The 109,138-nt window shown below is 65.0% G+C and carries 83 protein-coding genes, 5 tRNA genes, 4 pseudogenes and 1 riboswitch; of the genes and pseudogenes, 46 read left to right on the top strand and 46 right to left on the bottom strand.

Annotation, left to right across the window (positions count from 1 at the left end; genetic code table 11):
• Window positions 1-555: 555 nt before the first annotated feature.
• From PSET11_RS08315 to PSET11_RS08325, 3 genes are read right to left on the bottom strand one after another with little or no spacing between them, the layout of a single operon-like run.
• Window positions 556-4,335: a 1,4-alpha-glucan branching enzyme gene (locus PSET11_RS08315; RefSeq protein WP_124091643.1), complete on the bottom strand. Its 3,780-nt coding sequence runs from the start codon at window positions 4,333-4,335 to the stop codon at window positions 556-558.
• Window positions 4,335-6,131 carry a maltose alpha-D-glucosyltransferase gene (treS, locus tag PSET11_RS08320; protein ID WP_124091644.1) on the bottom strand — a complete coding sequence of 599 codons (1,797 nt, stop codon included), beginning with the start codon at window positions 6,129-6,131 and terminating at the stop codon, window positions 4,335-4,337. The genes PSET11_RS08315 and treS overlap by 1 nt, the downstream gene beginning before the upstream one ends.
• Window positions 6,128-8,209 carry an alpha-1,4-glucan--maltose-1-phosphate maltosyltransferase gene (locus PSET11_RS08325; protein WP_282432678.1) on the bottom strand — a complete coding sequence of 694 codons (2,082 nt, stop codon included), beginning with the start codon at window positions 8,207-8,209 and terminating at the stop codon, window positions 6,128-6,130. The genes treS and PSET11_RS08325 overlap by 4 nt, the downstream gene beginning before the upstream one ends.
• Before the next feature lie 152 nt (window positions 8,210-8,361).
• Between PSET11_RS08325 and glgP the strand changes: the two genes are divergently transcribed.
• Window positions 8,362-10,983 carry an alpha-glucan family phosphorylase gene (gene glgP / locus PSET11_RS08330; protein WP_203415939.1) on the top strand — a complete coding sequence of 874 codons (2,622 nt, stop codon included), beginning with the start codon at window positions 8,362-8,364 and terminating at the stop codon, window positions 10,981-10,983.
• Window positions 10,984-11,018: 35 nt separating this feature from the next.
• Here the strand turns inward: glgP and glgX are convergent, their stop codons facing one another.
• The 6 genes from glgX to PSET11_RS08360 form a co-directional block, all read right to left on the bottom strand.
• Entirely contained in the window at window positions 11,019-13,124 is a 2,106-nt protein-coding gene (glgX, locus tag PSET11_RS08335) for a glycogen debranching protein GlgX (protein ID WP_124091646.1), read from the bottom strand.
• 71 nt (window positions 13,125-13,195) lie between these two features.
• The gene (gene rlmB / locus PSET11_RS08340; protein ID WP_124091647.1) at window positions 13,196-14,185 is read right to left on the bottom strand and encodes a 23S rRNA (guanosine(2251)-2'-O)-methyltransferase RlmB; all 990 of its coding nucleotides are present in this window, start codon (window positions 14,183-14,185) and stop codon (window positions 13,196-13,198) included.
• 86 nt (window positions 14,186-14,271) lie between these two features.
• Entirely contained in the window at window positions 14,272-15,732 is a 1,461-nt protein-coding gene (gene cysS / locus PSET11_RS08345; RefSeq protein WP_124091648.1) for a cysteine--tRNA ligase, read from the bottom strand.
• 9 nt (window positions 15,733-15,741) lie between these two features.
• Window positions 15,742-16,242, bottom strand: a complete 501-nt coding sequence (gene ispF / locus PSET11_RS08350; RefSeq protein WP_124091649.1) for a 2-C-methyl-D-erythritol 2,4-cyclodiphosphate synthase — start codon at window positions 16,240-16,242, stop codon at window positions 15,742-15,744.
• Between the two features lie 4 nt (window positions 16,243-16,246).
• On the bottom strand, window positions 16,247-17,029 hold the full coding sequence (gene ispD, locus PSET11_RS08355; RefSeq protein ID WP_124091650.1) for a 2-C-methyl-D-erythritol 4-phosphate cytidylyltransferase: 783 nt from the start codon (window positions 17,027-17,029) through the stop codon (window positions 16,247-16,249).
• Between the two features lie 110 nt (window positions 17,030-17,139).
• Window positions 17,140-17,622: a CarD family transcriptional regulator gene (locus PSET11_RS08360; RefSeq protein ID WP_011690592.1), complete on the bottom strand. Its 483-nt coding sequence runs from the start codon at window positions 17,620-17,622 to the stop codon at window positions 17,140-17,142.
• Window positions 17,623-17,878: 256 nt separating this feature from the next.
• On the opposite strand from PSET11_RS08360, the gene PSET11_RS08365 reads away from it, so the two are divergent.
• Window positions 17,879-18,427: a hypothetical protein gene (locus PSET11_RS08365; protein WP_124091651.1), complete on the top strand. Its 549-nt coding sequence runs from the start codon at window positions 17,879-17,881 to the stop codon at window positions 18,425-18,427.
• A gap of 102 nt (window positions 18,428-18,529) precedes the next feature.
• Here the strand turns inward: PSET11_RS08365 and PSET11_RS08370 are convergent, their stop codons facing one another.
• Entirely contained in the window at window positions 18,530-19,210 is a 681-nt protein-coding gene (locus PSET11_RS08370) for a response regulator transcription factor (RefSeq protein ID WP_124091652.1), read from the bottom strand.
• Window positions 19,207-20,478, bottom strand: a complete 1,272-nt coding sequence (locus PSET11_RS08375; RefSeq protein ID WP_124091721.1) for a sensor histidine kinase — start codon at window positions 20,476-20,478, stop codon at window positions 19,207-19,209. The genes PSET11_RS08370 and PSET11_RS08375 overlap by 4 nt, the downstream gene beginning before the upstream one ends.
• A 205-nt stretch (window positions 20,479-20,683) precedes the next feature.
• On the opposite strand from PSET11_RS08375, the gene phoU reads away from it, so the two are divergent.
• Window positions 20,684-21,349 (top strand): phosphate signaling complex protein PhoU, encoded by a 666-nt coding sequence (gene phoU, locus PSET11_RS08380; protein ID WP_124091653.1) that lies wholly within the window; start codon window positions 20,684-20,686, stop codon window positions 21,347-21,349.
• Between the two features lie 73 nt (window positions 21,350-21,422).
• Here the strand turns inward: phoU and PSET11_RS08385 are convergent, their stop codons facing one another.
• Window positions 21,423-22,169, bottom strand: a complete 747-nt coding sequence (locus PSET11_RS08385; RefSeq protein ID WP_124091654.1) for a phosphoglyceromutase — start codon at window positions 22,167-22,169, stop codon at window positions 21,423-21,425.
• A 119-nt stretch (window positions 22,170-22,288) separates the two neighbouring features.
• Here PSET11_RS08385 and PSET11_RS08390 point away from each other — a divergent pair, with 119 nt between their 5' ends.
• Window positions 22,289-23,128, top strand: a complete 840-nt coding sequence (locus tag PSET11_RS08390) for a class I SAM-dependent methyltransferase (protein ID WP_203415940.1) — start codon at window positions 22,289-22,291, stop codon at window positions 23,126-23,128.
• Window positions 23,129-23,155: 27 nt separating this feature from the next.
• Here PSET11_RS08390 and PSET11_RS08395 read toward each other — a convergent pair whose 3' ends face one another.
• Together PSET11_RS08395 and PSET11_RS08400 are read right to left on the bottom strand one after the other, a co-directional pair.
• Window positions 23,156-23,515, bottom strand: a complete 360-nt coding sequence (locus tag PSET11_RS08395) for a DUF2516 family protein (protein WP_124091655.1) — start codon at window positions 23,513-23,515, stop codon at window positions 23,156-23,158.
• Between the two features lie 10 nt (window positions 23,516-23,525).
• Window positions 23,526-24,731, bottom strand: coding sequence for a trans-sulfuration enzyme family protein (locus tag PSET11_RS08400; protein WP_124091656.1), 1,206 nt, complete (start codon window positions 24,729-24,731; stop codon window positions 23,526-23,528).
• A gap of 112 nt (window positions 24,732-24,843) precedes the next feature.
• Here PSET11_RS08400 and tmk point away from each other — a divergent pair, with 112 nt between their 5' ends.
• The 4 genes from tmk to PSET11_RS08420 all read left to right on the top strand — a co-directional run bounded on the left by tmk (window position 24,844) and on the right by PSET11_RS08420 (window position 28,396).
• Window positions 24,844-25,515 (top strand): dTMP kinase, encoded by a 672-nt coding sequence (gene tmk, locus PSET11_RS08405; RefSeq protein ID WP_124091657.1) that lies wholly within the window; start codon window positions 24,844-24,846, stop codon window positions 25,513-25,515.
• Entirely contained in the window at window positions 25,512-26,654 is a 1,143-nt protein-coding gene (locus PSET11_RS08410; protein ID WP_124091658.1) for a DNA polymerase III subunit delta', read from the top strand. The genes tmk and PSET11_RS08410 overlap by 4 nt, the downstream gene beginning before the upstream one ends.
• Before the next feature lie 18 nt (window positions 26,655-26,672).
• Entirely contained in the window at window positions 26,673-28,235 is a 1,563-nt protein-coding gene (locus PSET11_RS08415) for an alpha/beta hydrolase (protein ID WP_124091659.1), read from the top strand.
• Window positions 28,236-28,323: 88 nt separating this feature from the next.
• A tRNA-Thr gene (locus tag PSET11_RS08420) sits at window positions 28,324-28,396 on the top strand.
• Window positions 28,397-28,506: 110 nt separating this feature from the next.
• On the opposite strand, the gene PSET11_RS08425 is transcribed toward PSET11_RS08420, so the two are convergent.
• Window positions 28,507-28,893: a hypothetical protein gene (locus PSET11_RS08425; RefSeq protein WP_124091660.1), complete on the bottom strand. Its 387-nt coding sequence runs from the start codon at window positions 28,891-28,893 to the stop codon at window positions 28,507-28,509.
• Window positions 28,894-29,025: 132 nt separating this feature from the next.
• On the opposite strand from PSET11_RS08425, the gene PSET11_RS08430 reads away from it, so the two are divergent.
• The 5 genes from PSET11_RS08430 (at window position 29,026) to PSET11_RS08450 (ending at window position 32,538) form a co-directional block, all read left to right on the top strand.
• Complete coding sequence (locus PSET11_RS08430; RefSeq protein WP_124091661.1) at window positions 29,026-29,625, top strand: hypothetical protein; 600 nt, start codon at window positions 29,026-29,028, stop codon at window positions 29,623-29,625.
• Between the two features lie 2 nt (window positions 29,626-29,627).
• Window positions 29,628-30,254 carry an RES family NAD+ phosphorylase gene (locus PSET11_RS08435; RefSeq protein ID WP_124091662.1) on the top strand — a complete coding sequence of 209 codons (627 nt, stop codon included), beginning with the start codon at window positions 29,628-29,630 and terminating at the stop codon, window positions 30,252-30,254.
• A gap of 86 nt (window positions 30,255-30,340) precedes the next feature.
• Window positions 30,341-31,099: an IclR family transcriptional regulator gene (locus PSET11_RS08440; protein WP_124091663.1), complete on the top strand. Its 759-nt coding sequence runs from the start codon at window positions 30,341-30,343 to the stop codon at window positions 31,097-31,099.
• Window positions 31,096-32,037: a formimidoylglutamase gene (gene hutG / locus PSET11_RS08445; RefSeq protein ID WP_124091664.1), complete on the top strand. Its 942-nt coding sequence runs from the start codon at window positions 31,096-31,098 to the stop codon at window positions 32,035-32,037. The genes PSET11_RS08440 and hutG overlap by 4 nt, the downstream gene beginning before the upstream one ends.
• A 30-nt stretch (window positions 32,038-32,067) precedes the next feature.
• Window positions 32,068-32,538 carry a DoxX family protein gene (locus PSET11_RS08450; protein WP_124091665.1) on the top strand — a complete coding sequence of 157 codons (471 nt, stop codon included), beginning with the start codon at window positions 32,068-32,070 and terminating at the stop codon, window positions 32,536-32,538.
• Here the strand turns inward: PSET11_RS08450 and PSET11_RS08455 are convergent.
• Both PSET11_RS08455 and PSET11_RS08460 read right to left on the bottom strand, forming a co-directional pair.
• On the bottom strand, window positions 32,516-33,223 hold the full coding sequence (locus PSET11_RS08455) for an ABC transporter ATP-binding protein (RefSeq protein ID WP_124091666.1): 708 nt from the start codon (window positions 33,221-33,223) through the stop codon (window positions 32,516-32,518). The two genes, PSET11_RS08450 and PSET11_RS08455, sit on opposite strands and share 23 nt — an antisense overlap.
• 46 nt (window positions 33,224-33,269) lie before the next feature.
• Window positions 33,270-34,376: an ABC transporter permease gene (locus tag PSET11_RS08460; RefSeq protein WP_124091667.1), complete on the bottom strand. Its 1,107-nt coding sequence runs from the start codon at window positions 34,374-34,376 to the stop codon at window positions 33,270-33,272.
• Between the two features lie 170 nt (window positions 34,377-34,546).
• On the opposite strand from PSET11_RS08460, the gene PSET11_RS08465 reads away from it, so the two are divergent.
• From PSET11_RS08465 to PSET11_RS08480, 4 genes and pseudogenes are all read left to right on the top strand, one after another.
• The gene (locus PSET11_RS08465) at window positions 34,547-35,818 is read left to right on the top strand and encodes a sensor histidine kinase (RefSeq protein WP_124091668.1); all 1,272 of its coding nucleotides are present in this window, start codon (window positions 34,547-34,549) and stop codon (window positions 35,816-35,818) included.
• Window positions 35,815-36,472: pseudogene (locus tag PSET11_RS08470) on the top strand (response regulator). Before PSET11_RS08465 ends, PSET11_RS08470 begins: the two are co-directional and overlap by 4 nt.
• A gap of 25 nt (window positions 36,473-36,497) precedes the next feature.
• Entirely contained in the window at window positions 36,498-37,430 is a 933-nt protein-coding gene (locus PSET11_RS08475) for a hypothetical protein (RefSeq protein ID WP_124091669.1), read from the top strand.
• Window positions 37,431-37,468: 38 nt separating this feature from the next.
• Window positions 37,469-37,648, top strand: a complete 180-nt coding sequence (locus PSET11_RS08480; RefSeq protein WP_124091670.1) for a hypothetical protein — start codon at window positions 37,469-37,471, stop codon at window positions 37,646-37,648.
• A 138-nt stretch (window positions 37,649-37,786) separates the two neighbouring features.
• Here the strand turns inward: PSET11_RS08480 and PSET11_RS08485 are convergent, their stop codons facing one another.
• The 8 genes from PSET11_RS08485 to PSET11_RS08520 form a co-directional block, all read right to left on the bottom strand.
• Complete coding sequence (locus PSET11_RS08485) at window positions 37,787-38,632, bottom strand: aldo/keto reductase (RefSeq protein ID WP_124091671.1); 846 nt, start codon at window positions 38,630-38,632, stop codon at window positions 37,787-37,789.
• 53 nt (window positions 38,633-38,685) lie between these two features.
• Window positions 38,686-39,162, bottom strand: a complete 477-nt coding sequence (locus PSET11_RS08490) for a hypothetical protein (protein ID WP_124091672.1) — start codon at window positions 39,160-39,162, stop codon at window positions 38,686-38,688.
• Between the two features lie 7 nt (window positions 39,163-39,169).
• Window positions 39,170-39,805, bottom strand: coding sequence for a bacterial proteasome activator family protein (locus PSET11_RS08495; protein ID WP_124091673.1), 636 nt, complete (start codon window positions 39,803-39,805; stop codon window positions 39,170-39,172).
• A gap of 246 nt (window positions 39,806-40,051) precedes the next feature.
• Entirely contained in the window at window positions 40,052-40,255 is a 204-nt protein-coding gene (locus tag PSET11_RS08500; RefSeq protein WP_124091674.1) for a YbdD/YjiX family protein, read from the bottom strand.
• A complete protein-coding gene (locus PSET11_RS08505; protein ID WP_124091675.1) occupies window positions 40,255-42,555 on the bottom strand; it encodes a carbon starvation CstA family protein in 2,301 nt (766 codons plus the stop codon). The genes PSET11_RS08500 and PSET11_RS08505 overlap by 1 nt, the downstream gene beginning before the upstream one ends.
• Before the next feature lie 205 nt (window positions 42,556-42,760).
• The gene (locus tag PSET11_RS08510) at window positions 42,761-43,045 is read right to left on the bottom strand and encodes a DUF1540 domain-containing protein (RefSeq protein WP_124091676.1); all 285 of its coding nucleotides are present in this window, start codon (window positions 43,043-43,045) and stop codon (window positions 42,761-42,763) included.
• 163 nt (window positions 43,046-43,208) lie between these two features.
• Window positions 43,209-43,751 (bottom strand): PadR family transcriptional regulator, encoded by a 543-nt coding sequence (locus tag PSET11_RS08515; protein WP_124091677.1) that lies wholly within the window; start codon window positions 43,749-43,751, stop codon window positions 43,209-43,211.
• 112 nt (window positions 43,752-43,863) lie between these two features.
• Window positions 43,864-44,847: an NAD(P)H-quinone oxidoreductase gene (locus tag PSET11_RS08520; protein ID WP_124091678.1), complete on the bottom strand. Its 984-nt coding sequence runs from the start codon at window positions 44,845-44,847 to the stop codon at window positions 43,864-43,866.
• Window positions 44,848-44,953: 106 nt separating this feature from the next.
• On the opposite strand from PSET11_RS08520, the gene PSET11_RS08525 reads away from it, so the two are divergent.
• Window positions 44,954-45,041, top strand: a tRNA-Ser gene (locus tag PSET11_RS08525).
• Between the two features lie 282 nt (window positions 45,042-45,323).
• The gene (locus tag PSET11_RS08530) at window positions 45,324-49,856 is read left to right on the top strand and encodes an ExeM/NucH family extracellular endonuclease (RefSeq protein ID WP_124091679.1); all 4,533 of its coding nucleotides are present in this window, start codon (window positions 45,324-45,326) and stop codon (window positions 49,854-49,856) included.
• A gap of 66 nt (window positions 49,857-49,922) precedes the next feature.
• On the opposite strand, the gene PSET11_RS08535 is transcribed toward PSET11_RS08530, so the two are convergent.
• On the bottom strand, window positions 49,923-51,848 hold the full coding sequence (locus PSET11_RS08535; RefSeq protein WP_203415941.1) for an FAD/NAD(P)-binding protein: 1,926 nt from the start codon (window positions 51,846-51,848) through the stop codon (window positions 49,923-49,925).
• 73 nt (window positions 51,849-51,921) lie between these two features.
• Here PSET11_RS08535 and PSET11_RS08540 point away from each other — a divergent pair.
• Window positions 51,922-54,107 (top strand): annotated as a pseudogene (locus PSET11_RS08540) (prolyl oligopeptidase family serine peptidase).
• Window positions 54,108-54,173: 66 nt separating this feature from the next.
• A tRNA-Ser gene (locus tag PSET11_RS08545) sits at window positions 54,174-54,264 on the top strand.
• Window positions 54,265-54,383: 119 nt separating this feature from the next.
• Here the strand turns inward: PSET11_RS08545 and PSET11_RS08550 are convergent.
• Together PSET11_RS08550 and PSET11_RS08555 are read right to left on the bottom strand one after the other, a co-directional pair.
• A pseudogene (locus PSET11_RS08550) lies at window positions 54,384-55,538 on the bottom strand (IS1249 family transposase).
• A gap of 160 nt (window positions 55,539-55,698) precedes the next feature.
• Entirely contained in the window at window positions 55,699-56,937 is a 1,239-nt protein-coding gene (locus PSET11_RS08555; RefSeq protein WP_124091681.1) for an MFS transporter, read from the bottom strand.
• A gap of 205 nt (window positions 56,938-57,142) precedes the next feature.
• Between PSET11_RS08555 and PSET11_RS08560 the strand changes: the two genes are divergently transcribed.
• A complete protein-coding gene (locus tag PSET11_RS08560; RefSeq protein WP_124091682.1) occupies window positions 57,143-58,042 on the top strand; it encodes a helix-turn-helix transcriptional regulator in 900 nt (299 codons plus the stop codon).
• An 84-nt stretch (window positions 58,043-58,126) separates the two neighbouring features.
• Entirely contained in the window at window positions 58,127-59,617 is a 1,491-nt protein-coding gene (locus tag PSET11_RS08565; protein WP_124091683.1) for an MFS transporter, read from the top strand.
• 74 nt (window positions 59,618-59,691) lie between these two features.
• On the opposite strand, the gene PSET11_RS08570 is transcribed toward PSET11_RS08565, so the two are convergent.
• Window positions 59,692-61,896 (bottom strand): RecQ family ATP-dependent DNA helicase, encoded by a 2,205-nt coding sequence (locus tag PSET11_RS08570; protein WP_238989089.1) that lies wholly within the window; start codon window positions 61,894-61,896, stop codon window positions 59,692-59,694.
• A gap of 151 nt (window positions 61,897-62,047) precedes the next feature.
• Here PSET11_RS08570 and PSET11_RS08575 point away from each other — a divergent pair, with 151 nt between their 5' ends.
• Together PSET11_RS08575 and PSET11_RS08580 are read left to right on the top strand one after the other, a co-directional pair.
• The gene (locus PSET11_RS08575; RefSeq protein ID WP_124091684.1) at window positions 62,048-63,466 is read left to right on the top strand and encodes a phosphomannomutase/phosphoglucomutase; all 1,419 of its coding nucleotides are present in this window, start codon (window positions 62,048-62,050) and stop codon (window positions 63,464-63,466) included.
• A 5-nt stretch (window positions 63,467-63,471) separates the two neighbouring features.
• Window positions 63,472-63,957 carry a hypothetical protein gene (locus PSET11_RS08580; RefSeq protein WP_203415942.1) on the top strand — a complete coding sequence of 162 codons (486 nt, stop codon included), beginning with the start codon at window positions 63,472-63,474 and terminating at the stop codon, window positions 63,955-63,957.
• Here PSET11_RS08580 and PSET11_RS08585 read toward each other — a convergent pair.
• Entirely contained in the window at window positions 63,954-65,288 is a 1,335-nt protein-coding gene (locus tag PSET11_RS08585) for an MFS transporter (protein ID WP_160118975.1), read from the bottom strand. The genes PSET11_RS08580 and PSET11_RS08585 overlap by 4 nt on opposite strands.
• A 173-nt stretch (window positions 65,289-65,461) precedes the next feature.
• Between PSET11_RS08585 and PSET11_RS08590 the strand changes: the two genes are divergently transcribed.
• From PSET11_RS08590 to PSET11_RS08605, 4 genes are read left to right on the top strand one after another with little or no spacing between them, the layout of a single operon-like run.
• The gene (locus PSET11_RS08590; protein WP_238989090.1) at window positions 65,462-67,018 is read left to right on the top strand and encodes an ABC transporter substrate-binding protein; all 1,557 of its coding nucleotides are present in this window, start codon (window positions 65,462-65,464) and stop codon (window positions 67,016-67,018) included.
• 23 nt (window positions 67,019-67,041) lie between these two features.
• Complete coding sequence (locus tag PSET11_RS08595) at window positions 67,042-67,986, top strand: ABC transporter permease (RefSeq protein WP_124091687.1); 945 nt, start codon at window positions 67,042-67,044, stop codon at window positions 67,984-67,986.
• Complete coding sequence (locus tag PSET11_RS08600) at window positions 67,979-68,809, top strand: ABC transporter permease (protein WP_124091688.1); 831 nt, start codon at window positions 67,979-67,981, stop codon at window positions 68,807-68,809. The genes PSET11_RS08595 and PSET11_RS08600 overlap by 8 nt, the downstream gene beginning before the upstream one ends.
• Window positions 68,806-70,464, top strand: a complete 1,659-nt coding sequence (locus PSET11_RS08605) for an ATP-binding cassette domain-containing protein (RefSeq protein WP_124091689.1) — start codon at window positions 68,806-68,808, stop codon at window positions 70,462-70,464. Before PSET11_RS08600 ends, PSET11_RS08605 begins: the two co-directional genes overlap by 4 nt.
• Window positions 70,465-70,573: 109 nt before the next feature.
• On the opposite strand, the gene PSET11_RS08610 is transcribed toward PSET11_RS08605, so the two are convergent.
• A complete protein-coding gene (locus PSET11_RS08610) occupies window positions 70,574-72,400 on the bottom strand; it encodes a phosphoenolpyruvate carboxykinase (GTP) (RefSeq protein ID WP_124091725.1) in 1,827 nt (608 codons plus the stop codon).
• Window positions 72,401-72,677: 277 nt separating this feature from the next.
• Between PSET11_RS08610 and PSET11_RS08615 the strand changes: the two genes are divergently transcribed.
• A tRNA-Arg gene (locus PSET11_RS08615) sits at window positions 72,678-72,751 on the top strand.
• Window positions 72,752-72,974: 223 nt separating this feature from the next.
• Here the strand turns inward: PSET11_RS08615 and PSET11_RS08620 are convergent.
• The 6 genes from PSET11_RS08620 to kdpF are packed head-to-tail and all read right to left on the bottom strand — an operon-like array spanning window position 72,975 to window position 80,723.
• Entirely contained in the window at window positions 72,975-73,658 is a 684-nt protein-coding gene (locus PSET11_RS08620; protein ID WP_124091690.1) for a response regulator, read from the bottom strand.
• Window positions 73,655-76,159, bottom strand: a complete 2,505-nt coding sequence (locus PSET11_RS08625; RefSeq protein ID WP_124091691.1) for a DUF4118 domain-containing protein — start codon at window positions 76,157-76,159, stop codon at window positions 73,655-73,657. The genes PSET11_RS08620 and PSET11_RS08625 overlap by 4 nt, the downstream gene beginning before the upstream one ends.
• Window positions 76,156-76,767: a potassium-transporting ATPase subunit KdpC gene (gene kdpC / locus PSET11_RS08630; RefSeq protein ID WP_124091692.1), complete on the bottom strand. Its 612-nt coding sequence runs from the start codon at window positions 76,765-76,767 to the stop codon at window positions 76,156-76,158. The genes PSET11_RS08625 and kdpC overlap by 4 nt, the downstream gene beginning before the upstream one ends.
• A 32-nt stretch (window positions 76,768-76,799) precedes the next feature.
• On the bottom strand, window positions 76,800-78,956 hold the full coding sequence (gene kdpB, locus PSET11_RS08635; RefSeq protein ID WP_124091693.1) for a potassium-transporting ATPase subunit KdpB: 2,157 nt from the start codon (window positions 78,954-78,956) through the stop codon (window positions 76,800-76,802).
• Window positions 78,957-78,958: 2 nt separating this feature from the next.
• Complete coding sequence (gene kdpA, locus PSET11_RS08640) at window positions 78,959-80,632, bottom strand: potassium-transporting ATPase subunit KdpA (protein ID WP_124091694.1); 1,674 nt, start codon at window positions 80,630-80,632, stop codon at window positions 78,959-78,961.
• 1 nt (window position 80,633) lies between these two features.
• Window positions 80,634-80,723: a K(+)-transporting ATPase subunit F gene (kdpF, locus tag PSET11_RS08645; protein WP_124091695.1), complete on the bottom strand. Its 90-nt coding sequence runs from the start codon at window positions 80,721-80,723 to the stop codon at window positions 80,634-80,636.
• A 280-nt stretch (window positions 80,724-81,003) separates the two neighbouring features.
• Between kdpF and PSET11_RS08650 the strand changes: the two genes are divergently transcribed.
• The 4 genes from PSET11_RS08650 to PSET11_RS08665 all read left to right on the top strand — a co-directional run bounded on the left by PSET11_RS08650 (window position 81,004) and on the right by PSET11_RS08665 (window position 85,869).
• Window positions 81,004-82,455: a dihydrolipoyl dehydrogenase family protein gene (locus PSET11_RS08650; RefSeq protein WP_124091696.1), complete on the top strand. Its 1,452-nt coding sequence runs from the start codon at window positions 81,004-81,006 to the stop codon at window positions 82,453-82,455.
• A 65-nt stretch (window positions 82,456-82,520) separates the two neighbouring features.
• Window positions 82,521-83,183, top strand: coding sequence for a sugar ABC transporter ATP-binding protein (locus PSET11_RS08655; protein WP_124091697.1), 663 nt, complete (start codon window positions 82,521-82,523; stop codon window positions 83,181-83,183).
• Window positions 83,180-85,216 (top strand): YhgE/Pip domain-containing protein, encoded by a 2,037-nt coding sequence (locus tag PSET11_RS08660; RefSeq protein ID WP_124091698.1) that lies wholly within the window; start codon window positions 83,180-83,182, stop codon window positions 85,214-85,216. Before PSET11_RS08655 ends, PSET11_RS08660 begins: the two co-directional genes overlap by 4 nt.
• Entirely contained in the window at window positions 85,213-85,869 is a 657-nt protein-coding gene (locus tag PSET11_RS08665) for a TetR/AcrR family transcriptional regulator (RefSeq protein ID WP_124091699.1), read from the top strand. Before PSET11_RS08660 ends, PSET11_RS08665 begins: the two co-directional genes overlap by 4 nt.
• 515 nt (window positions 85,870-86,384) lie before the next feature.
• Here the strand turns inward: PSET11_RS08665 and PSET11_RS08670 are convergent.
• A pseudogene (locus PSET11_RS08670) lies at window positions 86,385-87,242 on the bottom strand (EamA family transporter); the annotation flags it as partial.
• 72 nt (window positions 87,243-87,314) lie between these two features.
• On the opposite strand from PSET11_RS08670, the gene PSET11_RS08675 reads away from it, so the two are divergent.
• Window positions 87,315-88,217 carry a LysR substrate-binding domain-containing protein gene (locus PSET11_RS08675; protein ID WP_124091700.1) on the top strand — a complete coding sequence of 301 codons (903 nt, stop codon included), beginning with the start codon at window positions 87,315-87,317 and terminating at the stop codon, window positions 88,215-88,217.
• Between the two features lie 88 nt (window positions 88,218-88,305).
• On the opposite strand, the gene PSET11_RS08680 is transcribed toward PSET11_RS08675, so the two are convergent.
• Entirely contained in the window at window positions 88,306-88,833 is a 528-nt protein-coding gene (locus PSET11_RS08680) for a SixA phosphatase family protein (protein ID WP_124091701.1), read from the bottom strand.
• 97 nt (window positions 88,834-88,930) lie between these two features.
• Window positions 88,931-89,791: a winged helix-turn-helix domain-containing protein gene (locus tag PSET11_RS08685; RefSeq protein WP_124091702.1), complete on the bottom strand. Its 861-nt coding sequence runs from the start codon at window positions 89,789-89,791 to the stop codon at window positions 88,931-88,933.
• A gap of 655 nt (window positions 89,792-90,446) precedes the next feature.
• On the opposite strand from PSET11_RS08685, the gene PSET11_RS08690 reads away from it, so the two are divergent.
• From PSET11_RS08690 to PSET11_RS08710, 4 genes are all read left to right on the top strand, one after another.
• Window positions 90,447-91,187 (top strand): response regulator transcription factor, encoded by a 741-nt coding sequence (locus PSET11_RS08690; protein ID WP_124091703.1) that lies wholly within the window; start codon window positions 90,447-90,449, stop codon window positions 91,185-91,187.
• A gap of 4 nt (window positions 91,188-91,191) precedes the next feature.
• A complete protein-coding gene (locus PSET11_RS08695; RefSeq protein WP_124091704.1) occupies window positions 91,192-92,685 on the top strand; it encodes a sensor histidine kinase in 1,494 nt (497 codons plus the stop codon).
• Between the two features lie 119 nt (window positions 92,686-92,804).
• Window positions 92,805-92,956: riboswitch (cyclic di-AMP (ydaO/yuaA leader) on the top strand.
• Between the two features lie 5 nt (window positions 92,957-92,961).
• Window positions 92,962-93,690: an aggregation-promoting factor C-terminal-like domain-containing protein gene (locus tag PSET11_RS16650; RefSeq protein ID WP_160118976.1), complete on the top strand. Its 729-nt coding sequence runs from the start codon at window positions 92,962-92,964 to the stop codon at window positions 93,688-93,690.
• Between the two features lie 99 nt (window positions 93,691-93,789).
• A complete protein-coding gene (locus PSET11_RS08710) occupies window positions 93,790-94,227 on the top strand; it encodes a YdeI/OmpD-associated family protein (protein ID WP_124091707.1) in 438 nt (145 codons plus the stop codon).
• Here PSET11_RS08710 and PSET11_RS08715 read toward each other — a convergent pair.
• The 3 genes from PSET11_RS08715 to PSET11_RS08725 form a co-directional block, all read right to left on the bottom strand.
• Window positions 94,224-94,607 carry a VOC family protein gene (locus tag PSET11_RS08715; RefSeq protein ID WP_124091708.1) on the bottom strand — a complete coding sequence of 128 codons (384 nt, stop codon included), beginning with the start codon at window positions 94,605-94,607 and terminating at the stop codon, window positions 94,224-94,226. The genes PSET11_RS08710 and PSET11_RS08715 overlap by 4 nt on opposite strands.
• 76 nt (window positions 94,608-94,683) lie before the next feature.
• Window positions 94,684-95,319 carry a uracil phosphoribosyltransferase gene (gene upp / locus PSET11_RS08720; protein WP_124091709.1) on the bottom strand — a complete coding sequence of 212 codons (636 nt, stop codon included), beginning with the start codon at window positions 95,317-95,319 and terminating at the stop codon, window positions 94,684-94,686.
• Window positions 95,320-95,361: 42 nt separating this feature from the next.
• Window positions 95,362-96,117 carry a phosphatase PAP2 family protein gene (locus PSET11_RS08725; RefSeq protein WP_124091710.1) on the bottom strand — a complete coding sequence of 252 codons (756 nt, stop codon included), beginning with the start codon at window positions 96,115-96,117 and terminating at the stop codon, window positions 95,362-95,364.
• 59 nt (window positions 96,118-96,176) lie between these two features.
• Between PSET11_RS08725 and tadA the strand changes: the two genes are divergently transcribed.
• Window positions 96,177-96,668, top strand: a complete 492-nt coding sequence (gene tadA, locus PSET11_RS08730) for a tRNA adenosine(34) deaminase TadA (protein ID WP_124091711.1) — start codon at window positions 96,177-96,179, stop codon at window positions 96,666-96,668.
• Between the two features lie 12 nt (window positions 96,669-96,680).
• Here tadA and PSET11_RS08735 read toward each other — a convergent pair whose 3' ends face one another.
• Entirely contained in the window at window positions 96,681-97,073 is a 393-nt protein-coding gene (locus PSET11_RS08735) for a 6-pyruvoyl trahydropterin synthase family protein (RefSeq protein WP_124091712.1), read from the bottom strand.
• Complete coding sequence (locus tag PSET11_RS08740; RefSeq protein WP_124091713.1) at window positions 97,073-98,077, bottom strand: zinc-dependent alcohol dehydrogenase; 1,005 nt, start codon at window positions 98,075-98,077, stop codon at window positions 97,073-97,075. The genes PSET11_RS08735 and PSET11_RS08740 overlap by 1 nt, the downstream gene beginning before the upstream one ends.
• A 130-nt stretch (window positions 98,078-98,207) precedes the next feature.
• Between PSET11_RS08740 and PSET11_RS08745 the strand changes: the two genes are divergently transcribed.
• Window positions 98,208-98,294 (top strand) — tRNA-Ser (locus tag PSET11_RS08745).
• A 241-nt stretch (window positions 98,295-98,535) separates the two neighbouring features.
• On the opposite strand, the gene PSET11_RS08750 is transcribed toward PSET11_RS08745, so the two are convergent.
• Window positions 98,536-101,487 carry an exo-alpha-sialidase gene (locus tag PSET11_RS08750; RefSeq protein ID WP_124091714.1) on the bottom strand — a complete coding sequence of 984 codons (2,952 nt, stop codon included), beginning with the start codon at window positions 101,485-101,487 and terminating at the stop codon, window positions 98,536-98,538.
• A gap of 158 nt (window positions 101,488-101,645) precedes the next feature.
• Here PSET11_RS08750 and PSET11_RS08755 point away from each other — a divergent pair, with 158 nt between their 5' ends.
• From PSET11_RS08755 to PSET11_RS08775, 5 genes are all read left to right on the top strand, one after another.
• Window positions 101,646-103,337 carry a sialidase family protein gene (locus PSET11_RS08755; protein ID WP_124091715.1) on the top strand — a complete coding sequence of 564 codons (1,692 nt, stop codon included), beginning with the start codon at window positions 101,646-101,648 and terminating at the stop codon, window positions 103,335-103,337.
• Between the two features lie 71 nt (window positions 103,338-103,408).
• Window positions 103,409-105,049 (top strand): ABC transporter substrate-binding protein, encoded by a 1,641-nt coding sequence (locus PSET11_RS08760; RefSeq protein ID WP_124091716.1) that lies wholly within the window; start codon window positions 103,409-103,411, stop codon window positions 105,047-105,049.
• A gap of 20 nt (window positions 105,050-105,069) precedes the next feature.
• The gene (locus tag PSET11_RS08765; protein ID WP_124091717.1) at window positions 105,070-106,026 is read left to right on the top strand and encodes an ABC transporter permease; all 957 of its coding nucleotides are present in this window, start codon (window positions 105,070-105,072) and stop codon (window positions 106,024-106,026) included.
• Between the two features lie 3 nt (window positions 106,027-106,029).
• The gene (locus PSET11_RS08770; RefSeq protein ID WP_124091718.1) at window positions 106,030-108,174 is read left to right on the top strand and encodes a dipeptide/oligopeptide/nickel ABC transporter permease/ATP-binding protein; all 2,145 of its coding nucleotides are present in this window, start codon (window positions 106,030-106,032) and stop codon (window positions 108,172-108,174) included.
• Window positions 108,171-108,965 carry an ATP-binding cassette domain-containing protein gene (locus PSET11_RS08775; protein ID WP_124091719.1) on the top strand — a complete coding sequence of 265 codons (795 nt, stop codon included), beginning with the start codon at window positions 108,171-108,173 and terminating at the stop codon, window positions 108,963-108,965. The genes PSET11_RS08770 and PSET11_RS08775 overlap by 4 nt, the downstream gene beginning before the upstream one ends.
• The last annotated feature ends 173 nt before the right edge of the window (window positions 108,966-109,138 follow it).

Raw genomic sequence — 109,138 nt, forward strand, 5'->3', positions numbered from 1 at the left:
GTGTTAAGCACGCCGCCAGCGTTCATCCTGAGCCAGGATCAAACTCTCCGTTGAAGTAAAACAAAAACGAAAAACAACCACCCACCCCGGAAATAACGGGACAAAGCGGTCGCATAAAATTTGAAACCAGCCAAAAACACTGCGCACACCACGGGGTGGCGGCACAGCACAATCAACCAATCACATAACATAATCGGTATCAACAAACTTGGCACACTATTGAGTTCTCAAACAACAGACACACCCGACACCACCACAACCAAACGGTCGCAGATCGCTCCGGAGCAACTTTTCTAGCTTAGTCGCTGCGTCTCACTCTGTCAAAACGTACTCGGCGATCAAGTTCAGCACCAGGCTGTGTGATCGGCTTTCCGTCTGACTCTGTGGAGCAGCGCGGAAATAAACTCTACATCAGATTGTCCGGAACGCCAACCCAGTCGACAGGGACCGTCCCACCGCCCTCCGGTGGGAACGCCAATGGCCCGGAATCACCAAGGATTCCGGGCCTTCGGCGCTCAAACGATCCAACGCTGGCACGACACTATCGCACGGTCATCAGGCCTTCTTGGGTTTGCGCGCCCTGGTGACTTTGGTGGAGACGCTGGCAGTCTTCGCAGCTGCCGGGACTGTCGCATCAGCAGAAGTTGGAACCGCTTCCACGGCCGGGGTGCTGACCGCGGACTCCGAACCCAGCTTGAAGTAGCTGGCACCAAGTGGCGGCAAGGTCACGGACAACGTGGCCGGCTGGCCATCCTGTCCCACCTCTACGGCAGTGAGGGAGCCCGAATTCAACACCCCGGAGCCGCCGTAGTTCGCGTGATCGGTGTTGAGTACCTCAGTCCATGCGCCAGCCTGGGGAACGCCGAGCGTGTAGTCCACGTGCGGGTTGCCGGCGAAGTTGATGACACACACGATCGGGTTGTTGTCCTTGTCCCAGCGGATGAAGGACAACACGTTCCGGTCAGCGTCGCCACCATTGATCCACTGGAACCCGCCGGGTTCGTTGTCGCGCTCATACAGCGCCGGCGTGCCAACGTAGACGTCGTTCAGGTCCTTGGTCAGCCGTTGCAGGCCCTTGTGCGCCGGGATATCCGCAAGCCACCAGTCCAGGCCGTGCTGCTCTGACCACTCAGCTTCCTGGCCAAACTCGGTGCCCATGAAGATCAGTTGCTTCCCCGGGTGGGCCCACTGGTAGGCGAAGAAGGCGCGCAGGTTGGCGAGCTGCTGCCAGCGATCTCCGGGCATCTTCTTGAGCATGGAGCCCTTGCCGTGCACTACCTCGTCGTGGCTGATGGGCAGCAGGAAGTTTTCCGTGAAGGCGTAGACCAGGGAGAACGTCATGGTGCCGTGGTGCCATTTGCGGTTGACCGGCTCTTCTGCGGTGTAGGACAGCGAATCGTGCATCCAGCCCATGTTCCATTTCAGGCCGAAGCCCAAGCCGTTGTGGCTGGTGGGTGCCGTGACACCAGGGAACGCCGTGGATTCCTCGGCGATCATGACCGCGCCAGGGTGCGTCTTGTAGACGGTGGCGTTGACTTCCTGCAGGAAGGAGATTGCTTCCAGGTTCTCCCGGCCGCCGAAGCGGTTGGGTGACCATTGCCCCTCTTCACGGGAGTAGTCCAGGTACAGCATCGAGGCTACGGCGTCCACGCGGAGGCCATCGATGTGGAACTCCTCAATCCAGTAGAGCGCGTTGGCAACCAGGAAGTTCCGGACTTCGGTGCGGCCGTAGTCGAAGATCAGTGTGCCCCAGTCGGGGTGCTCGCCCAGGTTTGGATCGGCGTGCTCGTAGAGGGGCTCGCCGTCAAAGCGGGCCAACGCCCATTCATCCTTGGGGAAGTGCGCCGGCACCCAGTCCAGGAGGACGCCGATACCAGCTTGGTGCAGGGAGTCCACCAGGAAACGGAATTCGTCCGGGTGGCCGAAGCGGGACGTGGGCGCGAAGTAGGAGGTGACTTGGTAGCCCCAGGAGCCGCCGAAGGGGTGCTCTGCAACCGGCATGAACTCGACGTGGGTGAAGCCCAGCTCCTTGACGTAGTCCACCAGTTCGGTGGCGAGTTCGCGGTAGCCCAGCCCCAGCCGCCACGAGCCAAGGTGCAGTTCGTAGACGCTCATCGGAGAGTTATGCGGATCCCGGTCAACGCGAGCTGCCATCCACTCGTCGTCCTTGAACGCATAAGCGGGCTCAATAACGCGAGAGGCGGTCAGCGGCGGAACCTCGGTGCCGAAGGCCATGGGGTCTGCTTTTTCGATCCAGTTACCGTGTTTAGTCCGGATTTCGAACTTGTAGCACGCCCCTGCTAAAACGCCGGGAACAAAGATTTCCCAGACGCCTGAGGAACCCAGCGACCGCAGCGAGTATTCACGGCCGTCCCAGCCGTTGAAGTCGCCCTTGATCCGGACCGCCTGTGCATTGGGCGCCCACACGGCGAACGAGACGCCGTCCACATCGCCCGCCGCGGACTTGTAATGCTGCACATGAGCACCGAGAACGTCCCAGAGTCGCTCGTGCCGACCCTCGCCGATCAGGTGCAGATCGACTTCGCCTACCGTCGGCAGGTACCGGTAGGGGTCATCGACCGTGATGGGCTCGGCGTCGGGGTACTTCACCGACAAACGGTAGTCCGGCACATGTCCCGGCTGTGGCGGTTCAACAACGGCCACCCATGCACCGAAGTCCTCATGCTGCATGGGAACTGTGCCCGCAGCGGTCACCACAGATACGGCCTCCGCGAGGTGCTTTACGGTCCGGATGGTGACGTGACCGTAGTCGTCCAGATGTGCGCCCAGGATGGAGTGCGGCGCATGGTGCTCGCCGTTCGCCACCTTGCCCAACGTCCCGGAATCGACCTGCAGCGGAACCCCCGGACGGTCAGTTTGTGCGGAACCTGTCATTTCGTTACCTTCCGATGCTGCGCCGACGTGCTCGCCGGTGCCATTACTGCCAAGCAACCGCCTGGTCGCGTTCACGGGGATCGCCAACCAGTCGGGCCTGTTACGCAATTCATAAACCACTTCGTACAAGGCCTTGTCCAGCCACAATGCCATAAACAGGGGTGAATCCTGCTCCACCATTCCGGGAATGACGCCTGCGTAGCCGGCCAGGAACGCGGCGGCGCAATCGTCCACCCAGGAATCGGCTGCCTGCACTGTGCCTTGTTCGCGCTGGGCCGCGCCGGCGGCGTAGTCGAACGAGCGCAGCATGCCCACCACATCCCGCAGGGGTACGTCCGGGACGTTCCGCTCCGAAATCGGCCGCATGGGCTCACCCTCAAAGTCCAGGATGGTCCAGCGCGGGGCGCCGTCGCGCCCAGTAACCTGCAGAATCTGGCCCAGGTGCAGGTCACCGTGGATGCGTTGCAGCGTCCCGGCACCCATCCCCGCGAGTCCCGCCAGAAGTGCCTCCACAGCATCGTCGGAAGGCCCGACGGCGGCGCCCGCTTCCGCCCAGGCCTGCCGCACCCGTTGGGCTACTGCTGTCCAGACTGCTTTGGTGAGTGCGGGATCCGTTGAGGTGCCCAGGGCTTCTGCCATCCTCTGGTGAACAGTAGCGGTCGCAGCCCCAAGGGCTTGCGCTTCGGCGGTAAAGGGAGTCCCGGACCGGGCAGCATCGACGGCGAGGCGCCAAGCGTCCCGTCCGCCGGCCAGAAATTCGTGGGCCACCGCCAGTTGGCCCTGGACGAAACCAGAATCAGCCTCCGTCCACTCCCCCCGGACCCAGCCCAGGGTGGCGGGCACTTCGGTGGCGCCGGCAGCGGTGAGTGCCCTGCCCACCTCTACCTCGGGGTTGGTGCCGGCGGAGATGACCCGGAAGAATTTGATGATGGCCGCGGACTCGCCGTCGTCCACAATGACGGAGCTGTTGGATTGCTCCCCGGAGAGGACCTTGACCACACCCCTGGTGGTCGGCAGGCGATATTCGCCGGCAACGGCCACTCCAGAAGCAACACCGGCAGGAGCGTCAGCAGAGTGCCTGATCAGTTCGAGGAACGCGGCCACAAAATCGGGGTCATGAACGGCGTCGTACACCCACGTACGGTCCGGGTCCGAGCCTGCAGCCTGGCCCACGAGCGCGCGCTCCAAATCCGCCGCCGGAGCCAACCGGAAACTCAGCGGAACCTGCACCACAAAAGTTCGTGCGCCGCCGTCGGCCCCCACTGTGCTGATGGCGAGCAGGAAAACCGCCAGGCCAGCATGGCCTGACGCGTCCTGCAGGCCCACTCCACCAGCCTGGGTCAGCGAAAAGTCCGCCGACTTGACCGGGAACCAACGCTGCTGCGGGAGCCAGTGGCGAAGCAGTTCGGCCAGGGCTGGGGTGAGGGTTGGCTGCTCCATCAGTTCTCGATGGACAGGATAGGCAGCGCCTGCGTATACGGAGAAGCTGGGTTGGACGAGGCGGAGCGGACACGCAACCAGAAGAAATCGTGGCTGCCCAAGGTCAGGGTCAGCGTGCCATCTTCGCTGATACCCGGGAAAGGTTGCCCGCCGAAGACGTCCCGCAGTCCCCTGCCGGCAAACTGCGGGACGCGCAGCTTGGCGGCCACCGGATGCTGGGAGAGGTTGAAGGCGCACAGGATTGTCTCGCCCTCCACACCTGCCGAGTTGCCACTGGGGAGCTCCCGCAGGTAGGCCAAGACGGCGTCGTGATCGGCCTCAACGTGTTCGAAGCTGCCCAACCCGAACGCCGGGTGGTTCTTCCGGACGCTCAGGATCTGCCGGGTCCAACGCAGCAGGGACCCGGAGTGGGCCGATTCCGCCTCCACGTTGGCCATGGCGTAGTTGTAGACCAACGACTGGATGGGTGGCAGGTACAGCTTCCCCGGGTCAGCGCTGGAGAACCCGGCATTGCGGTCCGGGTTCCACTGCATGGGCGTGCGGACGGCGTCGCGATCGTCCAGCCAGATGTTGTCCCCCATGCCGATCTCGTCCCCGTAGTACAGGAACGGGCTGCCGGGTAGCGAGAGCAGCAACGCGTTGATCAGTTCGATCTCCGCGCGGGAATTGTCCAGCAGGGGTGCCAGCCGACGGCGGATGCCGATGTTGGCGCGCATCCGGGGGTCGGGTGCATACCAGCCCAGCATGGCGGCCCGCTCATCCGGAGTCACCATTTCCAGCGTCAGTTCATCGTGGTTCCGGAGGAACGTGCCCCATTGGGCCCCTTCCGGGATGGCTGGCGTGTCCTGCATGGTCTCGATGATGGGTGCAGCCTTCTGGTCCCGCAGCGCGTAATACAGCCGGGGCATGATGGGGAAGTGGAAGGCCATGTGGCATTCCGGTTCCTCTTCGGTGCCAAAGTACTCAACGACCTCATTGGGCGGCTGGTTTGCCTCCGCAATAATGACGCGACCAGGGTAGCTTTCGTCCACCATGGCACGGAGCCTGCGCAGGAAATCATGGGTGGCGGGGAGGTTTTCGCAGTTCGTGCCTTCCTCCTCGAAAAGGTACGGAATAGCGTCTGCGCGGAACCCGTCAATTCCCTGATCCAGCCAGAACCGGACCACGTCGAAAAGCGCCTCAATGACGGCGGGATTTTCGAAGTTCAGGTCAGGCTGGTGGCCGAAGAAGCGGTGCCAGAAGAATTGCCGGCGAATCGGATCGAAGGTCCAGTTGGATTCCTCCGTGTCCACGAAAATGATGCGGGCATCGGAGTATTTCTCGTCCGTATCGCTCCACACGTAGAAATCGCCGAACGGTCCGTCCGGGTCCTTCCGGGACTCCTGGAACCAGGGGTGCTGGTCAGAGGTGTGGTTGAGCGGCAGGTCAATGATGACCCGGACGCCGCGGGCGTGGGCCTCTGCCACCAGGCGCTTGAAATCGCTGATGGTCCCGAATTCGTCCAGCACCGAGTTGTAATCGGAAATGTCATAGCCGCCGTCCCGCAAGGGGGACTGGAAAAACGGTGGCAGCCACAGGCAGTCAACGCCCAGCCATTGGAGATAATCCAGCCGGTCGATCAAGCCTGAGAAGTCCCCGGAACCATCACCGTTGGCATCCGCAAAGGCCCGCACGAGCACCTCATAAAAGACGGCTTTCCGATACCATAGCGGGTCATGCTGCAGGCCTGGGGCGTTTATTTCAAAGCTGCTTTTAGGGGTGAAGTGCTGGCTGGATCCTTGCGGATTGAAATTCACTTAGGCATTCTCCTCACGCTCAAGATGTGCACCGGGTCCAGGTGCGGATCTCGACGGACATAGTTGTATTCGTTCCATTCCCAGGTTTCACCGGAAATCAGATCATCGACATAGAATCCACCGGCAGCTGTCAGGTCCTGTGGCTCCAGCTCAAGCGCCGCCAGATCCAGGATCACCGTGGCTTCGCGGGTGACATGCGGATCCACGTTGGCCACCACGATGATGGTGTCCTTGGTGCCGTCCGGCATGGTCTTGTGCTTGGAGTACGCCACCGTTGCATCGTCAGTGGTGTGGTGCACGGTGAGGTTTTGCAGGTCCTGCAGGGCAGGGTGGGCGCGCCGCAGGTGGTTGAGCCGGGTGATGAACGGTGCCAGCGTCCTTCCGGACTGCGCTGCCCCGTCCCAGTCACGGGCTTTGTACTCAAACTTTTCGTTGTCGATGTATTCCTCGGCGCCGGGCCGGGCCACGTGCTCGTAGAGCTCAAAGCCCGCGTAGACGCCCCACATGGGGCTGGCTGTCGCCGCCAGGGTGGCCCTGATCTTGAAGGCCGCCGGACCACCGTACTGCAGGTACTCGGTGAGGATGTCGGGGGTGTTGACGAAGAAGTTTGGGCGGAAGTAGGCCGGCGACTCGTGGCTGACCTCGTTGAAGTACGTCTCGATCTCTTCCTTGGTGTTCCGCCAAGTGAAGTAGGTGTACGACTGCTGGAAGCCGGCCCGGCCCAGCGCATGCATCATGGCCGGGCGGGTGAAGGCTTCGGCCAAGAACACTACGCCGTCAACGGTCTTGTTCACTTCGGCAATCAGCCATTCCCAGAACCAGACCGGTTTGGTGTGCGGGTTGTCCACGCGGAAGATCTTCACGCCGTGGCTGACCCAGAGCAGCACGATCCGCAGGATTTCCTTTGACAGGCCCTCAGGATCGTTGTCGAAGTTCAGCGGGTAGATGTCCTGGTACTTCTTCGGCGGGTTTTCCGCGTAGGCGATGGTGCCGTCCACGCGTGTGGTGAACCACTCGGGGTTGGTGCCTACCCAAGGGTGGTCTGGTGCTGCCTGCAGGGCCAGGTCCAGCGCTACTTCGAGTCCCAGTTCGCCGGCCCGCGCCACGAAGGCGTCAAAATCCTCGAACGTGCCCAGGTCAGGATGGATGGCGTCGTGCCCACCGGCCTCGCCGCCAATCGCCCACGGCGAACCCGGATCGTGCGGACCGGCCACCAGGGTGTTGTTGGGGCCCTTGCGGTGCTGGATCCCAATCGGGTGGATGGGCGGCATGTAGAGAACATCGAAACCCATGGCTGCCACGGCATCGAGCCGTTGCGCAGCCGTGCGGAAGTTCCCCGAAGTCCAGGCGCCGGTGGTGTGGTCCTTGACGGCCCCTTCGGAGCGGGGGAAGAACTCGTACCAGGCGCCGCGGCCGGCGCGGTCGCGCTCCACCAGCAGGGGGTAGCGGGCGGAAACGGTGACCAGCTCGCGGATGGGATGGCGGTGTGCCACGTCCACGACGGCGGGGCTGAAGGCTGCGCCCAGGCGTTCCTCCACAGAGCGGCTGGCGTCGCCGATGACCTCTGCTGCGCGGCCCAGGGTTCCGCGGTCAGCGTCAGACCGGGATTCGTCGTAGGCCGCATCGACCAGGAGTGCGGCGCCTTCGGCGAGCATCAGGTCCACGTCCACACCGGCGGCGATTTTCACGTCGGCGTTGTGGTGCCACGTTCCGTAGCGGTCATGCCAGGCCTCAATGGTGAAGGTCCAGTTTCCGGGTTCCGACGGCGTGAGGATGCCTTCCCAGCGGTCGGTCCCCATGCCGCGTACCCCACGGGGTGCGCTCAGGCGGACCCACTGGCGTTGCGCCCCCGAGGCATCGTGCAGGACTGCGCTGACACCCAACTGGTCATGGCCCTCGCGAAATGCGGTGGCGCCAACAACAATGCCTTCGCCGGGGACGGCCTTGGCAGGAAACCTGCCATCTTCGATGACGGGCTGCACTGCGGTGATCGGAAAACGGCCGAAGCGCAGGCCATCGGTGATGCTCCCGGTCGGGTTCGTGGTGGACTCGGCTCTGTTCTCTGGGTTCTTCGTCACAAGCTCGACGTTAGCGAGAAATGCCACGGATTGCTAAGGCTGCGCACTGTTTGGGCGGCACTGGCCGTCATTTCCGGACCGCACTTGTCATTTACCCAAAAGAAACCTCGTGCTTGTTCCCGCTGTGAACGTTCTCGGTTAGTGTGACGCAGGTGAAGGCAATCCGAAGGTTTACGGTCCGTACAGTCCTCCCCGAGCCCATCCGCCCCCTGGCGAGATTGGCCAGCAATCTTCGCTGGTCGTGGCACCGTCCCACAAGGGAGCTATTCGCCACGCTCAACCCCCGCATCTGGGCTGAAAGCGGCAACGATCCCGTCAGTTTCCTGGGCCTGGCCAGCCGCGAAGAGTTCGCCGAGCTGGCCGCTGACCCGGAAGTTGTCGAGCAGATCGCCGCCGCCGCCGCGGACCTGGACCGGTACTTGGAACAGCCGCGCTGGTACCAGGGCCTGGGGGCCGAAGCGCCGGCGGCGATCGCCTACTTCTCCCCCGAGTTTGGCATCACCGAAGTGCTGCCGCAGTACTCGGGCGGCCTGGGCATCCTGGCCGGCGACCACCTGAAAGCCGCCTCGGACCTGGGCGTGCCGTTGATCGGCGTCGGCCTGTTGTACCAGGCGGGGTACTTCAAGCAGTCACTGTCCCGGGATGCCTGGCAGCAGGAGACCTACCCGGTTCTTGACCCCGACGGGCTGCCGCTGACCCTGCTTCGTGAGCCGTCCGAGGAGGGTCAGGGCCGCCCGCTGGAGGTATCCCTGCCCTTGCCCAACGGCCGGCGGCTCCTGGCACACGTCTGGCGGGCCGACGTCGGCCGCGTTCCGCTGCTGCTGCTGGACTCCAACGTTCCGGGCAACGACGACGCGGCACGCGGCATCACCGATCGGCTGTACGGCGGCGGCGGCGATCACCGTCTGCAGCAGGAGCTACTGTTGGGCATGGGCGGCGTCAAGGCCCTGCGTGCTTATCAGCGACTCACCGGCACGCCCGCCCCGGAGGTATTCCACACCAATGAGGGCCACGCCGGGTTCCTCGGGATCGAACGGATCCAGGAACTCATGGCGGGCGAGCAGGCGCTGTCCTTTGATGAGGCGCTGACCGCAGGTCGTGCGTCCACCGTTTTCACCACCCACACGCCGGTCCCGGCTGGTATCGACCGATTCGAAGTGGCCCAGATCAGCCACTTCTTCGAGGCTGGCCTGGCTCCGGACGTGCCGGTGGCCAAGATCTTGGAACTGGGTCGCGAGAATTACGCCGACGGCGACCCGTCAGTCTTCAACATGGCGGTGATGGGCCTACGGTTGGCGCAGCGAGCCAATGGGGTGGCGAAACTGCACGGCGAGGTGTCCCGTGGGATGTTCTCCGCCCTGTGGCCAGGCTTCGACCACGCAGAGGTTCCCATCACCTCGGTGACCAACGGCGTCCACGTGCCCACGTGGGTGGACAGCCGCATCTCCGCGCTGGCCCGCAGCCAGTTCGGCAGCGAGGCGGAAGCCAATGGCCGCTGGGATCTGGCATACAACGTGAGCGACGCCGACGTCTGGACTTTGCGCCGCGAGATGCGCTCCGCGCTGGTCGCCGACGTCCGACAGCGGTTGCGTGCCTCCTGGAAGAAGCGTGGCGCAGCGGACGCGGAGCTCGGCTGGACGGACAACGTCCTGGACCCGGATGTCCTGACCATTGGCTTTGCCCGCCGTGTTCCCACCTACAAGCGGCTCACGCTGATGCTCCGCGAACCGGACCGGTTGAAGGCGCTGCTCCTGCACAAGGACAACCCGATTCAGTTGGTTATTGCCGGCAAGTCCCACCCTGCCGATGACGCTGGCAAGAAGATGATCCAGGAACTGGTGCAGTTCACCGATGACCCGGAAGTGAGGCACCGGATTGCGTTCCTGCCCAACTACGACATCGCCATGGCGCGGACCCTCTTCCCCGGCTGCGACGTTTGGCTGAATAACCCGCTGCGCCCTTTGGAAGCCTGTGGAACCTCGGGCATGAAGGCAGCCCTGAACGGATCGCTGAACCTTTCCGTCCTGGACGGCTGGTGGGATGAAATGTACGACGGCGAAAACGGCTGGGCAATTCCCACCGCCAATAACGGCGCGTCCCCTGAGGAACGCGACGATATCGAGGCCGCGGCACTGTACGAACTCCTGGAAACCCAGGTGGCACCCCGCTTCTACGGCAGCAGCGTTTCCGAGGCCGCGGGGGCGGCAGGACCGTCCACCACCGCCAGCAAGGAAGCGGTGCCCACGCACTGGGTGTCCATGATCAAGCACACCCTGGCGCACCTGGGCCCGCAGGTTTCGGCTGATCGGATGCTCCGCGACTACGTTAATGTGCTGTACCGGCCCGCGGCGGAAGCTGGCAGGACCGCCGTCGCGAATTCCTACGCGCAAGCCCGCACCTTGGCGTCCTGGACCGCCAGCGTCCGTGCCGCCTGGCCGCTGGTCAGCGTGGAACACGTGGACTCGGTGGACGTCTCGGCGGACCCGCAGATCGGCGACACCCTGCAGGTCAACGCCTACGTGGCCTTAAGTACCCTCAAGCCCCAAGACGTCAGTGTTGAGGTGGCCTACGGCAAGGCCGAGGAAAGCGACAGCCTCACGGACGTCACCTTGATCGAGCTCAAGGCCCAGGAAGATCTGGGCGGCGGCCGGCACCTGTTCAGCGGTTCACTGGTGATCGACAGGTCCGGTTCATTTGGCTACACCGTCCGGGTCCTCCCCCGCCACGACGCGCTGGCCTCGAAAGCGGAACTGGGGCTGATCGTGAACGCCTGACACCCCAGGCAGGATTGCAGGCCCAGCCGGGTTGCCTACGTGCGGTAGATGCTGATGGAGTTCGCCTCCACCAGTTCTTTCTCGCCGGAGGCAACCCGGCTTCCTTTTCGTGAGGAGTGCAATGCCGAGGTGGTCACCCGGAGTTCAAAGGCTCTCGGTTTAGTGTTGTCGGCAATGGCCGCCGGGAGCGTGATCTGGACGTCCTCAGTGCTGCCGTTGACTACCACCAGACCGGCCAGTGAACCGTCAGCCGAGCCCAGCAACAGCTGCATGACCCGGTGCTGGGGGTCGTTCCAGCTGTCCATGGACATGGGTTCGCCGTCTTGGTCAAACCAATACAGATAGGACTGTTCGTCCCGGACCGGAAAGTCGTGCCGTTGGGCGGCGAGGAATTCCTTGCGGAGCCGAATGTACCGGGTGGTGCTACGCAGCATTTCCTCGGACTCGGGGGTCCGGGTCCAGTCCAGCCACGCAATGGCGTTGTCTTGGCAGTAGGCGTTGTTGTTGCCCTGTTGGGTGCGGGCCAGCTCGTCGCCGCTGGTGATCATGGGAACGCCCAACGAAATCAGCAGCGAGGCCATCAGGTTGCGGCGCGACTGGGCCCGCTTGGCCAAGATGGCACCATTCTCGGTGGGACCTTCCACGCCATGGTTGTAGCTCCGGTTATCACCGTGGCCGTCCCGGTTCTGTTCACCGTTGGCCTCGTTGTGCTTCCGGTCGAAGGACACCAGATCGTGCAGGGTGAAACCGTCGTGGGCGGTGATCAGGTTCACCGACGCCAGCCGGGAACGCCCGGACCCTTCGAAGAGGGCAGCTGAGCCGGACAGCGAATCGGCGAGCTTAGCCACCGACCCGCCCTGGTTGCCGGCTTCGAGGGCAGCGCGGTCGGCCAGCCAGAAGGTGCGGACTGAGTCGCGGAAGTGATCGTTCCAGTCCACCCAGCCGCCAGGGAACCGTCCTGTCTGCCAGCCGCCGTAGCCCACGTCCCAGGGTTCGGCGATCAGCTTCACGTCTGAGAGGACGGGGTCCGCGGCGACGGCTACCAGGAAGGGGTGGCGGGGATCGAATTCGTTGGCTGCGTTGCGGCACAAGGTCACGGCCAAATCGAACCGGAACCCGTCGATGTGGAATTCACTGACCCAGTAACGCAGCGAATCCAGGACCATCTGGATCACGCGCGGTTCGCCAAAGTTCAAGCTGTTGCCGCACCCGGTGGTGTCGACGTACCGGCCATCGTCGCCGGTACGGTAATAGGTGTTCTCGCCGAGGCCACGGAAGCTGAGGGTCTGACCGTCAGCACCTCCCTCCGCAGTGTGGTTGTAGACCACGTCGAGGATGACTTCCAGGCCGGCCGCGTGCAGGGCCTTGACCATGGCTTTGAACTCGTCCTGGACTGCCTGTGGACCTGCCTGTTGGGCGGCCTGGGTGGCGTAGTCCGGGTGGGGAGCGAAAAAGGCTGCCGTGTTGTAGCCCCAGTAGTTGGTCAGCCCCAAGTCCTGCAAGTGTGGTTCGTCAAGGTGGAAATGCACGGGCAGCAGCTGCACCGAGGTCACGCCCAGCCGGGTCAGGTGATCCACCACTGCAGGGTGGGCCATCCCGGCGTAGGTGCCGCGGAGCTCGGCGGGGACATCGGGATGCAGCATGCTCTGGCCGCGGACGTGCGCTTCGTAGATGATGGTGTCGCGCCACGGAAGCCGGAGCCGGTCATCCGCATCCCAGTCAAAAGCAGCATCCATGCGGACGCTTGTCAGGAATCCATCGTGCCGGTCCACGGCGCGGCCGTAGGGGTCGAGCAGGAGTTGCTGCCCGCCGTCGTCGTCCACGTCTTTGGTGGGAACCGCGAGCGGCAGGGAATCCCCGGTCGACGCCGCACGGAAACCATAACGCGAGCCCACCAGGAGGTCCTCCACAATGCCGTGGTGGACGCCGTGGGTACGGTTAGGCAAGGCCTGCACACGCCACGCACCGCCGGGAGCAATGTAGACGATCTCCAGGTTGGGAATGCCGGGGGCGAAGCACGCCACGTTGGCCCGCCCCGAGCCGTGGCTGCCGCCCGCCCCGGATTCGGAGCGCGGAACACTGATACCTAGCGGAACTGCCGAGGAGGCATCCGTGGTAGACGCGGTGTCGAGAAGCGACATGACTTCACCTAATTTTAGGTCCAGTGAAGCTCCCGGCTGCCAGGCGGCCGGGAGCTTCAGGAAAGGAGGGTTTACTGGGCCGCGCGCTGGCGGGAGACCTCGTACAGTGAGATCCCCACGGCCATGGAAGCGTTGAGGGATTCCATCGCGGAATCGATCGGGATGGAGACGATCTGGTCGCAGTTCTCGCGGACCAGGCGGCTCAGGCCCTTGCCTTCGGAGCCCACCACAATGCACACCGGCTCGGTGGCGAGGGTCAGATCGGGCAGCGACACGTCGCCGTCGCCGTCCAGGCCCAGAACGAAGATGCCCATATTCTTGAACTGCTTCAGGGCACTGTTCAGGTTGGCGGCGCGGGCCACCGGGACGCGGACTGCGGCGCCGGCACTGGTCTTCCAGGCCGAGGCCGTGACGCCCACGGAACGGCGTTCGGGCACGATCACGCCGTGGCCGCTGAAAGCAGAAACGGAGCGGATGATGGCACCAAGGTTGCGGGGATCGGTGATCCCGTCCAGGGCAACGAAGAGCGGCGCGTTGGCAACGTGCCCCTTCTTCCACTTGTCCACGGTTTCCTCGGCGAGGTCGTAGGCATCCTGGTACTCGTACGGCGGGATCTGCAGGACCAGGCCCTGGTGCACAGCGTCATCGGTCATGCGGTCAAGTTCTGGCTTGCCGGTTTCCAGCAGCGGGATGCCGCGTTCGGCAGCGAGCTTCAAGGATTCCTTGACCCGGTCATCCATTTCGATCCGGATGGCGATGTGCAGGGCCTTCGCGGGAATGCCTGCGCGGAGTGCTTCCACCACCGAGTTGCGGCCGGTGACGACTTCTTCGGTGGCACGGCCCTTGGGGCCAGTCCGGCTGGCACCGGCGCTGCGGGCACCGGGGCTGCGCTTGGCGGCGGAGCGCTCGGCAAGCTGCCGGGACTTATGCGCCTTGTGATAAGGACGGTCCTCGGCCTTGGGGGTGGGACCCTTGCCTTCCAGAGCCTTGCGGCCGTGGCCACCGGTTCCGATGGTGGGGCCCTTCTTTGCCTTGATTGATCGGCGACCATTGTTGGCCATTTGTGTTCCACCCTTGATTGTTATGACTGAGTCTGCCTACCAGTCTACGGACAGTAGAATAATCGGCTCAATCGGGCGATACCCCCTCAGCTACGCTTCAGGCTCCAGGTGGCCCCATCGGCGCTGTCTTCCACCACGACGCCGGCTTCGGCCAGGGTGTCGCGGATGGCGTCTGAGGCAGCCCAGTCCTTCTCGGCCCGCGCTTTGGACCGGGCCGCGAGTTGGGCTTTCACCAAGACATTCAGCGCGGACGATTCTCGACCGCCGGTCACCGGGCGGGCCACGGCGTCCAGGCCGAGTACCCCCGTCATGGTGGTCACCGTGTGCAGTGCGAGCTGGGCTTCGCGGTCGTTGCCCTCGGCGAGTGCGGTGTTGCCGGCGCGGACGCACTCGTGGAGTGCGGCGAGTGCACGGGGAACATTGAGGTCATCGTCCAAGGCTTCCTCGAAGGCGGCCAGGCTGTCCGACGTGCCGAAATGTCCAGCCACGAAGCCGAAATCCGTGCCGAAGCGGGCCACTGCCTTGGCGATAAACCCATCAATGCGTTCGACGGCGGCTGCGGCCTCTTCCAGTGAGGTGGGCCGGTAGTCGAGGATAGAGCGGTAGTGGGCCTGGCCCAGGTAGTAGCGCACCACCCTGGCTGGCGCCAGTTCCAGCATCTGGGCCGGGCTGATGGTGTTGCCGATCGACTTGGACATCTTTTCGCCCTGGTACGTCACCATGCCGTTATGCATCCAAAAGTTGGCGAAGCCGTGACCGGCGGCCTGGGACTGGGCCATCTCGTTTTCGTGGTGCGGGAACCGCAGGTCCAGTCCCCCACCGTGGATGTCGAATTCGGAGCCGAGGTACTTGGTGACCATGGCCGAGCATTCCAGGTGCCAGCCCGGCCGGCCTGTTCCCCACGGCGACGCCCAGCTGGCCGTGGCGGGCTCGCCGGCCTTGGCGCCCTTCCACAGCGCAAAGTCGCGGGGGTCCTTCTTGCCGCGCGGATCAGCGTCCGGCGCCGCCTGCATGTCGTCGATGTTTTGCCGGGTCAGTGAGCCGTAGCGCGGCCAGGACCGGACGTCGAAGTAGACGTCGCCGGACTCGTCCAAGGCGGGGTAGGCATGTCCGCGCTCAATGAGCTGCTGGATGAGGGCGTGCATTTCCGGGATGTGGCCGGTGGCGCGGGGTTCATAGGTGGGCCGCGATACGCCGAGTGCGTCGTAGGCGTTACCGAACTCCTGCTCGAAACGGTAAGCCAGTGCCCACCATTCTTCCGCCGCAACGTCGCTGGGGCCAGTACTGAACTCTGCTTGGAATGACGCCTCAGATTTCGCCAGGATCTTGTCGTCAATGTCAGTGACATTGCGGACCACCGTGACCCGAAGGCCGCGATAGGTGAGCCAGCGTGTCAGCTGGTCGAAAGCGATAGCCGAGCGGATGTGCCCTACATGCGGCATCCCCTGCACGGTGGCGCCGCAGTAGTAGAGGCTCGCCTGACCCTCGATCAAGGGAGCGAAAGCACGAACTTCGGCGGAGGCAGTGTCATAGAAGCGCAGGGTCACCGGTCCAGATTAGCCGATCACGGCGCTGGCCCGGGGATACACCAAGGCTGTGGCCACTGCAGGGATACCTTCGCCGCGGCCGGGAAATCCCAGGCCATCACTGGTGGTGGCAGTGACGCTGATAGGTGCGCCCGCTGCATCGCTAAGGACCCGCTGCGATTCTTCACGCCGTGGCCCGAACTTTGGCCGGTTGGCAACGAACTGCACGGCCACGTTGCCAATCTCGAAACCTGCTGCGCGGACAATCCGTGCTGCTTCGGCCAACAGTGTTACCCCGGAAGCGCCGGCAAACTCTGGCCGGTCAGTGCCGAAGTGCGTGCCCAGATCGCCAATACCGGCTGCCGAGAACAGGGCGTCCGCCGCGGCGTGGGCCACCGGATCGCCGTCCGAATGGCCGGCCAGGCCGCGCTCACCGGGCCATAACAGTCCGCCGAGCCAGAGAGGCCGGGCTGGTTCGTCGGGATCGTAGGCGTGCACGTCGATGCCGATGCCGGTGCGCGGAATGATCATGGAACTATCCTTCCACCCATCGTCCGCCGAGCGGACCTTCCAATAAGCCTTCGGCCAAGATGAGGTCTAAAGGTGTGGTGATTTTCAGCGATTGCGACGATCCGCGCACCACATGGACGGCCGCGCCGAGCATTTCCACCAACATGGCATCGTCGGTGACTGCGGCAGCGGCCTCGGCAGGGAGGTTCACGGCAGCCTGGTGGGCGGCAAGCAAGGTGGCCAACTCGAAGCCCTGTGGCGTCTGGACCGCGCGCAGGTCCTCGCGCGGCGCCGTTCCCGTCACCACTTCGGGAGCAATTCCAGCCGCTGTCCCCGTGGTGGCGGCGACCGTCTTCACGGTGTCCACCACAGCGATGGCAGGGATGACAGCCTTGGCACCAGCAGCCAGAGCGCTGGCTACCCGGTGGAAAACAGCCTCGGGAGTCAGTGCTCGCGCGGCGTCATGGACCAATACCGCTTCCACGTCCGGTACCAGGGCCGCCAGCCCGGCCCGGACGGAGTCTGCCCTGGTGGCGCCGCCGGAAACCACCGTGAGGAGGGGGCCGCCGTCGGCCAGTTCCGCCCGGAAGTCATCGCATAAAGCCCGGAGGCCGTCGTCGCCCGCGGGCAGGACCACGCAGATCTGGCTGCCGACCCCGGCTGCCACGATGCCCCGTAAGGCATGGATCAAGATGGTGTCGCCGCCCAACGGAACGGCGGCCTTGGGCATGCCGTAGCCCAGCCGTTGCCCCGACCCCGCAGCCACCAGGACCACCGCTGTCAGCGGAGACGTGGAAGATTCGCTCATGCGGACCAGCCTACGTCGCGGCCCGACGCCGGGCTACCGCGTCATTGTGCAGCCGTTTTTGGGCAAAAGAAACCCCAGCAGCATCTTTCGATGCCACCGGGGTTCAATTCTCAGGAAGCCAGAACCTCGTCAAGAACGCTTGCTGCCTTCTCTTCGTCGGTCTTTTCAGCCAACGCCAGTTCGGAGATCAGGATCTGCCGAGCTTTGGCCAGCATGCGCTTCTCGCCAGCGGAAAGACCACGATCGTGATCACGGCGCCACAGGTCGCGGACAACCTCTGCAACCTTGATGACGTCACCGGAGGCAAGCTTTTCCAAGTTTGCCTTGTACCGGCGCGACCAGTTGGTGGGTTCTTCGGTGAACTCGGCGCGGAGAACGTCAAATACGTGTTCCAGGCCTTCCTTGCCCACAACGTCCCGAACCCCAACTAGGTCAACGTTCTCTGCTGGAACTTCAATGGTCAGATCACCCTGTGCCACCTTGAGCTTGAGATACATTTTCTCTTCGCCCTTGATGGTGCGCATCTTGATTTCTTCAATCTTTGCTGCACCGTGGTGAGGGTAAACAACTGTCTCGCCAACCTCAAATACCATGTGGACATATCCCCTTTCCCGGCAATCAGTTTATCACGTTTAAGGCATATGACTGGCCGCAGAAAGCTCCTACAACCGCGCAAATACGCGGAAAATGGGCCGGATCAGCCCCCTCCGACCCCTTGACGAAAGCGGATAATAGTGCATCCGAGCTCACATGCCAAGGATGATATGACACTCCCGAATCATCATTTGGACTGCTTTGCGGATAGGCTAAGGGCTGAAAAATGTTTCAAGTCTCTCGAGGAGTACTGACGTGCGTTTCACTGCGATGAATCGGGCCCGGCGCGGCAAAATGGCACTCACGGCCGGCGCCTTGGCCGTAGGCCTGCTGACGGTTTCAGGCTGCGGCTACATCACGCCGCAGCAGACCACTGCCCAATACGCGGCTTCGGATGGCATTGTGGCCAACCTGGGTCCGCTGAAGCTCAGCAACTTCATGGTGATCTCCGCAGGCGCCGAACAGCCTGGCCGCGTCCTTGGCGCCGTCTATAACTCTTCTTCACAGCCGGTCACCTTGACAGTCCGCGGCGCTGAAGGCTCGCAGACGCAGGTTCCGGTCCCGGCCAACTCGTACACGCTGCTCAATGACAGCTCTGACGAGGCCATCTTGAGCACCACCGGCGGCCCTGCCGGCTCTCTGGTTGACCTGCAGATCAGCGAGAACGGCACCAACGTCAACGAAACTGTCAAGGTTCCGGTCTTGGACACCACGCTTGAGGAGTACAAGGGCTACCTGCCCGCCGGCAGCACCGTGGCACCCACGCCCACCGCCTCGGAGTCCGCTGCCGCCACCGGCCACTAGTCAGCGCGTCCGCCGCCCGGCGTGGCGGCGGACGCGACAGACAGTAAAAGGGAGGAGCCAACCGGCTCCTCCCTTTTTGCTGCCTGCGTTCAGCAGGTGCTGTTACGGCTCGAACTTGTACCCCAAGCCACGCACGGTGACCAGGTAGCGGGGCGCAGAGGGATCGGGTTCGATCTTGCCGCGCAGCCTTTTCACGTGCACGTCAAGGGTCTTGGTGTCCCCCACGTAGTCCGAGCCCCAGACCCTGTCGATGAGCTGTCCGCGGGTCAGTACCCGGCCGGAGTTCCGCAGCAGCATTTCCAGCAGCTCGAATTCCTTGAGCGGCAGCAGGACCTGCTCGCCACTCACGCTGACCACATGCCGCTCAATGTCCATCCGGACCGGGCCGGCCTGGACCGTGGCGGAAATGAGCTCTTCCGGCTCGCCCTGGCGGCGCAGCACGGCCCGGACCCTGGCCACGAGTTCACGGGAGGAGTAGGGCTTGGTGACATAGTCGTCGGCACCGAGCTCCAACCCCACCACCTTGTCGATCTCGGAATCCTTGGCCGTCAGCATGATCACCGGGACGGAGGAACGCTGCCGAAGTTGGCGGCATACTTCGGTGCCGGACAGTCCCGGCAATTGCAGATCCAGGAGCACCAGATCGGCGCCGTTACGGTCGAACTCGGTAATGGCGTCCAGGCCGTTGTCCACCACCTCGACGTCAAAGCCTTCTTTGCCCAACAGATAGGACAGCGGGTCGCTGAACGATTCCTCGTCCTCGACAATCAAAATCCTGCTCAAGCGTTAGCTCCTCGTTCGGTTGCGCCGGCGGCGCGGGATACTGGGGTGGAGTGTGGTGCGACGGCAGCGCCACTTGCCACGGCAGAGGTGCCCAGAGCCGCGGCGGGCTGCTGATTGGCGGGCTGCGCGTCGTCGTCGGCGTCCTGGCCTTCCATTTCCGGCAGGCGCAACGTGAAGGTGGAGCCCTTGCCCGGCTGGGACCACACGGTGATTTCGCCACCGTGGTTGGAGGCCACGTGCTTGACGATGCTCAGGCCCAGGCCGGTGCCGCCAGTATGCCGGGAGCGGGCTGCATCCACACGGTAAAAGCGTTCGAAGATGCGTTCCTGGTCTTCCGCGGTGAGTCCGGGGCCCTGATCGGTCACCGAAATCGACACCAGCCCGTCCTTCACCCGGACGCCAAGCCCCACCCTGGTGTCCATGGGCGAATAGCGAATGGCGTTGTCGATCAAGTTGCGCAGCGCTGTGACCAGCAGATCCTGGTCCCCGAAGACGGTGCTCTCGATACGGGCGCCCACCACAATGCTGATGTTCTTGCTCTCGGCGGGCAGTTGCGACCGGTCCACCGCCTCGTTGATGACCGCGTTCACGTCTACCGGACCGCCCTGCTGGACCACGCTGGCGCCCTGCAGCCGGGACAGTTCAATGATGTCTTGGACCAGCGCCGCCAGCCGGCCGGATTCCTTGTGCATGCGCGTTGCAAAGCGGCGGACCGCCAACTCGTCATCAGCCGAGGATTCAATGGCCTCGGCAAGCAGCGAAATGGCACCCACCGGAGTCTTGAGTTCGTGTGAGACGTTGGCGACGAAGTCGTTGCGGATCTCTTCGGTCCGGGTAATTTCGGTGCGGTCGTCGGCGAGCAGAAGGATATATTCCTCACCCAGCATGGCTGCCCGGACCTGGACAATGATGGTGCCCTGGCCCAGCGGGCCGCGCTGGAGCTCGAGCTGCTTTTCCAGGATCACGCCGTCGCGGCGGACGCCCGCCGTCATGTGCAGCAGCTCTGCGTGGACCACAGTGTGTCCGCGGACCAGGCCGTAGGCGTAGGCGGCGGGGCTGGCCCGGACCACGCCGTCGATCGCGTCAACCACCACAAAGGCGCGTCCGACGACGGCCAGCACCTCTGCGGCGCCGGCGGGCAGGGCGAGGTCCGCGGCGTCGACGTCGAAGTCCAGGAGCCTGCGTTGCCGCTCGCTCACCCGGTAGGCGAGCACGCCGAACGTGCCAAGCGCCAGGCCAACGAGGCCAGCCACCACACCGATGAGCATAGGATTCACGGGTCCAGCTTATGCCGTGGGGTGCCCGCATCCGGCGCGTCTGGACCTGCTGAGCCGACGGTTCAACTAACGTTCACCTTGAACGGCCCAATCGTTTACCGCGCACTGGCAGAGTTACGGGTTGGAGTGCCGAACGGCGACACGATTCCTGCTGCCCTTTCGCGGGTTGGCCGGAGTTCCAAGGAAAGGACGCCTAGTGCGTAAGGTTTTTCAGGAAGAGCTCACCCAGGTAGGTGACCAGCTGCTGGAGATCTCCCGGCTGGTCAGCGAAGCGTTGAAGAAGGCCACCACCTCATTCGAGGTAGCTGACGTGGATCTCGCCCAGGACGTCATTGCCGCTGACGCACGCATTGACTTCCTCCAGAACAGTCTCGATGAGCGCGCCATCGACATCCTGGCCCTGCAGGGCCCGGTTGCCAGCGACCTGCGCATGATCGTGGGATCGCTGCGGATGAGCGCCTCACTGGAACGAATGGGAGACCTGGCCCGGCACATCGCCCAGCTGGCCCGCCTCCGTTTCCCCTCGACGGTCATCCCCGCACCCATGACGGCCACCTTCACCCGGATGGCGGAACTGGACCAGATCATCGCGGACAAGCTGTCCGTGCTCCTGGAAACCCGCGACCTGGAGGTGGCCCGCGACATCCTCAAGGCCAACTCCGAAATCAACGATCTGCACCTGAGCGTCTTCAAGGCAATCGCCTCGCCCGACTGGGCCGAGTCCGCCGCCACCACCGTGGACGTGGCCCTGGCCAGCCGTTACTTTGAACGCTTCGCCGATCACGGCGTGTCCGTGGCGCAGAAGGTCACCTACCTGGTCACCGGCGCCTGGCAGCCGTATGGCAACAGCGAACTCAGCTAACCGCTTTCCCACATACGACGTCGGCCCGGCCACCTTTTCAGGTGACCGGGCCGACGTCGTTAATGCGTTGTTGCTACTTTTTGCCCTGATTGGCCACGGCCTGGATGGCTGAGGCTGCGGCGTCCGGGTCCAGGTAGGTGCCGCCGATCTTGACGGGCTTGAAGTCCTCGTCGAGATCGTAGACCAGCGGGATGCCGGTGGGGATGTTCAGGCTGGCGATGGCGTCGTCGCTGATGCCGTCCAGGTGCTTGACCAGCGCGCGCAGCGAGTTGCCGTGGGCGGTGACCAGGACGGTCTTGCCGGCCTTGAGGTCAACCTTGATGTCCGACTCCCAGTACGGCAGCAAACGGACCAGGACATCCTTGAGGCATTCGGTGCGGGGCAAATCATCACCGAGGTCGGCGTAACGGGGATCGTGGGCCTGCGAGAACTCGCTGTCGTCGGACAGGACCGGCGGCGGGGTGTCGTAGCTGCGGCGCCACTCAATGAACTGCTCTTCGCCGAACTCGGCAAGGGTCTGGGCCTTGTCCTTGCCCTGCAGTGCGCCGTAGTGGCGCTCGTTCAGGCGCCAGTCGCGCTTGACCGGGATCCAGCCACGATCAGCCTTGTCCAAGGCCATGTTGGCGGTGTTGATGGCACGCTTCAACAGCGACGTGTAAAGAACGTCCGGCAGGAGATCGTGCTCAACCAAAAGCTCGCCGCCGCGGACGGCCTCGGTGCGTCCCTGGTCGTTGAGGTCAACGTCCACCCAGCCGGTGAACAGGTTCTTGGCGTTCCATTCGCTGTGGCCGTGGCGCAGCAAAATCAGCTTATAAGTCATGATTTTCATCCTAGCCGAGTAACATTGCGGGAGGCGTTGCGTTACTTTCCTGTGGACCTTGGCTGGCTCGGTGCCGGTATGCGCCGCTGCCCGCCCGGCCAAAGCTATAAGGTAGGGCGGTGGTGCAAAAGGCAGAGCGGGTGGACGCCCCGCAGATCTCCGGCAAGCGGGCTGGCCGGCCCGGTCGTCCGGTCGGCAACGTCACCCGCGGCACCACCAACCCCAACCGGATGCGCCGCGTGGACCGCTGGGTCACCGGACCGCAGGCCTGGCGCCTCCGCACCGCGACGGACCCCCTGGTGGTGGACCTGGGCTACGGCGCAACGCCCGCCACCGCCGTCGAACTTTACGAACGCCTTGCCGTCCTGCGACCGGACGTGCGGGTGGCTGGCGTGGAAATCGAGCCGGCTCGGGTGCGGGCGGCGCTCCCGCTGCAGCGTCCAGGACTGAGCTTCCACGTGGGCGGGTTTGAGCTTCCCGTTCCGGGCCGCCCCGTCCTGGTGCGCGCCTTCAATGTGCTCCGCCAGTACGAGGAGGCGGACGTTGGCGGAATTTGGCGGCTGGTTCAGGATCGGCTGGCGCCCCAAGGGCTGTTCATCGACGGGACGTGCGACGAGATCGGCAGGCGCGTCTGCTGGATCGCGCTGGACTCGCAGCGCCCGCTGTCGTTGAGCTTTTCCGTGCGTTTTGGCAGTTTCGAACTTCCGTCAGAGGTTGCCGAACGGCTGCCCAAGGCGCTGATCCACCGGAACGTTCCGGGTGAGCCAGTGCACGCGCTGCTGCAGGCGATGGACCGCGCGTGGCTGGAAAGCGCGCCGCTTGCATCGTTCGGGAACAGGCAGCGCTGGCAAGGGATGTGCCGCGGCCTGCGCGACGCCGGCTGGCCGGTCCACGACGGGCCAGCCAGGTGGCGCCTGGGCGAACTCACTATCGGCTGGGATGCCGTCGCGCCAGCTTAGGTTGCGCGGGCCCGCTGGCGGGTCCGGCTACCAGGGGCCGTAGGGTCCCATGTTGCGGCTACCGCCGCGGCCAGCGTCCTTGAGGGCCGGCCGAACGTCTGCGAGGTAGACACAGGCGGCCGTCACGGCGGCCAGACCAAAGAGTCCCAGGGTGCCGAAGATTCCGCCGCCACCGCTGCTCCCGAAGAGGGAGATGGCGCCGACCAGGGTTGCGCCGCCCGTCAGCGCCAGCCAGAACGACTTGGTGCGCTTGCCGGTTGCCTCAAAGGCATCTCCGCGGTGCCGCACGCAGTCCACCACAGCCCAGAGTTCGAGCCCCAGCGCCACCAGCGCCAGGAGGAAAAACACTGCCGTCTCAACGGGCCGAATAATCATTTCACCATCCACAGCGCCCAGCCTATCCTTTCAACCGGTCCAGCGCCTGCGTCAGGTCGGCCCAGAGGTCCTCGACGTTTTCCACGCCGACGCTGAGGCGAATGAGATCTTCCGGTACGCTGACCGGCTCAGCCGCGTGCCGGCGTCGTCGTTCGATCAGAGACTCGACGCCGCCCAAGGAGGTGGCCTGCAGCCAGAGTTCAAGGGCGCGGACTAGGTGATCTGCGGCGTCCGCGGCAGACACCCCGGGCACAGGTGCGAGCTGGATGCAGACGATGGACCCGAATCCGGTCATCTGCGCTTTCGCCCGGTCATGGCCCGGGTGCGTGGGCAGTCCGGGGAAAAGAACGGTGCCGATCAACGGGTGGGCCTCAAGGCGCTCCGCGACGGTCTGTGCCGATTCCTGCGACCGCGCCACGCGTAGCGCAAGCGTCCGGAGGCCGCGGAGCGCAAGCCAGGCCTCAAAGGGGCCGGCGATGCCGCCGTGGATGGTGCGGTGGTGGAGCAGTGCGGCGCGAAGGTCCGGGTTCGAGGTCACCAGCGCGCCCAGCACCACATCGGAATGGCCAGCCAGGTACTTGGTCACCGAGTGAAGCACGACGTCGGAGCCCAGTTTCAGGGGCTGCTGACCCAGCGGGGTGGAAAAGGTATTGTCGGTCACCACGATCGCACCGGCCCGGTGGGCTGCCGCGGCCAGGGCCTCAACCTCGGCAATGCCGAGCATGGGGTTGGTGGGACTCTCCAGCCAAAGCATGCTGGCGGGGCGGGAGCCGTCCCCACCCTGCGATCCTGGCGCGTCTGCCAGCGCCGCCACCACAGCCTCCGTGTCGGCAATATCCACTTGTCGGAGTTCGATGAAGCCTTTTTGCGCCAACTCTCCGGCCATCACCAACGTGCCGGAATAGCTGTGGGTAGGCATCACCAACACGCCGCCAGCCGGGATAAGCGAAAGTGCCGAGCTCACCGCAGCGAGCCCGGATGCATAGAGCAGCCCGGGAAGTTCCGCGCCTTCCAACTGTCCCAGGGCTTCCTCGAACGGGTCCCAGGTGGGGTTGGAATACCGGCCGTACCCGCGATCGCCGTCAGCCAACGGGCCGGTCCCAAAGTAGGTGGAGGAGAGGACGATCGGCGGGTTGACCGGCTCATCCCGTTCCCTGGGTGGGCGGGCGGCAGCCACCACCAGCGTCTCGGCGGAAAGGGCAGCCAACTGCTGTTCAGAAAGACTCATTCGAAAAGCGTACTGTCCGGCGCGGATCCGGGAGAAAGCCCGGACCCGTTCCGTCATCCACATACGCGCGGGGCAGTGACACGTTGCCAGCAAGGATCGGTAGGCTGGTGCGGTGAGCACACAAGAGGCAGGCCTATTCATCGCATTCGAGGGCGGCGATGGTGCTGGCAAATCCACCCAGGCGCGGCTGCTGGCGGATGCCCTCACGGCCCGCGGGCTCACTGTGCTGCAAACCCGCGAACCCGGTGGTACCCCTATTGGCGAGAGGCTGCGCTCCCTAGTTCTGGATCACGGCCACGGGCACATCGACGCGCACACCGAGGCCCTGATCTTCGCGGCGTCCCGGGCCGCGCACGCCAGCCAGGTGATCCGGCCAGCCCTTGACCGCGGCGACATTGTCCTGACGGACCGGTACATCGACTCGTCGGTGGCCTATCAGGGCGCTGGCCGGGATCTCGGCGAAGACGCCGTCCGCACCCTGAATGAGTGGGCTACGTCGGGACTGCAACCGCACCTGACGGTGTTGCTGGATGTTGATCCCGCCGTCGGGCGCCAGCGCCGAACCGCCGGTGACGCTGCGGAAGACCGGCTCGAATCCGAGGCGGACGAATTCCACGCCCGGATCCGCGCGGCGTTCCTGGATCTTGCGGCGAACCGGCCAGACGGATATCTCGTCCTCCCCGCCCACCTGAGTGTCGCGGAACTCGCCGCCAGGATTCTGGAACGCGTGACCTTCCTGCACAGCGTTGCGGCTGGGACCCGCCCCGGGCTCGTGGCGCCGTGAGCGTCTGGGACGACCTTCAGGGCCAGCCCGCCGTCGTCGAGCAACTGCGGCAAGCTGCCAGCGGCGACGCCCTGACGCACGCTTGGTTGTTTACCGGCCCCCCAGGCTCGGGCCGGTCCAACGCGGCCAAGGCTTTCGCCGCGGCTTTGAATTGCGACCAGGACAATGTGAACCAGCGAGGCTGTGGGATATGCGCCGCCTGCCGGACCATCCTCGGCGAAACCCACTCTGACGTGACGTTTGTGCGGACCGAAAAGGTCACCATCACCATCGACGAAGCCCGCGAACTGGTAGCCAAGGCGGGAAACCGGCCGTCGTCCGGGCGGTGGCGGATCATTGTGGTCGAAGATGCTGATCGGATGGCCGAGCGCACCACCAACGTGCTCCTCAAGGCCATCGAGGAGCCCACGCCGCGGACGGTGTGGATGCTGTGCGCCCCGTCGCCCGCGGACGTCCTGGTCACCATCCGGTCGCGGTGCCGTAGCGTTGGCCTTCGCCTGCCACCTGCCGCCGACGTCGCGGCACTGCTGGTAAAGCGCGACGGCGTGGATCCAGTTTTGGCCGAACGTGCGGCACGTGCCGCGCAGAGCCACGTGGGGATCGCCCGCCGGCTGGCGCGCGATCCCGGTGCGCGGGAGCGGCGACTGGAAACGGTGCGCTTTCCCTTGTCGCTGCGCGGGGTTACGGCTGCTGTGATGATGGCGGACAAGCTGGTGAAAATCGCCACGGCAGAGGCCAACAGTTCCAACGAGGAACGCGACGCCGCGGAGAAGATCGCCCTGCTGGCCACCCTTGGCGCACCGGAATCCGGCACACTCCCACCGGCCATGCGCAGCCAGGTCAAGCAACTCGAAGACGACCAGAAACGGCGTGCGAAGAGGTCCATCACCGATTCGCTGGATCGGACCCTGACGGACTTGATGTCCTTCTACCGGGACGTGCTCATCATTCAGTTGGGCGACGCCGTCGAACTCGTCAATGCTGAGCTGCGCCACGAACTCGAGGAGTTCGCCAGCCGTTCCACCCCCGAAACCACGCTGGCCAGGATGGATGCCATCAACAAGGCCCGCGAACGCATTACCACCACCAACGTTGCACCGCTGTTGACCATAGAGTCCATGGCAGCCAGCCTGATCTGACCCTTTCAAGGAGACCCGATGACTGCCCGTCCCCTGCCCATCCGACGACGATCCATGGGTTCAACGCTTCGCGCCGCCGGTGCCTTGGCGCTGGCCCTGGCGCTGGCGTCCTGCACCGTAGTCGACGGCGGCAAGACCCAGGAGACCGCCACCGGAAAAGCCGATCCCAGCATCGTCGCGGCAGCGCCGTCGGAGCTGGCGGACTACTACTCCCAGACGGTGGTGTGGGAACCGTGTGAGCGCGAATTCCAGTGCGCCAAGGTCACCGTTCCCAGCGACTACGCCGCGCCCAAAGGCGAGACCATCCAGCTGGCGGTGTTGCGGGCGCCCAGCACGGGATCCAAGACCGGCAGCCTGTTGGTGAACCCTGGCGGGCCGGGAGCGTCGGGCTTCGACTTTGTCCGCGACGGCGCCAACACCCAGTTCCCCACCACGGTGCGGGACGCGTTCGACCTGGTGGGCTTTGATCCACGCGGCGTGAAACGCTCAGCCCCCGTCACCTGCATGACGGACGCCGAACGTGACGCGTCCCGGGCCAAGATCTACGACCTGGATTCGGACAACGGTGTTGCGGCGTTGGTTGCCGACAACAAGGTCATAGCGGAACAGTGCGCCCAGCAGACCGGGCCGATCATGGCGCACATTGACACCGTCAGCGCGGCCAAGGACCTGGACATCCTCCGGGCCGTGGTCAACGACGCCAAGCTGAACTACGTGGGCTATTCCTACGGCACGTTCCTGGGCTCCACGTACGCCTCGCTGTTCCCGAACAACGTGGGCCGCATGGTGCTGGACGGCGCCTTGGATCCGGCCATCAGCAACGAGGAACTCACCAGCGGCCAGGCAGTCGCCTTCGAAAAGTCGTTGGCCGCCTATGTGGCCAGCTGCCTGCGGCAGAACGGTTGCCCGCTCAGCGGCGATGTTGAGTCCGGCGTCCAGCAGATCCGGGACCTGATCGCTGCTGTCAAGGAGACGCCGCGCACAGCCAAGGACGGCCGGTTGGTCAACGCCACCATGTTCGTCAGCGGCCTGATCACCCCGCTGTACAACGACCAGAGCTGGCCGGCCCTGACGCAGGCACTCCAGGCGGCAACCCAGGGCGACATGAGCCCCATGCTGCGCCTGGCGGACCTCGGCGCCGACCGGGCCGCCGACGGCACCTACACGTCCAATTCAGCCTTTGCGTTCAACGCCATCAACTGCCTGGACTACCCCATGGTGACCGATTTGGCCGCCATGCGGGCCGAGCAGCAGACACTGATCCAGGAGTCCCCCACCTTCGGGTACTTCTTCGCCTTCGGCGGCACCAATTGCACGGACTGGCCATACAAGAACATCCGCACCCCGGCACCGGTCCAGTACACCGGCGACTCCCCCATTGTGGTGATCGGCACCACCGGAGATCCCGCCACGCCCGTTCAGTGGGCTGGCTCGCTCCGCAAGCAATTGGGCAACGCCTCATTGCTGACGTGGCAGGGCGAGGGCCACACCGCCTATGGCCGGTCCAACAGCTGCATCGAAGACGCGGTGGACGACTTCCTCCTCAGCGGCCAAGTACCTGCCGACAACACCCTCTGCTGACTCCAGCTCCATTTTGACCCGGGCGCCGGGCCTCCATTACAGTTGACTCTTGCGTGAAGCGCCCGGTTCGCCGGAAAGTTCACGCGGTGCTTCCTTAGCTCAGTCGGTAGAGCGTTTCACTCGTAATGAAAAGGTCATCAGTTCGATTCTGATAGGAAGCTCGGGCAAAACCCCGTATTTTCGTCGATAGCGACGTTGGTACGGGGTTTTTTGCTGGTTAAACCGGTTGATTAGCACATCGTGATCGCCCTTCCAAAGCTCCGCCGTCGGCCTACGGAATAGGGACGTGCTCGTCGACCGTGCGGTTGTACGGCGCCCTGTCAGGGCAGTCGATGGAGGCCGTGACGGGACCTTCTGGCTGGTCCGTGTAGCGCACGCAAGCGTTGACCGTCCGCTGCTCACCGAACAGTCCCCCGCTGGTGGTCACGTGCTCTTCAAAGTAGAGGTCTGCGTAGAAGACGTCCTCCTCCCAGCCGAAGTCGTACACGTGGGCGCCTCCGGCGTTCATCTTCGTCGCCATGAGGATCCGGTCGCTGGTGTCGTTGGTCGAGACAACGTGCGTGAACCAAGGCAGGGCTTCAGTGGCCTGGTCGCGAATGGCAGACCTGGCTATGTCGTCGATTGACGGCCGACATCCCGCCAGACCGAGAGCGACCATGATAGCCAGGCAGACCGTGGTGAACCTTCGCATTCTTCCCCCCAATCATTTGTTGACCCAGCCTAGCCTCCACCGGTAGGCCTTCCACGAGTGACAGCAGTGGCATAAACTGTGGGCGTTGAAGGAGTTGACGTGACCATCCAGGATCACCACAGCCAGACGAATAGACCCGACGCTCTCACCGCATGGATCGACGCCGCCGATATTTCGTTCAACCAAGAAGATCTCGTGGCCGCCCTGCAGGAAATGACGCGAAGCACCACGGCTACTGCCCTCCCAGCGCACGATCAAGCCTTTTGGGCCGAGCATTCCGGAATCGATGCATCGCGCAGCCGCAGGAACGTGGCTGCACGGAATGCCGCGAACCGCGTTCTTTTGGATTCCTCGACCATCCCCGCCTCTGCTGTTGCCGAGCGAATGGAACTGTCAGCGTCCACCGTCAGGCATTACAAGGCTGCGCATAAGTTGTATTCCTACCTGGTCAATGGAAAACTCGCCTTCCCCGACTGGCAGTTCATCAACGCCGGAAAGCTAGCACTGCCCGCCTTGGAGGATGTCTTGGCGGCGTTGCCGTCAGACCTGCATCCACAATCGGTTGCTGGCTTCTTCCTGACACCGCAACCAGATTTGGTCCTGAATGGCGAACCCGTCTCGGCCAAAGCCTGGCTAGCGGAAGGTGGCAATAAAGACCTGGTCGTCAGCCTGGCCAAAGATTTGGCTGCCGGGAACTGACCATGGACCAGTACCCTCCCAGCATCGAAGAGCTGCGGACACTGGGATTCACCACCAAGGTCTTAACGAAATCCACGGTGCTCTGGCGCGTTCACTTCACCACCTCACAGCACATCGTGCCGTGGAACAGGCTCAGGACCTGGGGCCCCGTCGCCAGTGCACGCTGGGCCCCACACCCGCCACCGCCCCAGGACGCCGCTCCGCTGGGGGCGGCGTATCTGGGCGAAGACGTCCTCACCTGTTTGGCGGAAGTTTTTCAACTGACCCGCTTCGTCGACGTAGATCGGGATACTCCCTACATCACCGCCCTCCGTCTGAACCGTGACATCACCACTGTTGACCTGACCGGCCACTGGCTGCTCTCGGCTGGCGCCTCAGCACAGGTGGCATTCGGCGAGAAAGAACGCACCAGGGCGTGGGCGCGCGCCATCCATCAGGCGTGGCCCACGGTGGACGGCCTCTATTCTCTATCTGCCATGGCCCTCAGCCGGAAAGTCGTGACGCTCTGGACCGCCAATTGCCTGCCTGCCACGCCAGCGTTCACGGCGCCACTGAGTTCGCCAGGCATCATTGCCGATGTGGCCGCGGCAGCACGCGAAATCGGGTATGACAGCAACATCGTCTTCTAGCTAATTCCCATCCGCCGGAAATTAAATTCCCATTTTGTGGGAACTTAATTCTTGTGTCTGTGATTCCAGCCACTAGCCTCAGTGACATGACCACTGAACCGGGCTCCGCCGTGATAGGAGACAACAACGCCTCACGCTTTGTTGAGATCCTGCTGGAGTTCTCCCGGCACCGCACGCTGACAGCTGCCCAGATCACCAAAATTACGGGCATCCCCGCGAGCGCCGTCTACCGGCACCTCACCACGTTGGTGAACTCCGGCTTCGTGGCTCAGACAAAGCGTCGCGGTCAATACAGTGCAGGCCCGGAATCGCTCCGGCTCGCCGCCAACTTCCACCAGGAATCGATGGTGAAGGGCCGGATCACCGAACAGCTCCTCCAGCTCTCCGAAGACACCGAGGAGTTGGCCGCCTACCTGGTGGTGAGTGGCGTTGAGGCCTTATGCGTCGAGGCCATCGAAGGTCCACAAATGCTCCGCTGCAGCTATTCACCCGGCCGTTCCCAGCCCCTCCACAAGGGCGCCAGCGCTCTGGTGTTGCTCGCCCACCTTGGCGTCGTTGAGCAGCAAGACGTCATCGGCAGCCTTGACCTCGGCGATCCGGCCACCGCGGCGCTGCAGCAGGAAATCCAACTCGTTCGGGACCGCGGCTTCGCCCTGAGCTACGGCGCAGTGGATGCCGGAGTCTGGGGCGTCAGCTTCCCCGTGATTGACGACGGCGGCCGCCTCCTGGGTGCCGTCAGCACCATGGCCCCGGCCGAGCGCGCTGTCCGCCGCGAAAAACACCTCATTGCCAGTACCCGTGACGCCGCTTTGGCGCTCGCCCACGAGGGGAAAGAACTCCCATGACCCACACTCCAAACGCCCACATCTGGAGCGGCCGCGACGACGGCCCCGGCGACGAAAACCGCCGCTGGCATCACGCCGTCAACTCCGCCACTCCCGGAACCGGAATTGCGTTGCTGGGCTTCCGCAGCGACGAAGGCGTGCGGCGGAACAAAGGGCGAGTGGGCGCCGTCGACGGTCCCGCCAGCATCCGCACCGCTCTCGCCCCGATGTCCGCGGACCCCCGACTGGTTGTCCACGATCTCGGCGACACCACCGTCCTTGATGGGCAGATGGAAGCCGGCCAAGCCCTCCTTGGCCAGGCAGTTGCGGAAGCTCTCGACGCCGGTCATCTGGCTGTTGTGCTTGGCGGCGGCCACGAAACAGCATTCGGCAGCTACACGGGGCTGCGATCCAGCGCCGTCACTGCCGGGAAACGCCTGGGCACCCTCAACCTGGACGCCCACTTCGATCTCCGTAAGGAGCCGGTGCCCTCCTCCGGGACCCCCTTCCTGCAGGTCGCCAACGCCGAACGCGAGCGCGGCCACGAGTTCAACTACGCCGTGGTGGGCATCAGCCAGCCCGGCAACACCGGCGCCCTCTTCCAGACCGCCCACGATCTTGGCGTCAGCTACCTCCTGGACGAGGACTGCTCCGAATCCCACCTCGCCCCGGTCCTGGACTTTACCCAGGCATTTATCGACTCGGTAGATGCCGTGTACCTGACCATCGACCTCGACGTCCTCCCCGCTGCCGTGGCACCCGGCGTCAGCGCACCGGCGTCGTACGGGGTCCCCCTGAGCGTCCTGCTCGCCGTCTGCAGGCAGGTGGCCCGCTCCCCCAAGCTGGCCCTGGTAGACGTCGTCGAACTTAACCCCGCGTTCGACGTCGACTCCCGCACTGCCCGCACCGCGGCCCGCCTCATCCACACCATCTCTTCCGAGCACCTCCTCGACGGTTAGCCAACGCCGGAAAACTGTTACCGTCCAGTAATGACGTCCCCACGAAATACACTCCGCACAGCGATCCGCCAGCCGGCCGGGAAGATTTCGCTCCCTCGCCTGCTGGCCGCCGTCATTCTGGGAGCCGGCCTGATTTTTGCCGGCATCAGCCACCTGACCTTCGCCAGGGCCGAGTTCCAGGCGCAGGTTCCGCCCTGGTTCCCCCTGGACGTCGACTTTGTGGTGGTTGCGTCCGGCGTGGTGGAAATTATGCTGGGTCTGGCGCTGATCGCCCTCCGGGCACGCCGGGTTGCGGTTGGCCTGGTGGTTGCAGCGTTCTTCATCGTCATCTTCCCCGGCAACATCTCCCAGTTCGTCACGGGCACCGATGGCTTCGGCTTGAACACTGACCAGGCCCGGCTGGTGCGGCTCTTCTTCCAACCGGTCCTGGTCATCTGGGCGCTGTGGGCAACCGGCGCCTGGCGTGCGGTGCGGAACGCTAGCGGGCGTCCACCAAGGTAGGCACCGGCGCGCTCAACTGCCCGTCCCGCATGGTGGCCACGGCGTCGGTGAGCGGCACAAACTCCGTGTCATGCGTGACCATGACTGTGGCCACCTGGAACTGGTCGGTGATCCGCCGCAGCAACCTGACAATCGCCTCGCTTCGCTGGTGGTCCAGGGCAGCAGTAGGTTCGTCGACCAGGAGCACCGTGGGCTTTCCCATCAGCGCCCGGGCAATGTTGACGCGCTGGCGCTGCCCGCCAGAGAGCTGATGGGGGCGCTTGTCCGCCGAACCGGCCAGGCCCACCACGTCCAGCAGGTCTGCGGCCTTGGCTCTGGCCGCCTTCACCGCCGCGCCCCGGAGGTGGTCGCCAATAATGAGCTGTTCGACGGCAGTCAGGGATGGCAGCAGGTTGGGCTGCTGGAAGATGATGCCAATGTTCTCCCGGCGGAGCGCACTCAGCTCCCGCTCGCTCAGCCCCAGGGTCTCGGTCCCGGCCACGGACACCACCCCCGCGGTGGGACGGACCAGCGTGGCGGCAACGGCCAGGAGGCTGGACTTCCCCGACCCGGACGGACCCACCAGGGACATCATCTGGCCGGCGCGAACAGCCAGGTTCACGCCGTCGAGCGCTTTCAGAACGCCGTCGCCGTCAGGATACTCGAGGGTGACGTTGAGGAGGGACAGGGGTGCAGTAGCTGACATGGGGTAAGTCCTTTGGGTGAGATGGGGGTTCGGAAGGGTGCGGAACTCAGCTGCCACCGAGGGCCAGCAGCGGATCGACCTTGGTGACGCGGCGGACCGCGAGGGCCGCGCCTACAAGCCCCAACGCCACGATGCCCAGCACGGGAACGAGCGTGGTTGCCGGTGTCACCAGGAACGGCGCTGCCTGCTCGGCGATCAGTCCGCCCACCAGCCCAATGCCGCCACCCACTGCTGCGCCGGCGGCCAGGACCACGGCGGCCTGCGTCATGGCGTCCCGGAGGATGTAGCTGCTGCTGGCGCCCAGTGCTTTGAGGACCGCAACGTCTCGGGTCCGCTGCACCGTCCACACCGTCAGGAAGGCCACAATCACTAATGCCGAGATGCCGTAGAGAAATGCCTGCATCAAGGTGAGTGAGCCGTTCTCACTCTTGAAGGAACCGAGCGCCTGGAACGCGCCAGTGCGGGTGGTGCTGACAGTGTTGGCTGCAACGTTGGCCGCCGATTCGTCCACGCCAGCACCCGGGGACGTGAAGGTCACAGCGGCCACGGTGCCGGCTGCCCCATCGACATGCGCTGTGGCCTCCCATACGGGCAGGTCCACCCAGACCACACTGGTGTGCGAGTACCACTGATCCTCGACGACGGCACTCACCGTGAGCTTGGTTCCGCCCACCAGCACTGCGTCCCCCGGGTGCACCGCCAGGGCCTTGGCCACGCCGGACCCGAGCACCGCCGAACCTGGGCTGACCGCGGAAGGTGCCAGACCGCCGTCGGCCGCCACCCCGAAAATGGCGACGTTCGCGGTTCCGGTGGCAGCGCCGTCGGGCCCCACGGACTGCAGCCGGGACTGGCTGATACCCATCGCCTGTGCGTCGGCGACGCCCGGCTGGTCCCGCCAGGACGCGACCTGGGCCGCTGTGACGGTACTTTCAGTGAACGATGCCTTGGGATCCGTGCCTGCCGGGCCGCCGAAAACGATCTGGTCCACCGGTCGGTTGCCGCCCAGTTGCTCGATGGCGGACGTGGATTGGTTCGCCAGTCCCGCCGTGAGGCCGGAGAGCAGGACCAGCAGGAGGGTGATGAGGGCAACGACGCTGCCCATCAGGGCGAACCTGCCCTTGGCAAAGCGGATGTCGCGGATGGCGAGGAACACGGGGTCTTCTTTCGGTGGATGGCGGAGGCGTACTGGCTCCTTTTCAACTCTCCGCCGAGGGGGCAGCCACCGAATCGTACGGGCGGTTGGTCTGCGGTGTCCGTCGGGTGGATTCTCGACTCAACCATTCGGTTGATCCCGCCGGCCTCTGCGCCGAATAAGCTGGGAGAATGCCTGCCAACCAACCCGCCGCGCCCACTGCGGCCATCCTGCGGGTTCTCCGGTTGACGCTGCATATTGGTTTTGCGATTCTCTTGGCGGTTGCTGTGGTGCGGCTGCTCATGGGTGCCGCGGACGGGGCAGCGCGGGTGCTGCTCACCGGCCTGGCGCTGCTGCTCGCCACCATCTACGTGGCCGGGACCGCACTGGAGAAGCGGTTCGCCGTGAACCATGCGGGCTTCGACCCGCGCCGCTTCGGGTTGCCTTGGTTGGGCCTGGTGACAGTGCTGTGGGCGATCCTGCTTGCCGCCAGCGCCGATTTTGCCTGGCTGGCGTTTCCGCTCTTCTTCCTGCATCTTCACCTGCTCTCCCGGCGCGTGGCCCTGATCACCATCACGCTCATGACGGCTGCTGTGGTGGGCGCGCAGTGGTTGGCCAGTGGGCTGGCGGTCCCGCACGCCGCGGTGATCATTGGTCCGGTGCTCGGCGCCGCTTTTTCCGTGGTGACCGGCCTGGCCTACCGCGCCCTGTACGTCGAGGCCGAGAACCAGCGGCTGGCGGCCGATGAACTCCGGAGGACCCGGGCAGAGTTGGCCGCAGCCCAGCACAACACCGGGGTGCTCGCCGAACGCAGCCGGCTAGCCCGCGAAATCCACGACACCCTGGCCCAGGGGCTTTCCAGCATCGTCCTCATGTCCCGCGCCGCTACCAAGTCGCTGCAGACTGATGATGTGGCCACCGCAAGCGCCCGCCTCGAGATCGTCCAACAAACCGCGGCCAGCAACCTCGCGGAGGCGCGCAATTTCGTCCGCGGACTCTCGGCACCGCAGCTGCAGGACGCCTCGTTGGCGGACAGCCTTCGCAGGCTGTGCGTGGAGACGGAGTCCACCGCGGCCGCACAGGGCGTGTCCCTGCGATGCCGCTTTGAGCTCGACGGGCCGCCAGCCGACCTGCCGCAGCCACACGCCGTCACCCTCCTGCGGGCAGCGCAGGCCAGCCTCGCCAACGTCGCGGCCCACGCCCACGCAACCAACGCCGTGGTCACGCTCGCGTTTCTCGGCACGGAGGTCACCCTGGATATTTACGACGACGGAATCGGCTTCGATCCCACAACCGCACCTGCCGCGGCGGTCGCGGCGGCCGGTGGGCGCGGCTTCGGCATCGGATCCCTGCGCGAGCGTGTGGGCATCCTGGAGGGCACGCTGACGGTGGAGTCGGCACCTGGGGAAGGCACCGTAGTCGGGATCCGCCTGCCGCTACTTTCGGGCCAGAGTCCCGCATGAACACGATCAGCGTGCTCCTGGTGGATGACCATCCCGTGGTTCGGGCCGGGCTACGGGCCATGTTGGCGGACTTCGAGGGTATAGCCGTGGTGGCGGAGGCTGCCGACGGCGAGGCTGCGCTCCGGGAGCTGGGGCGGCTGCAGGCCTTGGGCGATCCCGTGGACCTGGTGCTGATGGACTTGCAGATGGGCGCCGGGATGGATGGGGTCACCGCCACCCGGCGCATCAAACTGTTGGCAGCGGCACCGCCCGTCCTCATCCTCACCACCTACGACACCGACGCCGACATTCTGGCGGCGGTGGAAGCCGGAGCCAGCGGCTACATGCTCAAGGACGCGCCGCCGGAACAGATCCGGCAGGCGGTGCTGGCCGCCGCGGCAGGCCAGAGCGCTGGCGCCCAAGGTGGCAGCACTGCTGATGGACCGGATCAGCAATCCCACCATTGCGCTGACCCGGCGCGAAGTGGAGTTGCTGGAGCTGCTGGCCACGGGCCTGTCCAACCGCGCCATTGCCCAACAGGTCTTCATCTCCGAGGCCACCGTCAAGACGCACCTGGTCCATATCTACGGCAAGCTTGGGGTGGACAACCGGACGGCCGCGATCGCCGAGGCGGTGCGGCGCCGCATCATCCGCTCCCCTGGCCAGCAAGCCTGACATCGCCGCGGCCTATGATGGCGGGATGGACGAGGACGCGCTGGCCCACATCGCCGCAGACCTGTATGCCGCCCCGTTCGACGAATTCGTCACCGCCCGAGCCGCTGCAGGCAAGCAGGCCGGCAGCACTGACAAGGCCTTGGGTGCCGCCGTCCGCAAACTGCCCAAGCCCTCGGTGGCCGCCTGGGTCTTGAACCTGCTGGCAGTCCATGGCCAGGAGACGCTCGCGGGCCTCAGCGACTTGGGCGATCGCATGCAGGCCGCCCAGAAAGACCTTGACTCGGCTGCCCTGCGCGAGCTGGGCCGGGAGCGTCGCACTCTCCTGGCTGCCGCCGTCGTCACCGCCCGGGATCTCGCCGCGCTGCACGGCCGGCCTGTCAGCGGTACCATCGCCACGCATGTCGAGGAGTCGTTGCGGGCACTCACCGCCGATCCGGGTGCCGCGGCCGCCATCCGCAGCGGACTGTTGTTGAAGGCGGTGTCAGCCGATGGGGTGAACCCCGTGGACCTCACGGATGCGGTGGCCATTCCGGGCACCGGTCCTGCTTCGCCGCCTGAGCCGGGTACGATGGCGGCACCATCTGCCGCTTCTGCTGCAACTAAGCCGCGGCTTGAGGCAGTCCGGGAGACACCGCGGCCGGCCTCGCCGTCGGCTCTGGAAAAGGCCGAGGCGGCCCTCGCCGTGGCGCAGGAAGACGAGGCTCGTGCTGGTGAGAGCGCCAGCGAACTGCAGTCGCGGGCGGAACAGGCCACGGCTTCGTTGGCCTCATTGGAGGTTGATGTGGTTCGGCTCCGAGCTGACCTCAAGGCTGCCGAGGAGCGCCTGGTCAATGATCGCAAGTCCTTGGCTGGCACCGTTGCCGCGGCGAATCAGTCGCAGCGGGTGGCGGCCAAGGCTGCCCGCGCTGCAGTGTTGGCCCAGGAAAGAGTCCTCCGGCTGGGCAACACGCGGGACTGATTCCAGGGAATGTCAGACCCCGGTTGCAGACTGGATTCATGGAAACGCAAACAGTTCAGGAATTTCACGTGACGTACTTTGATGGCCGTCTGGTCCGGACCGAAACGTTTGACGATCAGGCGTCCGCCCAGCGCTTCGCCAACGCCCGCTGTGCCAGCGAAGACGACTGGGCCGTTGTAGACGCTGTTGAGGTGGCGCGCGTCCGCATCGCCGCCTGAGCTTCTTGCGCGTACCGCCCTGCACAACGAGCTCCCCCGTCACTGTGCACGGGCAGTCCCTGCACACTGGACCCCACCCTCGCAACGCAGAGTGGGCCCCCTAGAGGGAGCCCACTCGGTGAATCGGTGCGTGGGTGGTTAGGCGAAGTCGGAGACTGCCGGGTCAGCGCCGATGCGACCTTCGCCGGAAGCGGACCGGTCAAGACCGTTGATGGCCGCAATGTCCTGGTCATCAAGCGTCACCTCGAGGGCGCCAAAGTTTTCCTTGATGCGCGATTCGGTAACGGACTTGGGAATGACCACGTTGCCAATGGCGAGGTGCCAGGCAATAACAACCTGCGCCGGCGTTGCCTGGTGCTTGGCGGCAATGCCTGCCACCACCGAATCCTTGAGCAGCTCGCCGCCCTGGCCCAGCGGCGACCATGCCTGGGTCAAGATGCCGTTGGCTGCGCCAAACTCACGCAGTCCCTGCTGGCTGAAGTATGGGTGGAGCTCGATCTGGTGGATGGCCGGAACCACACCGGTCTCGTCGATAAGGCGCTGCAGGCCCTCGACCGTGAAGTTGGAAACGCCAATGGACGTGACCCGACCGCGCTTCTGCAGCTCAATCAGGGCCTTCCAGGTGTCCACGAACTTTTCCTGCTTAGGCTGCATCCAGTGGATGAGGTAGAGGTCCAGGGTTTCAAGGCCCAATCGCTCCATGGATTCCTCGAACGCAGCGAGCGTGGACTCGTAACCCTGATCAGCGTTCCAGAGCTTGGTGGTGATGAACAGCTGCTCCGGCGAGAGGCCAGCGGCGGCAATAGCGCGGCCCACGCCAGCCTCATTGCCGTAGATCTTTGCTGTATCGATGTGGCGGAAGCCAGCGTCGAACGCCTGGCCCACTACCTTCTCGGCGACGTCATCTTCTACCTGCCATACGCCGTAGCCGAGCTGGGGGATGGTGTTTCCGTCGTTGAACGTCAAAGTTGGTGTAAGAGTCATAATCCCCATCCTGCCAAACGCAGGAGCCCGCGTACCGCCGGTATGCCACACGCTTAACCGGGAATAACCTGGTCCCCTGCGGATTGGCCGGCCTCGCTGAGGTACCTCTCGGCGTCGTCCACCTGTTCATAGACCGATTCTGCGCGGCGCCTGACCGACGCGGCGCCCACGGGAACAGGGCCAACGGCCAGCCGGAGCATGGCAGCGGCCTCAGCGGTGGTGGCCAGTGAGTTTCCCGCTTTGGACAGTGAGCGGTGTACGCCTGCGAGCGCTACGGGAATGTCCAGGCCTTCGCTGGGCGAACGTCGCTGCGCCTCCACGCAGACCGCCCTGACCCGGTCGAGAAGGTCAGCAAGTCCGTTGGCCACGTCCACCAACTCCGCGTAGAGCTGATCGTCTTCGACGCCCTCAAGGACCTGGTGGAAGCGGTCAAGTCCACGGTGGAAGCGATCGTGGGCGCGCCGCCACAGGCCTTTGCCGAGCTCCGCATCGTCCTTGCGCCCCTGCCTGGCGGCGCCAAAAAAGCCCAAGTGCGGCCTACAGGTACTGTCCGGGACCGTGGTCCGGATCGTTGGCCGGCGCCGTAGTACCGGGGTGGACGGGAGCGCCGGCGTCGGCGGTCATGGGGGCTCGTTGCGGTTCGCCGTTCTCGCCGATCACCACGCCCGGTGCAATCACCGTTCCGGGCGGCAGTTGGCGGAGCTTGAACTGGGACGCAGTCTGATCTTGGGCCGCGTGTTGGGCTGCGATGGTTGTTTGGATGCCGTGGAAGAGCCCCTCAAGCCAGCCCACCAATTGGGCTTGCGCAATGCGCAATTCGGCATCGGAGGGTGTGCTGGCATCAGCGAACGGCAACCTGATCCGGTCCAGTTCAGCCACCAGCTCGGGAGCCAGGCCGTCTTCGAGTTCCTTGATGGACCGGGCATGGATCTCGGCCAGTCGAGCGCGTGCCGCCTCATCCAGGGGTGCTGATTTCACTTCTTCGAGGAGTTGGCGAATCATGGTGCCGATCCGCATCACCTTGGCTGGCTGGTCCACCAGGTCCTGAAGGTGCCCGCCCTTTGGCTTGGCGTTTGCTGCCGGTTCGTCGGATTCCTGCGTGGGAGCAGCGTCATCAATGGTGGTGCCCTCGACCGGGTGGTCCTCGGCTGACGGCGGGTTTGGATCGCTCATGCGTTCATACTCTCACGAGCGATCCGTCCGCCAGCCCACCCATGACTCCGGCTGACACCCTCCGCTGAAAATCCTCACCTTCGAACCACGACGGCGGCGCGGCGTGCAGAAATACCGGCGCGCCGCCGTCGTTGGCCAGCAAAGGTGGGGAGACTCAGCGGGGGGGCAGGGCAGCTAGGGAGACTCAGCGAGGGGCAGGGCAAGCTAGGGAGACTCAGATGGGAGACTCAGCGAGGGGCAGGGCAGCTAACAGCACCGGCCCTGCGGATTGGTGTCTTGGCGATCCGTGCGGTCGCGCCAGAACTCGCGTTCGGTCAGGGGTGCCCCAGCATGGCCCAGGGCTGCGTGGTGCTCCAGGTACTTGCTGTATGCGTCGGCGCCCATGACGCTGCCCAGATAGCGGGCAACGCCACGGACGCCGTTGGCCACAAGAGCCACGGAGGTGTTCATCAGTGGTGACCTGCCCGTTCAAAACGCTGGCTGGCCGGAACCTTGTCCCACTCCGCCATCAATTCCTTCTCGGCAGCGGTGGGGAACAGTCCCGCGGGGGCAAACACCTTGGACGGGATGGCTGGGTCCTCTGTGCTGGGCACGTCCGCGGCGTTGGCCCGGTTGGTGAACGCTTTGTACGTTGCCCACAGCGCGGTGGCGATCACAATGATGCTCAGCACCACGAAGATCACGGAGAGCCAACCCTGGATTCCGGTGTTACGTACCACCGCTTCCATGGCCGCCACGCTCTTGGCCGCACCAAACTCAGTCTTTCCGTCCGCGAGCGCCTTGCTGAAGGCTGCGTTGTTGGCGAAGTAGCCAACGGCCGGCGTGGACGAGAAAATCTTCTGGAAGCTTGCCGTGATGGTCACGACCGCCACGAACGCCAATGGCAAGGCCACAATCCACAGGTACTTGAATGAGCCCTTCTTCGCCACAATGGTGAGGCAGACCGAGAGCGCAATGGCTGCCAGGAGTTGGTTGGCGATACCGAAGAGCGGGAAGAACGTGTTGATGCCGCCCAGGGGATCCGTGACACCCAACAGGAGCACCGCCCCCCAGGCTCCCACCATCACGGCTGTGCAGAGCCACGCTCCTGGCCGCCACGAGGCTTCCTTGAATTTGGGGACGAAGTTGCCGATCGAGTCCTGCAACATGAATCGCGCTACCCGGGTGCCGGCGTCGACCGCCGTCAGGATGAAGAGCGCTTCAAACATGATGGCGAAGTGGTACCAGAAAGCCATCATGGCTGAGCCGCCGATGAACTGTTGCATGATGTGCGCGAGTCCAACCGCGAGGGTGGGGGCGCCGCCGGTGCGGGAGACAATGCTTTCCTCCCCCACGTCCTTGGCGGTCTGCGCCAGCATGTCCGGGCTGATGTTGACCCCGGAGAGGCCCAGGCTGTTGACCCAGGTGGCGGCTGTTTCGACGGTGCCGCCCGTCAGCGCGACGGGCGCGTTCATGGCGAAGTACAGGCCCCGGTCAATGGAGATCGCGGCGACCAGCGCCATGATGGCAACGAACGACTCCATCAACATGCCGCCGTAGCCGATAAAGCGGGTCTGCCGCTCCTTCTCCACGAGTTTCGGGGTGGTGCCGGAGGCGATCAACGCATGGAAGCCGGACAGTGCTCCGCAGGCGATGGTGACGAACAGGAACGGGAACAAGGCGCCAGCAAACACTGGGCCGTTGTCGCGGCTGGCGAACTCGCTGAACGCGGGGACCGTAATTTCGGGCCGCACCACCACGATTGCCAAGGCGAGCATGACGATCACGCCGATTTTCATGAAGGTGGACAGGTAGTCCCGTGGTGCCAGGAGCAGCCACACCGGCAGGATCGCCGCGATGAAACCGTAGACGATCAGCCCCCACGCGATGGTCACCTTGTCGAGGGAGAATATCTCGGCACCCCAGGCGGTTTCCGCGACAATCCCGCCGCCGATGATGGCAGCCATCAGCAGCACGAAGCCGATGATGGACACTTCCATGATCTTGCCGGGCCGCAAGTAGCGCAGGTAGACGCCCATGAACAGGGCGATGGGGATGGTCATGCCCACCGAGAAGACGCCCCACGGGCTCTCACCCAGGGCGTTGACGACGACGAGCGCCAGGATAGCCACGATGATGACCATGATCAGGAGCGTGGCGATCAGGGCAGCGGTGCCGCCGATCAAGCCGAGTTCCTCACGGGCCATCTGGCCGAGCGAGCGGCCGCCGCGACGCATGGAGAAGAACATCACCAGGTAGTCCTGGACGGCGCCGGCGAGGACGACGCCGAGGATGATCCAGATGGTGCCGGGCAGGTAGCCCATCTGGGCTGCGATGATGGGACCCACCAAGGGGCCAGCGCCGGCGATGGCGGCGAAGTGGTGCCCGAAGAGGACGTTCCTGTCGGTGCGGACGTAGTCCTTGCCGTCGCTCTTGTACTCGGCAGGAGTGGCCCGGCGGTCATCGGGCTTGGTCAAAAACCGTTCGATCACCTTGGAGTAGAACCGGTAGCCGATGAGGTAGGTACACACAGCGGCGAACACGAACCAGATGGCGTTGACGGTTTCGCCGCGAATAATCGCCAACATGAACCAGGCGACGCCGCCCAGCAGGGCAATGGCAACCCAGAGCGCGATTTTCGCCGGGGTCCATTTCTTGTCGGCGGCTTCCAGGACGGCTTCGTCCACGGCAGCGGCGGGCAGCGTGGGATCCGTGGCCACCCCGCCCTCCCCCGGTGACGGTCTTCCCGATCGATCAGGTGTTGCGGCCATGTCTCCTCCTTGAGATAGTGCGGTGCGACTCAGAGGCACCCTACCAACGCCCGCACCTCAATCGACGGAAATCCGAGGGCACCCCATGGGGGCTGCGGCGAACGGTGGGTAGCGGGCGGCGAACGACGGCGGGATGTCGCCGAACGTGCGCAGGGCCCCCGGCCGGAGTCCGGTCGGAGGCCCTGCGCCAGGCGGCTGGTTCGGCTCAGGCGTGCGTGTAGGTGAGGCAGTCGGCGTTGTCTGCGCCGGGGCCTACATGCACGGCGGGGGCCTTGCACTGCAAGTGGTCATTGTGGACGCACTCGGAGCGCTGGCAGGCACCAACATCTGCGAGGACCTTGGAGAGTCCTCCGTTGGTGCCGGTATCGATGAACGTGGCGCAGGCGGCGTGGTCCTCCGCTCCGCCTACCGTGATGGCGTGCGCGGTGCAGCCCTCATGATCGTTGAACGAGCAACGGGTGACACTGCAGTCGGCAACTTGCGTTGTCATGAGCTTCCTCCGTAGGTTCCACCGCCAGGAAAAGACGGCTCGTACGTCCACGCTAGGCCTGTTGGCGGCGATCAAAAAGACCCAATCGTGTGACCTATTCCGGGGCGCCTACCTGGCGGCCACTTCGCTGAGCGGCGGGGCCGTTAGCGCGCGCCGACGCGGCCTAGTTCGGGATCGACGCCTGCGTCTGCTGCACCATCCGGGCCTCGCAAAGGTCAAGCCACCGGACCTCCGCCTCGGTCTGGAAGATCAGGGAATCCAGCACCAGGAGCCAGGCCGTATCGCCGGCTCTTTGGCTGGCCGTGGCATCACGACGTGCGCGGGTGTACTCCTGCAGTGCGCGGATGGAAGCTACCCGTTGAGCCTGAATAGTGGCCGGTACATCAACGCCCGGCAAGGTCACGGCCAGGGCCAATTTGATGGCCAGCTCGTTGCGCGGCGGGTTATCTCGGGGAACGGGAGCGGAAAACCAGCCCCGGACTTCAGCAGCCCCAGCGGCAGTGATGCTGTAGATGACGTGGCCAGCGCCGTCGTCGCCGTCCTTGACCACCAGCCCATCCCGTTCGAGGCGGTCCAACGTTGTGTAGACCTGCCCGATATTGAGCGGCCATGTGGCGCCGGTGCGGTGTTGGAACTCGACCCGGAGCTGGTACCCGTAGCGGGGCTGGTCCTGCAGCAGGGCCAGGAGACTATGACGGATGGACATGGCGTTCCTCCTGTCGGGCTACGGCCGGTATGCACAGGCCCCCAAGACCTGTGCATACGGCGTATGTCACTCAGCATACGCCGTATGCCACTCGGATAGCAATACCGAGTATTTAGAGGAGCAGCAGGACCTTTCCCACGTGGTCCCCGGAATCAAAGTATTCGTGCGCTGCACGGACTTGCTCCAACGGGAAGGAGCGAGCCACCAAAGGACGGATCCGGCCGTCACTAACCAGCGGCCACACCGCATCCCGGACAGCCGACATAATGGCACCCTTCTCCGCCACCGGCCGGGGCCGCAGCGCCGTGCCGATCACGGCGGCGCGCTTGGCGAGCAGCATGCCCAGGTTCAGTTCACCCGTGGCGCCGCCCTGCAGCCCAATGACCACCAAGCGGCCATAGTCGGCGAGCGCCTCGACGTTTTGCCGCAGGTACTTGGCGCCCACGACGTCGAGGATCACGTCCGCGCCCCGTCCACCGTTCTGCTGGCGGAGGCTTTCCGCAAAATCCTCTTCGGCGTAGTTGATGGCGATGTCCGCGCCAAGGAAGGCCGTGGCGGTGCTGACCTTTTCGTCGGTGCCCGCAGTGGTGGCGACCTTCGCGCCGAACGCCTTGGCCAGTTGGATGGCAAACGTGCCGATGCCGCCGGTGGCGCCGTGGATCAGGACCGTTTCGCCGGCCTGGAGCTGCGCCGTCATGATCAGGTTGGAGTAGACAGTGGCGGCCACCTCCGGCAACGACGCGGCAGTGATCAAGTCCACACCATCGGGTACGCGAAGCACCTGCTCCGCTGCAACAACCACCTGCTGGGCGTAACCTCCGCCGGAGAGCAGTGCCACCACCTTGTCGCCGAGGGAGAACGGCTTGGTAACGCCGGGACCAAAACCGGCGATACGGCCAGATACTTCGAGCCCAGGAATGTCGGAGGCGCCCGGCGGCGGCGGGTAAAAACCGCGCCGTTGCTGGACATCTGCCCGGTTCAGGCCGGCAGCAACCACGTCGATGAGGACCTCACCCACACCAGGTACAGGTGCGGCGACGTCGCGGACTTCCAACACCTCCGGGCCTCCCGGCTCCGATATAAAGACCGCTTTCATGGACCTCTCCCATTCCTACTGAATACTGCGCCGCCACCAGTTTGCCCGGGTTTGTTCCGAGTCCTGTTTTGTTGCAGGCAAGCGCCTATGAAACACTACTCGTTGAGGAAGGTTGTCCGAGCGGCCGAAGGAGCTAGTCTTGAAAACTAGTGTGCGGTAACCCCGTACCAAGAGTTCGAATCTCTTACCTTCCGCGTTGAGACCCCGGTCCGCCAGTTCTGCTGGCGGGCCGGGGTTTTTCGCGTCCTGGCCCAAATGGCCCGCCTTTTCCAGGGCGGGGGGTTGCTACCCACGGGTAGTCTTTTGTGATGTCTGGCATACCCTCCGTGCATGCGCCATCAACATTGCGTTCATGTAGGGCTGTTGTGATGGCCCAGGCTGCGACCAAGGGGGACGCAGCACTGCCACCACGCCTGGCGGCAATCCCATTTTCCGTAGCGTCCCCACAGGGGCAAAACCATTGAAAGTCGGAGCACATGCATCACTCAACCTGGAAATTAGCGCTGGGGACAGCCCTGTCAGCGGGGCTCGTCATAGCTCCCCTGACAGCGCTGCCCGCCGTCGCTGTCGACGCCGCACCCGCGGCCGCAGGCTCCTCACCTGTCACCATCAACGAGGCTTATCTGAGCGGAGGCAGCGCGGGGGCGGCGTTCAAAAACAAGTTCGTTGAGCTCTACAACTCCTCAGACGCCGCCGTGTCACTCAACGGCTGGTCGCTGCAGTACCGCGCAGCCGGATCCACCGGCAACCCCAGCGGCGTCGCGGCACTGACAGGCAGCATCCCGGCCAAAGGCCACTACCTGATCCAGGGCGGCAGCAACGGTGCCAATGGCGCTACCTTGCCCGTCGCCGATCTGGTGGCTGGTGGCATCAACCCCTCGGGCGGCGCTGGGACACTGATCCTCGCCAAGCAGGCCGGTGCGCTCGCCGTCCCCGCCGGCAGCCAAGTGGAACCCGCCAACGTGGCGGACATCCTGGGCTACGGGACCTCCAACACCTTTGAGACGGCGCCCGCAACGGCCCCGACAGGAAACACCGATGTCCGGTCCTTGAACAGAACCAACGGCGTGGACACCAACAACAACGCCGCGGACTTCACCCTCAACGCCAGCATCACCCCCACCCCGGCCGGCGGCACCACACCTGACCCGGATCCAGATCCCGAGCCGAACCCCACGGCCAAGACCATTGCCGAGATCCAGGGCACCGGAACGGACAGCCCCCTGGTGGGCAGCACCGTCACCACCAAGGGCAAGGTCACTGCGGTCTTCCCCACCGGCGGACTGGACGGCTACTACATCCAGACCCCCGGCACCGGCGGCGACCTCACCGCGGCCAACCACTCGGCGTCGGACGGGATCTTCGTCTACTCCCCCACCACCGCCGCATCGGTCCAGGCGGGCGACTACGTGCAGGTCACCGGCGCCGTGTCCGAGTACTTCGGCCTGACGCAGCTGACAGTAGGCGCAGCCTCCGGGCTGACCAAGCTCACCGAGGCCGCCCCCGAGGTGAAGGCCACCACCTTCACCCTGCCGGCCAGCGAAACCTTCCGCGAATCCCTCGAAGGCATGCTGCTCACGCCGCAGGGCCCGCTGACGGTGACGGATAACTACTCCCTGAACCAGTACGGCGAAATTGGCCTCGCCGGCGGCACCACGCCGCTGGTCCAGCCCACCGCCGTCGCGCCTTTCGGCTCGGCTGAGTACACCGCAGCGGTTGCCGATAACGCTGCACGCGGTATCAAGCTCGACGACGGCGCCACCACCAACTTCCTCAAGGACGCCAGTACCAAGGCCGAGGTCCTCCCCTACCTGACCACGGCAGACCCCGTCCGGGTGGGCTCGCCGGCGACCTTCACCACCAACGTGGTGTTGGGCTACGGCAACAACGCCTGGAAGTTCCAACCGTTGACGCACCTGACCGCAGCCAACAAGGGAACGGTCCAGCCGGCGTCGTTCGGGGCAACCCGCACCGAAGCACCCCAGGCGGTGGGCGGCAACGTCAAAATTGCTTCCTTCAACGTGCTGAACTACTTCCCCACCACCGGGGACACGCTGGCCGGCTGCACCTTCTACGATGACCGCGCGGGCAACCCCATCACGGTTCGTGGCGGCTGCAACGCCCGCGGCGCAGCCAACGCGGCTAACTTCGAACGCCAGCAGGCCAAGATCGTCGCCGCCATCACCAAGGCCGGCGCCGACGTTGTCACCCTGATGGAAATCGAAAACTCCGCCCAGTTCGGCAAGAACCGCGATGACGCCCTCGCCAAGCTGGTGGAAGCACTCAACATCGAGACCCCGGGTGTGTGGGACTACGTCCGCACTCCCGCCAACGCTCCCCCGCTGTCCGATGAAGACATGATCCGCACGGCCTTCATCTTCAAGAAAGCAGTTGTGGAGACGGTGGGCGAGTCCATCATCCACAACGACACCACCGCCTTCGCCTCGGCCCGCAAGCCGCTTGCCCAGGTCTTCAAGCCCGTAGGCGGTGGCGCCGGCACCGAGTTCATCGCCATCGCCAACCACTTCAAGTCCAAGGGTTCCGCAGCAACCCCGGATGACACGGACAAAGGCCAGGGCGCATCAAACCTGGCCCGCACCGCCCAGGCCAAGTCTCTTCTGACCTTCACCGAAGGCCTGCAGGCAACCAAGGGCACCGACAAGGTCTTCCTGATCGGCGACTTCAACTCCTACGGCCACGAAGACCCCATCAATGTCTTCACCACCGCCGGCTACGTCAACCAGGACGAGAAGGCCCGCAAAGCAGACGGTTCCGCCAAGCACTCCTACCTCTTCGGTGGTTTGGTGGGCTCACTGGACCACATCATCGCCTCCCCCGCAGCCAACGCTGTGGTGTCCGGCGCAGATATCTGGAACATCAACTCGGTGGAGTCCGTGGCGCTGGAATACAGCCGCTACAACAACAACGTCACCGACTACTACGCCGCAAACCAGTTCCGCGCCAGCGACCACGATCCCGTGGTGGTAGGCCTGAACCTGCAGTCCACTCCTGCCAGCGTTGACCTGAACTTCCTGGGTATCAACGATTTCCACGGCCGGATCGACACCAACACCGTCCAGTTCGCTGGCACCATCGAGAAGCTCCGGGCTGCTGCAGCGCCGGGCGCCACGGCGTTCCTGTCCGCTGGCGACAACATTGGCGCGTCGCTGTTCGCGTCCTCCGTGGCCAAGGACCAGCCCACCATCGATGTGCTGAACACCCTTGAACTGAAGGCATCGGCAGTGGGCAACCACGAGTTCGACGGCGGTTGGGCGGACCTGAGGGACCGCGTCATCGCTGGCAGGGCCAACGCCAAGTTCCCGTACCTGGGTGCCAACGTCTACACCAAGGGAACCACCACCCCGGTCCTGCCGGAGTACACGGTCCTGGACATGAACGGCATCAAGGTCGCCGTGATCGGCACCGTCACCCAGGAAGTCCCGTCACTGGTCACCCCGGGCGGCATCACCGACCTCGAGTTCGGTGACCCCGTCACCGCTATCAACCGGGTGGCCGCGAAGATCACGGCCGAGAAGCTGGCCGACGTCATCATCGTGGAGAATCACGACGGCGCCGGCTCGGGTACTCCGGATGGCGCCACCCTGGAGCAGGAAGTCGCCGCCGGCGGCCCCTTCGCCAAGCTGGTCACCGAAACCTCCGCTGACGTGGACGCCATCTTCACGGGCCACACGCACAAGGAATACGCCTGGGACGCTCCCGTGCCAGGTGTGCAGGGCAAGACCCGCCCGATCGTCCAGACCGGTAACTACGGCGAGAACATCGGCCAGATCCAACTCACCGTGGACGCTGCCACCAAGTCCGTGACCGCGTACAAGGCTGGCAACGTCAAGCGGAGCACCGATCCTGCTGCCGACCTGATCGCTACCTACCCCCGCGTTGCGGCGGTGGATGCGATCGTCAAGAAGGCCCTGGCTGACGCGGCAGTGGTGGGCAACCAGCCCATTGGCTCGATCACCAAGGACATCACCACGGCGTTCACCCCGGACCCCGCCGGTGGTCCCGCCAAGCGCGATGATCGTGCCAGCGAGTCCACCCTGGGCAACCTGGTGGCGGACTCCCTGGTGGATACGCTGAAGTCCGCCGAGCTGGGTGGCGCCGAGATCGGCGTCGTCAATCCTGGCGGCCTGCGGAACGAGTTGTACTACGCACCGGACGGCACCATCACGTTCGCCGAGGCCAACGCGGTGTTGCCGTTCGTGAATAACCTGTGGACCACGTCGCTGACCGGCGCGCAGGTGAAGACGCTCCTGGAGCAGCAGTGGCAGACCAACCCGGATGGCACGGTTCCCAGCCGCGCCTACCAGCAGCTGGGCCTGTCGAAGAATGTGAACTACACCTACGACGCCGCCCGCGCCGCAGGTGACCGGATCACGTCCATCCGTGTCAACGGTGCCCTGATCGACCCGGCGAAGTCCTACCGGATCGGTACGTTCAACTTCCTGGCAACAGGCGGGGACAACTTCCGGGTGTTCAAGGATGGCACCAATACCAAGGACTCGGGCCTGGTGGACCGGGATGCCTGGATCAGCTACCTGAAGAAGAGCAGCCCCGTGGCACCGGACTTTGCCCGGCGGTCCGTGGCAGTGGTCAACACCACCGCTGCAGAGGTCAAGCCCGGCGAGCCGATGGCGCTGGCCATCTCCAAGCTGGACCTGACCTCGTTGGGCAGCCCTGCCAACAAGACCCTGGCGGCCGTCTTTACCGACGCCGCCGGTAAGGTCACGCAGCTGGGAACGGTTCCTGTCACGGCGGGCGCCGCCACGGTCAGCCTGCCGGTTCCGGCCGGGGCTGCTGCTGGTATCGGCACGCTGGTCCTTACCGCTGCCGAGTCCGGAACCGTGGTGAAGGCCGCGGTCAAGGTGGCAACGGTCAAGCCGCCGGCACCGGTGTGCAAGGCTCCGATCGCACCCACCAAGTGGTACGACGTGCTCGGCTGGATCCGCTACGGTATCGCCTGGATCCAGTACCAGGTGTGCTTGCGCGGCTAGCCAAGCCGCTGACGTACAACGCCCGTTCACTGAGGTGAACGGGCGTTGTACGTTAAGGCAGTATTCCTAGCTGGCCAGAATGGCCTGCGCGATCTCGTCCGCGTCGCGCAAGGTGCGTTGCCCGCTGGGGTAGGTGGGACCGTCCGCCTGGTGCGCCTCCGCGGCAATGGCGGTACCCCACTGGGTCGAGGAAAGCTGCAGGCCCAAAACGTACAATCCCTCACTCACTGCGCCAAACTCGGAAACCGGACGGTACGGGTGCGCCTGCACGTCCAGTCCGGTGGACTGCACCGGTACGCCCTCGGCGGCCATCATCAGGCGGGGCCGCACCAACCCGTCGGCGAGCAACTGGGCCAGCAGCGGCGAATCGTTGGCGGCCACCCGGTTTCCCGGCGCCAGCGCTTCCACCATGGTCTTGGCCTGCAAGGGCGGACCGCCCACCCACGGCGAGGCGACAGTGAATGCCTGTTCGCCCCGGTCAATCCCGAATTTAGGGTCCGGCCCGGTGAAGCTGACTACCCCCGCCTGGGCGAGGGCGGCCAATTGCTCGGCTCGGATCGCCGGCGGGCCGCTGGCCAGGCCTTCCACGAAGGACTCGAACCAGCCCCGCAGGCCGGCAACCCAGGACGCCTCGGTGATGCCGCCGTCGGCCACTGCCGACTTGAGCAGTGCGCGGCCGTGATGCAGCGCGCCGATGGCCATCTTGACGGGGTCATCTTCGCCCAGCGCTGACCGACGGGCGTCGTCAAGCAGATAGTCCACCACGGCGGCGTCCAACGCGCCACGGTCCGGAAAAGATCGGCCCTTCAGCGGCGCCGCCAGGCCCAGCAGGTCCAGCCGGTGCCGCGGTCCCACGTGCACGGCCAGGACGCTTTCGACGGCGTCCTCCCAGTTCACTGCGCTGTGCGCGTGCGGGTGCAGGGCTTCTTCGAGGGCGGCCAGGAACGCGGCGACGTCTTGGACGGCCCCGGGCTGCGCACGCACCAGGGTGGCATAGTAGGCCCACAGCGTGTCGCGGTGCAGCAGGGGCCACAGGTCGATATCGAAGCTGGGCTGGATGCCGGCCGTGGCCAACCGTGCCAGGGCGTCGGCGGTGAAGTAGCGCAAGGTCACGGACCGCGGGTAGTAGCCGTCCAACGCCGCCTTGGTCCGGTAGGGGGTGCCGCGGCGGGAGGCGGCGATGATGTGCGGTTCCCGGCCAGACGGTTGGTAGGCCAGACGCCCGCCAGCGGCGACGAAGCTACCGCCGCGGCCCTCGGTCAGCTGGCCCAAAGTGTCGAAGAAGTTCAGCCCCATGCCGCGCACCAGCACCGGTTCGCCCGCTGGAATGGATGCCCATTCGACGTCGGCGGGGACCGCCGGCGGAAAGTACTGCAGGCCCAGGTGCCTAGCAGCGTCCTGCAGGTCGCGTTGTTCCGGATTGAGTCGGGACGGGATATGGCCCAAGGCGAGGACCACGGACGGCGCGGCGAGGGTTTCGCCGGCGGCCAGGCCGACGTCGAACATTCCATCCACGCGACGCCGAACCGACGCTGCGGTGGTGCGGGAGAAGGCGACAGTGACGTTGGCCGGGGCGTGGGCCAGCAGTTCCTCGAGGGTGTTGCGAAGGTACCGGCCGTAGAGGGCGCGGCTGGGAAAATCGGTGGATTCGAGGTCCGCCAGTTCGGCGCGCTCGGCAGGGGTCAGCGCGGCGTCCAGCTGGCGGCGCTGGCGTACCCGCCACTGGTCGAAGGTGCCACCGGCCACGGGGGCGGGCAGCTCTGGGTCCTCGGGAATCAGGGTGGGGTAGAAGGACTGGGTGTTCATCAGGAAGAGGCGCGACTGGTCCGGCTGCCAGACGTGGCCGGGGCCGGCCGGGTAGGGGTCCACCACGTCGACGTGCAACTGGACGGCAGGCTGCAGGGCTGCGTGCGCCAGCAACCGCTCCAGCACGCTGGTCCCCCGGGGTCCGGCGCCGATGATCACAGCCCGGCGCTTCTGCGTTATTTCCACGGCACCCAGCGTATCCGCTGAGGGCTGAACGCTTGACTTGCCTGCAGCCGGAAAGTGTTGTTTGGATGGGCGCATGACCACCACAGCAGCTGACGCAACGCCCGCCCACAACGCGGCGCCGGAGCCCACCGACGAAAATGCCTGGCTCGAGGACATTTACGGCGAAGACCAATTGGCGTGGGTCAGGGAGCAGAACTCGCGGACCGAGGACCTCCTGGTGGACGCAGATTACGCCACCTTGGAGGCCAGCATTCTGGAAGTTTTGGACTCCACCGACCGGATCGCCATGGTGGGTAAGCGCGGGGACTGGTACTACAACTTCTGGAAGGACCAGCAGAACCCCAAGGGCCTGTGGCGGCGGACCAGCTGGGAGAGCTACTGCTCCGAAGTTCCGGAGTGGGAGGTGCTGCTCGACATTGACGCGCTCGCCGCCGCAGAGGGTGAGGAGTGGGTGTTCCACGGCGCCACGTTCCTGCGCCCGGCGCCGGGCCAGGAGCATCGGCGAGCTTTGGTGGCGCTGTCCCCCGATGGTGGGGACGCCAACAGGTACCGGGAGTACGACGTCGAGCTCCGCGGCTTCGTGGATCCGGCGGCGGGCGGCTTCGACCTGCCTACAGCGAAAGGCAATGCATCCTGGCTGGATGCCGATACGCTGCTGGTCTCCTCAACCGCCGACGGCCTGCCCAAAACCGCTTCCTCGTATGCCCGGACCGCAGTGACCCTCAAGCGCGGCGAGGCCCTGGCCTCGGCCCCACAGCTTTTCGACGTTCCTGCAGACCACATGCTGGCGAGCGTGGCACACGATTCCACGCCCGGGTACGAGCGCACCTTCGCGGTGGATTACATCGACTTCTTCAACCGGCGGAACCTGCTGCTTCGCGACGGAGCGTGGCTGGAAATCGACGTGCCCACGGACGTGAACGTCAGTGCGCACCGGGAATGGCTGCTTTTCCGCCCACAGCAGGACTGGACGGTTTTAGGGACCACTTATCCGGCGGGCTCGTTGTTGGCAGCAGGCTTCGAGGGCTACCTTGCGGGTGGACGGGAGCTCTTGGTGCTGTTCAAGCCGGACTCGTCCACATCCTTGCAGTCCTGGAGTTGGACCCAGAATTTCCTGCTGTTGAACCTGCTCAAGGACGTATCCTCCGAGATCCGCGTGCTGGACCCGGCAACTCCCGGAACGGACTCGGCCTGGCAGTCCACCCTGCTGGACGCGTGCCCACCCCTGCACGACGTGAACGCTTTCGCCGTGGACGACGAGGATTCCGACGCCGGTGCAGGCGACGATTTCTGGCTTGTCGCCACGGGCTTCACTACCCCCAGCACGCTTCTCCGCGGGACGCTGGAACGCCCGGCCCGGACTCCAGTACATCCGCCGTCCTGAGCCGGCACGCGGTGGTGAAGACCTCGCCGTCGTACTTTGCGGACCAGGACTACGAAGTGCAGCAGCATTTCGCCGTGTCCGAGGACGGCACCCGGGTTCCGTATTTCCAGATCGCCGCGCGGGGGCTGGTCCTGGACGGGCAGAACCCGACGCAGCTCTCGGGCTACGGCGGGTTCGAGGTCTCCCGCACGCCCGCTTACAGCGGCGCGGTGGGCAGGGCCTGGCTGGAACGCCGAACCTCAGCTGCGGAACCGGAGCACGCTCGCGGCGGCGTGTATGTGGTGGCGAACATCCGCGGCGGCGGCGAATACGGGCCGTCGTGGCACCGTGCCGCGCTGAAGGAGAACCGGCACCGCGCCTACGAGGACTTCGCCGCCGTGGCACGCGACCTCATTTCGCGCGGTGTCACGTCGCGGGAGCGGCTGGGCTGCGTGGGCGGATCGAACGGCGGCCTGCTGGTGGGCAACATGCTCACCAGCTACCCGGACCTGTTCGGCGCCGTTTCCTGCGGTGTGCCGCTGCTGGACATGCGCCGGTACACCAAACTCTCGGCCGGGCATTCGTGGATCGCGGAATACGGCGACCCGGACGTGGCCGAGCAGTGGGAGTACATCCGCACGTTTTCGCCATATCACCTGCTCAAGGACGGGGTGGAGTACCCGGAAACGTTCATCTGGACCGCCACCTCCGATGACCGGGTAGGCCCGGTGCAGGCGCGGAAGATGGCGGCACGGATGCTGGCCATGGGCATCCCCAACGTGTGGTTCCACGAGGCACTCGAGGGCGGCCACGCCGGCGCCTCCGACAACCGGCAAGCCGCCGCCCTGCAAGCCCGCAGCCAGCACTTCCTGTGGCGGACACTGGCCGGCGGGTGATAACTGCTGCCGTTTTGCGCTGCGTGCCTTCATCTGCGTATTCTTGGTGGGCTAGGAATAGCGGATGGAGACGTGCCAGAGCGGCCGAATGGGCTTCACTGCTAATGAAGTGTGGGGCACAACTCCACCGGGGGTTCAAATCCCCCCGTCTCCGCCAATTATGTTGTCCCCGGACAGCAACAACACCCCCAGTCTTCAGACTGGGGGTGTTTTGTTTGCCTGGCGAATGCGTCCAAAGCGGGTTAGCGGTCAGAATGTGTGTATGGCGCGGGCGTGTCATCGGGTTCTTCCTGCCCAGCCTTGTTGGATTCCGTTGCCGTCTTCGTAGCTGAAGGCTGTGTCGTAGAGGGCGGGGGTCCCTGTTTCTGTTGCTGTTGGTTTTGCTTTCTTTTGGGGTTTCCAGTGGTGTGGTTTCACGAGGTTCTAGGGGTCTTGGGGTGCTTCGGTGTGGTGGTAGAGGTACCAGTCGACAGCGCGGATGGCGTGGTGCTCGCTGAGGCCGCGGTGGTGGCGTAGCAGTTCTTTGAGTCCGGCGTTGATCCCGCCTTCGAGTGGGCTGGTGGTCCGGGCGATTTGCTGTCCCTCGGTTGCGCTGGTCAGCCAGGTGAAGAGGTGCCCGGCCTTGACCACGGTAGCGAGGGTTCCCCGCGCTCGTCGCAGGCCCAGATGGGTGTACCACCACGTTTGGGACGGTCCGATGTGTGAGGGTCTGGCGCCATTGTTCTTCGCGTAGGTCCGGTGCTTCAAAAAGCCCTCCCAGCGGGCCTCCCAGGAAGCGAACTCACCTGACCATGCGGCCGCTTGATCAAGATCCGTTATGGGGGTCAGGGCTTTGGCTAGGGCTAGTAATTCCTTGCCGGCATCGAGCTTAGGACGCATCGTCAGGTGTGTGCGGATGTTCTGCCGGATATGGAACAGGCAGCGCTGAACGCGGGTCTCGGGCCAGTGTTCGCGCAGCGCACTTTCCAGGCCTTTGTGGCCATCGACGACGGCGACTGCCGGAGCCGGTATCTGTTCCAGGAGCGCAGCCCAGGAGGCGTGTTTTTCCCGGTCGCACCACTGCCAGGCAATGACGTGCTCACCGGTATAGGCGACGAGTACGCACCAGCCGTTGAAATAGGTCCCATCAAGCATGATCACCGGGTGGATCTCCCCAGTCGCCACGGCCGTTGGGGCAACGTTCCAACACCACGCGCTCCGCCGCCGAAAGGTCCGCTCAGAGGCCGCGTGCGCGCCTTGGCGTTGCGTCCCGGTGATCCACGAAATGAAAGCGGAGAACTCGGCCTTCTTCGTGACATCAACCCGGGACTGCGTGCTCGACGTCCCGCACCTCGTACACCGCCACCTCGTCCGCCCGGCACTGGTCGAACCATTCTTCACAAGCTTCTGAGCACATACACCACAACGTGGTCGATTTGATGGAACCCTCACTCCACATGCTTTCAAAGCATGTGCATGCCCCTACAACCCAGACGAACACAGGCAACCAAGCCAATCCCATACACACATTTTGGCCGCTAACCCTCCAAAGCGAGCATTCCTAAGCTTGTTCGCAGATCCTAAGCTTGAAGGCTCTGATCTGCGAACAAGCTTAGGACTCGAGCCGCGGACTCCGCCGACCGAGCGCCAAGATCACGGTGGGGATCAGCGTGAGTGCCACCACGAACGTTCCCACCAGCGCGGGCCCACCGGTCCCCAACGAGGACGTCAGGGCTACCGCCGCAATGGCTGTGCCCACGGCCGTGCCGGCGTTGAACGCGGAGACCGCCAACGCAGAGCCAAGGGTTGCGGCTTCACCGGCGAAGCTCACGGACAGGTGGATAAGGACGCTGTTGGCGCTGAGGCCAAACAACCCCAGGAGCAACACCAAACCGCTGGTGAGCCACGGTGCGCCGGAGGAAACGCTGATGCCCAGGAGCAACACGGTGGTCACGGCCGGGGTGACGATGGTGACAGCACCGGGGTGGGCATCGCCGAGGCGGCTGGCGATCAAGGTGCCAAGCACCGAACCGACTCCAAACCCCGTCAGTACCAGCGGAACCAGCGCCGCCGTCACCCCCGCCTGGTCAGTGAGGATGGTGGCGATGTAGGTATAGGCAGAAAGCACGCCGCCACTTGTTGTGGCGCAGGCGGCCAGCGCCAGCCACAACTTACCGGACCGTAAGCCTGCCAGTTCCTTCCGGATGGAGGCGCTCTGGTGACCTGCGGCGTCGCGCGGTACCAGCCGTGCCACCAAGACAGCGGCGACGACGGCGGCAACAGCCAACGCCCAGAAGGTACCCCGCCAGCCAACCAGCTGAGCCACCATCGCTCCCAGCGGAACGCCGAGGACGGTCGCGAGGGCGCCACCGGCGCCCACCACACCCACGGCTCGGGCGCCTGACGACGGACCTGCAGCCCGGGTGGCCACCACCGCTGATACTGCCCAAAACGCTCCCGTGGCCAAGGCGCTGACAAAACGCGCCACCAGCAGCACCGTGAAATCGGGGCCCAGCGCCACCACAACATGGCCCGCCACGAACACCACAAGGGCCAGAATCAGGGTCAGTCGCTTGGAAAGGCGCAGGGTCAGCAATGCCATGACTGGCGCTCCCACCACCATTCCGATGGCGAAGACAGTAATCAGCAGCCCTGCCTGGGCGACGGTAACGCCGAGGTCACCCGCAATCTGCGGGAGGATGCCTGCAACAACGAATTCGCTGGTCAGCATCAGGAACGTCCCCAACGCCAAGACGTAGACGACCAGTGGAAGTTTGGGCCTGCCGGCGCGCGAGGGCGGAGTCCTCGCCGCGCCGGTACCGCTCTGGTTGTGCGTTGCCTGCGTCGGCATGCGAATGCTCCTCTAACTGGTGTGGTGGATGATCCCTGAGATCCATTTGAACCCCATTGTGCCGGAGGTAGAAGGCCGCGCTTATCCGGGGTAGTACCTGTACCCCTTCTATCTGCGAGCACGGGAGTTTGCCGCAGGGCCAGCACGCCAGAGGTGAACTAACTCAACCTCCTTCCGCCACCCCTACCGGCGTTATGGTGAATGAATGGACAATCTGCCAGCCAACCGCGCCGACATCCGTGACTTCCTCGCCAGCCGCCGCGCCAAGATCCAACCGGAGCAGGTGGGACTGCCCTCCGGGAGCCGACGTCGTGTTCCTGGCCTGCGGCGCGAAGAAGTCGCCGTACTCGCAGGAGTCAGCACCGAGTGGTACGCGCGGCTGGAGAAGGGCAACATCAGCGGCGTGTCCGACGACGTCCTGAATGCCGTGGCGCGTGCCCTGAACCTCAGTGATGAAGAGCGCGCCTACCTCTTCGAACTCGCCCGCGCCGCCCGCCCATCAAAACGGACGGCTACCCGCCGCAAGGACGATGCGGTGGCTGCGCCCATCGGCTGGTTGCTCGACTCCATGACCATGTCGGCGGCCTTTGTCCGCAATGGTCGACTCGATGTGATCGCCTCCAACCAACTGGGCCGGGCGCTGCATGCCCTGATGTACGCCAGCAGTACCACCACTGAACACCGCCACCCGAACTTTGCCCGCTTCCATTTCCTCGATCCTGCGGCCCGGGACTTTTTCGTCGACTGGGAAGGCGGCGCCGCCGCAACGGCTGCCCTGCTCCGCGCCGAGGCTGGCCGGGAGCCCAACGACAAGGCCCTGCGCGAGCTGGTCGGTGAATTGTCCACCCTCAGCCCCGAATTTTGCGCGCTGTGGGCCTCGCACGACATCCGGTTCCGGCACGAGGGAGCCAAACGCCTGCAGCACCCGGTGGTGGGCTACCTCGAGCTGACGTACCAGACTCTCGCGCTGCCCAACATCCCCCGCGCCATCCACGAAATCAGCTCGTACACCGCGGAGCCCGGTTCCGTGCACGAAGGCCAACTCAAACTGCTGGCCAGTTGGGCGGCCACGACGACGGCGGAATCGGCGACGTCCGCCAGCTGACCTTCCGCATCTTCCGCTCAGCCCACGCGTCCGGCAGCCGGACGCGGCACCCCGTCAGCCCGCCAGCGGTGGAAAGATACTCGAATGTCAGCAAGCAATCCACCGGCCGCCGTGCCGGACGTCCAGCAGGCCTGGAACCCACGGCTGGCGCTCCTGGTGGCCGCCGCGTTTTTCATGGAGTTCCTTGACGGCACCATCCTGGCCACCGCCATCCCCAGTATCTCCGCGGAATTCGGTGTGGCCCCTGCCGACGTCAACATCACCATGACTGCCTACCTACTGACTGTGGCGGTGGGAATCCCCATCAGCGGCTGGCTGGCGGAACGATTTGGGGCCCGCCGCGTGTTCTGTACTGCCTTGGCAGTTTTCACACTGGCCTCGCTGGCCTGCGCCCTCAGCCCCGACCTGGCCACCCTCACCGTGAGCCGCATCGTCCAAGGCGCAGGTGGCGCCATGATGGTTCCTGTTGGCACCGTAGTGGTCCTGCGTGGCACACCCAAATCGGAGCTCCTGCGCGCCACGGCCTTCCTGGTCTGGCCGGGTTTGCTGGCTCCCGTCCTGGCACCGCTCGTGGGTGGCGCGCTCACCACGTATCTATCGTGGCACTGGATCTTCCTGATGAACCTGCCCCTCGGTGCAGCTGCCTTTATTGCCGCCCTCCGATTGGTCCCGGTCTCCCCCGGCAACCGCGAGCGCAGGCTCGATTGGCTGGGCATGATTCTCACGACCGTGGGTGTGGGGGCGTTGGTGGTGGGCCTCGAGCTGACCAACGGCCACTCGGATTCGCCGTGGGCGGCCATCTCTGCCGCCACGGGCGCGGCCGCTTTGATCGGCGCCGTGCTCTGGATGCGCCGGACGCCGAATCCCTTGTTTGACCTGGACGTTTTCCGCACCCGCACGTTCCGGGCCATGGCCACGGGCGGGTTCATCTACCGGCTCACCATCAACTCGGCGCCGTTCCTGTTGCCACTCATGTTCCAGACGGGCTTCGGCTGGACCCCGTTGCAGGCCGGCATCATGGTGGCGGCAGTGTTCATTGGTAACATCGGCATCAAACCGGCCACCACTCCCCTCATCCAGCGCTTTGGCTTCAAGGCAATCCTGGTGTTCGCGTCGCTCGCGGCGGCGGTGACGTTCGTGCTGTGCGCCTTCCTGACTCCTGACACACCTAATGTCTTGATCTTCGCGTTGCTGGTCTGCAGCGGCGCGTTCCGGTCCATCGGTTTCTCCGCCTACGCCTCGCTGCAGTACGCAGACATCGTTCCCGCTCACCTGACGTCGGCCAACACGGTGTCCGCCACTCTCAGCCAACTCGCCACCGGCGCCGGAATCGCCGTGGCGGCCTTGCTGATCCGGTTGTTCGACGGCGTCTCGGCCTACCCCGCGGACGGCGCCGGAGCGTTTCGCGTGACGTTCTTGATCATGGCGGCGTTGCTGCTGGTCAGCACGGTGGACAGCGCACTGCTCCCGCGGCACGCAGGTGCAGCGGTCAGCCGCGCGAAACGGGACGCGGCAGCCCACGCCAAAGCTGGCGCGGCCGGCACAACCAGAACAGACAGCGCTCACAACCCCTAGTTGGCGCCGCTCAGCCAGCCCGCGCCAGGACCTTGGTACTTCTCAACCAGCTCGCGCCAGGACCAGCGTCCCCCTTAGCCGGCCTGCGCCAGAACCAAGGGCAAGACGGCCCCTGCACCAGCCTGCAGGAGCGCGCGGCCGGCAACGGTCACCGTCCAACGGCTGTCCACCAGGTCATCGATCAGCATGACGCTTTGCCCCTGCACGCCTGCGAGTGAGGCGGCGAGTTCAGGCCCCACCACGAGTCGTTCCCACACCCCGGCCAACCGGTAAGCACTGTTGCCGCCGCGGGACCCGGTGGGGCCACCGTGTGCGAGGTCCAGCTCGCCCAGGTAGGGGATGCGGCCAATGTCAGAGATGCCGCGTGCCAAGGATCCCACCAGCCGCGGCTTGCTGCGGGAAGGAATGCTGACGATCGCTGCGGGCCGCCCCGCACCGCTCCAGTCCGAAGTGCGGCTGTCTCCTGTCCCCCATTCACGAAGGACCTGGACGCAGGCCTGCAACATGGCGGGGTCAACTTCCCGGTCTTCCGCACCAGCAGCGAACAGGCCACGCAAGGCTCCGCCCCAGCCAAGATCGGTCAACCGCGCCAAGACGCGTCCTTCCGAGAGTCCTTCGCCAGCCTTGAGCTTTCCCTTCACGGGGACGCCCAGCCGGTCCATGCCGCTGGGCCACTGCAGCCGAGCCTCCAACGGTCCGCCCGCACGGCTGAGAGTCTGTCCCGCGGCGGAAGTAGCGTCTGCTGCCACGTCCGTAGGGAACCAGCGGCCAGCGCAGTTGTCGCATTTACCGCAGGCGTGCGCCGTCTCGTCGTCGAGGACTGAGGTGATGTACTCCATCCGGCAACCGGCGGTGTCTTGGTAGATGACCATGGAATCCTGCTCATCCACCCTGGCCTCGGCAATGCGCTGGTACCGCTCGGCGTCGTAAATCCATGGTTGGCCGGTGGAACGCCACCCGCCGCCGACCCGTTCCACCGCGCCGTCGACACTCAACACCTTCAGCAGCAGTTCCAGAGGGGTGCGGCGAAGGTCCACCCGTGCTTCCAGTGCCACCGTGGAGACGGCGGCGCCAGCCTCAGCCAGCGCCGTGAGCACGGCGGCGGCTTTCTCCTCGGATGGCATGGAAGCTGTGGCGAAGTACTGCCAGATGTCCCTGTCCTCAGAACCCGGCAGCAAGAGCACGTCAGCGTTTGCAGCCCCACGGCCAGCACGGCCAACCTGCTGGTAGTACGCCACCGGCGAGGATGGTGCGCCTAGGTGCACCACAAACCCGAGATCGGGCTTGTCGAACCCCATGCCCAGCGCCGAGGTTGCTACCAGGGCTTTGACCTCGTTGTCCTTGAGGAGTTGCTCGGCGCGCTCCCGGTCCGCGGGGTCGGTCCGCCCGGTGTAGGAGAGGACCTTGTGGCCAGCTTCCGCCAAGAGCCGGGCAGTGTCCTCGGCTGCGGAGACGGTGAGGGTGTAGATGATGCCGCTGCCCGGAAGCTCGGACAGGTGGGTGAGCAGCCAGCCCAGGCGTTGCCGGGAATCTGGCAGTGAGAGGACGCCCAGGCGAAGCGATTCGCGGCCCAACGCACCGCGGATAGTCAGGACGCCCGCACCCAACTGCTCTTCGATGTCATGCACCACGCGCGAATTTGCGGTGGCCGTGGTGGCCAAGACCGGAACGGACTGCGGAAGTTGGGTGATGAGGTCGGCGATCCGGCGGTAGTCAGGACGGAAGTCATGGCCCCAGTCCGAGATGCAGTGTGCCTCATCGATCACCAACAGTCCGGTCCGGCGGATCAGCTCAGGCAGTTGCGTCTCACGGAAAGCTGGGTTGGTGAGCCGCTCCGGCGAGACCAACAAGACATCCACTTCATCCGCCGCCAACTGTTGGCGGACAGCATCCCATTCCAGCTGGTTGGCGGAGTTGATGGCAACAGCCTTCACCCCGGCCCGCGCCGCTGCTGCCACCTGGTCCCGCATGAGCGCCAGCAGCGGCGACACGATCAGGGTTGGCCCGGCACCCCGGCGCCGCAAGAGCAGGGAAGCCACAAAGTACACCGCCGATTTCCCCCAGCCCGTCCGCTGGACCACCAAAGCCCGCCGGCCGCCGTCGACCAATGCCTCGATGGCTTCAAACTGGCCATCATGGAACGCAGCTTCCGGATGGCCCACCAACTCACGCAGGACGTCCAACGCCTGGGCGTGAGTACTGCCTGCAGGCGTCACAGCACCGTCCTGATGGGCGGCGGTGGCAGGGGAAGCGAACGAGGCGTGCTGGTTAGTGACCATTGATTCAGTATCTCAGCCGGCACTGACACGCAGCAGCGCCGGGTGTTGCCATGTGGAAAACGTCTCACTGCCATATGGCCGGAATCGCAACATTTCCACATAGGCCTGGCGCAGGACCGGCTGTCCGCCCGCCCCACGTAAGATAAAGCCCGTGACTAGCGAACAGACAAAGACTTTCGATCTCTCGGCATCCTTCAAGGCCTACGACGTCCGTGGCATTGTGGGCGAGTCCATCACGGCCGAAATCGTCGAAGCCGTGGGGGCCGCGTTTGTGGATATCCTCCAGCTTGAAGGCGAAACCATTTTGGTTGGCGGCGACATGCGCCCGTCCTCACCGGAATTCAGTAAGGCCTTCGCCAACGGTGCAGCAACGCGCGGTGCCAACGTGGAACTACTCGACCTGATCTCCACTGACGAGCTCTACTTCGCGTCCGGGTTCCTCAACCGCGCCGGCGCCACCTTCACCGCGAGTCACAACCCCGCCGGCTACAACGGCATCAAGATGTCCAAAGCCGGGGCCGTGCCCATCTCCTCCGAGACCGGCCTCAAAGACATCCAGGCCTTGGCCGAGCAGTACCTCAACACCAGTTCCATTCCGGCGGCCGCAACGCGTGGTCAGATCGGCGTCCGGGACGTCCTCAAGGACTACGCCGAGTACCTGCGCAAATTGGTTGACCTGTCCGGCTCACGCCCGCTTAAAATCGTCGTTGATGCCGGCAACGGCATGGCTGGCCTGACCACGCCTGCGGTCCTGGGCGACACGTTGCTGCCGAAGCTGCCGTTCCACATCGTTCCGCTGTACTTCGAGCTGGATGGGTCCTTCCCCAACCATCCGGCCAACCCGCTGGAGCCGGAAAACCTCCTCGACCTGCAGGCTGCAGTCCTGGCTCACGGTGCGGATATTGGCCTGGCCTTCGACGGTGACGCCGACCGCTGCTTTGTGATCGATGAAAAGGGCGAGCCCGTCTCGCCATCGGCCATCACCGGCATGGTGGCCCGGCGCGAAATTTCGCGCGCCAAAGCCCTAGGCGAAGCCACTCCCACCATCATCCACAACCTGCTCACGTCCCGGGCGGTGCCCGAACTCGTGGCGGCCGACGGCGGCCGGGCTGTCCGGACGCGCGTAGGCCATTCCTTCATCAAGGCCGTCATGGCCGAGGAAGGCGCTGTCTTTGGCGGCGAGCACTCGGCGCACTTCTATTTCCGTGACTTCTGGAATGCAGACACCGGCATGCTCGCCGCCATGCACGTCCTGGCAGCGCTTGGCGAGCAGGACGGCCCGCTCTCGGATCTGGGCCGCGAGTACGAGCCCTACATCAGCTCAGGTGAAATCAACTCCGAAATCGAAGACAAGGCCGGTGCCGTGGAGCGCGTCCGGCAGGACTTCACTGCCGAGGACATCACCATCGACACCATGGACGGCAGCACGTTCACGGCGAATGACGGCAGCTACTGGTTCAACCTGCGTCCTTCCAACACTGAACCGTTCCTGCGGCTCAACGCCGAGGCCGTGGACCGGGCCACCATGGAACGCATCCGGGATCGCGTCCTGGCGCAGGTCCGGGCCTGACCTACGTGGCTGAACCCATTAACGAGCCGCACGATTCCCTCTCGTGGCGCGACTCCGTGCCGGAAGCCAGTGCCATAGATCTGGAAAACCTCCTGGGCACGGGCATCAGCGCAGCCCAGGAGCAACTCCAACGCAACGGCGGCTTCCTGCCCTTCGCCTTGACCGTCCTCAAGGATGGAGAGGTGCGACTGATGACCGTGGCGCCAGCCGACGCCGATGACGCAGCGGACGCGGATTTCGACGCCGAAGCCATGATCCTGGACATCCAGGCGCTGCTGCGGCAGAACCGGGACGAACTCCGGGCCGCTGCCCTGGTGTGCGATACCTACCTGGTGGATGAGGAATCGGACGCCATCTCCGTGGCTGCTGAGCACAGCGACGGCTCGGTTTTTGCCGCGGTGCTCCCCTACGCGGCCAACACGGCCACGCACACTTGGGAGTTTGGCGAGTTGGCGGCAGACACCAACGAACCGCTGGTCTGGGTGGACTAGGCCTGCAGATCTGGGTCGCTGGTCAGCGCTGCAGCGTGCTGGTCTGCGGCTGCATGTTTGGGCAGCCGGTGTGGCATCACGGCCGCCGAAACGCCGGCCAGTAGGGCCAGCAGCAACCAGCCGCTGGCACCACCAGCTACGTCCCGCAGCGCGCCGGTAATGATGTTGCCAAGGAGGACTGCCACGCCCCCACAGCTGGCGAGCAGGCCGTAATACGCGCTCATCGGTCTGGAGCCGGCGAAATGGTGGACCTGTTGCAGCCCCACCGGCCTGACGAGCATGTGCCCAAGACTGAGCATAACCACGAACACCACAGGGCCGGTAAGTACGGGAAGTCCCGGTGCAAGATGCAGCCCGGTGCTTCCCAGCAAGGCGACGGCCACGAAGCCAAGCCCCGTGCAGGCGAAGCCGGCCCGCAACGCCGGAGCGGGCCCAATGCGGGCCACCAATGCCGACAACGGAAGCTGCAAGGCTATGGTCAGCACGGACGCCAGAGTGAACAAAGCAGCCAAGGTCCCAGTGCCCGCACCATCCTGGCCAAGCTCCAGTGGGAGGGCGAAGTAGAGCTGGTTGTAGGCCAGCAGGTTTACGCTGAACAATACCGCGAACATGACGAAGGACCGGTCCCGCAGGCAGGCGAAAGCAGCCAGCGCCGGGGATCGGTCATGGTTGACTGCCGGCTTCGGGGCAGCAGGCTCCGGCCGGGAACCGTGGACCGCTTCGTCGGCATGCCGGGGAAGTAGCAGCCAAAGGATAATTCCGACAGCTAGGAAGAGTGCGGCTGCACCACCTGCAATGACGTTGAATCCGTAACCCTGCAGGGCAACCCCCACCAGCGGACCTGTCACCGCCCCGATTTCCCCAAAGAAGACCAACCAGGCGAACAATGTCCTGCGGGGTGGGCGTTCGCCGGCCAGTGCATCTGCTTTGCGGGTCCGGGCTCGATCGATGGTGCCGATCAGTCCTTCCAGCGCGGGCGAAAAGAACGCACCGCCAATTCCGGTGAGGATTGCGCTCAGCAGAAAAAGCCAGAAGTTATCTGCGACAGCAAGGCCCAGATAACCGAGCGCCCGGATGATGCAGCCCACCAGAATACTGCGCCGGGCACCCCAGCGATCGGCAATGACCCCGCCGAAAAGAAACATGCCCTGCTGGCTGAACGTGCGGGCCCCCAGCACAATGCCTACGGCTGCCGCGCCAAGGCCAAGGTCGTCGGTCATCACCAGGGCAAGGAAGGGGACCACCGCGTAGAAGCCGATATTGAATACCAGCTGGGTGGGCAGGAGCAGGCCTGCCAAAGAATTCTCGAGCTGCCCGCCTGGCCGGCTCACGGTGCATCCGTTTCGGCAGCAACAGCCACGTTTTTCATCACAACAGGCAGAAACCATCCTCCAGGCGCGTCAGGCGGCACCAATTCCAAACTTTTCGAAGGATAGACTAACCTAAGTTCTCGACCCATTTCCCCTCGCCGTCCAGAGACGGCGACCTTGCAAGGCGGTTCCCCGTGCGTATCAATCTCCGTGCCCGCGCCCTGATGGCCACGGCAGCCGTATTGGCTCTCACCGGTTGCGGTTTCAGCGGCAGCCCAGCCCAGCCGCAACAGAGCTCAGCGCAGGCTGACACCAGCCAGCGAATCGTGGTGGACAACTTCAGGGCCCCCGTAGCCAACTGGGCCGTCGAATCCGATGCTGCCTACATTCTCTCACTGTCTGGCTGCCTCGAAACGCTGACCACCTACGACCAGGCCGAGGGCAAGATCAAGCCCATGCTGGCAACGGAATGGAAGCAGACCTCCGCACTTGAGTGGGACTTCAGCATCCGGCAGGGCGTAAAGTTCCAGGACGGCACGGCGCTCACTGCCGACACCGTAGTCTCGGCACTGAACCACGTCCTGGACGCCCAAGTTCCCGCGCGGGCCTTTAACCGGACCATGGTCAGCAGCGTCACCGCCGTCAATGCAGACACTGTCAGGATCAGCACGCCGACCGAAAGCCCGCTGATTCCGTACCGGCTCGCCAGCGTCAACACCGGAATCCTTGCCCCGGCCGCGTACACGGCCAACGGAGTGGACCCGTTTGGCCACTGCACCGGGCCGTTTACTCCCGTTTCCGAGAAGCCGAAGCAGTCCCTGACGTTGGACCGCAACACGGACTACTGGGGCGGCGATGTCCAACTTGCCGGCGCCGAAATCCGCTTCATCACCAACGGCGCCACCCGGGCAGCGCAGGTGCAGACCGGCGAAGCCGACATCTCCATGTCCATTCCGGCGGCAAGCCTTTCCGTGCTGAAGGCCGACAGTAACGTCTCGGTTGTCAGCTCAGATTCCCCCCGGACGGCCACCCTCTACCTCAACAATGGCCGGGCACCGCTGGACCGCGTCGACGTCCGCAAAGCCATCCGCGACGCCATCGACCTCGATTCCTTGGCAGCCAGCGTGTACGAAGGTTCTGCCCAACCGTCCACCGGACCGTTCGCAGCCTCAGAGCCGTGGGCAGGACAGAAGTCCGAAAAGCAGCAGCAGGACATCGAGGCTGCGAAAGCGCTGCTCGCCAGCGCCGGCTACACCGCTGACCGCCCCCTGGAAATCATCGCCATTGTGGAACGGGCCGAATTTGCCGACGTGGCCGCCGTCGTCCAGGAAAACCTGAAGAACATCGGCATCCCGGTGACCATCACAGCGAAAGAGTCCGCCGCAGCCGAACAGGACGTCCTGGCCGGAAACTATGACATGCTGCTCAGCCAGCGGAACCGACTCATCGACATCGCGGACCCCATCGGGTTCCTCACGGCGGACTACACCTGCAAGGGCACCTACAACCTGAGCCACTTCTGCAACGCAGATTTTGACCGGATCATCGCCGATGCTGCAAAGACCGTGGACACGGATGCACGCTACAAGCTCTACGCAGAAGCCGGCCAGATCCTCCAGGACCAGGCCGTCAATGTCTGGTTGGTCAACCAGCAGGCAACGGACGCAGTCCGGACCAATGTGCTCTCTTACGTGCAGGATCCGCTTTCCCGCTACGTCCTGAAGGCAACCACCGGTAAAGCCGCCTCCTAGTCCAACCTCCCCGGGTTTTCCTCATGGTGCAATTTTTCGTCAAACGAACGTCAACACTGCTGGTCTCAGTCCTGTTGGCTTCCTTTGCCGTGTTCATGATCCCGTACTTCACCCCGGGCGATCCGGCGCTGAAGATCATCCGGTCCCGGGTTGCCGGGGATGTGGTGGACGAATCGATAATCCAGGGGCTTCGCCAAAGCCTTGGCCTGGACGATCCCCTGGCAGTGCAGTATGTCCGCTGGCTTGGGGACTTTCTCTCCGGCGACATGGGGTTGTCCTTCGTCACCCGCACCCCGGTCCGGGACCAGGTGCTTCCGGCGCTGGCTGTCACGCTCAGCCTGGTGGTGATGGCACTGGTCCTTGCCGTCCTGGTGTCACTTCCGTTGGGGATTCTTGCCGGGCTGCGGCCTGGAAGCCTGGCGGACAAGGCCATCACCACCGGTACGCAGATGCTGATTGCCATGCCGGAGTACTGGGTGGCTCCGGTGCTGGTGCTCGTCTTTGCCTTGAAACTCTCGCTGCTGCCCACAGCAGGGTGGAACGACCTTTCCTCTGCCGTCCTGCCTGCCCTGACGCTGGCATTGCGGCCCATCAGCTTTTTCACCTCGGCCGTCCGGTCGGGGATCATCGATGCTGCCGCAGCGGACCATGTGCCCGCAGCCCGCGCGAGGGGCCTCAGCCGGGGACAGGCCATCATGCTGCACGTGGTGCCCAACGGCCTGGTCCCCCTCTCCGCCCTGTCTGCTGTCTGGTTCGCGGGGCTCCTGGGTGGCTCCGTCATCGTGGAAGTCATCTTCGCCGTACCCGGCATGGGCAGGCTGCTTTTTGATGCCGTGATGAACAGTGACATTCCGCTGGCCCAAGGTGGCGTGGTGGTGGTGGTGGTGGCCCTCGCAGTCATGGTGACCACCCTTGCCGACTTTGTCCACCGGTACCTCAGCCGGACGGTAGGAGGCTCCCTTGCGTAAGTGGCTGAACACCAGCACGGTGGCCGGGGCTGTGCTGGCCCTCATTGTGGCCTGCGTCGTCTTGTCGCCGTGGATTTCTCCCTACCCGCCCGCGGACCAGAACCTCACCGCCCGGTTGGCGCCGCCGTCGGCCGCCCATTGGCTGGGGACAGACAACCTGGGCCGCGACACGCTCAGCCGCGTCTTGGAGGGAGGCCGGTTCTCCATGTCGGTGGCCGCGCTGGCCACGGTGCTGACGTGCGTCTTCGGGGTGGCTGTCGGCATCCTCAGCGCCAGGCGCCGCGGCTGGGTGGACGAACTCTTCACCCGCACCAATGACGTCCTGCTGGCCCTTCCGGAAATGGTGGTGGCGCTGTTCATTGTTGCCGCGCTGGGGACAGGTTTCTGGCCACTGCTGCTTGCCCTCGCCGTCACGGGGTGGACTCCCTTCGCGCGTCTTGCCCGCACCCTGGCGTACGACGTCTCTGCCCGTGGGTACATCGAGGCGGCCCGGGTGGTGGGCTGCCCGCCGTCGTTCATCATTTTCCGGCACATCCTGCCGCACCTAGCAGCTCCAATCCTGGGCCAGGCCACCCTCCGCTTTGGGCACCTCCTCATCAGTGTTGGCGCCCTGTCATACCTGGGCCTGGGGGTGCAGCCACCGCAGTCCGACTGGGGCTCAATGCTGGCAGCTGCACAACCGTTTGCGGAGCGGGCTCCAATGGGCATCCTCGCCCCCGGCCTGGTCATCTTCATCGTGGCACTGTGCGTGACCTTAATCGGCCAGCGGGCTGCGCACCTGGCTGCAGCGCCCCTGCTCATGCCCCAGGTGATCAAGAAGTGAGCTCCACGGGCAAGCAGCTGACGGTGGAAAACCTCGAGGTGGCCGCTGCCGGCAGTCCCCTGCTCTCCGGAGTGTCTTTGACAGTGGAGCCGGGTGAGTTTGTTGCATTGGTAGGCAGTTCAGGCTCCGGCAAGACCTTGACGGCGATGTCCTGTCTGCAGCTCCTGCCGGCGGGGGTGAACGTCACTGGCGGTTCCGTCTCGCTGGGGGGCCTCGACCTGACCAGTGCCTCCGAGCACGAACTGAATGCTGTCCGTGGCGGCAGCGTGGGGATGCTCTTCCAGCAGCCCAAGCGCATGTTCAACCCCAACCGGACCATCGAACAACACCTCAGCGAACCCCTTCGGCTCCACGGCGGACTACGCGGCACCAAAGCCCGCGCCAAGGCCGTGGAACTGCTTGCCGAAGTGGGATTCACCGATCCTGAGGGCGGCATCCGCGCCTACCCGCACCAACTTTCCGGCGGAATGGCCCAGCGCGCCATGACCGCCCTGGCTCTGGCTGGGAAGCCCCACTTGCTGCTGGCGGATGAACCAACGTCCGCGCTGGATACCATCCTGGAACGCCAGATCATGACCCTGTTGGATCGCGAACGGCAGGAGCGCGGACTGGGGATCCTGTACATCACTCACAACATCGCCTCCGTGGCTGCCTACGCGGACCGGATCCTGGTCATGCGCTCCGGCCGGATTCTGGAATCCGGGCCCACCGCTGAACTGCTGGCCCGGCCCCAGCAGGATTACACCCGCGAACTGCTGGCTGCAGCACGCCTGTCACCGGGGCAGCCTCCGGGCCCGTCGTCGGCATCCGCTGTGGCGGCGGCATCGGCGATCACGACGACGGCAACAGCTGCGGCGGTTGCCTCGCCGGCAGAGCGCGACGTCCTTGTCCTGGCCGCTGTGGGGAAGCGCTTCGGATCACGCCGCAGGCCCGGGCCGAGCGCACTGGACAACGTTTCCCTCACCCTCAGGCGTGGCGAAATCCTGGGGATCCTGGGCCAGTCCGGCTCGGGCAAGAGCACGCTGGCCAAAGCTGTTGTGGGCCTGGAAACGATCGACACCGGCAGCATCACCCGCCACCTGGATGCAGCAGTTTCGCGTCAACCAACGGCCGTGCAGCTGGTCTTCCAGGAACCACACGGTGCATTCGATCCCCGCATGACGCTCAGATCCAGCCTGCAGGCTCCGCTTCGGAACCGCCGGGGCCGCACACCGGACGCGTTGGAGGATCAGCTCACCGCTGCACTGCATGAGGTGGAGCTCGACGCCGACCTGCTGGACAAGCGCCCGGGGCAGTGCTCGGGCGGGCAACTCCAACGCGCCACCATTGCGCGGGCCCTCCTCCTGAAACCCCAGATCCTGATCTGCGACGAGGCCACTTCCGCCTTGGATGCCCTCACCCAGCTCACCATCCTCAACCTGCTGCTGCGGCTCCGGCGCGAACACGACCTCTCGCTGGTGATCGTCTCCCACGACCTGGATGTTGTGCAGTACATGTGCGACAGGATTGCCGTGCTGCAGGCAGGTCAGGTGGTGGAGGTCTCCCCTACCAGGGACTTTTTCGCGCAGCCGCAGCATCCGCACAGCCAGGAACTGGTCCATGCCTACCAGGCCAGGACGCAGGATGTCGCGCCGCACGGTTCCCTCCAGGGCTGAGCAGGATCACGGTCCGCCACTGGTGCAATTCCGAACTGACAGGAACGACGCCGGCCCGTCACCTTTTTCTCAAAGGTGACGGGCCGGCGTCGTAATTCAGCTGGTGGTATCAGCCGAGGCGCGTCTTCAGATCAGTCAGCTCGGACTGCAGTGCATCCGGGAGCGACCCGCCGAAGTTGGCGAACCAGTCTTCGATGGATGCCAGCTCGGTAGCCCACTCGGCCGGATCCACGCGGACCGCCTCGGAAACCTGGGCAGGAGTCATGTCCAGGCCCTTCAGGTCCAGGGCATCGCCGGTGGGAACGAACCCGATAGGCGTCTCAATGGCGTCGGCCTTGCCCTCAAGCCGCTCGATGGCCCACTTGAGCACGCGGGCGTTGTCGCCGAAGCCAGGCCACGCGAAGCCACCCTCAGCGTTGCGGCGGAACCAGTTGACCAGGAAGATCTTGGGCAGCCGGTCGGCGTTGGCCTTGCCGGAGAGGTTGACCCAGTGATTCAGGTAGTCACCTGCGTCGTAGCCAATGAACGGCAGCATGGCCATGGGGTCGCGGCGGACCACGCCCACGGCACCTGCCGCTGCTGCAGTCGTTTCCGAGGACAAGGTGGCGCCCATGAAGATACCGTTTGACCAGCTACGAGCCTCGGTCACCAACGGAATGGTGGTCTTCCGCCGGCCGCCGAAGAGGATGGCGGAGAGCTCAACACCGTCGGGGCTGTTGTACTCCTCGGCCAGCATGTCGATCTGGTCGATCGGGGTGCAGAAGCGGGAGTTAGGGTGCGCGGCCGGCTTGTCCGAGTCGGGCGTCCAGGAGTTACCCTGCCAGTCCGTGAGGTGCGCAGGCACTTCCTCGGTCATGCCCTCCCACCAGACGCCGCCGTCGTCGGTCAATGCCACGTTGGTGAAAACGCTGTTGCCCTTGGCGATGGCTCGCATGGCGTTCGGGTTGGTGCCCCAGCCGGTGCCGGGAGCGACGCCGAAAAGGCCAGCTTCGGGGTTGACGGCGCGGAGTTCGCCTTCCTTGCCGAAACGCATCCAGGTGATGTCGTCACCCAGGGTCTCCACCTTCCAGCCGTCGATCGTGGGATCGAGGAGGGCCAGGTTGGTCTTGCCGCAGGCAGACGGGAACGCAGCTGAGACGTAGTAGGTCTTCTGCTCGGGCGAGGTGAGCTTGAGGATGAGCATGTGCTCGGCAAGCCAGCCCTCGTCGCGGGCCATGACGGAGGCGATCCTCAGGGCGAAGCATTTCTTGCCCAGCAGGGCGTTTCCGCCGTAACCGGACCCAAAGGACCAGATGGAACGCTCCTCGGGGAAGTGCACAATCCACTTATCCGGGTTGCACGGCCACGGCACGTCCTCCTGGCCGAGGTCCAGCGGGGCGCCCAAGGAGTGCAGCGCGGGAACGTAGAACGCGTTGGTCTCGGTAATGCGGTCAAGGACGGCCGTGCCAATGTTGGCCATGATGCGCATGGAAGCGACCACGTAGGCGCTGTCAGTGATCTCGACGCCGAACTTGGGATCCTCTGCGTCAAGGTGGCCCATGACGAACGGGATCACGTACATGGTGCGGCCACGCATGGAGCCGGCGAACAGGCCGCGCAGCTTCTCCTTCATGGCGGTGGGCTCCATCCAGTTATTGGTGAAGCCAGCATCGCGTTCGTTCTCCGAGCAGATGAAGGTCTGCTCTTCGACCCGGGCCACGTCTGCGGGGTCGGAGAAAGCTGCGAAGGAATTGGGGAACAACTCCTGGTTGAGCCTGGTCAGCGTTCCAGCTGCCACAAGCTCATCCGTCAGGCGGGTGTTCTCCGCTTCCGAACCGTCCACCCAGTAGATACGGTCCGGCTGCGTCAGCTCAGCAACCTCTTCAACCCATGCCAGCAAGCCAGCATGTGTAGTGGGTGCATTTTCCAGTAGCGGCTTCTGCGCCAGATCGCCCATTGCGGTTCCCTTCCTAGGGTTCATCGGTGTGTCCTAAATGTTATGGTCCGGACCACCCGGCTTTCTGGGCCCTCCTGGCAGCTGAATGTGACCGAAAAACCGAAAACCGCGGAAATCCGGCAAATATTCGGCCGATTTTCATCTATTTAGTGACTAAGGTCACGTAGACCGGTCTAGTTACGCAGATTACGTACGTTTCGATTTGGCAGGACAGCCAACCCTCGCGTAAAGTAATTCGAGGTTCAGGGAGAGCAGTTATTCACCCGGAACACAGAATGCGCCCATAGCTCAGCTGGATAGAGCGTCTGTCTACGGAACAGAAGGTCAGGGGTTCGAATCCCTTTGGGCGCACAGATAGGTCCGCACCGGTTCGCCGGTGCGGACCTTTTTCGTTGCAGGCGAGTTACGCCACGAATCCTAAGCTCGTTCGCAAAACCTAAGCTTCAGGGCTCTGATCTGCGAACAAGGTTAGGTTTCCCGGGGCGCAGCGGGCCCGGAAGGCACCGAGCAGCGCGGGCTAACGGTCGCAGCGCTCCACCGTGGTGCTCGAGCCAAGCCCGCCCCAGCTCACTCGCTAGGGCACGAAGCGGTAGCCCATTCCGGCCTCTGTCACCAGGAACCGTGGCTGCTTAGAATCCGGTTCGATCTTCTTCCTGAGTTGGGAGATGTAGAGCCGGAGGTAGCCGGAGTCGGTGACGTGCTCCGAGCCCCAGATCTCCTGCAGCAGGGTGCGCCGGGTGACCAGCTTCCCGGCATTGCGGACCAGCAGTTCCAGCACCTGCCACTCGGTGGGCGTGAGCCGGATGATCTCAGAGCCCTGCGGGGATTCCCGGCGTAGGCTCTTGGCGGCCAGGTCAATGGTGATGTCAGCCATGACCACCACGGGCTGCAGCTCGTGGTTGGGGACCCGTCTGGTGAGGGCTCGCAGCCTGGCGAGGAGTTCGTCGATCGAGAACGGCTTGGTGATGTAGTCGTCGGCGCCAGCGTCCAGGGCTTCCACTTTGTCGGCTGCTCCGGTGCGCCCGGACACCACCAGGATGGGCGCCTGCGTCCAACCCCGTAAGGCGTGGATGACGTCCATTCCATCCAGTTCAGGCATCCCCAGGTCCAGGACATAGATGTCCGGGTGCGTCTCAATGCCCACGTTGATGGCCTGGGTGCCGTTGGCGGCGGTAACAATGTCGTAGCCCCTGGCCGTCAGCGTGACCCGGAGGGCCCGGAGAATCTGCGGATCGTCGTCGGCGATGAGGAGCTTCATGCCTCGTCCCGTTCGGGTGCGGCCGCCGGCAGCGCCACCACCATGGTGAGCCCGCCGCCCGGGGTGTCTTCGGTGTCCAGCGTCCCGCCCATCCCCTCGGTAAACCCCTTGGAAAGGGCTAACCCCAACCCTAGTCCCGTCAGGTTGTCAGTGTCGCCCAGGCGCTGGAACGGCACAAACATCTGGTTGCGTCGGCCAGCATCGACACCCGGCCCGTGGTCCACCACCCGGATCTCCACCACACCGGCGAACTGGCTGGTGCTGATCCGGACCCTGGTTCCCGCCGGAGCGAAACGGTGGGCGTTGTCGAGGAGGTTGGTGACCACTCGTTGCAGCAAGCCAGGGTCCGCCATCAGCTGTGGCAGGTCCGGATTCAGGTCCAGTTCCACCGCGGCGGGCCCCAGGCCGAGCTCGTCCAACGCCGGCAGGATCACATCCTCGGCATCAATGGGCCGCAACGCCACCGCCAACGCGCCTGCCTGCAGCCGGCTGACGTCCAGGAGGCTGGTCACCAGCGTGGCCAGGGAACCAAGGCTCTCCTCCGCAGTGGCGAGCAACTCACGATGATCCTCCGCAGACAGGCTGGCACCGGCAGACCGGATTCCACTGACCGCCGCGGTGGCCGCCGCCAGTGGCCGGCGCAGATCGTGGCTCACCGCCGACAGCAGTGCCGACCGGACCCTGTCCGTCTCCGCCAGCGGGGCAAACTCGCGCGCTGTTTCGGCCAGGTCCGAATTCTCCAGGGCCGCATCCAGCTGGGTGGCGATCACGCTGAGCAGCCGCCGCTCCGACGCTGCGAGTTCGACGCCGAACAGCTCCAACGTGCCCCGCTCCCCCACCGGGACGGTGGTGTCCGCCGGGGAGGCCGAGCCTCCGTCACCAGAAAAGCTACCGGCAGCGCTAAGCACCGCCCCGTCCACGAGGAGCCGGGCCCCGGCCAAGCCAAAGGCCTCCCGGGTCTGGCCTACGAGGGCATCCAACGCCCCCTGCCCGCGAAGCACACTCCCGGACACGCTGGCCAGCAGCTCGGACTCTGCGGTGGCCCGGGCAGCGGCCCGGCTCCGGCGGGCGGCTTTGTCCACCACGTAACTGACCAACACGGCGTTAACCACGTAGAGGATCAAGGCCAGCAGGTGCAGCGGTTCGGACACGGTGACGGTGTACAGCGGTTGCACGAAGAAGTAGTCAAGGGTGAGCCCGGAGAGGAGCGCAGCAAACAGTGCCGGCCAAATTCCGCCCACCAGGGCCACCACCACAACCACCAGCTGATAGGTCAGCACGTCGCTGGTGATGGATTCTTCGCTGCGGAATGCGACCAGCAGCGCGGTCACCAGTGGACCCACCACCAGCGCTAGCAGCATCCCAGCCAGGCGGCGCCGGAGGGTCAGCGCCCCGCCAATTTTTGGCAGTGCGAAGCGGCCACCGGCCGATTCGTGGTTGACGATGTGCACGTCGATCGCGCCTGCCTCGCGGGTGACGGTGGACCCGATCCCCGGCCCACTCAACGCCGCCGCAAACCGTCCCCGCCGGCTCACCCCGATCACCAGTTGCGTGGCGTTGACGCTGCGGGCAAAGTCCACCAAGGCGCGGGGTACGTTTTCGCCCACCACCTGGTGAAACGTTCCGCCCAGTTTTTCCACCAGCGACCGCTGTTGCGCCAGCTCTTCGGGATGATCGGAGCGCAGCCCTTCCTGGCTGCTGACGTGCACGGCCAGCAGCTCGCCACCGGACCGGGCGGTGATCCGTGCGCCACGCCGCAGCAGGGTGGCCCCTTCCGAGCCGCCGGTCAGGGCCACCACTACGCGTTCCCGAGCCTCCCAGGTACTCTCGATCCCGTGCTGCTCCCGGTAGGACCGCAGGGCGCTGTCCACCTCATCGGCGAGCCACAGCAGCGCCAACTCGCGCAGTGCCGTGAGGTTTCCCAACCGGAAATAGTTGGACAGCGCCGCGTCGATTCGCTCGGCGGGGTAGACCCGGCCGTCCGCCAATCGATCGCGGAGGGCTTGCGGATCCAGGTCGATTACCTCAATCTGGTCAGCCGAGCGCAAGGCCGCGTCCGGCACCGTCTCCCGCTGCGGGACGCCGGTGATCTGCTCCACCACGTCGTTGAGGGACTCAATGTGTTGGATGTTAACGGTGGAAATGACATCAATTCCGGCGTCGAGCAGTTCCACCACGTCTTGCCACCGCTTTTCGTGGCCCACCCCCGGCGCATTGGTGTGCGCCAGCTCGTCCACCAAGGCGATCTCCGGCCGGCGGCGGACGACGGCGGCAACATCCAACTCCGTCAACGTCACCCCCCGATGGGCCACGGCCAGCCGCGGCAGGGTTTCGAGTCCGTCCGCCATGCCCGCAGTTTCGGCGCGGTCGTGGGTTTCGACGATCGCCACCACCACGTCTTTGCCCTCGGCCAGGAGGCGTTTGCCTTCCTCCAGCATGGCGTAGGTCTTGCCTACTCCGGGCGCCGCGCCCAGTAACACCCGGAGCCTGCCTCGTTTCATTCCCGGCCCTCCACTCCGTCCAAGGCGATGTTGAGCTGCAAGACGTTGACCGTGGGTTCGCCCAGGAAGCCAAGGTCACGCTGCTGCACGTGTGACTGAACCATATCCTTCACTGCCGCTTCCGCCATGCCGCGTTCCTTGGCGATCCGCGGAACTTGCAGCAGCGCGTACGCCTCGCTGATGTCGGGGTCCAGCCCGGACGCGGAGGCCGTGAGCGCATCGGCGGGAATCAGCGCCGGGTCGACGTTCTCGAGCGCCGCGACGGCGGCCTTCCGCTCCTGGATGGCCGCTACCAGGTCGGGATTCTCGGGGCCGTAGTTGGAACCGCTGGAGGCACCGGCGTCGTACCCCTTCCCGGCAGCCGAGGGCCGCGGCTGGAAGTAGCGGGCCAGCGGCGTCCCGTCCGCGTCGGAAAAGGACTGCCCCACCAGCATGGACCCGGTGGGGGCGCCGTTCACGGTGACGATGGAGCCGTTGGCCTGCGCGGGGAAGGCGAGCTGGCCCACGCCGGTAACTATCAGCGGGTAGGCCACCCCCAGGAGCAGGGTGAGGACCAGCATGGCCCGCAGCGCCGTCCAAGAGGCGCGGAATCCGGATGAGATGCGCATGAATATCAGCTTTCGATGAGTTGTAAGGGGAGTCAGAAACCGGGGATCAGCCGGATGGCCAGGTCGATCAGCCAGATTCCGATGAACGGCACCACTACCCCGCCCAAGCCGTAGACCAGGAGGTTACGGCCGAGGACCTTATCGGCGCCCATTGGCCGGTATCGGACGCCCTTCAGTGCCAGCGGGATGAGGAAGACGATCACCACGGCGTTGAAGATAATCGCGGACAGGACGGCCGACGCCGGCGAGTGCAGTCCCATGATGTTCAGGACTCCCAGCCCGGGGAAGACGCCGGCAAACATGGCCGGGATGATGGCGAAGTACTTGGCGATGTCATTGGCGATGGAGAACGTGGTCAGCGCGCCGCGGGTGATGAGCAGCTGCTTCCCGATCCGGACAATGTCGATCAGCTTGGTGGGGTCCGAGTCCAGGTCCACCATGTTGCCAGCTTCCTTGGCAGCGGAGGTTCCGGTGTTCATGGCCACGCCAACGTCGGCCTGTGCCAGGGCGGGGGCGTCGTTGGTGCCGTCGCCGGTCATGGCCACCAGCCGGCCGCCGGCCTGTTCCTTGCGGATCAGCGCCATCTTGTCCTCGGGGGTAGCCTCGGCCAGGAAGTCGTCCACGCCGGCTTCGGCGGCGATCGCCTTGGCCGTCAGGGGGTTGTCGCCGGTGATCATCACCGTGCGGATTCCCATGGCCCGCAGCTCGGCAAAGCGTTCCCGCAGGCCATCCTTGACCACGTCCTTCAGGTGCACCACGCCGAGCACCCGCGCAGTGCCGTCCGTGCCGGTGGCTGCCACCACCAGCGGCGTACCACCGCTCTGCGATACCTCGGTGATCTGCGCGTCGAGTGCCCGCGCCGTCGCATCCGGAAGGGGGCTGATGGCACCAGCCCAGGCGGTGACGGCGGAGCCAGCACCCTTACGCAGGCTGGTGCCATCCGGGAGGTCCAGCCCACTCATCCGGGTCTGCGCCGTGAAGGGAACGATCTCGCCCGCAGCGCTCCCGCCCACGTCGAAGCCCTGGGCGGCGGCGAGCGTCACGATCGACTTTCCTTCCGGCGTCGGATCGGCCAGTGACGCCTGCGCCGCTACTGACACCAGATCGCTCGCCAGGACGCCGGGGACCGGCAGGAATGCTGACGCCATCCGGTTTCCGTAGGTAATGGTGCCGGTTTTATCGAGCAGCAACGTGGTCACGTCACCTGCCGCCTCCACGGCGCGGCCAGACATGGCCAAGACGTTGTGCTGGACCAGCCGGTCCATGCCGGCGATGCCAATGGCAGACAGCAGCGCGCCAATGGTGGTGGGGATCAAGCAGACGAGCAGGGCCACCAGGACCGGGACGCTGGCCTGCGCATCAACGTAGGACGCGATCGGGTTGACGGTCAGCGTGACCACCACGAATACGATGGACAGACTCGCCAACAGCACGTTCAGGGCGATCTCGTTGGGCGTCTTCTGCCGTGCCGCGCCTTCCACCAGGCCGATCATGCGGTCCACGAACGTCTCGCCGGGCCGGGAGGTAATCCGCACGACGATCCGGTCCGAAAGCACCCTGGTGCCGCCGGTAACAGCGCTCCGGTCACCGCCGGATTCCCTGACCACCGGCGCGGATTCGCCGGTGATCGCCGACTCGTCGATCGCCGCGATCCCCCAGACAATGTCGCCGTCGCCCGGGACCAATTCGCCGGCCGTCACCACCACCATGTCCCCTAAGGTCAGGTCCGACGACGGCGTCTGCACCAGCGCGGCGCGCTCGGCAGCCGGATCAGCGGCGTCGTCGTACGCAGCAATGAGGTTCGCGGGCGTGCTGGTGCGGGTCTTCCGCAGACTGTCCGCCTGCGCCTTGCCTCGGCCTTCCGCAACAGACTCGGCGAGGTTGGCAAACAGCACCGTCAGCCACAGCCAACCGGCAATGGCCCACGTGAAGGTGGCCGGAATCGCCGAGCCACCAGAGGGTTCCGGGCCACCCAGGAAGGGTTCGGCAACGGCGATGGCGGTGGTCAGCGCAGCGCCCACTTCGACAATGAACATCACCGGGTTGCGCCACATGGACCGAGGATCGAGTTTCCGGAACGCCCCCGGGATGGCCTGTGCCAGGCTGGCGGCGGTGATCGCCGAGGAGCGGCGGACGGTGCTGCCGCTCCCTGTGGCGGGAGCGGGTGCCTGCGTGGTTGCGGTTGACATGGCTAGTGCAGTCCTTCTGCGAGCGGTCCCAGGGTAAGGACGGGGAAATAGGTCAGTGCCGTGACGATCAGGGTCACGCCGATCAGGAGGCCCACAAACAAGGGCTTGTGCGTGGGCAAGGTGCCGGCGGTGGCCGGGACTTTGTCCTGGACGGCGAGCGCTCCCGCCAGGGCCAGCACCAAGGCGATGGGGATGAACCTGCCCAGCAGCATCACCACGCCCAACGCCGTGTTGAACCAGGGCGTGTTGGCGGTCAGTCCGGCAAAAGCCGAGCCATTGTTGTTGGCCGCGGAGGTAAACGCGTACAGGACTTCAGAGAGCCCGTGGTTGCCAGGGTTCCAGATGGACGTACCGGTGACGCTTTCGGCGAGCGCTGGAACGGCGAAGCTCAGCGCGGTGCCGGCCAGGATGAGGACCGGGACGACCAGGATGTACAAGCTCGCCAGCTTGATAATCCGGGGCGTGATTTTCTTGCCCAGGTATTCGGGAGTGCGGCCCACCAGCAGTCCAGCTACGAAGACGGCGATGATGGCCAGCACCAGGATGCTGTACAGCCCCGACCCCACACCACCGGGGGCCACCTCGCCGAGCATCATGTTGAGCATGGGCATCATGCCGCCCAGCGAGGTGAAGGAGTCGTGCATCGAGTTGACCGCGCCGGTGGACGTCAGCGTGCTGGCCGTGCCAAAGAGCGTTGATCCAAGGATGCCGAATCGCTGTTCCTTGCCCTCCATGGCCGCGCCAGCCAGCAAGGTAGCAGTGCCGTTCCCAGCCAGTTCCAGCCAGGACAGCAGCGCAAGCGAGGCCGCGAAGAACGTTGACATGACGGCGGCGATGGCCAAGCCCTGCCGGCGGTCGCCCACCATGCGGCCAAAGGTCCGCGGCAAAGAAAACGGGATCACCAACATGAGCAGCACCTCGAAGAAACTGGTCCACGCCGCAGGGTTCTCGAACGGGTGGGCAGAGTTCGCGTTGAAGAACCCGCCGCCGTTGGTGCCCAGCATCTTGATGGCCTCCTGCGAAGCCACCGGCCCGCCCGGCAGGCTCTGCGTCCCGCCGGCCAGAGTGGTGATGTCGGTAAAACCGTTGACGTTCTGGATCACCCCACTGGCCAGGAGGACGACGGCGGACACCAGCGCCAGCGGAAGCAGGAGCCGCAGCACACCGCGGGTGAGGTCAACCCAGAAGTTGCCCAGGGTCCCGGAGCTGCGCCGGGCAAAGCCGCGGATGAGCGCCACGGCAACGGCCAGCCCCACCGCTGCCGACACGAAGTTCTGGACGGCCAGGCCAGCCATCTGGACCGTATAGCCCAGGGTCACCTCCGGCGAGTAGGACTGCCAGTTGGTATTGGTGACGAACGATGCCGCCGTGTTGAACGCCAACCCTTCCGGGACGGCTGGCAGCCCCAGGGAATAGGGCAGCACCTCCTGGACGCGTTGCAGGACATAGACCAGCAAGAGCCCGGCGGCGGAAAACCACAGCACGCTGCGCAGGTACGCCTGCCAGGACTGCTCAGTTTCCTGCGCCACCCCGGTGAGGCGGTAGAAACCCCGTTCCACCCGGGAGTGCGTTGAACTGGTGTAGATCCTGGCCATGTAGTCGCCAACCGGCCGATAGAGAACCGCGAGCAGCGCCACCAAGGCGAGGAACTGGAGGATGCCGAAGAAGATGTCCATCTCAGAATCGCTCCGGTTTCACCAAGGCATAGACCAGGTAGCCGATGGCGGCTACGCCCAGTACAGCGGCCAGTGCCGAGAAGATGATCACAGCTTCTCCACCCCTTTTGCCACGAGGCCTACCAGCACAAAAACGGCGATGCTGGCGAGGACGTAGACGACGTCAAGCACGTTGGGCTCCTTCACGAAAATCTTTGGCGCACCCCTCGGTGCGGTGCCCGTTCCCGGGCTGCCTTTCGATTAGATACCTGCCGGCAAGGCCCCGGCTGCGGTCCTAACGGAATCCAAACGGTCCCGGCCCGGATCCTTACGGAAGGCATGCACTCGATGGTTTTGCCGCCGTCGTGGGGCCATCCGGATAGGCTGGAGGCATGACGACGCACGCGGTGGACCGCGAATACGATGTTGTGGTTATTGGGGCTGGCGCAGTGGGTGAAAACGTCGCAGCGCGCGTAGTTCAGGGCGGGCTGACCGCCGTGCTGATTGAGGCCGAACTGGTGGGCGGGGAATGCTCCTACTGGGCGTGCATGCCGTCCAAGGCCCTGCTGCGGCCAGGCACCGCGTTGCACGGTGCGCAGACCGTCCCCGGCGCTGCCCAAGCAATCACCCGTACCCTGGATGCTGCCGCGGTCTTGAAGCGTCGCGACTATTTCACCTCCAACTGGGAGGACACCGGACAGGTGGACTGGGTCGAGTCCACGGGCATTGGCCTCATCCGCGGCCATGCCTGGCTGACCGGCGTACGGACCGTCGAAGTGGCTGGCCTGGACGGCGAAACGTACCGGGTGCGGGCCACCACGGCAGTAGTGGTGGCCACGGGCTCCACGCCCACCATGCCACCCATCGAGGGCCTCGACGGCTTGGAAGTCTGGGGTACCCGGGAGGCTACCTCCGCGAAGGAAATCCCCGAACGGCTGGCCGTGCTGGGCGGCGGCGTGGCGGGCTCGGAGCTGGCCCAGGCGTTCGCCAGGTTGGGCTCCAGTGTCACCCTGGTGGCACGCGGCGGACTGCTGGGCAACTTCCCCACGGAAGCCGCTGACCTGGTGGTGGCTGGCCTCCGCGCTGACGGCGTCGAACTCCACCTCAACACCGCAACGCAGAGCATCGCCCAGAATGATGACACCAGCTTCACCGTGACCCTTGGCTCGGGCGAACTGGTCCATGCAGACAAGGTTTTGGTGTCCACCGGCCGGCACGCCGCGTTGGAGGGACTCGGCCTGGAGAACCTGGGCCTGGGCGGCGACGGCGCGCACCTGTCCCTGGCCACCGACTCCACCGGGCTGGTCAGCGGCACGGCTCCCGCGGACGGACCCTGGCTGTACGCGGTGGGCGATGCCGCCGGCAAGGTCTTTCTCACGCACCAGGGCAAGTATGAGGCCCGGGCTACCGGCTCGGCCATCACCGCCCGCGCCAAAGGCTCCCTGGACACCCCTTTGCCATGGTCGGTGGAAGCCCAGACCGCCAATGACCATGCGGTGCCCAGTGTGGTGTTCACCGACCCGGAGCTTGCCTCCGTGGGACTCACCAAGGAGCGCGCCCAGAAGGCGGGCCTGAGCGTGTCCACCGTAGAGCTGCCCATTGCGGTGGCGGGATCCTCGCTGCATTCGGAGCACTATCAGGGCTGGGCGCAGCTGGTGGTTGATGAGGAACGCAAGGTGCTGGTGGGGGCCACGTTTGCGGGCCCTGACGTGGCGGAACTGCTGCACGCTGCCACCGTCGCGATCGTGGGTGAAGTGCCCCTGGAGCGGTTGTGGCATGCGGTCCCGTCCTACCCCACGATCAGCGAGGTGTGGCTCCGGCTGCTGGAAAAGTACGGACTCTAGATTCTATTTGAACTGACCGGTCAGTTTAGTTAGACTGGGATCAATCGATACTTCGAAAGGTCCCCGTGCTCCTTACCAGCCAGCTCCACGTCAAGGGCAGGCGCGACGATCTCCTGCCGCCCACCAGCCTCTCCGTTTCCCGGGGCGAGATCCTCCTCGCCACGGGAAGCGGCCAGGACCAGCGCACCGCGCTGGCCCTGACGCTCAGCGGCCGGATGAAGCCGAGCACCGGCACCCTCAGCTGGGACGGCCACGCCGAGATCAAGAAAATCCGCCAAGCCGCTGCGATCGTGGATTCGCCCCGCGTGAACGAACCCGAACAGCACCTGAGCGTCAGCGACCTTGTCACCGAGGATCTCGCCCTGATCCCCCGCCGGTTCCGCGGCGCCCTGCTCAGCAAACCCTGGCTGAAAGTCAACAACTTCACGGACGTCGCCGACCTCTGGGTGGAACAGCTCAGCGCTGAGCGCCGGAACGAACTCCTGACCGCGTTGGCCCTGGCGAACCCCGCTACCGACCTCCTGGTCCTGGACTCCCCCGACCGGCATAGCGCTGACGCCGACGATTGGCTGCCACTGCTGACCAGGGTGGCACACCAGGTGGGCCGCCCCCTTGCCGTGGTCGCCGTCGTCAATTCCGTGCCCTCAGGATGGGACGGCGCCACGGTTGCGATCGGCAATGCCGTACCCGTCAAACACCACCGGCACCTCAGTGAGGAAGCAAAGTGACAGTCCTGCGATTGGCCCGATCCGAACTCAAACGGATGACCGGCGGCCTGCTGCCCAAGCTCACCATCCTGGCACTGACCATGGTGCCGCTGCTGTACGGAGCGGTCTACCTGTATGCCAACTGGGATCCCTACGGCAACCTCGACAAGGTGGACGCCGCACTGGTGGTCCAGGACACGGGTGCCACTGCCGCAGACGGCACCGAACTGCACGCGGGCCAGAAAGTGGCCGACAGCCTGATCGACGGCCATGCCTTCAACTGGAAAACCGTCGCCAGCCCCGAGGAAGCCAGCCAGGGCGTCAGCAATGGAACGTACGCCTTCGCCCTGCAGATCCCGCCGGATTTCTCCAGCAACCTGGTTTCGCCGGGCAGCTTCGACGCCGCGCACCAGGCCATGCTGGACGTCACCACCAACGACGCCAACAACTACCTCCTCAGCACCATCGTGGATAAGCTCACCACCTCCGTCCACACCACCGTGGCCAAGGAGGTGGGCGAGGAAACCGCCAACCAGCTCCTCACCGGCTACGGCACCATTCACGCGCAAATGCTGAAAGCGGCCGACGGCGCCGGGCAGCTTGCGGACGGCGTGGCAACATTGCGGGACGGCAGTACGTCCCTGCACTCGGGGACCGGCGAACTCGCCGACGCCACGAATCAGCTCTACGCCGGCCAGGTGAAACTCCGCGACGGCGCCAACCAACTCACCGAGGGTGCCGGCAGTCTGAGCAGTGGGCTGGTGGAACTCAAGGACAAGACCGCCAGCCTGCCCGGCAATTCAGCCGCACTGGCCTCCGGCGCAGCCCAGGTGGCAGCCGGCAACGCGCAGCTGAACACCAAGGTCCAGGACGCCGTCGCCCAGCTGGAGTCCGCCGATCAGGCGCTCAAGGCCCGGGTCACCAGCTCCGCCGCCAAGCTGGTCACGGACAAGGTCCTCACCCAGGAGCAGGCCGACCAACTCGTAGCCGACCTCGACGCTGCAGCGGCCTCAGGCCCGGTGGTGGACGCCAAAAACAAGCTGGCCACCGATGCCGGACTCATCCAGGAACTGGCTACCGGGGCCCAAAGCGTCAGCACCGGCGCCGCGCAACTTGCCGCAGCGACCCCCACCCTGACCGACGCGATCGGCAAGGCCTCGACCGGGGCTGACCAGCTCCACACCGGAGCCGCAGCCCTGGCGGCCGGCGAGCAGACCGCCGTCGACGGCGCCGGGCAGCTCGTGGCGGGCGCCGCCAAACTGAACGACGGCGCAGCGCAGCTGGAGACCGGCGCGGGCACCGCCGCCGACGGGTCCCGCAGCCTCGCGGACCAGGTGGCCGCAGGCGCGGGCCAGGTTCCCAACCCGGACGACCAGCAGAAGTCGAGCCTGTCATCCGTTATCGCGGATCCGGTCTCCGTCAGCAACGTTTCGCAGGCGAAAGCTGGCTCCTATGGGGCCGGCCTGGCACCCTTCTTCCTGACCCTCGCCCTCTGGATCGGCGTGTTCATGCTGGTCCAGGCCATGCGGCCCATCACGCAACGAGCGTTGGCCTCCAACGCACCGTCATGGAAGATCGCGGTTGGCGGCTGGCTGCCGTTCCTGGCAGTGGCCGTGGTGCAGGCCAGTTTGCTGACCTTGGTGGTGGATTTGGCGCTCGGGCTCAACCCCGTCCATCCAGTCCTGATGTGGCTGTTCCTTCTGGCCGCGGCGATGGCGTTCACCGCGCTGATCCAGGGCATCGTTGCCTTGCTGGGCACGCCCGGGAAGTTCGTGGTACTGATCTTGCTGGTCCTGCAATTGGTCTCCTCCGGGGGTACGTTCCCGTGGCAGACCACCCCGGAGCCACTGCACGTGGTCCACGATGTCTTGCCCATGGGCTACGTGGTGACCGGCATGCGGCACCTGATCTACGGTGCCGATCTGTCCATGATCGTGCCCACCGTATTTGGCCTGATCGGCTACACGGCGCTGGGCGCAGGCCTGTCACTGCTGGCGGTACGCAAGCATAAGTTCTGGACGTTGAAGACGCTGAAGCCGGAGATCGCGGTATGAGCCAACAGGATGAGGGGGTTGCGTTCCCCGGCACGTCCGGCGAGCGGAAACTGCGGCCGGCGCGGACCAGCGCCACCCGCCAGAAGCTCTTCGAGGCCTCGATGGTGCTGATCGGCGAACGGGGCGCCTCCGAGGTGACGGTGGATGAGATCGCTGCCGCTGCCGGAGTGTCCAAGGGGACCGTCTATTACAACTTCGGCAGCAAATCGGACCTGATCGCGGAGTTGCTCCGCCACGGCGTCGACATCCTCCTGGCCCGGTTGCAGAGCGTTCCCGTCCACGGCAGCGCTGCGCAGCCGCTGGATCCCCTGGATGTGATGCGTGACGTCATTGCTCAGGCCATGGATTTCATGAACGAGTACCCGTCGTTTGCGCGGTTGTGGGTCAGCGAGAACTGGCGGACACCCAGCGTCTGGCAGGACACTTTTGCCGAACTGCGCGCGCTGCTCCTGGCGGTGATCGCAGCAAACATTGATCGGGTGGCTGACGTCTACCCGGTAGACACGTCCATCTCCCGGGACAGCCTGGAGGCGGCGATCTTTGGCGCTTGCTTCGTGGTGGGCCTGGACAGCCAGACCTATCACCCGGAGCGGTCCCGTGACCAAAGCGTTGCAGCAATCATGGCCATCATGCGCGGTTACGTCCAAAAGTAGCTGCCGGCATCGGGGATGATTGAGCAATGGGTCCCAGCGCAAAACTCGCCGTCATTGCAGCCATCGTTGCGGGCGGATTACTGCTGCTGACCGGCATCACCTTGGCTTTGCCCGTCTTCTGGGCCTTCCTCGGCGTCCTCGGCCTCGCCTACCTGGCTTGCGTGCTGGAATTGCTGCTCCGGCGTCGGCGGACAGTGCTGGTCCTGGGCGGAGCGGCCACCAGCATCGCCATTGCCTGCAGCCTCGGTTTCCTGGGCAATTGGGGCCTGGCTTCGCAGGAAACCAGCTCGTTCTTCGGCACGCCGCTCCCCACGGCCAACCCCGACCACTACTTCTACCTGGCCGGGCTGGCCCTCGCTGCTGCGCTGGTCATCCTTTTCGTGGGTGCGGTGTGGCGGGCTCCCCGACGGAAGCCCGCCACCCGCCGTCCCCGCCCAACCAGGTAGCGCTAACTGCAGTTTTGAGGGCTCAAAACTGTAGTTAGCGCTACTCAGTTGGGTGCGTACAGCGCGACGGGAGATGACCGCCGTCGCCACGCCCCCGAGGAGCAAGACGCCGCCCGCCAACTCGGCGCCGTTGGGCACCTCCCCCAGGATCAGCCAAGCCGCGCTCATGCCGACCACGGGCACCAGCAGGGTGAACGGAACCACCGCCGAGGATGGGTGCGTGGCCAGCAGCCGATTCCAGATTCCATAACCCACCAGCGAAGCAAAGATGGCGGTGTAGAGCGCGCTGAGGATGGTGGGCCACTGCAATGTGGCGAGGGTCCCCCACACCACGGCCGGGCCATCCACCAGCAGGGACAGCCCAGCCAAAGGAAGTGGCACCACCGCTCCCGACCAGACCACCAGGCCTAAACCGGACGCGGCTTTCGCCTTGCTGGCGATCACGTTGCCCACGGCCCAGGACAGAGCGGCTGCCAACACTGCCAGCAGCGGGAGGACCGGAGTGGCCGCGCTCCGTCCGAGAGCTACGACGCCGAGCCCCAGGACTCCGAGCCCAATGCCCGCCAGCTGCTTCCTTCGGGGCCGTTCGCCCAGGAACAGCGCCGCCAACAGAATGGTGAGCAGGACCTGCGCCTGCAGGACCAGGGACGCCAGGCCAGCAGGCATTCCCCATGCCATGGCGAGGTAGAGCAGGCCAAACTGCCCGGCACTCATGAAGAGGCCGACGCCCAGGATCGCCGCCCAGCTGATGTCTGGTTTTCGGATGAAGAAGATGCAGGGGAAAACCACCAGCAGGAACCGCAACGCGACGAACAGGAGCGGCGGAACGTCGTGTCCGGCAGGGTGCAGGCCCAGATCGATGGCAACGAAGTTCAGGCCCCAGAGCACGGCCACGGTCAAGGCCAGAAGGGTGTCGCGAAGATTCATGCTCTCACTGTGCCAGCGGATTCAATGAAGCACCAGCGGCTAATTCGGCGGCTAACCATGTACCGTTGCTTCATGATTGATGTTGGCTCGCTCCGCGCCCTGACCGCGGTTGAACAGTACGGCACGGTGATTGCCGCCTCGGATGCGCTGGGCTACAGCCCTTCGGCCGTCTCCCAGCAGATCAAGAAGCTGGAGAAGGAAGCCGGCTTTGCGGTCCTGGAGCGCCGGGGCCGGGGCGTCCTGTTGACCGAACGCGGCGTTGCCCTCGCCGCCTATGGCAGGAAGATCATGGCCGAGCTGGAGGAACTCCAGTCAACGCTCCTGGCTGATCCAGCCCAACCCACCGGCAGGCTGCGAATCACGGCGTTTTCCACGGCCTGCCGCGGCCTGGTAGGACCCTTATTGGGCCAATTGGCGCAAGCTGCGCCCCACCTGGATGTGACCCTGTTGGCGGAAGACCCGCGGGAGGCCGTGGCTCGGGTTTCGAACGGCGAGGCAGACCTGGGCTTGGTGCACAACTGGAATTCGGTTCCGCTGGTCATCCCGGAACACCTGAGCCTCGAGTGGTTGAGTGAAGATGTGGCAGACGTCTTGGTCCACCGCGCGCACCCTTTAGCCGGGCGAGACTCAGTGGAACCAGCGGACTTGGTCGCCGAGCGTTGGATCAGCACACCGCAGGGTGCCATCTGCAATGAGGCCCTGCTGCGCATCTTCACCGACCTCGGCCGAATCCCCGATATCCGGGTCTACGATCCAGATTTTGGGACCCACGTTGCCCTGGTGCAGCAAGCGGCGGTGATTGCGCTGGTACCACGCCTGGGGCGCGGAACGCTGCCCGCCGACGTCGTGGCCGTCCCGGTCTCGAACCCGCCGCAGGTGCGGCATGTGGGACTGGTGCACCGCCGGACCATGACGGCCAGTCCCGGCATCCAACTGGCCTCTGCCTTGCTGCGCAAGATCGCCGTCGGCCCCTGACCGCCAACGCAGCACCCAACCAAGTAGCGCTAACTGCAGTTTTGAGCCGTCAAAACTGCAGTTAGCGCTACCTAGTTGGGAGGGGGTGTCAGCGGGCCCTAGGGACGGCGAAGTGGGTGATCTTCGCGTCCTGCCCATCCAGTTCTGCCCAAGGCTTGTCAGATTGCAGCACCGTCAATGCGCTGGTGGGATACCGGCTGGCCGCATCCAGGTACGGCTCCTGCTCGGAATCGCGGGAAGCAAGAAGCATCACGAGGTCCTGGACGCCGGGAAGGTGCGAGATGACCATCAGGGTTGTCACCGTGTCCGGCACCTGGTTGATGACGGCCAGCATCCGGTGCGCTGACGCCGCGTAGAGCCCGTCCTCAAGTTTGGGAGTGGGCGCCTGCGCACCCAACTCTGAACAGACCCAGGTGCAGGTCTGCCGGGTTCGCAGGGCAGATGAGCAGAGAATGAAGTCCGGAATGACGCCGTTTTCCACCAGCCACTGGCCAGCCACCGGAGCATCCCGATGCCCCCGCGCCTCCAGCGGCCGCTCATGGTCGGCTACGCCCCCCGGCCAGTCGGCCTTGGCATGGCGCATCAGAATCAACCGGCGTACGTGGTGCTCACTCATGGCCCCAGCTTAGCCAACGACCAAGGGACCGGGACTTAAAGCCAAAAGCGGCACGTCCCAAAGCAAGGGAGCGTGCCGCCTTTCGCGGCGAAGCTGTTTAGATCGAGTATTCCGGAGCGGCCCAGACAACAACTTCGGGGTGCTCGTAGAAGCGGTAGCCCTGGCCACGGACGGTGCGGACGGTATTGGCGAGGCGGCCCAGCTTGGAGCGCAGGCGACGGATGTGCACGTCGATGGTGCGCTCGTTGGGGACCTCTTCAGCGTTGCGCCACAGGCCTTCGAGCAGTTCGTCACGACCCACGGTGCGGGTCCCGTTCTCCACCAGGTAGTTCAGGAGTTCGAATTCCTTGAAAGTCAGGTTCAGCGATTCGCCATCCAGGTGCACTTCGCGGCGCGCCAGGTCGATCAGGACGCCGGTGGGGCGCGGTTCCTGGGCGTGCTTGGGACGGATGGCTTCGGTGCGCTGGCGGGCGTTGATGGTGGGGTCGCCAAAGGTGGAACGGACGACGTCGAGCGCGGAACCGGAGGCTCCAGCAGGGGCTACCGCAACGGCAGCGTAGCTCTCGGCACCCGCCACGAGGGACTGGGCGTAGCTGCGGATTTCCTGTGCAAGCTTGGCGATCGAGGTGCCAGCAGCTGCAGCGGTCTCCTCATCAATGCCCATGTAGAGGACAAAGCCGCGGGCTACGTTGTCATTGGCTACCGGGCGGATGGAGCCGGGTCCGGCCACCACCGGCGTAGGCGCCGTCAGGGCGGCGGGCTCGGCGGGCACAGCTCGCAGCTGGCCATAAGAGTTGGGGTTGTAGCCCTCGGGAACGAAGCCCGGCGCCGCAAAGGTGCTGGCGCCAGCAGGGGCCAAGGTGGGGCGCTGCCCGAAACCGGGGCGCAGGCCCGACGGCTGGCCGGCCTTTGCTGCGTTTCGGACGGAGATATGGACGTATCCGGATGCGACTGACATGGGACTTACCTCATTGTGAATGGCCGCCAGTGCGGCTCGAATGTTGGGTTCCCCTGGGAACTGCGAACTGGGGAGGTCGCCCGGCTAGGGGCAGGGGCGAATGCCTAAGAACTTCGGAGGGTGGGAAGTCAGGCGTACATTCGACAACAGCGCATGTCGGCAGCAGCGGGTGTGCTGGGCCAATATTCTGCGGCTGCAGGTGCTGTTGAGTTCTTGTTCACATTGGAAGTGTGACGCGTAACAATGGCAACTTGCAAGTAACAATGGACGGTTTCGTCCGCATTGTGAGACAAATTCAGGATTTGTGGTTCAAATCACGATTCTTGCGATAGCGAATAATAACGTTCGTTATCCGTTTGCAAGGGCCCATCAGGGTCCTTGCGTGAATTTAATTTGGTCATAAGCTGCTTCTGCACATGTTTCTTCACCAAGCCGCGAAATTCCGAAATCCTCGCGGAACGCCAAACCCTCTTGGGCACTCAAACCCCGGCAGGCCGAAATAGTTCCGCGTCAGTTTGCAAAACAGGCCTGAGGCAGGAACAACGGGCAGCACAAAACCGCCCGCAGCTTCCGGCCAGCTGACTAGGCTGGGATTCACAGCCCAGGCACAGGAACACCTCAGCCAGGCCTTATCGACGGATCGGAGAGTTGTCTCATGGCCACCTCGCACTCCATGACCAACAACCTCCCCCAGCTCACCCACCCGGACGGTTCCCCCATCCGCGCACTGGTGGTGGATGACGAACCCAGCCTTTCCGAGCTCATGAGCATGGGCCTGCGGATGGCCGGTTGGTCAGTGGCCGTGGCAGCGGACGGTCCGGAGGCCGTGAAGGTAGCCAAGGACTTCCGGCCGGACGTCCTGGTTCTCGACGTGATGCTTCCCGGATTCGATGGCGTGGAGGTCCTCAACCGGATCCGCGGCTTTTCGCCCGAGGTGCCTGCGCTCTTCCTGACGGCCAAGGATGCCGTCCAGGACAGGATCGTGGGACTGGCTGCCGGCGGTGACGACTACGTCACCAAGCCCTTCAGCATGGAAGAGGTCCTGCTTCGCTTGCACCGCCTGGTGCAGCGCTCTGGCGTGGCAGCCGTGGACATTGCCGAACTGGTGGTAGGTGACCTGGTTCTGAACGTTGATACCCGGGAAGTGACTCGCGCCGGTGATGACGTGCAATTGACAGCCACCCAGTTCGAGCTGCTCAGGTACCTGATGGAGAACCCGCGGCGGGTCATCAGCAAGGCGCAGATCCTGGATCGAGTGTGGGACTACGACTTCGGCGGCCAGGCCAACATCGTGGAGCTCTATATCTCCTACCTGCGCAAGAAGATCGACGCCGTACACCCGCCCATGATTCATACGGTGCGCGGTGCGGGCTACGTGATCAAGCCCGCCGATTAATCCCATGCCTACACCACCGCCCCGAAGCTGGCTCAAGCCCACCACTTGGCACCTGCGAACACGCCTCGTTGCCCTGGCCATGGCCCTCCTCATCGCCATCTGCGGCGCTGTGGGCGTGGTGAGTTTTGCGTCCATGGATGCGTTCCTGACCCGGCAACTTGATGATCAGCTCAGCCAGGCCGCGCAGCGGGCCAATGAACCGCGGCCACCTTTTGGTGGCTTCGGCGGCCGCGATCCCCTCGATTCACGGGCCCAGAGCGTGGGCACCGTCAATGCCAGCATCCGCGACGGTGCTGTCATGACCGGCGGCTTCCTTGCCTCAGACACCACCCGCACTCCCCTGGCCGCAACGGACAAGCCCATCCTGCTGGCGTTGGCCACCGACGGACAGCCGGTCAATCGCACCCTGTCCAACGGCGACTACCGGCTGCTCGCCGTCAATACGTCCGATGATGGCGTGCTGGTCACGGGCCTCCCGCTAGCCGCCAAGGAAAGCACCTTGACGTCGCTGGTCTGGACGTTTGTCTTCGTGTCGCTGGGTGGGCTGCTGCTGATCGGCTTGGTGGGCACGGTCCTGATCCGCCGCACCATGAAGCCGCTTGAGGAGCTTTCAGCGGTGGCCACCAAGGTTTCGCGCCTGCCGCTGGATGCCGGCGAGGTGGCACTGGCCGTGCGCGTCCCGCCGTCGAACTCCAATCCCGGCACCGAAGTGGGCAGCGTGGGACATGCACTGAACCTCATGCTGGACAACGTGGCCAGCGCGCTGGAGGCGCGGCAGAAGAGCGAGACGAAGGTACGCCAGTTCGTGGCGGATGCCTCGCACGAGCTCAGGACGCCGCTGACCGCTATTCGGGGCTACACGGAGCTGATGCGGATGACCGAGGATTTCACGCCCGACGGCGCCAGGTCCCTTTCCCGCGTGCAGAGCCAGTCGGAACGTATGACCACGCTGGTGGAGGACCTGCTCTTGCTCGCTCGACTCGATGAAGGCCAGCCGCTCAAGTTCAGCGAGGTGGACCTGACCCAGCTGGTGGTGGAGAGCGTCAGCGACGAGAAGGTGATGGCGCCCGGGCACAGCTGGCGGTTTGAACTTCCGGACGAACCGGTGCTGGTCTTCGGCGATCCCGACCAGCTCCGCCAGGTCCTCACGAACCTGCTCTCCAACGCGCGCAAGCACACGCCGCCCGGCACCACCGTGATGACGGGCGTACGGGTTGGGGCTGGCGAGGTGTTGGTGACGGTGGCGGACGACGGCGGCGGGATCCCGGCAGGGTTTGTGGACCAGGTGTTCTCCCGGTTTGCCCGCGCAGACGCAGCCCGGAAGGGCAGCGGTGACCAGTCGGGTGCGGCGGCCGCCGAGGGGACCAGTGGCCTCGGGCTCTCGATTGTCCACTCCATCGTGGAAGCGCACGGTGGCAGCGTTTCGGTGATGTCGGAAGCCGGCCGCACCGAATTCACCCTGACCCTTCCAGTCCGGCGGGCCGGCCTGGCAACCTGACGCGCCGTCGTCGTCATGTCCGTTACCTAAATGTGACTTAACGGGTTTGCTCCTGTACCGTCAAAAGGGTGCGGTTCCCGTTCGGACCGCATGTCCAGAAGACGCCGAGCTCTGCCGCTTCCTGGATTCCGCTGGATTTATGGCAGAGGCGGGGGACCCACCGTCCCGGGCACTGTATGCCCTTGGGGTTAAGCCATCACGTGAACTTTTCCGGATGGCCGGATGCCCTCATCCGAACCCGACAGCTAACTCCGCAGGTGTGAGAGGCGATCCACCATGTCTGAATTCCCAGTAGAACCACGCCCTAAACACGGGCTCCACAGCAGCAAAAAACGCGCCCTCCCGTTCCTGGGCCGGCGCAGCGCCATCATCGCGGCGTCCTGCGCCCTGATGATCGGCGTCGGAGCTGTTGGCCAGGCCAGCAACTCCGCTTTCACCCCGGTTGCGTCGAGCACCCAGTCGGCCAGTACCGATGCTGAATCGTCGATGAGCCTGGAGAAGAGCGAGATCCGGTCCAACCCGGCCGAATCCGCAGCTCCGGCCGATATCAGCGTGGCCCCGCAGTCGGTTGAGGAGGCGCCGGCAGCCGCCGCTCCCGCTCCAGCAGCGGAGCCGGCCCCCGCCGCTGAACCCGTAGCGCCTGCCCCGGCCCCGGTTGCACCCCCTGCGCCTGAGCCGGCTCCCGCCGTCGCCGTGAACGATCCGGCCGGCGCGCAGGCATATGCTGCCAGCCAGCTCGCCGCATATGGCTGGTCTGCTGACCAGATGCCCAGCCTGGTGACGCTCTGGACCAAGGAGTCCGATTGGACCACCACGGCCACCAACGCGAGCAGCGGCGCCTACGGCATTGTCCAGTCCCTGCCGGCCGAAAAAATGGCGAGCTCTGGTGCTGACTACCTCACCAACTACCGCACCCAGATCAACTGGGGCTTGAACTACATCAAGGAACGCTACGGCTCCCCCGCAGCGGCTTTGAACTTCCACTTGGCCAACAACTGGTACTAAACAGCGCCTGACGGCCCAACAGCTCAAGGGAGCCTGCCGGCAGGAACGCGGAATCGCCAGGGATGGCGCCGCGGTCCTGCCGGCAGCATACTAAGGGGCATGAAATTTACAACCGTCATTGTCGGCAGTGGCAACAAGACCGGCATCGAAGTTCCCGAGCACGTGGTGGAAGCCTTGGCGGCTGGAAAGCGGCCGCCGGTGGTGGTCACCCTCAACGGAGCGTCTTACCGAAGCAGCATTGCCGTCATGTCTGGGCAGTACCTGATCGGGCTCAGCGCCGCCAACCGTGAACTGACCTGCGCACGCGCGGGCGACTCCGTGGAGGTGGACGTGGTGGTTGATACCGAGCCGCGCATCGTTGAGGTGCCGGCTGATTTGGCGGCCGCACTGGCCGCAGATCCGGTAGCGTCCAGTGCCTACGCCGCCCTCAACTACAGCAACCAGCGCCGCCTGGTAGAGCCGATCAGCCTAGTCAAGACGGCTGAGACCCGGGCCCGCCGGATCGCGAAGATCGTCGCGGACCTGAACCCAAGCTAACTCCCCAGCGGCTTTAGCTTCGCCATGCACTGCACAGCCCACTGGTTACCGTCCGGGTCCTTGAAGTACACAAACTCGCCCCAGCCAGGGTCCGAAATGTCCGTAACGTCCACACCGTTGTCCTTAAGGTGCCGGTGCGCCTCCTCGATGTCGGGGACCACCAACTGCAGGTTCGGCGCTGACCCAGCCGGCGCGTCCGAGAGGCCCTCGCCGATACAAATCGAGCAGCCGGAGCCTGGCGGCGTCATCTGCACAAAGCGCAGGTTCTCATTGACGCGCATGTCATGGTCAAGGACAAACCCCACCTGGTTGACGTAAAAGTCACGGGCACGGTCGACGTCGGATACGGGCACCAATACGAGCTCAAGTTTCCAGTCCATGCGCTCAGGGTAGTCCTGGCGGGTGGACCAAAACTAGGGCTGGGTCAGAACGGAATGCGCGACGGCGGCCGGCTGGCTACCCGGCGATGCCGTAGAGCCGATCGCCAGCGTCGCCCAAGCCCGGGACAATGTAGGACTTTTCGTTGAGCTTCTCGTCGATGGAGGCGAGGACGATGGTCACGTTGGCGTCGGACAGCTCTTCTTCCAGCTTGGACAGGCCTTCCGGTGCCGCGAGCAGGCAGATGCAGGTGACGTCGGAGGCGCCACGCTTAAAAAGGAACTTGATGGCCTCGCGCAGGGTTCCGCCGGTGGCCAGCATGGGGTCCAGGACGAAGATCTGCCGGTCCGTGAGGTCCTCGGGGAGGCGCTCGGCGTAGGTAATGATCTCCAGGCTTTCCTCATCGCGGGCCATGCCCAGGAAGCCGACCTCCGCGGTGGGGACCAGTTTGGTCATGCCCTCCAACATGCCCAGCCCGGCGCGAAGGATGGGGACCACCAGCGGGGTGGGCTTGGTGAACGCGGTGCCCACCGTGGTGCTGACCGGCGTTTCGATGGTGACCGGCTGGGTGCGGACGTCCCGCGTAGCTTCGTAGGCCAGGAGGGTGACCAGTTCTTCGGTCAGCTGCCGGAAGACCGGCGAGGGAGTGTTCTTGTCCCGCAGGACGGTGAGCTTATGGGCGACCAGCGGGTGGTCCACAACGAGAGTGCGCATGGGTCTAAAACTACCATTCGGTGGACTCCCTCAGCCCGCTGCCTAGACGGCGCCTGCCCCGGTGGCCGTGCCGCCGTCGTCGTTCCTTGCAGCGGTTTCCCGCGATTTTCGGCGCGCTAGGTGAAACAGCCGGTGGGCCAGGATCACCAGACCAACCCACGCGAGGCCCAGTAGCCAGCCGGCCATCACGTCCGTCAACCAGTGGTGGCCCAGGAAGACGCGGCTCAACCCGATGGCCGCGATGAACAGCGCGCCGGCCGTGATCGCCGTAATCCGCGCCCATAGAACCGTGAATTGCAGGCACATGAGGTAGACCAGCACGCCGATCACCACGGTGGTGTTCAGGGTGTGGCCGCTGGGGAAGGACGGTGAGGTTTCGTAGGGCGGGACGGCGTCCGCGAAGTCGGGCCGGGACCGGCCCACTAGCCGTTTGCCCACTGAGGTGACGGTGAGCGAGACCGCCGCAGCGCCGGCCACCATGAGGAACGGCCGCCAGGTTCGGCTGAGGAAGGTAAGCCAGGCGGTGAAGATGGTTGCCACGATGGTCATGCCTATTGCGCCGCCAAGGTTGGTGAACGCCGTGACCCACGCGTTGGCATCGGGGTTGCGGAGCGACTCAGCGAACTGGAGGGCCGGGAGGTCCAGGGTGGCGAGGCCTTGATCGTCCACCACATCTTCATAGACTTCCGCGCCGAGGAGGGCGAGCGTGATGACCAGCGCTCCGCCGATCAGCATAGTCACCCAGAAGGTGGCGTAGGGCTTGATCCAGCGGTCCACACGATCGCGGACGGTACTCATGATGCCTCCTGGCGACTGCGCGTCACGGCTCGACGGTCCCTCGAAACTATCATTGAGGCATGGCCCCGGCAGCTGATGGACACGACGCGTGGATGGGCCTTGCCCTGGCCGAGGCGCGGGCAGCGCTCAGCACCGAGGATGTGCCCATCGGTGCGGTGGTGGTGGGGCCCGACGGCGGCGTGCTGGGTTTGGGCCGGAACCGTCGCGAGGAGCTGGGCGACCCCACCGCCCATGCCGAGGTGGTTGCCATCCGGGAGGCCGCGGCAGCGCTTCGGTCGCGGGCTGCCTCCGATGGCTGGCGGCTTTCCGACTGCACCCTGGTGGTCACGCTGGAGCCGTGCGCCATGTGCGCGGGGGCGATTGTGCTGGCCCGCATTCCGCGCGTGGTTTTCGGCGCTTGGGACGAGAAGGCTGGTGCGGCGGGGTCGGTGTTCGACGTGCTGCGGGAGCGCCGGTTGAACCATTGGGTTGAGGTGTACGCCGGGGTGCGCGAGGACGAGTGCGCGCAGCTGCTGCGGACGTTCTTCGCCGGGCACCGCACCCAGTCCTGATTTTCCGCCGCGTCAGCTGAGGTCGAGCGCGAAGGTGGCCCAGGCGTCCGGATTTTCGCGCAGGGTGACGTCGACGCCTGCGAGCTCGGCGCCGTCGTCCGTGTTTTTGATTTTGGCCGCCACCGCCCGGGCAACGAATTCCGCCAGCGCCTCGGTGGTGCTGAGCTTGCCGGCGAAAGCCGGGTGCTCGTCTAGGTTCTTGTAGTTAAGGTCGGCCAGGACCTCTTCGATGATGGTCCCGGCCGCGCCGATATCGAGAACGATCGCGTCGGTGTTCAGCGCACGACGCCGGAAGGTCACCTCCGCGACGAAGGTTGCACCGTGCAGGCCCTGGGCAGGCCCGAAGACGGGGCGCGGCAGGCTGTGGGCGATCATGAAGTGGCGGCGGACGGTGAGACTGAACATCAGGACTCCTGGACTTCTGGCTGCGGGTATTCGATGACGTGGCAGAGGGCGTCGAGTTCGCCGTCGGCCAAGGCTTGAACTGCGGCGGGGAGCTCGGCGAAGGGTGAGGTGCCACTGAGGAAGGCGTCGAAGACGGGATCGGCAAGGAGCCCGACGGCGAGTTCCAACCTGTCGGCGGTGGTCCTCCGGTGCCGGCGGGCGCGGGCCACCACACCGACTTGGCTGGCGCGGATGGACAACCTGCGGGCATGGAAATCTTCGCCGAGCGGCAGGGTGACCACGCGGTTAGCGAACCAGGACATCTCGATGACGTCGCCCTCGTCGCCTACCAGCTGCAGGCTCCGTTCGAGGCCTTCTTGGGAGGCGGAGCAGTTGAAGACGATGTCGCAGTCGCTGCTGGCTTGGTCCGGGTGAGTGAAATCTACGTTCACGGCGTCGGCGAGCGCTTTTCGGCCTGGATCAAGGTCGATCAGTTGCAGCCGGTCCAGCGGGAATTTCCGCAGCAGCGCGGCCACCATTCCGCCCACCAAGCCCGCTCCGATCACGGCGACCCGGTCCCCGATCCTGGGCCCAGCCTCCCAGAGCCCGTTGATGGCGGTTTCCACGGTGCCGGTGAGGACGGCCCGTTGGGAGGGGACGTTGTCCGGGATCCGCGTGAGTGACTCCACTGGAACCACATACCAATCCTGGTGCGGGTTCAGGCAGAACACCCGCTGCCCCAGCCACTCTGCTGGCCCCTCCTCCACCACCCCGACAGACAGGTAGCCGAACTTCACAGGCCCGGGGAAGTCGCCTTCCTGCCGCGGTGCCCGCATCTCGTCAGCCACCCGTTCCGGAACGTTGCCGTTGTGCACCACCATTTCGGTGCCCTTGCTGATGCCGGAGTACAGCGCCCGGACCAGCACCTCTCCCGGCTGCAGCGGCGGCAGCTCCTCCGTGCGGAGCTCACCCTGTTCGGGGCCTGTGGTCCAGTAGGCGGTGGCTGTTCTTCTGGAAGTAGTCATCTTGCTTATGAATCTAGTCGCCGCGCCGCGGTGGGGAAACCCCCGCTCTGCGGGTTCCGGTACCCCTGCCTGTTTCCTTGTTTGGGCCGTTTTGGGGTTGGACCCTTCACTCCGGTAACCTATTCAGGTTGGTGACGTGTCCGAGCGGCCGAAGGTGCAACACTCGAAATGTTGTTTGGTGTAAAAGCCAACGTGGGTTCAAATCCCACCGTCACCGCGAATGAAAACCCCCGGCAAACCGGGGGTTTTCTGCATTTCGAGAGTGTTCATGGTGCATTTTTGGTGCACTTCTGCGTTGCGCCGGTCCAGCAGCGCACCGCTGACACTCACGATGCAAGCCTTGTCGGACTGCTCCAGTACGGCGCACGCGGTCTTCATCCGAGGACCAGCGCCGCCCCGAACCTCCCGCACCGCAGAGGCGCAGCAGGTTCGAGGCGGCGTGAGAAAAGCCGAGCCGGCTACCCCTTCGGCGTCACCTGCAACCGATCAAAGGCCACCACGGCGCCTGAAGAATCCAGCACCACCACGTCATCGCGGCCATTGCCAACGCTGGCAGGCAGAACGAACTCCAGCGTGTTGGACACGGTGGGGAAGAGCCAGCCGATGCGGTCGGCCTTCTTGTTCAGGTAGACGTAGTACCACTGGCCGAACTCCACGCCCTGCAGGACAACCTTCTGCCCGGTGGCGTACTTGTCCTCGGTCTGCAGATCGATGGGGGACGTGGCGCTCGCCAGCTTCAACTTGGATGCAGCCGGTTCAGAGACCGGCTTGGCCGGCTGCAGGTTCAACGTCAACGCGTCCCCTGTCACCGTCACTGCGGCGGGCCGGGAGCCGTTGGCGGCCGTGGCCTCGAAGGACGCCGGCGCCAGGGAGCCCGCCGCAACATCGGCGGCGGTCAGGCGGTATTCGCGGGTGGCAGACACGGACTCACCAGCGGCGAGCGCCGCCGTCGTGATCCCCGCGGCGTCGGCAGACAGGCCGGTCAGCGGCACGTTGCCCGCGTTCCCCACCGTGTACGTGTAGGTGACCAGGTCGCCGGCGCTGGCGTACCGGTCGCCGTCGGAATCTGCCCATGCCGCAGTGACCGTGCCATCAAGCTTGGCGTCGCGGACCTTCAGGTCCACCTCGCCGCCGTCCACCGTGTAGGTCTTGGTGCCCTGACCTGCGGCGGAAACTTCCCAGGTGGTCGACGGCGTGAAGTAACCCTGTGCGGCTTCCGCTGCGGTCACCGTGTGGCGCGGCGTGGCGCAGGTGTACGACTGTCCGGCCGGCAGCACGGAGTAGCGGCAGTTCCCGGCGCCTTCGGGCACGAATGGGCTGAAGTTACCGGCCGTGGGAACCACTTTGGTCGCCAGCGGGCTGGTGTTGGCCGCCGTGAACGTGTACGGCACCTGCTCCCCCGCCGCGTACGGCTGGGTTGCCAGGTCACGCCCGACGTCGGCCCTGGCGCCGCTGATATCGGCACTCACCAGGCCGTCACGCAAGGCAACCCCGGCACCGGTGAAGGGCACCGTTTTGGTGAGTGACGGGGTGGCGCTGGCGGTGATGCTAAAGCTCGCCGCCGGCACAAAGTAGCCGCGCTGCACGTCCGCAGCCGTGACCACATGCTTGGCCGTGGTGCAGTTGAAGGACGCGCCAGCCGCCAGGTTGTTGAACCGGCAGTTGGGGGCCGACGGCGGCAGGAACCCGGAGTCGAACGTCCCGGAGACCGGCACAGCGTTCGCCGTCACGGTGGAGGTGCTCTTCACGGACAAGCTGTAGGTGATGGTCTCCCCCACTGCGTAGGGGTTGGCCTGCACGTCCCTGGCGGGGGCCGTTCCCGTGATGGTCAGCCCCACCTGGGCGTTGACGGGCGCGGTGGCAGCAAACGTCGTCTGCGACACCCGGCCATCCGCCGTCGTGAACGCAGCGTTGAGGTTCTGCGCCCCGCTGGCACCAGCGGGAGCGGTCAGCGCCACACTGACGGTAGCGGACGCTCCGGGCGCGACGGCGGGGACCGGCACGGTGGTTGCCGACCATCCTGCAGGCGTATAGACAGTCGCCGTTGCGCCGGTCAGCGTCGCCGCTTCCTGGTTGCTGACGGTGACCGGAACCTGGGTGGTTCCGCCGGCGGTGACTGCTGTACCGGGAACGGTCAGCGGCGCGCACGCATAGTTCAGCCAGGCATCATCGAAGGCGGCGTACTGCATGCTGTCGGTGTAATTGCCCTCGTAGAGCACGCCAAACTTGCCGTCCTGCAGCCGGGTGATGGTGGAGTACGCGGAGAATCCGGCGCGGAGGGTCCGCACACCTGGCCATGTTGCGCCGTCATCGCAGGACACCCGGACGGAGACGTTCTCGCGGGCTGTCTTGGAATTCGAGTTGGTGAAGACGAGCTTTTTGGCGTCAGCGGAGCCCTGCGCCGCGTTGGGGAACATCCGCGAAATGGAGCCGTTGTTGGCGGGATCCGGCAGCTCGGTGTCTTGGCTGACCGGGCCGTACGTGGCGCCGCCGTCCGTTGACACCGCCACCTTGCGGTAGCCCAGGTTGGCGTTGTCGCGGGAGTTCAACAGGACGCGGCCATCGGAGAGTTCCACGGTCTTGTTTTCGTCCATCCGGTCGCCCACGTTGGCGCCCTTTTGCCATGTGGCGCCATGGTCATCCGAATAGACACTGTAAGCCTGGATCTTGTTGGTCCCATCGGCCTGCCGGACATCGCCGGCATATTGCTGGATGAGTCGGCCCTTGTAGGCACCGTACTTGAGCTGGATGCCTTCGCCGGAGGATGCAAAGTTGGACCGGACATCTCCCGGCACCGGGTTGGTCTTGCTGGTGCCGGGTTTGGTCACGTTGGTGATCAGGCGCGGCGCGCCCCAGGTCACACCGCCATCCGAGGATTCGATCACCGCGGAGGAAATGACGTTCCGGTCAGCATCGTTGTTGCCGAACTGGCTGCCGCCAAAGCCCTGGTCCTTGGAGTAGACGAAGAAGGCGAAGACCTTGCCTGCCTCCGCATCGACAATGTAGGAGGGATCGCTGTAGCCGTACTTGGGGGTACTCGCATTTCCTACCTCACCTGCGGCGATGGTCTGCACCGGCCCCCAGGTGGCGCCACCATCGGTACTGCGGCGCTGCACGATCGAGTTGGCTTGGGGAGCGTCTGCGGCACTGCCCGGCCGGCCGTCCCACGCTGCGAGGACAACGTTGTTACCCAGGTAGGAAAGGGCCGGGATCCGGTAGAAGAAGTTGGCCGCCGTGCGATCGGTGCCGAGGTTCTGCTCGGCAAAGCTCCCCGGCGGGGTAGCGGGATTGGTGGACGGGATAGGTGCGGCGTGTGCCGGCAGGATGCCGGTGGCGAGCAGCGCCAGTCCAGCGGCGCCGGCGCCGAGGATGCGTGCCGCGCCGCGAAGTGCGGGTTTTTGGTTTCTCATGGGGGTCCTCGTTCTGCTGGTGCAATCGGGAGGGCATGTGTCGTAGCTCATACATACAACGTCCTACAAGATACGTTGTATCTCTGTGTCTGACTAGCCCCTCCGTCATTTACGCCAGAGCCCTAACATCACGGGTGACCGCAACCTAGGATGCTTGTATGACATCCCATCTCCTAGCCATCCACGAACAGGTGCTGGCCACCCGCGGCGTGGGCGGCTATCGCCAGTACCGCATTCCCGCCCTCGCCGCCACCCGCGCCGGCACCGTCCTGGCCGCCTACGACGGCCGTCCCAACCTGGACGATCTGCCCAATCCGATCGACCTTCTGGTCCGGCGCAGCAGCGACAGCGGGCGGACCTGGACGGATCAGCAGGTGGTGCGTTCCGGCGTCGGGCTGCAGGGGTTCGGGGATCCCAGCCTGCTGGTGGACAGCGAAACCGGCCGGATCATCATGTTCCACGCCGCCGGCACGCACGCAGGGTTTTTCGAGGCAGTGGAAGGGCTCGAACCGGACGATGCAGTCCAGCACGCCGACCTCAGCTTCTCCGACGACGACGGCCACACCTGGCAGCACCGCAGGCTCACCGACCAACTCAAGGTCCCCGGCGTCACCGGCCTCTTCGCCGCCGCCGGCCAGGGCATCCAAATCCATACCGGCCCCTTCTCCGGCCGCTTGGTGCAGCAGTTCGTGCTCTTGGTGGCGGGGCAGATCATGGCCGCGTCCGCGTACAGCGATGATCACGGCGATTCGTGGACCCTGGGGAAATTACTGGGCCCCGGCCCCCACGGCGTGAATCCCAACGAAAACAAGGTGGTGGCGCTGCATGATGGGCGCCTCCTCCTGCATTCGCGGGCCACTCCGGTCCGACTCGCCGCATACTCGGACGACGGCGGCGCCTCCTGGAGTGACTTGACCCCGATTCCAGATCTCCCGGACCCCAGCGACAACGGCTCCCTGACGCGATTCGACGGGTTGCCGGGAGTAGCGCAGCACGCCGCTCCAGAGACCGACGGCTGGTTGCTGGCCAGCAACAACAACGACCCCGTGCTCCGCCGGAATACCACCCTCAGCCTCTCCACGGACAACGGTGCCAGCTGGCCCAGGAAGCTGGTGCTGTGCCCCGGCAGTTCCGCCTACTCCACCGCCTGCCGGCTTCCAGACGGGAACATTGGCGTCCTCTATGAACGCCAGGGGTACCGGGACATTGTCTTCGCGTCGGTGCCCACGGCGCTGCTCCTGGCGGCAGAAGATACCGGCAACCCCACCAAGGGCGGCCTGGACTTCAGCATGGTACTGCGCTCCATCACCCCTGGCAGGCCGGCAGATTGGCAAGACCTGGGCGAATCGCACGCGCTGCCAGCCAGCGATGCCAGTTGGGACGCCCACACCTGGAAAGAGATCGGCCATGGCTACGGTGCCCAACAAATTCTCGGCACCAGGGAAGCCCAGGATTTGAACTACGGCCCCATCATCCCGGGCTACAAGGCAGGCGATATCTTCGCCTTCACTGGTCTGGTCACGAACAACGACGTAGCACCAGCAACAGCGGTCACCCTGCACGGGCCCGGAGCGGACGCCTTCGGACCCACTAGCCTCAACCCCAGCGAGGAAGCGCGCTTCTTCACCCCCGCCTACACCGTCACGAGCGCCGACATAGCGGCAGGGGCAGCAACTCTCAGCTACGAAATCACGGCAGAAGTGGACGGCGGGCAGGTCCGGATCGGCAAGAAGTTCGCCTTCAACACCACGACAGGTGAGATCTCTGAACAGCTCCTGGACGTCGGGCAACCAGGATCAATCTCCCCCGCCGGGCGCAAACCGGGCGAGCCTCTTGACGAACACCTGTGATGCCCCTTACAGTTTTCTTACGAGCTCGGACATCCTACATCCGATAAACCCTTTCGAATGGTGAGGCCCTCATGAATACCCTTAAGACCCTGCCGCTGGTCAATGACGCCAGCCGCCGCAATTTCCTCAAGATCTCCGGTGCCATGGGCATCGCAGCAGCAATCACCACCTCAGTGGCAGCTTGTGGTGGACCCGCATCCACCACCACCGGTTCCGCCACCAACACGGCAGCCATCAACAAGGACCTCACCATCGAGGCAGGCATCTCCTACGCCCTGTCCACCGGTTTTGATCCCATCTCCTCCTCCGGCGCCACTCCCATGGCCGCCAACCTGCACACCTTCGAGGGCCTGGTGGAACTTCACCCGGCAACGCGCAAGGCCTACAACGCCCTCGCCGCCTCGGACCCCACCATGGTCAACGAGACCACCTACCGGGTCACCCTCCGTGACGGCGCCATGTTCCACAACGGCTCCCCCGTCACCACCGAGGACGTTGTCTTCTCCTTCACCCGCGTGATGGACCCGGCCAACAAGTCCCTGTTCTCCCAGTTCATCCCCTTCATCCAAGAGGTCAAGGCGGTCGACGCCAAGACCGTGGAGTTCACCCTCAAGTACGGCTTCCCGGGCTTCGGTCCCCGCATCTCCGTGGTGAAGATTGTCCCCAAGGCACTCACCAACTTCCCGGTGGGCTCCGACCAGCTCAAGGCTTTCGACGCTGCCCCCATCGGCACCGGCCCCTACAAGCTGATCTCCGCCGTCAAGGACGACAAGATCATCTTCGAAGCCAACAGCGCCTACAACGGCCCCATGCCGGCACTGGCCAAGGGCATGACCTGGCTCCTGCTCTCCGATGCTGCCGCCCGCGTGACCGCCATGCAGTCGGGCCGCGTCCAGGCCATTGAAGACGTCCCTTACCTGGACGTGGACGGCCTGAAGGCCAAGTCCAACGTGGAGGCTGTCCAGTCCTTCGGCTTGATGTTCCTGATGTTCAACTGCTCTGCAGCTCCGTTCGACAATAAGAAGGTGCGCCAGGCACTGCACTACGGCCTGGACAAGGACGCCATCATCAAGAAGGCCCTGTTCGGCAACGCCAAGCCGGCATCGTCTTACTTCCAGGAAGGCCACCCGGACTACGTCAAGGCCAAGAACGTCTATGGCTACGACGCCCAGAAGGCAGCAGACCTGCTCAAGGAAGCCGGCGTCACCAGCCTCGAATTCGAACTCCTCACCACCGACACCGCCTGGGTCAAGGACGTCGCGCCGCTGATGCTCGAGTCCTGGAATAAGATCCCCGGCGTCAAGGTCACCCTGAAGAACCTTCAGTCCGGTGCTTTGTATTCAGACCGCGTGGCCAAGGGCGACTACACCGTCGTTGCGGCTCCCGGCGATCCCTCCGTCTTCGGCAACGACGCTGACCTGCTGCTCAGCTGGTTCTACGCCGGTGACACCTGGATGAAGAACCGCGCCTACTGGGCCACCACTCCGGAGCGCGCCACCCTCGTGGACCTGATGTCCAAAGCCGGCCGCGCGTCGTCGTCGGACGCCAAGGCACTCACCGGCCAGATCGTCGACCTGGTCTCCGAGGAAGTTCCCCTCTACCCGATGTTCCACCGCCAGCTCCCCAGCGCCTGGGATTCCACCAAACTCAGCGGCTTCGCGCCCCTCCCCACCACCGGAGTTTCCTTCGTTGGTGTGGGCCGCACGGCCTGATCTGATCGACGGAGAAGACATTGACCACCATATTGCGACTGCTGGGCAGACGGCTCGCAGCGTTGCCCCTCATGATTTTGGGCATCACGCTGTTAGTCTTCCTGGTCCTCCAGGCAGCACCGGGCGACCAGGCCAGCAGTGCCCTGGGCGAAGGTGCCAGCGAAGAGGCCAAAGAACAGTACCGCGAGTCCAACGGACTCAACGACCCCCTGCCCCTGCAGTACATCAGTTTCCTGGGCCGGCTCCTGCAGTTCGACCTCGGCGTCACCACGCCGCCCGCCAAGCCGGTTGCCGGTATGATCGCCACGGCGTTTCCCCTGACGCTGCAACTGACCTTCCTCGGCGTCATCATCGCCGTGGTGGTGTCGTTGGTGTTCGGCATCATCGGTGCCCTGTACCGGGATAAGTGGCAGGACCAGGTGGTTCGTGTCTTCTCCATCGCGGCGGTAGCAACGCCGTCGTTCTGGCTGGGTATCTTGCTGATCCAGTGGTTCGCCCTCGGCAGCAACCCGCTGTTCCCCTCCGGTGGAATCGCGACGCCGGAATCCGGCTTTGGCGGCTGGCTCAACTCCATGGCCCTGCCGGCCTTGGCCTTGGGCATCCCCGTCTCCGCTTCCCTCATCCGGGTGGTTCGCACTTCGATGGTGGAGGAACTGGACCGCGACTACGTCCGAACGGCCGTAGGCAACGGCGTACCGTACCGCGAAGTGGTCTCCAAGAACGTCCTCCGTAACGCCCTGGTGACCCCGGTGACCGTGCTGGGCCTGCGCGTTGGCTACCTGCTGGGCGGCGCCGTGGTGATCGAAATGATCTTCGCGCTGCCCGGCATGGGCCAGCTGATCCTCAACGGCATCACCAACCTGGACGTCAACCTGGTGCAGGGCGTGGTGCTCACCATTTCCGTCACCTTCGTCCTGGTGAACATCGCCGTTGACCTTCTCTACCTGCTCATCAACCCCCGAATCAGGACCGTGTGACCCATGCGCAGCAAACTCGCTGAACGCCTGAGCGCCCCCGGACTCCGCTTCAAGGCCCTGCCCTGGAGCTCCCGCTTGGCCCTCGTCTTCCTTGTGATCATTGCCGCGGCCGCTATCTTCGCCCCCGTTCTGGCGCCGCACGATCCCCTGGAATCCTTCACCCCGGCCACCCCTCCCGGCGGCGAGCACCTCTTCGGCACCGACCGGTTGGGCCGCGATATCTTCTCCCGGTTGCTGTTCGGTTCGCAGTCTTCGCTGATGATCGGCCTCGGCGCCGTAGCTCTCGCGGTCCTGGTGGGAGCGCTGTTGGGATCCCTGGCAGCCACGTCCAGCAAGACCGTCAATGAGCTGATCATGCGCATCATGGACATCCTGATGGCATTCCCCGGCATCGCCCTGGCCGCCGTGCTGCTGGCAGCATTCGGCAACTCGGTGCCCACCATCATCGTGGCGATCGCCATCATCTACACCCCCCAACTGGCCCGCGTGGTCCGCGCCAACGTGCTCTCGCAGTACGGCGAGGATTACGTCCGTGCCGAGCGGGTCATCGGTGCTGGCCGCTTCTACATCCTGCTCAAGCACATTGTCCGCAACACCGCCGCCCCGGTCCTGGTGTTCGCCACGGTCATGGTGGCTGACGCCATCATCCTCGAAGCGTCGCTGTCCTTCCTGGGCGCAGGCGTCCAGGATCCCGCCCCGTCCTGGGGCAACGTGATCTCCTACGGCCGCAACCTGGTCCTCTCCGGCGGCTGGTGGGCCACCACCTTCGCCGGTCTCACCATCCTGCTCACGGTGCTGGCCCTGAACATCCTCGCCGAAGGCCTCACGGATGCCATGGTCAACCCCAAGCTCCGCCGCGCACCGGTGGTCAAGGACGACGACGGCGCTGACGCCATCACCGCTGTCGACTCCGTGATCGGCACCTCGGTCGCCCAAGGCTCCGTCGTGGAACAACACGAACTCGACGGAGTACAGGCCGCGCCGCGGCACAGCCTATCCGACGACGGCATGGGAGCAGGTGCCGGCGTGCCGGACCTCGGCGCTCCCCTTGAGTCCGCAAACCCGAACGCCCGGCTGGACGAAGAGCTGGACCGCCTCGCGGCGGTGGAAGCCACCCGCACCGACCGGCTCCCTCAGGTTGCGGCCAGCGCCCGGACCGTGCTTGAAGTCAAAAACCTGTCCATCCGGTTCCCGGGCCGCTTCGGTCCAACGGCCATCGTGGACAACGTCTCCTTCACCGTGAAGGAAGGCGAAACCATGGCGCTGGTGGGCGAATCCGGTTGCGGAAAGTCCATCACCTCCTTGGCCATCATGGGGTTGTTGCCCAAGACGGCGGAAATCACCGGCTCCATCACGTTCGATGGCAAGGAACTGCTGGACCCCGCCCTCAAGCACAGCAGCATCAAGGCTTACCAGGGCCTCCGCGGCGAACAGATCGCCATGGTCTACCAGGACGCATTGAGCTCGCTGAACCCGTCCATGAAGATCAAGGACCAGATGTCCCAGTTGACCCGGCGCGGCGGTCGCAAGACGCCCACCGAGTTGCTGGAACTGGTCAAGCTGGACCCGGTCCGGACCTTGGCAAGCTACCCGCACGAGCTCTCCGGTGGCCAGCGCCAGCGCGTCTTGATCGCCATGGCCCTGTCCCGTTCGCCGAAGATCGTGGTGGCCGATGAGCCCACCACGGCCCTCGACGTCACGGTGCAGAAGCAGGTGGTTGACCTGCTCAACGAGCTCCGTGAAGAGCTCGGGTTCGCCATGGTGTTCGTCAGCCACGACCTGGCCCTGGTGGCCTCGCTGGCTCACCGCGTGACCGTCATGTACGCCGGTCAGGTAGTGGAATCCGCACAGACCTCAGCGCTCTTGCAGGATCCCCGCCACGAATACACCCGCGGCCTCCTCGGCGCTGTCCTCTCCATCGAGGCCGACGCCACCCGGCTGCACCAAATCCCCGGCACCGTCCCCTCGCCGCAGGACTTCGCTCCTGGCGACCGGTTCGCGCCAAGGTCCCTGCGGGCCGACGCCGATCCCAACCAACGCTTGGTTCTCACCTCGGTGTCTCCCAAGTCCTCGGTTGCCGCCAGCTCCACCGGCGCCTCCAACACCGAACACTTCTGGGCCAGCCACCTCAAGGAGGATGCGAAATGAGCTCTCCGGTCATTGAACTCAAAAACGTCAAAGTCCACCACCGTGCCCGCTCCGGATCGCTCTTCAAGCCCACCATCGTCAAAGCGGTGGATGGCGTGGACTTCAGCATCAGCCGTGGTGAAACCGTCGGCATCGTGGGCGAGTCCGGTTGTGGCAAGTCCACCCTGGCCTCCGTGTTGGTAGGCCTGCAGGCGCCCACGTCCGGCGAGGTGCTGTTCCACGGCAAGCCGGCCATCAAGCGGAACGCCGCCATGCGGAAGGAATTTGGCCGCTCCGTTTCGGTGGTTTTCCAGGACCCTGCCACTGCGCTGAACCCCCGCATGACCATTGCGGACATCCTCACGGACCCACTCCAGATCCACGGGATCGGAACCGCGGCGTCCCGCGCTGCCAAGGTCAAGGAGCTGCTGGCGCTGGTTGGTTTGCCGGCCTCGGCAGCCGAGGTGACGCCGTCGCAGGTTTCCGGTGGACAGCGCCAGCGCGTGGCAATTGCCCGGGCACTGGCCCTGGACCCGGACATCATCGTGGCGGACGAGCCCACCTCGGCCCTCGACGTCTCGGTGCGGGCACAGGTGCTGAACCTGCTCTCCGACCTGAAGACCCGGCTGAACCTCGGCCTGGTGTTTATCTCGCACGACATCCAGACCGTGCGCTACGTCTCGGACCGGATCTGCGTCATGTACTTCGGCAACATCGTCGAACAGGGCCCCGCCGCGCAGGTCTTTGACACCCCCAGCAATGACTACACCCGCAAGCTGCTCGGCGCCGCGCCCAGCCTGCTGCACACCTAAATGTCGGGCGGACGCCCGGGAGTGGGGGTGGAGACGAAGGGGGTGGGGGGGGGGGGGGGGGGGGGGGGCGGGGGGGCGGGCCGCACCGCCCCCCCCGATGGGGGGGGGGGGGGGGGGGGGCCCCCCCCCCCCCCCCCCCCCCGGCGGCCGCGCGCGCCCACCCCCGCGGGGGG

The sequence above is a fragment of the Arthrobacter ulcerisalmonis genome, from assembly GCF_900609065.1.
GTDB lineage: Bacteria > Actinomycetota > Actinomycetes > Actinomycetales > Micrococcaceae > Arthrobacter > Arthrobacter ulcerisalmonis.

Bases quoted from the DNA above. Each gene is read 5' to 3' on its own strand.
- PSET11_RS08315 (WP_124091643.1), bottom strand. From the start codon at position 4,335: ATGGAGCAGCCAACCCTCACCCCAGCCCTGGCCGAACTGCTTCGCCAC.
- glgX (WP_124091646.1), bottom strand. From the start codon at position 13,124: ATGTCGCTTCTCGACACCGCGTCTACCACGGATGCCTCCTCGGCAGTT.
- rlmB (WP_124091647.1), bottom strand. From the start codon at position 14,185: ATGGCCAACAATGGTCGCCGATCAATCAAGGCAAAGAAGGGCCCCACC.
- ispF (WP_124091649.1), bottom strand. From the start codon at position 16,242: ATGATCATTCCGCGCACCGGCATCGGCATCGACGTGCACGCCTACGAT.
- ispD (WP_124091650.1), bottom strand. From the start codon at position 17,029: ATGAGCGAATCTTCCACGTCTCCGCTGACAGCGGTGGTCCTGGTGGCT.
- PSET11_RS08360 (WP_011690592.1), bottom strand. From the start codon at position 17,622: ATGGTATTTGAGGTTGGCGAGACAGTTGTTTACCCTCACCACGGTGCA.
- PSET11_RS08375 (WP_124091721.1), bottom strand. From the start codon at position 20,478: ATGCTCATCGGTGTGGTGGCTGGCCTCGTTGGCCTGGCGCTTGGCACG.
- PSET11_RS08385 (WP_124091654.1), bottom strand. From the start codon at position 22,169: ATGACTTATAAGCTGATTTTGCTGCGCCACGGCCACAGCGAATGGAAC.
- PSET11_RS08400 (WP_124091656.1), bottom strand. From the start codon at position 24,731: ATGAGTCTTTCTGAACAGCAGTTGGCTGCCCTTTCCGCCGAGACGCTG.
- PSET11_RS08415 (WP_124091659.1), top strand. From the start codon at position 26,673: ATGACTGCCCGTCCCCTGCCCATCCGACGACGATCCATGGGTTCAACG.
- PSET11_RS08425 (WP_124091660.1), bottom strand. From the start codon at position 28,893: ATGGTCGCTCTCGGTCTGGCGGGATGTCGGCCGTCAATCGACGACATA.
- PSET11_RS08435 (WP_124091662.1), top strand. From the start codon at position 29,628: ATGGACCAGTACCCTCCCAGCATCGAAGAGCTGCGGACACTGGGATTC.
- PSET11_RS08440 (WP_124091663.1), top strand. From the start codon at position 30,341: ATGACCACTGAACCGGGCTCCGCCGTGATAGGAGACAACAACGCCTCA.
- hutG (WP_124091664.1), top strand. From the start codon at position 31,096: ATGACCCACACTCCAAACGCCCACATCTGGAGCGGCCGCGACGACGGC.
- PSET11_RS08450 (WP_124091665.1), top strand. From the start codon at position 32,068: ATGACGTCCCCACGAAATACACTCCGCACAGCGATCCGCCAGCCGGCC.
- PSET11_RS08455 (WP_124091666.1), bottom strand. From the start codon at position 33,223: ATGTCAGCTACTGCACCCCTGTCCCTCCTCAACGTCACCCTCGAGTAT.
- PSET11_RS08465 (WP_124091668.1), top strand. From the start codon at position 34,547: ATGCCTGCCAACCAACCCGCCGCGCCCACTGCGGCCATCCTGCGGGTT.
- PSET11_RS08475 (WP_124091669.1), top strand. From the start codon at position 36,498: ATGGACGAGGACGCGCTGGCCCACATCGCCGCAGACCTGTATGCCGCC.
- PSET11_RS08480 (WP_124091670.1), top strand. From the start codon at position 37,469: ATGGAAACGCAAACAGTTCAGGAATTTCACGTGACGTACTTTGATGGC.
- PSET11_RS08485 (WP_124091671.1), bottom strand. From the start codon at position 38,632: ATGACTCTTACACCAACTTTGACGTTCAACGACGGAAACACCATCCCC.
- PSET11_RS08495 (WP_124091673.1), bottom strand. From the start codon at position 39,805: ATGAGCGATCCAAACCCGCCGTCAGCCGAGGACCACCCGGTCGAGGGC.
- PSET11_RS08500 (WP_124091674.1), bottom strand. From the start codon at position 40,255: ATGAACACCTCCGTGGCTCTTGTGGCCAACGGCGTCCGTGGCGTTGCC.
- PSET11_RS08505 (WP_124091675.1), bottom strand. From the start codon at position 42,555: ATGGCCGCAACACCTGATCGATCGGGAAGACCGTCACCGGGGGAGGGC.
- PSET11_RS08510 (WP_124091676.1), bottom strand. From the start codon at position 43,045: ATGACAACGCAAGTTGCCGACTGCAGTGTCACCCGTTGCTCGTTCAAC.
- PSET11_RS08515 (WP_124091677.1), bottom strand. From the start codon at position 43,751: ATGTCCATCCGTCATAGTCTCCTGGCCCTGCTGCAGGACCAGCCCCGC.
- PSET11_RS08520 (WP_124091678.1), bottom strand. From the start codon at position 44,847: ATGAAAGCGGTCTTTATATCGGAGCCGGGAGGCCCGGAGGTGTTGGAA.
- PSET11_RS08530 (WP_124091679.1), top strand. From the start codon at position 45,324: ATGCATCACTCAACCTGGAAATTAGCGCTGGGGACAGCCCTGTCAGCG.
- PSET11_RS08555 (WP_124091681.1), bottom strand. From the start codon at position 56,937: ATGCCGACGCAGGCAACGCACAACCAGAGCGGTACCGGCGCGGCGAGG.
- PSET11_RS08560 (WP_124091682.1), top strand. From the start codon at position 57,143: ATGGACAATCTGCCAGCCAACCGCGCCGACATCCGTGACTTCCTCGCC.
- PSET11_RS08565 (WP_124091683.1), top strand. From the start codon at position 58,127: ATGTCAGCAAGCAATCCACCGGCCGCCGTGCCGGACGTCCAGCAGGCC.
- PSET11_RS08570 (WP_238989089.1), bottom strand. From the start codon at position 61,896: ATGGTCACTAACCAGCACGCCTCGTTCGCTTCCCCTGCCACCGCCGCC.
- PSET11_RS08595 (WP_124091687.1), top strand. From the start codon at position 67,042: ATGGTGCAATTTTTCGTCAAACGAACGTCAACACTGCTGGTCTCAGTC.
- PSET11_RS08610 (WP_124091725.1), bottom strand. From the start codon at position 72,400: ATGGGCGATCTGGCGCAGAAGCCGCTACTGGAAAATGCACCCACTACA.
- PSET11_RS08620 (WP_124091690.1), bottom strand. From the start codon at position 73,658: ATGAAGCTCCTCATCGCCGACGACGATCCGCAGATTCTCCGGGCCCTC.
- PSET11_RS08625 (WP_124091691.1), bottom strand. From the start codon at position 76,159: ATGAAACGAGGCAGGCTCCGGGTGTTACTGGGCGCGGCGCCCGGAGTA.
- kdpC (WP_124091692.1), bottom strand. From the start codon at position 76,767: ATGCGCATCTCATCCGGATTCCGCGCCTCTTGGACGGCGCTGCGGGCC.
- kdpB (WP_124091693.1), bottom strand. From the start codon at position 78,956: ATGTCAACCGCAACCACGCAGGCACCCGCTCCCGCCACAGGGAGCGGC.
- kdpA (WP_124091694.1), bottom strand. From the start codon at position 80,632: ATGGACATCTTCTTCGGCATCCTCCAGTTCCTCGCCTTGGTGGCGCTG.
- PSET11_RS08650 (WP_124091696.1), top strand. From the start codon at position 81,004: ATGACGACGCACGCGGTGGACCGCGAATACGATGTTGTGGTTATTGGG.
- PSET11_RS08665 (WP_124091699.1), top strand. From the start codon at position 85,213: ATGAGCCAACAGGATGAGGGGGTTGCGTTCCCCGGCACGTCCGGCGAG.
- PSET11_RS08675 (WP_124091700.1), top strand. From the start codon at position 87,315: ATGATTGATGTTGGCTCGCTCCGCGCCCTGACCGCGGTTGAACAGTAC.
- PSET11_RS08680 (WP_124091701.1), bottom strand. From the start codon at position 88,833: ATGAGTGAGCACCACGTACGCCGGTTGATTCTGATGCGCCATGCCAAG.
- PSET11_RS08685 (WP_124091702.1), bottom strand. From the start codon at position 89,791: ATGTCAGTCGCATCCGGATACGTCCATATCTCCGTCCGAAACGCAGCA.
- PSET11_RS08690 (WP_124091703.1), top strand. From the start codon at position 90,447: ATGGCCACCTCGCACTCCATGACCAACAACCTCCCCCAGCTCACCCAC.
- PSET11_RS08695 (WP_124091704.1), top strand. From the start codon at position 91,192: ATGCCTACACCACCGCCCCGAAGCTGGCTCAAGCCCACCACTTGGCAC.
- PSET11_RS16650 (WP_160118976.1), top strand. From the start codon at position 92,962: ATGTCTGAATTCCCAGTAGAACCACGCCCTAAACACGGGCTCCACAGC.
- PSET11_RS08710 (WP_124091707.1), top strand. From the start codon at position 93,790: ATGAAATTTACAACCGTCATTGTCGGCAGTGGCAACAAGACCGGCATC.
- PSET11_RS08715 (WP_124091708.1), bottom strand. From the start codon at position 94,607: ATGGACTGGAAACTTGAGCTCGTATTGGTGCCCGTATCCGACGTCGAC.
- upp (WP_124091709.1), bottom strand. From the start codon at position 95,319: ATGCGCACTCTCGTTGTGGACCACCCGCTGGTCGCCCATAAGCTCACC.
- PSET11_RS08725 (WP_124091710.1), bottom strand. From the start codon at position 96,117: ATGAGTACCGTCCGCGATCGTGTGGACCGCTGGATCAAGCCCTACGCC.
- tadA (WP_124091711.1), top strand. From the start codon at position 96,177: ATGGCCCCGGCAGCTGATGGACACGACGCGTGGATGGGCCTTGCCCTG.
- PSET11_RS08735 (WP_124091712.1), bottom strand. From the start codon at position 97,073: ATGTTCAGTCTCACCGTCCGCCGCCACTTCATGATCGCCCACAGCCTG.
- PSET11_RS08740 (WP_124091713.1), bottom strand. From the start codon at position 98,077: ATGACTACTTCCAGAAGAACAGCCACCGCCTACTGGACCACAGGCCCC.
- PSET11_RS08750 (WP_124091714.1), bottom strand. From the start codon at position 101,487: ATGAGAAACCAAAAACCCGCACTTCGCGGCGCGGCACGCATCCTCGGC.
- PSET11_RS08755 (WP_124091715.1), top strand. From the start codon at position 101,646: ATGACATCCCATCTCCTAGCCATCCACGAACAGGTGCTGGCCACCCGC.
- PSET11_RS08760 (WP_124091716.1), top strand. From the start codon at position 103,409: ATGAATACCCTTAAGACCCTGCCGCTGGTCAATGACGCCAGCCGCCGC.
- PSET11_RS08770 (WP_124091718.1), top strand. From the start codon at position 106,030: ATGCGCAGCAAACTCGCTGAACGCCTGAGCGCCCCCGGACTCCGCTTC.
- PSET11_RS08775 (WP_124091719.1), top strand. From the start codon at position 108,171: ATGAGCTCTCCGGTCATTGAACTCAAAAACGTCAAAGTCCACCACCGT.